The 92,895-nt window shown below is 70.1% G+C and carries 88 protein-coding genes, 1 tRNA gene and 1 pseudogene; 37 read left to right on the top strand and 53 right to left on the bottom strand.

Annotated features, from left to right (window positions below; all coding sequences use genetic code 11):
* Positions 1-224: 224 nt before the first annotated feature.
* Positions 225-425 (bottom strand): hypothetical protein, encoded by a 201-nt coding sequence (locus ACIBEI_RS41575; protein WP_398895995.1) that lies wholly within the window; start codon positions 423-425, stop codon positions 225-227.
* A gap of 297 nt (positions 426-722) precedes the next feature.
* On the opposite strand from ACIBEI_RS41575, the gene ACIBEI_RS41570 reads away from it, so the two are divergent.
* The 4 genes and pseudogenes from ACIBEI_RS41570 (at position 723) to ACIBEI_RS41555 (ending at position 6,217) form a co-directional block, all read left to right on the top strand.
* Positions 723-1,511 carry a sigma factor-like helix-turn-helix DNA-binding protein gene (locus ACIBEI_RS41570; protein WP_398895994.1) on the top strand — a complete coding sequence of 263 codons (789 nt, stop codon included), beginning with the start codon at positions 723-725 and terminating at the stop codon, positions 1,509-1,511.
* 236 nt (positions 1,512-1,747) lie between these two features.
* The gene (locus ACIBEI_RS41565; RefSeq protein ID WP_398896002.1) at positions 1,748-2,254 is read left to right on the top strand and encodes a SigE family RNA polymerase sigma factor; all 507 of its coding nucleotides are present in this window, start codon (positions 1,748-1,750) and stop codon (positions 2,252-2,254) included.
* An 802-nt stretch (positions 2,255-3,056) separates the two neighbouring features.
* A complete protein-coding gene (locus ACIBEI_RS41560) occupies positions 3,057-5,789 on the top strand; it encodes an AAA family ATPase (protein ID WP_398895992.1) in 2,733 nt (910 codons plus the stop codon).
* Between the two features lie 55 nt (positions 5,790-5,844).
* Positions 5,845-6,217 (top strand): annotated as a pseudogene (locus ACIBEI_RS41555) (6-pyruvoyl trahydropterin synthase family protein).
* A 10-nt stretch (positions 6,218-6,227) separates the two neighbouring features.
* Here ACIBEI_RS41555 and ACIBEI_RS41550 read toward each other — a convergent pair.
* Entirely contained in the window at positions 6,228-7,268 is a 1,041-nt protein-coding gene (locus tag ACIBEI_RS41550) for a hypothetical protein (protein WP_398895991.1), read from the bottom strand.
* Positions 7,269-7,491: 223 nt separating this feature from the next.
* Here ACIBEI_RS41550 and ACIBEI_RS41545 point away from each other — a divergent pair, with 223 nt between their 5' ends.
* Positions 7,492-8,274: a hypothetical protein gene (locus tag ACIBEI_RS41545; protein WP_398895990.1), complete on the top strand. Its 783-nt coding sequence runs from the start codon at positions 7,492-7,494 to the stop codon at positions 8,272-8,274.
* Positions 8,275-8,548: 274 nt separating this feature from the next.
* Here ACIBEI_RS41545 and ACIBEI_RS41540 read toward each other — a convergent pair whose 3' ends face one another.
* The 3 genes from ACIBEI_RS41540 to ACIBEI_RS41530 all read right to left on the bottom strand — a co-directional run bounded on the left by ACIBEI_RS41540 (position 8,549) and on the right by ACIBEI_RS41530 (position 9,809).
* Positions 8,549-9,037: a hypothetical protein gene (locus ACIBEI_RS41540; protein ID WP_398895988.1), complete on the bottom strand. Its 489-nt coding sequence runs from the start codon at positions 9,035-9,037 to the stop codon at positions 8,549-8,551.
* A gap of 350 nt (positions 9,038-9,387) precedes the next feature.
* Positions 9,388-9,678: a hypothetical protein gene (locus ACIBEI_RS41535; protein ID WP_398895987.1), complete on the bottom strand. Its 291-nt coding sequence runs from the start codon at positions 9,676-9,678 to the stop codon at positions 9,388-9,390.
* A 57-nt stretch (positions 9,679-9,735) separates the two neighbouring features.
* A tRNA-Gly gene (locus tag ACIBEI_RS41530) sits at positions 9,736-9,809 on the bottom strand.
* A 556-nt stretch (positions 9,810-10,365) separates the two neighbouring features.
* Here ACIBEI_RS41530 and dcd point away from each other — a divergent pair.
* From dcd to ACIBEI_RS41510, 4 genes are all read left to right on the top strand, one after another.
* Positions 10,366-10,941: a dCTP deaminase gene (dcd, locus tag ACIBEI_RS41525; RefSeq protein WP_189844028.1), complete on the top strand. Its 576-nt coding sequence runs from the start codon at positions 10,366-10,368 to the stop codon at positions 10,939-10,941.
* Positions 10,942-10,952: 11 nt separating this feature from the next.
* Entirely contained in the window at positions 10,953-11,450 is a 498-nt protein-coding gene (locus tag ACIBEI_RS41520; RefSeq protein ID WP_398895985.1) for a phosphoribosyltransferase, read from the top strand.
* Positions 11,451-11,650: 200 nt separating this feature from the next.
* Positions 11,651-12,610, top strand: coding sequence for a hypothetical protein (locus ACIBEI_RS41515; RefSeq protein ID WP_398896000.1), 960 nt, complete (start codon positions 11,651-11,653; stop codon positions 12,608-12,610).
* A gap of 17 nt (positions 12,611-12,627) precedes the next feature.
* The gene (locus ACIBEI_RS41510) at positions 12,628-13,380 is read left to right on the top strand and encodes a hypothetical protein (RefSeq protein WP_398895983.1); all 753 of its coding nucleotides are present in this window, start codon (positions 12,628-12,630) and stop codon (positions 13,378-13,380) included.
* Here the strand turns inward: ACIBEI_RS41510 and ACIBEI_RS41505 are convergent.
* A complete protein-coding gene (locus ACIBEI_RS41505) occupies positions 13,271-14,512 on the bottom strand; it encodes a sulfite oxidase (protein WP_398895982.1) in 1,242 nt (413 codons plus the stop codon). The two genes, ACIBEI_RS41510 and ACIBEI_RS41505, sit on opposite strands and share 110 nt — an antisense overlap.
* A 211-nt stretch (positions 14,513-14,723) precedes the next feature.
* Here ACIBEI_RS41505 and ACIBEI_RS41500 point away from each other — a divergent pair, with 211 nt between their 5' ends.
* Positions 14,724-16,121 carry an FAD-binding oxidoreductase gene (locus ACIBEI_RS41500; RefSeq protein WP_398895998.1) on the top strand — a complete coding sequence of 466 codons (1,398 nt, stop codon included), beginning with the start codon at positions 14,724-14,726 and terminating at the stop codon, positions 16,119-16,121.
* 43 nt (positions 16,122-16,164) lie between these two features.
* Here the strand turns inward: ACIBEI_RS41500 and ACIBEI_RS41495 are convergent, their stop codons facing one another.
* The 4 genes from ACIBEI_RS41495 to ACIBEI_RS41480 form a co-directional block, all read right to left on the bottom strand.
* Positions 16,165-17,175, bottom strand: a complete 1,011-nt coding sequence (locus ACIBEI_RS41495; RefSeq protein ID WP_398895980.1) for a Yip1 family protein — start codon at positions 17,173-17,175, stop codon at positions 16,165-16,167.
* A 59-nt stretch (positions 17,176-17,234) separates the two neighbouring features.
* Positions 17,235-18,689 carry an FG-GAP repeat protein gene (locus ACIBEI_RS41490; RefSeq protein WP_398895978.1) on the bottom strand — a complete coding sequence of 485 codons (1,455 nt, stop codon included), beginning with the start codon at positions 18,687-18,689 and terminating at the stop codon, positions 17,235-17,237.
* Positions 18,690-18,810: 121 nt separating this feature from the next.
* A complete protein-coding gene (locus tag ACIBEI_RS41485; RefSeq protein ID WP_398895977.1) occupies positions 18,811-19,206 on the bottom strand; it encodes a nuclear transport factor 2 family protein in 396 nt (131 codons plus the stop codon).
* A gap of 58 nt (positions 19,207-19,264) precedes the next feature.
* The gene (locus ACIBEI_RS41480) at positions 19,265-19,657 is read right to left on the bottom strand and encodes an ATP-binding protein (protein ID WP_398895975.1); all 393 of its coding nucleotides are present in this window, start codon (positions 19,655-19,657) and stop codon (positions 19,265-19,267) included.
* Between the two features lie 203 nt (positions 19,658-19,860).
* Here ACIBEI_RS41480 and ACIBEI_RS41475 point away from each other — a divergent pair, with 203 nt between their 5' ends.
* Together ACIBEI_RS41475 and ACIBEI_RS41470 are read left to right on the top strand one after the other, a co-directional pair.
* On the top strand, positions 19,861-20,706 hold the full coding sequence (locus ACIBEI_RS41475; protein ID WP_398895973.1) for a helix-turn-helix domain-containing protein: 846 nt from the start codon (positions 19,861-19,863) through the stop codon (positions 20,704-20,706).
* Between the two features lie 11 nt (positions 20,707-20,717).
* Positions 20,718-20,897, top strand: a complete 180-nt coding sequence (locus ACIBEI_RS41470; RefSeq protein ID WP_398895972.1) for a DUF397 domain-containing protein — start codon at positions 20,718-20,720, stop codon at positions 20,895-20,897.
* On the opposite strand, the gene ACIBEI_RS41465 is transcribed toward ACIBEI_RS41470, so the two are convergent.
* Entirely contained in the window at positions 20,875-21,630 is a 756-nt protein-coding gene (locus ACIBEI_RS41465) for a bleomycin resistance protein (RefSeq protein WP_398895970.1), read from the bottom strand. The genes ACIBEI_RS41470 and ACIBEI_RS41465 overlap by 23 nt on opposite strands.
* A gap of 278 nt (positions 21,631-21,908) precedes the next feature.
* Positions 21,909-22,820 carry a helix-turn-helix domain-containing protein gene (locus tag ACIBEI_RS41460; protein WP_398895969.1) on the bottom strand — a complete coding sequence of 304 codons (912 nt, stop codon included), beginning with the start codon at positions 22,818-22,820 and terminating at the stop codon, positions 21,909-21,911.
* 241 nt (positions 22,821-23,061) lie between these two features.
* On the opposite strand from ACIBEI_RS41460, the gene ACIBEI_RS41455 reads away from it, so the two are divergent.
* The 5 genes from ACIBEI_RS41455 (at position 23,062) to ACIBEI_RS41435 (ending at position 27,741) form a co-directional block, all read left to right on the top strand.
* Positions 23,062-24,042 carry an aldo/keto reductase gene (locus ACIBEI_RS41455; RefSeq protein WP_398895967.1) on the top strand — a complete coding sequence of 327 codons (981 nt, stop codon included), beginning with the start codon at positions 23,062-23,064 and terminating at the stop codon, positions 24,040-24,042.
* 26 nt (positions 24,043-24,068) lie between these two features.
* Positions 24,069-24,473 carry a nuclear transport factor 2 family protein gene (locus ACIBEI_RS41450; RefSeq protein ID WP_398895965.1) on the top strand — a complete coding sequence of 135 codons (405 nt, stop codon included), beginning with the start codon at positions 24,069-24,071 and terminating at the stop codon, positions 24,471-24,473.
* Positions 24,474-24,647: 174 nt separating this feature from the next.
* Positions 24,648-26,069 (top strand): aldehyde dehydrogenase family protein, encoded by a 1,422-nt coding sequence (locus ACIBEI_RS41445; RefSeq protein WP_398895963.1) that lies wholly within the window; start codon positions 24,648-24,650, stop codon positions 26,067-26,069.
* A gap of 158 nt (positions 26,070-26,227) precedes the next feature.
* Positions 26,228-26,920, top strand: a complete 693-nt coding sequence (locus ACIBEI_RS41440) for an alpha/beta fold hydrolase (protein WP_398895961.1) — start codon at positions 26,228-26,230, stop codon at positions 26,918-26,920.
* Between the two features lie 125 nt (positions 26,921-27,045).
* On the top strand, positions 27,046-27,741 hold the full coding sequence (locus tag ACIBEI_RS41435; protein ID WP_398895959.1) for a class I SAM-dependent methyltransferase: 696 nt from the start codon (positions 27,046-27,048) through the stop codon (positions 27,739-27,741).
* Positions 27,742-27,930: 189 nt separating this feature from the next.
* Here the strand turns inward: ACIBEI_RS41435 and ACIBEI_RS41430 are convergent, their stop codons facing one another.
* The 4 genes from ACIBEI_RS41430 to ACIBEI_RS41415 all read right to left on the bottom strand — a co-directional run bounded on the left by ACIBEI_RS41430 (position 27,931) and on the right by ACIBEI_RS41415 (position 34,183).
* Positions 27,931-29,391 carry a VCBS repeat-containing protein gene (locus ACIBEI_RS41430; protein ID WP_398895958.1) on the bottom strand — a complete coding sequence of 487 codons (1,461 nt, stop codon included), beginning with the start codon at positions 29,389-29,391 and terminating at the stop codon, positions 27,931-27,933.
* A gap of 232 nt (positions 29,392-29,623) precedes the next feature.
* Complete coding sequence (locus tag ACIBEI_RS41425) at positions 29,624-31,102, bottom strand: VCBS repeat-containing protein (protein WP_398895956.1); 1,479 nt, start codon at positions 31,100-31,102, stop codon at positions 29,624-29,626.
* Positions 31,103-31,370: 268 nt separating this feature from the next.
* Positions 31,371-32,852 carry an FG-GAP and VCBS repeat-containing protein gene (locus ACIBEI_RS41420; protein WP_398895955.1) on the bottom strand — a complete coding sequence of 494 codons (1,482 nt, stop codon included), beginning with the start codon at positions 32,850-32,852 and terminating at the stop codon, positions 31,371-31,373.
* On the bottom strand, positions 32,852-34,183 hold the full coding sequence (locus tag ACIBEI_RS41415; RefSeq protein WP_398895953.1) for an FG-GAP repeat domain-containing protein: 1,332 nt from the start codon (positions 34,181-34,183) through the stop codon (positions 32,852-32,854). Before ACIBEI_RS41415 ends, ACIBEI_RS41420 begins: the two co-directional genes overlap by 1 nt.
* 452 nt (positions 34,184-34,635) lie before the next feature.
* Here ACIBEI_RS41415 and ACIBEI_RS41410 point away from each other — a divergent pair, with 452 nt between their 5' ends.
* The 3 genes from ACIBEI_RS41410 to ACIBEI_RS41400 are packed head-to-tail and all read left to right on the top strand — an operon-like array spanning position 34,636 to position 37,915.
* A complete protein-coding gene (locus ACIBEI_RS41410) occupies positions 34,636-36,834 on the top strand; it encodes a glycoside hydrolase domain-containing protein (protein WP_398895952.1) in 2,199 nt (732 codons plus the stop codon).
* Between the two features lie 29 nt (positions 36,835-36,863).
* The gene (locus ACIBEI_RS41405; RefSeq protein ID WP_143640073.1) at positions 36,864-37,184 is read left to right on the top strand and encodes a hypothetical protein; all 321 of its coding nucleotides are present in this window, start codon (positions 36,864-36,866) and stop codon (positions 37,182-37,184) included.
* A 5-nt stretch (positions 37,185-37,189) separates the two neighbouring features.
* Positions 37,190-37,915 (top strand): twin-arginine translocation signal domain-containing protein, encoded by a 726-nt coding sequence (locus ACIBEI_RS41400; protein WP_398895950.1) that lies wholly within the window; start codon positions 37,190-37,192, stop codon positions 37,913-37,915.
* A gap of 65 nt (positions 37,916-37,980) precedes the next feature.
* Here the strand turns inward: ACIBEI_RS41400 and ACIBEI_RS41395 are convergent, their stop codons facing one another.
* The 8 genes from ACIBEI_RS41395 to ACIBEI_RS41360 all read right to left on the bottom strand — a co-directional run bounded on the left by ACIBEI_RS41395 (position 37,981) and on the right by ACIBEI_RS41360 (position 47,021).
* Positions 37,981-40,284, bottom strand: a complete 2,304-nt coding sequence (locus tag ACIBEI_RS41395; RefSeq protein WP_398895948.1) for an NADase-type glycan-binding domain-containing protein — start codon at positions 40,282-40,284, stop codon at positions 37,981-37,983.
* On the bottom strand, positions 40,281-40,838 hold the full coding sequence (locus tag ACIBEI_RS41390) for a phage tail protein (RefSeq protein ID WP_269654298.1): 558 nt from the start codon (positions 40,836-40,838) through the stop codon (positions 40,281-40,283). Before ACIBEI_RS41390 ends, ACIBEI_RS41395 begins: the two co-directional genes overlap by 4 nt.
* Positions 40,839-40,977: 139 nt before the next feature.
* A complete protein-coding gene (locus ACIBEI_RS41385) occupies positions 40,978-42,945 on the bottom strand; it encodes a putative baseplate assembly protein (RefSeq protein ID WP_398895947.1) in 1,968 nt (655 codons plus the stop codon).
* On the bottom strand, positions 42,945-43,376 hold the full coding sequence (locus ACIBEI_RS41380) for a GPW/gp25 family protein (RefSeq protein WP_143640485.1): 432 nt from the start codon (positions 43,374-43,376) through the stop codon (positions 42,945-42,947). Before ACIBEI_RS41380 ends, ACIBEI_RS41385 begins: the two co-directional genes overlap by 1 nt.
* Before the next feature lie 85 nt (positions 43,377-43,461).
* Positions 43,462-45,339, bottom strand: coding sequence for a VgrG-related protein (locus tag ACIBEI_RS41375; protein ID WP_398895946.1), 1,878 nt, complete (start codon positions 45,337-45,339; stop codon positions 43,462-43,464).
* Positions 45,339-46,061, bottom strand: a complete 723-nt coding sequence (locus ACIBEI_RS41370) for a LysM peptidoglycan-binding domain-containing protein (RefSeq protein ID WP_398895944.1) — start codon at positions 46,059-46,061, stop codon at positions 45,339-45,341. Before ACIBEI_RS41370 ends, ACIBEI_RS41375 begins: the two co-directional genes overlap by 1 nt.
* Before the next feature lie 15 nt (positions 46,062-46,076).
* A complete protein-coding gene (locus tag ACIBEI_RS41365; RefSeq protein ID WP_143640083.1) occupies positions 46,077-46,502 on the bottom strand; it encodes a phage tail protein in 426 nt (141 codons plus the stop codon).
* A 129-nt stretch (positions 46,503-46,631) separates the two neighbouring features.
* A complete protein-coding gene (locus tag ACIBEI_RS41360; RefSeq protein WP_398895942.1) occupies positions 46,632-47,021 on the bottom strand; it encodes a hypothetical protein in 390 nt (129 codons plus the stop codon).
* Between the two features lie 1,669 nt (positions 47,022-48,690).
* On the opposite strand from ACIBEI_RS41360, the gene ACIBEI_RS41355 reads away from it, so the two are divergent.
* Complete coding sequence (locus ACIBEI_RS41355) at positions 48,691-49,062, top strand: hypothetical protein (RefSeq protein ID WP_398895940.1); 372 nt, start codon at positions 48,691-48,693, stop codon at positions 49,060-49,062.
* Between the two features lie 1,547 nt (positions 49,063-50,609).
* Here ACIBEI_RS41355 and ACIBEI_RS41350 read toward each other — a convergent pair.
* The 4 genes from ACIBEI_RS41350 to ACIBEI_RS41335 form a co-directional block, all read right to left on the bottom strand.
* Entirely contained in the window at positions 50,610-50,768 is a 159-nt protein-coding gene (locus ACIBEI_RS41350) for a DUF6760 family protein (protein ID WP_186001281.1), read from the bottom strand.
* A complete protein-coding gene (locus ACIBEI_RS41345) occupies positions 50,765-51,265 on the bottom strand; it encodes a hypothetical protein (protein WP_398895938.1) in 501 nt (166 codons plus the stop codon). The genes ACIBEI_RS41350 and ACIBEI_RS41345 overlap by 4 nt, the downstream gene beginning before the upstream one ends.
* On the bottom strand, positions 51,265-51,708 hold the full coding sequence (locus ACIBEI_RS41340; protein WP_143640089.1) for a phage tail protein: 444 nt from the start codon (positions 51,706-51,708) through the stop codon (positions 51,265-51,267). The genes ACIBEI_RS41345 and ACIBEI_RS41340 overlap by 1 nt, the downstream gene beginning before the upstream one ends.
* 125 nt (positions 51,709-51,833) lie before the next feature.
* On the bottom strand, positions 51,834-53,411 hold the full coding sequence (locus ACIBEI_RS41335) for a phage tail sheath family protein (RefSeq protein WP_398895936.1): 1,578 nt from the start codon (positions 53,409-53,411) through the stop codon (positions 51,834-51,836).
* A gap of 236 nt (positions 53,412-53,647) precedes the next feature.
* Here ACIBEI_RS41335 and ACIBEI_RS41330 point away from each other — a divergent pair, with 236 nt between their 5' ends.
* The 3 genes from ACIBEI_RS41330 (at position 53,648) to ACIBEI_RS41320 (ending at position 58,749) form a co-directional block, all read left to right on the top strand.
* Positions 53,648-55,783, top strand: coding sequence for a DUF4157 domain-containing protein (locus tag ACIBEI_RS41330; protein ID WP_398895935.1), 2,136 nt, complete (start codon positions 53,648-53,650; stop codon positions 55,781-55,783).
* Positions 55,784-55,903: 120 nt separating this feature from the next.
* Positions 55,904-57,316, top strand: coding sequence for an RICIN domain-containing protein (locus ACIBEI_RS41325; protein WP_398895934.1), 1,413 nt, complete (start codon positions 55,904-55,906; stop codon positions 57,314-57,316).
* Between the two features lie 2 nt (positions 57,317-57,318).
* A complete protein-coding gene (locus ACIBEI_RS41320; protein WP_398895932.1) occupies positions 57,319-58,749 on the top strand; it encodes a hydrolase in 1,431 nt (476 codons plus the stop codon).
* 191 nt (positions 58,750-58,940) lie between these two features.
* Here the strand turns inward: ACIBEI_RS41320 and ACIBEI_RS41315 are convergent, their stop codons facing one another.
* The 3 genes from ACIBEI_RS41315 to ACIBEI_RS41305 all read right to left on the bottom strand — a co-directional run bounded on the left by ACIBEI_RS41315 (position 58,941) and on the right by ACIBEI_RS41305 (position 62,599).
* The gene (locus tag ACIBEI_RS41315) at positions 58,941-61,031 is read right to left on the bottom strand and encodes an ATP-binding protein (protein WP_398895930.1); all 2,091 of its coding nucleotides are present in this window, start codon (positions 61,029-61,031) and stop codon (positions 58,941-58,943) included.
* Positions 61,028-61,696, bottom strand: coding sequence for a DUF4255 domain-containing protein (locus tag ACIBEI_RS41310; RefSeq protein ID WP_398895928.1), 669 nt, complete (start codon positions 61,694-61,696; stop codon positions 61,028-61,030). Before ACIBEI_RS41310 ends, ACIBEI_RS41315 begins: the two co-directional genes overlap by 4 nt.
* A 234-nt stretch (positions 61,697-61,930) precedes the next feature.
* Positions 61,931-62,599 carry a LuxR C-terminal-related transcriptional regulator gene (locus ACIBEI_RS41305; protein ID WP_398895926.1) on the bottom strand — a complete coding sequence of 223 codons (669 nt, stop codon included), beginning with the start codon at positions 62,597-62,599 and terminating at the stop codon, positions 61,931-61,933.
* 263 nt (positions 62,600-62,862) lie between these two features.
* Here ACIBEI_RS41305 and ACIBEI_RS41300 point away from each other — a divergent pair, with 263 nt between their 5' ends.
* Positions 62,863-66,072: an AAA family ATPase gene (locus tag ACIBEI_RS41300; RefSeq protein ID WP_398895925.1), complete on the top strand. Its 3,210-nt coding sequence runs from the start codon at positions 62,863-62,865 to the stop codon at positions 66,070-66,072.
* A 128-nt stretch (positions 66,073-66,200) separates the two neighbouring features.
* Here ACIBEI_RS41300 and ACIBEI_RS41295 read toward each other — a convergent pair whose 3' ends face one another.
* From ACIBEI_RS41295 to ACIBEI_RS41285, 3 genes are all read right to left on the bottom strand, one after another.
* Complete coding sequence (locus ACIBEI_RS41295) at positions 66,201-67,223, bottom strand: ABC transporter (RefSeq protein WP_398895923.1); 1,023 nt, start codon at positions 67,221-67,223, stop codon at positions 66,201-66,203.
* Positions 67,220-68,119: an ABC transporter ATP-binding protein gene (locus tag ACIBEI_RS41290; RefSeq protein ID WP_398895922.1), complete on the bottom strand. Its 900-nt coding sequence runs from the start codon at positions 68,117-68,119 to the stop codon at positions 67,220-67,222. The genes ACIBEI_RS41295 and ACIBEI_RS41290 overlap by 4 nt, the downstream gene beginning before the upstream one ends.
* A gap of 89 nt (positions 68,120-68,208) precedes the next feature.
* Positions 68,209-68,622, bottom strand: a complete 414-nt coding sequence (locus ACIBEI_RS41285) for a GntR family transcriptional regulator (protein WP_398895920.1) — start codon at positions 68,620-68,622, stop codon at positions 68,209-68,211.
* Between the two features lie 143 nt (positions 68,623-68,765).
* On the opposite strand from ACIBEI_RS41285, the gene ACIBEI_RS41280 reads away from it, so the two are divergent.
* The gene (locus ACIBEI_RS41280) at positions 68,766-69,191 is read left to right on the top strand and encodes an SgcJ/EcaC family oxidoreductase (RefSeq protein WP_398895919.1); all 426 of its coding nucleotides are present in this window, start codon (positions 68,766-68,768) and stop codon (positions 69,189-69,191) included.
* A gap of 104 nt (positions 69,192-69,295) precedes the next feature.
* Here ACIBEI_RS41280 and ACIBEI_RS41275 read toward each other — a convergent pair whose 3' ends face one another.
* Positions 69,296-71,587, bottom strand: a complete 2,292-nt coding sequence (locus ACIBEI_RS41275; RefSeq protein WP_398895917.1) for a heterodisulfide reductase-related iron-sulfur binding cluster — start codon at positions 71,585-71,587, stop codon at positions 69,296-69,298.
* 369 nt (positions 71,588-71,956) lie between these two features.
* Here ACIBEI_RS41275 and dnaK point away from each other — a divergent pair, with 369 nt between their 5' ends.
* The 5 genes from dnaK to ACIBEI_RS41250 all read left to right on the top strand — a co-directional run bounded on the left by dnaK (position 71,957) and on the right by ACIBEI_RS41250 (position 76,907).
* On the top strand, positions 71,957-73,819 hold the full coding sequence (dnaK, locus tag ACIBEI_RS41270; RefSeq protein ID WP_398895915.1) for a molecular chaperone DnaK: 1,863 nt from the start codon (positions 71,957-71,959) through the stop codon (positions 73,817-73,819).
* Entirely contained in the window at positions 73,816-74,484 is a 669-nt protein-coding gene (gene grpE / locus ACIBEI_RS41265; RefSeq protein ID WP_055615523.1) for a nucleotide exchange factor GrpE, read from the top strand. Before dnaK ends, grpE begins: the two co-directional genes overlap by 4 nt.
* 87 nt (positions 74,485-74,571) lie before the next feature.
* Complete coding sequence (gene dnaJ, locus ACIBEI_RS41260; RefSeq protein WP_398895913.1) at positions 74,572-75,768, top strand: molecular chaperone DnaJ; 1,197 nt, start codon at positions 74,572-74,574, stop codon at positions 75,766-75,768.
* Positions 75,769-75,775: 7 nt separating this feature from the next.
* Positions 75,776-76,243 carry a heat shock protein transcriptional repressor HspR gene (locus ACIBEI_RS41255; protein WP_055615521.1) on the top strand — a complete coding sequence of 156 codons (468 nt, stop codon included), beginning with the start codon at positions 75,776-75,778 and terminating at the stop codon, positions 76,241-76,243.
* Positions 76,244-76,391: 148 nt separating this feature from the next.
* On the top strand, positions 76,392-76,907 hold the full coding sequence (locus tag ACIBEI_RS41250; protein WP_398895912.1) for a hypothetical protein: 516 nt from the start codon (positions 76,392-76,394) through the stop codon (positions 76,905-76,907).
* Positions 76,908-76,939: 32 nt separating this feature from the next.
* Here the strand turns inward: ACIBEI_RS41250 and ACIBEI_RS41245 are convergent, their stop codons facing one another.
* The 3 genes from ACIBEI_RS41245 to ACIBEI_RS41235 are packed head-to-tail and all read right to left on the bottom strand — an operon-like array spanning position 76,940 to position 78,763.
* Complete coding sequence (locus ACIBEI_RS41245; protein ID WP_398895910.1) at positions 76,940-77,680, bottom strand: class I SAM-dependent methyltransferase; 741 nt, start codon at positions 77,678-77,680, stop codon at positions 76,940-76,942.
* Positions 77,680-77,871 (bottom strand): DUF397 domain-containing protein, encoded by a 192-nt coding sequence (locus tag ACIBEI_RS41240; RefSeq protein ID WP_398895908.1) that lies wholly within the window; start codon positions 77,869-77,871, stop codon positions 77,680-77,682. Before ACIBEI_RS41240 ends, ACIBEI_RS41245 begins: the two co-directional genes overlap by 1 nt.
* 10 nt (positions 77,872-77,881) lie before the next feature.
* A complete protein-coding gene (locus ACIBEI_RS41235) occupies positions 77,882-78,763 on the bottom strand; it encodes a helix-turn-helix domain-containing protein (protein ID WP_398895905.1) in 882 nt (293 codons plus the stop codon).
* Positions 78,764-79,017: 254 nt separating this feature from the next.
* On the opposite strand from ACIBEI_RS41235, the gene ACIBEI_RS41230 reads away from it, so the two are divergent.
* Positions 79,018-79,449, top strand: coding sequence for an ATP-binding protein (locus ACIBEI_RS41230; RefSeq protein WP_398895904.1), 432 nt, complete (start codon positions 79,018-79,020; stop codon positions 79,447-79,449).
* Between the two features lie 130 nt (positions 79,450-79,579).
* Positions 79,580-80,245 carry a Uma2 family endonuclease gene (locus tag ACIBEI_RS41225; protein ID WP_398895903.1) on the top strand — a complete coding sequence of 222 codons (666 nt, stop codon included), beginning with the start codon at positions 79,580-79,582 and terminating at the stop codon, positions 80,243-80,245.
* Between the two features lie 5 nt (positions 80,246-80,250).
* Here ACIBEI_RS41225 and ACIBEI_RS41220 read toward each other — a convergent pair whose 3' ends face one another.
* The 8 genes from ACIBEI_RS41220 to ACIBEI_RS41185 form a co-directional block, all read right to left on the bottom strand.
* Complete coding sequence (locus ACIBEI_RS41220; protein ID WP_398895901.1) at positions 80,251-80,508, bottom strand: hypothetical protein; 258 nt, start codon at positions 80,506-80,508, stop codon at positions 80,251-80,253.
* Positions 80,509-80,656: 148 nt separating this feature from the next.
* On the bottom strand, positions 80,657-81,514 hold the full coding sequence (locus ACIBEI_RS41215) for a peptidoglycan-binding protein (RefSeq protein ID WP_398895899.1): 858 nt from the start codon (positions 81,512-81,514) through the stop codon (positions 80,657-80,659).
* A gap of 10 nt (positions 81,515-81,524) precedes the next feature.
* The gene (locus ACIBEI_RS41210) at positions 81,525-82,166 is read right to left on the bottom strand and encodes a hypothetical protein (protein ID WP_398895897.1); all 642 of its coding nucleotides are present in this window, start codon (positions 82,164-82,166) and stop codon (positions 81,525-81,527) included.
* Between the two features lie 105 nt (positions 82,167-82,271).
* On the bottom strand, positions 82,272-82,433 hold the full coding sequence (locus ACIBEI_RS41205; RefSeq protein WP_398895896.1) for a hypothetical protein: 162 nt from the start codon (positions 82,431-82,433) through the stop codon (positions 82,272-82,274).
* Complete coding sequence (locus tag ACIBEI_RS41200) at positions 82,430-84,811, bottom strand: hypothetical protein (RefSeq protein ID WP_398895894.1); 2,382 nt, start codon at positions 84,809-84,811, stop codon at positions 82,430-82,432. Before ACIBEI_RS41200 ends, ACIBEI_RS41205 begins: the two co-directional genes overlap by 4 nt.
* Positions 84,812-84,814: 3 nt before the next feature.
* A complete protein-coding gene (locus ACIBEI_RS41195) occupies positions 84,815-85,645 on the bottom strand; it encodes a hypothetical protein (protein WP_398895893.1) in 831 nt (276 codons plus the stop codon).
* Between the two features lie 9 nt (positions 85,646-85,654).
* A complete protein-coding gene (locus tag ACIBEI_RS41190; RefSeq protein ID WP_398895892.1) occupies positions 85,655-86,548 on the bottom strand; it encodes a hypothetical protein in 894 nt (297 codons plus the stop codon).
* A 108-nt stretch (positions 86,549-86,656) separates the two neighbouring features.
* Positions 86,657-87,307: a hypothetical protein gene (locus tag ACIBEI_RS41185; RefSeq protein ID WP_398895891.1), complete on the bottom strand. Its 651-nt coding sequence runs from the start codon at positions 87,305-87,307 to the stop codon at positions 86,657-86,659.
* Between the two features lie 40 nt (positions 87,308-87,347).
* Here ACIBEI_RS41185 and ACIBEI_RS41180 point away from each other — a divergent pair, with 40 nt between their 5' ends.
* Together ACIBEI_RS41180 and ACIBEI_RS41175 are read left to right on the top strand one after the other, a co-directional pair.
* Complete coding sequence (locus ACIBEI_RS41180) at positions 87,348-87,770, top strand: hypothetical protein (RefSeq protein WP_398895890.1); 423 nt, start codon at positions 87,348-87,350, stop codon at positions 87,768-87,770.
* Positions 87,771-87,855: 85 nt separating this feature from the next.
* Entirely contained in the window at positions 87,856-88,245 is a 390-nt protein-coding gene (locus ACIBEI_RS41175; RefSeq protein WP_398895889.1) for a DUF3592 domain-containing protein, read from the top strand.
* A gap of 23 nt (positions 88,246-88,268) precedes the next feature.
* Here the strand turns inward: ACIBEI_RS41175 and ACIBEI_RS41170 are convergent, their stop codons facing one another.
* The 7 genes from ACIBEI_RS41170 to ACIBEI_RS41140 all read right to left on the bottom strand — a co-directional run bounded on the left by ACIBEI_RS41170 (position 88,269) and on the right by ACIBEI_RS41140 (position 91,564).
* The gene (locus ACIBEI_RS41170) at positions 88,269-88,508 is read right to left on the bottom strand and encodes a hypothetical protein (protein ID WP_398895888.1); all 240 of its coding nucleotides are present in this window, start codon (positions 88,506-88,508) and stop codon (positions 88,269-88,271) included.
* A gap of 161 nt (positions 88,509-88,669) precedes the next feature.
* Entirely contained in the window at positions 88,670-88,960 is a 291-nt protein-coding gene (locus ACIBEI_RS41165) for a hypothetical protein (RefSeq protein WP_266762190.1), read from the bottom strand.
* Positions 88,961-89,178: 218 nt separating this feature from the next.
* Positions 89,179-89,775: a phage tail protein gene (locus ACIBEI_RS41160; protein WP_398895887.1), complete on the bottom strand. Its 597-nt coding sequence runs from the start codon at positions 89,773-89,775 to the stop codon at positions 89,179-89,181.
* 85 nt (positions 89,776-89,860) lie between these two features.
* A complete protein-coding gene (locus tag ACIBEI_RS41155) occupies positions 89,861-90,262 on the bottom strand; it encodes a hypothetical protein (RefSeq protein ID WP_398895886.1) in 402 nt (133 codons plus the stop codon).
* Between the two features lie 329 nt (positions 90,263-90,591).
* A complete protein-coding gene (locus tag ACIBEI_RS41150) occupies positions 90,592-90,831 on the bottom strand; it encodes a helix-turn-helix domain-containing protein (protein ID WP_398895885.1) in 240 nt (79 codons plus the stop codon).
* Positions 90,828-91,340, bottom strand: coding sequence for a hypothetical protein (locus ACIBEI_RS41145; protein WP_398895884.1), 513 nt, complete (start codon positions 91,338-91,340; stop codon positions 90,828-90,830). The genes ACIBEI_RS41150 and ACIBEI_RS41145 overlap by 4 nt, the downstream gene beginning before the upstream one ends.
* Positions 91,337-91,564: a hypothetical protein gene (locus tag ACIBEI_RS41140; protein WP_398895882.1), complete on the bottom strand. Its 228-nt coding sequence runs from the start codon at positions 91,562-91,564 to the stop codon at positions 91,337-91,339. The genes ACIBEI_RS41145 and ACIBEI_RS41140 overlap by 4 nt, the downstream gene beginning before the upstream one ends.
* A gap of 242 nt (positions 91,565-91,806) precedes the next feature.
* Here ACIBEI_RS41140 and ACIBEI_RS41135 point away from each other — a divergent pair, with 242 nt between their 5' ends.
* Together ACIBEI_RS41135 and ACIBEI_RS41130 are read left to right on the top strand one after the other, a co-directional pair.
* Entirely contained in the window at positions 91,807-92,256 is a 450-nt protein-coding gene (locus tag ACIBEI_RS41135) for a helix-turn-helix domain-containing protein (RefSeq protein WP_398895881.1), read from the top strand.
* A 59-nt stretch (positions 92,257-92,315) separates the two neighbouring features.
* Complete coding sequence (locus tag ACIBEI_RS41130) at positions 92,316-92,687, top strand: hypothetical protein (RefSeq protein ID WP_398895880.1); 372 nt, start codon at positions 92,316-92,318, stop codon at positions 92,685-92,687.
* Positions 92,688-92,895: the final 208 nt, after the last annotated feature.

Raw genomic sequence — 92,895 nt, 5'->3', positions numbered from 1 at the left:
ACGCTACGAGCGCAAAGCCGAGCACTTCCTGGCCTTCACGAGCATCGCCTGCACCCTCATTTGCTACCGCAGACTCGCCAAATGAGATGACGTCTTATGGGCACGGGACGCATCCAGGCCCGATCGTGGTCGCTGCCAGGCCCGAACCATCGCGCAGCGTCCTTCTTCGCTGGGCGGCTGGATTAGGGGATTGCAGTCGTGATCGTAGGCAGGTGCCCGCCCGGTCAGTTGATGATGGTGTGGAAGAAGAGCACAGCCATGGCACCGGAGCCGCACCCTGCCATGGCGCAGGTGGCGAGGTCGTTGCCGGCGAAGAACGTGAGGATCCCTGCACCGACACCACTCAGTACTCCTAGGAGCAGGATGAAGGCGGCCCGCAGCGTCAGCAGTGGGGTGCCGGAAGGGTCGCGGTCGACTGGATTCACGGTGTGGTTCTCCATGCGTGGCTGCTGAGGTCTCGACGGGACGGTTCGGTGCCGGGGGGTGCTCGTCGACGCCCTGTTGTTCGAGCTATAGGGAATCCGGTGGGGCGTGTGTGACGCCGTTTTTCGAGGTGGCCAAGATTTTTTTGAAATTCGCGTCACGGCCGGGCAACCGCCTGCCCTACAAGTGGAGTAGCTGGCTGCGGTGTCGCCGAGGGACCACGTAGCGACATCGCGCAGGGAGGTCGGATGAGAGGCGAGGCGCCCGGCAGTGTGTCGCGTCGCCTGCCTCATCGGGTCATGGATCCGGCGTCGTCCGCCTCCACGGCACTGGCCGGTCTCATCCCCGGTAGCTCCCTCAACATCGAGGGCCTGACGGAGAGTTGTCCCGATCAGACCTCACATCTCCTGGCCGATCGTGAACTGTTAGCTGAACTCAAGAGCGACGGCTTCGTCGGCGTGCGGTACGAGATCTTCTGCAACGAACTGGCGGCGTACGGACGTCCGGTGATGCGCAGGTGGCTCATCACCGGCGAGATCTACCGGCGTTGCGCCGAGCGCGGCCGTCCAGTCAAAGGCTGGGAAGAACTGCGCGAACTGCTGCGGGAAGACACGGACGCGCGGGAGCAGTTGGCGCACGACGCCGTCGCGGCCGGCTTGCAGCACTTCCACCGGCACGCGCTGAGCGGCGGCCGATGGGATCCGGAAGGCGGCGCATCGCTGAGAAGCTACTTCGTCGGAGCGATCATCCTGGTCTTCAAGGACACGCATGCCCGCTGGGCCCGCGAGTACCAACACCGTCAGAGAGAGGTACTGGGAGGGACCGGCGCCGACATCGACACCTGGCTTCCGCTGGTGGAGGTCGGTGCCGACATGGAGGGAGATGTCGTCGGCGAAGACATCGTGACCGACTTCCTGAGCACCCTGGAGGAGACGAACAGGCGCATTGTCGAACTGCGGATCGAGGGCCACGGACCCGCCGAGATCGCGTCGAGGCTCGGCATGCCCGCGGACCGTGTGAGAGCACGCCTGTACCGCTTGCGCCGCGCCTTGCGTGGGAGCCAGTTGTGGGAGGAGGCCCAGCCATGACCGCAGTGCGACGTCGTCTGGACCCTGGGCTGCTGGAGCGTGCCGAGGAGAGCGCGCGGCAGAGCCCGGACGCCGAGGACTCACAGCTCACCCGCACAGGCATCCGGCAGATCCGGGCCGCTGACGGCGACTGGAGTGTGCTTCCGGCAGACAGCCCCGGGCACCGGACGGGGCGTTTTCTGGATGCCTTGGACCGATCCTCCGTCGGCAGTCGTGAAGCCCGTACGCAGCAGAACCTGGATGTCTCGCCGGAGCGCGCGGCTGACGCGCTCGTCAACCTGTATCGAGCCCACTACCGTTCTTTGCTGGGACTGGCAGCGCTACTCCTTGATGACACCGCCTCTTGCGAGGACGTCGTCCAAGAGGCGTTCATCCGAGTGCACTCGGCTGCCGAGCGGACGCGGGACCCGGAAAAGATGCTTCCGTATCTGCGGCAGGCGGTCGTGAATCTTTCCCGCTCGGCCCTGCGTCGGCGCATCCTCGGCCTGAAGCTGCTGTCCAAGCCGATGCCCAATATGGCGAGTGCCGAGGAGGGCGCTTACGACCAGTTGGAGCGCGATTCGCTCATCAAGGCAATGAAGTCCTTGCAACGCAGGCAGCGAGAGGTCCTCGTGCTGCGCTACTTCGCCGACATGACGGACCCCCAGATCGCCGAGACACTGGGGATCAGCCTCGGAGCGGTCAAGGCTTACGGATCGCGAGGGATCGCCAGCCTACGTGTGGCTATGGAAAGCCCGGCTTAGGCCCGTTGCCAGCCTTCGCGTGGCACCCTTCCGCAGTGATCCAGCCGAACTGCTAGTCCCTCCTCGGTGACGTCGTTCTACGCCGTGACGATCACTCCTGTCAGGAAAGGCCCCTTGGGATCAGCGGCGCCCGAACAACTCAGGGCGGAGGTGGCTTGGAGCGGCCCCCGCAACGTGCGCCTGCTCGGGGTGGACACCCCGAGGCGGTAGAGGGGGCCGACTTCGGGGAGGGGGGTCCGCCAGAAGGTGGCGGTCATCCGGGTACGTGAAGGCCATGAAGTAAGCCTGGGCCAGCATGTGTTCGTTGACCGCCATCTCCACCTCCTGGCTTTCTTCCGGAGTCATCCGAAGATGAGAGGGCCTGGGAACAGCGGGGTGGCTGAAGACCAGCAGGGTGCGTCGGCCCACAGGTAGGACGATCTCATCAACTCTGGTCCACCCTCGATTTCGAGTGCTCTGGACCTGGATGAGGCTCTTGGTCTGCCGGTTCGTTCGCCGTCCTCGGCGCCGACGGCTGCGGGTCCGTCGGCGCGCCTGCGGGGTCACGGGGTCAGGTGTGTCCTCCCCGTCGTCGAACGTGACGACGGGCTCATCGCAGGTGAGCAGCGCTTCGTCGGTCAGTTGCATCACGGTGTGGGGCCTCTGGAGCAGATGATCGGAGTGCAACAGAGGCTTGTGCGCGGCGTCTGCGCCGAGGCCGACCCACTGCCTCACCTTCGCGGGCCGTTCCAGCCGGTTCACGTCGGGCGATCGTAGAGTGACGACCCATTGGATGATCTACCGTGGCAGCAAGTGACTTTGTGTGTACGGAAGTTCCGTAGCCGACGACTGGACGGGGACTGAGGTGCGGACCGGGTTTGTCGACCGTGTTGAGCACATGAACGAGCTTCGCTCGCTGCGGGCGGACGTGACCGAGGGGCGCGGTGGCCGGGCGGTCGTGGTCGACGGGGTCTCGGGCATGGGGAAATCGGCACTGCTGCGGGCGTTCGAAGCGGAGGCCGCGGCCTCTGGCGGGCCCGGTGTCTGCCGGGTGGTGTCCGCGCGGTGTCAGCCGTCGATCGGGTCGGGGCTGCAGTACGGAGTGATCGTAGAGCTCCTGCTGCAGTTGGCCGAAGCCCAGGAGGTCAGGCAACCCGGCCGTGTCCGCAGGTTCCTGAGCATCACCGGTCAGGGCGTCGTCCGCTCCGCGCCGGAGGTGCTGTCCTCGATGGTGCCGGGGCTGGGCGCGCTGTTCACCCTGGGCAAGGAGGTCGCCGAGGCGTCGCTCGCCTCGGGATCGATGCCCTTCGACAGCCTGCTGCCGTTTCAGCAGGGTGCAGCGGTACAGATCGTGGACGCGCTGCTGGACCTCGTGCGCCAGGGCCCGCCCACGGTCGTGCTCATCGACGACATTCAACATGCTGATCCCAGCAGCCTGTTGGTCCTCGACCGGCTGCTGCGGCGGCTGCCCAGCGAACGCCTCGGCCTGGTGCTCAGCCACACGACGGACGGGGCCTACGCGGACGGACCGGGATCCGCGGTCGAGGACCTCCTGCACGACTGGGCGAAGGACGGACTCCTGCGGCGGCGGCTGCTCGGTGGCCTCCCGCAGGACGCGGTCGCGGAGTTGGTGCGGGCCCGGCATCCGGACGCTCCGTCGACCCTGTCGGAGCAGCTGAGCCGCCTGACCGCCGGGCACGCCGTGTTCGTGACACTCTGTCTGGAAGAGTGGCACCCGGACGCAGGCCCCGGAGTCGAGCTGCCCCGCAGTCTCTCGCGCGTGGTGGAGGGCCGCCTCCGGATGCTGACCGAGCAGGACCGCGAGCTCCTGATGATCGGGGCGGCTCAGGGCGAGACCTTCCTGTCGCGGACGGTCGCCGAGGTGAAGGGAGCGCCGCACGACCAGGTGATGGAGCGGCTGCGCCTCGTCGCCGCACACCATCGGCTGATCCTGCCGACGGAACCTCCGGGCTGGGCGCGATGGGACGCGTCCGACTGCTACCGGTTCGAGCACGACGCCCTGCGAGGTGTGGTGTACGAGCAGCAGACCCTGCAGCAGATGAGGTCCCGGCACGCCCGAATCGCGGCGGCCCTCACCTCGGGACCCGCGGGGGAGATGCCGCTGGAGCGTCGGCTGGAGATCGCCCGCCACCTGCGCGCCGGTGGTGCCGAATGCCTGCTCGCCTCGGCAGAGGCCCACTACGCGCTGGCCCGGGACGCCGCGATGGAGGGCCTGTCCTTCGCCGAGGCAGAGCGGCACTGTGAAGAAGTGATCAAGGCGGTCCATGACCTGCCCGAGCACGAGGAGCAGCGGGACCGGTGGCTCGTCCAGGCCGTGGAGCTGCTGCTTTCGCTCACCGAGGTGCGCTGGCGCGGCCGGCACAGGCCGACCGGCGGGCCCGACATAGACGCCCTTGCCGCCGAGGCCGAGGCAGCGGCGAGACGCTGCGGCACCCCGGAACTGGCGATCCGTACGACGCTGCTGCGTGGCAAGACCCTGCTCGCGACCCAGGGTCTGGTGCCGTCGCTGGACAAGCTGCGTACGGCGGTCGAGCTGGCCGAGCAGCACGGCGACCCGGTCGCGCTCTTCGTCGCCCGGGTCGAGTACGGGCGGCAGATCTCCAAGCGACGGCTGGCCGACGGGCTGGCCCAGCTGCGGGAGGCGGAACGCATGTACGCCTCCGACCCTCGCCTCGGCGGCACCGGCGACCCGGTTCTCCAGCACGCGCGCAACCTGGGAGAGATGCAGCTCGGCATCACCCTGTTCGACAGCGGACACCTCAGTGAGGCGCTGGCCAGGCTGGACCGCTGCGTGCAGCGGCTGCGTGACGAACCGCTGAAGGCCGAGCTGCCGATAGCGCTCAACTACCTCGGGCAGGTGCACGCGGGCCTCGGTTCCTACGACGATGCCGAGGACGTCCTCCGGGAGGCTCTCGACTTCGAGGCCGGCCGTGGCGGCGACAGCGGCTGGCACGCCTACAACAACGCCCTCCTCGCGCACCTCCTCGCCCAGCGGCCGGCGGGGCACGGCCAGGCCCTGGAGCTGATCGCCGACGCCTGGGCCGAGACCGAACGAACCTGGTTGGCCAACCTCGTCCCCATCGTCCGCAACCTGTACGCCGAGATTCTGCTGCTCGCGGCCGACGGGCCGGGCGAACTCCTCGACCAGGCCGATCGATTGGCGATCGCCACCTGTGTGGAGACCCAGCGCAGCGGCATGATCCGCAGTGAGATCGCCGCCCATTCCCTGCGCGGCCGCATCCTGCTCCGCCAGGGCGACACGTCCGCTGCCCAGGACCAGGCCCGCCAGGCCGTTCGCATCCTGGACGAGGTCGGAGCCATGCCCGCCCTCCGCACCGAGGAGGTCCTTTACCACTCCGCCCTCGTCCAGGCCGCCGGAGGAGCGCCGGAGGAGGCACAGACGCTCCTCGAACGAGCTCGGCGCGAGGTCGCCCGCAAGACGGACCTCGTCACCGAGGAGTCTCAGCGCGACCGTTTCCTCACGGCGGTCACCCTCAACAAGGCCATCCGCGAGGGCGACGGGATCGACCGGTGAACAGGGCGGACGGCCGACCGGGCGCCGAGACGGCGGGTGGCAGACTGGGACCGTCATGCTGAGGATCACCAAGGAGTTCCACTTCTCGGCCAGCCATGTCCTCGACCGGCTCCCGAGCTGGCATCAGTGTGCCCGCATCCACGGCCACAACTACGTCATCGTGCTGGAGCTGTCCGCCCGCCGAGAGGATCTCACCGACGCGGGGTTCGTCCGTGACTACGGCGAGCTCGACGCCTTCAAGAAGTGGATGGACGAGACCCTCGACCACCGTCACCTCAATGAGGCGATGGGGGGGGGGTGTCTCACCGTCGGCGGAGAATCTCGCCGTATGGATCTTCGACCTCTGGACCGAGCGTCTTCCGGAACTGACGGCGGTCAGTGTCTCCGAGACACCCAAGACCTGGGCCGAGTACCGCCCGTCGCGCTGAGTACCGTGAACTAGGCGGGTTCGTGTTCCTTCCAGTCCAGCACCTGGACCGTCTCCAGAGGCCAGTCACAGTTTCTGTTCCTGTCGGGGCGTCTGCTCTCGGCGTCCTGTAGGTACTGCTCGTTCCAGCGCACCTGCTCCCGGTGGAGCGCGGGCCGGGACAGGCGTCCGACGGCGGGGTGACAGGCCGCGATCACTTGGGCGAGGACGAGAGCCGTCTCGGCGTCGCCGGCTGGATCGCCGGGCCGTTCGTGTGGAATGCCGTACCACTCCGCGACGGTTTCCAGCGCCCGCCCGCCGGAGCGGAAGGGGGCGACGTGCCGGTCCAGGACGAGAGGGTCGCAGACAGGTGACGGGCTTCCTGCCAGACGGTCGGACAGCGGCCTGAGACCGTGTCGCAGCAGTTCGGTCTCCAATGTGGTGAGGACGAACGGGGCGTGGAAGACCACCAACGGTTCCTTGCCCGCCAGATACCCGGCGACCAGGGCCGCCAGTTCCCCCAGCGCCGATGCGGAGGGCTTCCCGTGGGCCCGCGCGTCCTCCATCGAGATGCCGTGCCTCTTGTGGGGTGCCACGGACATCGGGCCGGGGCCAGGGTCGACGAGCCAGGACCGGGGTGTTCCGTCGGTGGTGCACACGGCGGCGCCGAGAATGCGGTCTATGCCGTAGCGGTTGCCGGTGGTCGCGATGTCCAGGGACATGAGGCGACGTCGGTGCCAACCTGGGTGGTCGCGGCGGGGCGGAGGCGCGGGCTCGCGGATGTGCTCGCGGTGGTACACGTCCCAGCCGCCGAAGGTGGTGCTCACGAGCACCCCGAGTCCCGCTGGGACGGCCGCGCCGCAGACCTCGCACTCCCCGTCCCGTTGGTTGGGGCGCAGTGCGGAGGCGTCCGCCGTGGTGCCGTCCGGGTCTGGCGCCGGGGCGTGACCCGGGTGGTAGACCACCCAGTTGCCCCACACGCTGCGAAGCAGCACCCCGGCCTCGGCCGCGACGTCCGTGCCGCACCGGGCGCAGCGCCCCGGGTACTGGTTCGCTCGTAAGGGGCTGTTCACTCTCTCACCTTGATTCACTGCTCACCTCAATGAGGACCCGGCGTCGCGGAAGGCGCACACGCGGGGGTGGGCACACTGGGGATCAGGCTGTCAGAGCCTCTGATGCGTGTGTAGCTCCTGTGGATGACGGAGCATGCGGCGGCAGGTCCGAGGAATCCGGACCCGGGGTCGGTAGGCGTGTCTTGGAGGTCTTCGGCGCGTTTCAGACAGTATGAGTTCGCCTTTGATCCTCGAAGACCTACGGCAGGCCGTCTCCCGGCGAAACTCGCTGTCCGCGGGACTGACCTCCTGCGACGGTGAGATCGCCGAGCTGATCGCCCAGGCAGTCGTGTCCGGCCTCGCAGTCGAGTCGGCACTGTGCGGCATGAAGCCGTTGATTCCCCGCCAGCGGTCGGAGAGGAGTGGCGGCCGGGCATGTCCGTCGCGGGTGCCGACAGAGTTCACGGCGCTGTCGCGGAGCCGGGCCTGGGAGCTGTTGTCCCTTGCCGGCATGGATGAAGAGCACACCGCGAGCGATTTGCTGGGCAGCCTTCGTGACGAAGGCCATGTCCATGTGAAACAGCCTGACGTCGACGAGTGGCTGCTCCGCTGGGAGCAGCTGCGGCGAGTGCGTAGGGTCGGCAATTCCGGCGTACCCGCCTATGTGGTGGTCGACAAGCGGCCCACACGTCCGTTGGCTGAGGTGGTCGGCCTGGCGTCCAGCCCTGAGGATCCGGTTCCGTACTTGGTGCGTGTTGTGCTCGACGAGGTCGAGACGTCGGGCAGGGAATGTCTGCACACGGGCACGATCGCCTCCGCGCTCGGTGTCAGTCCGTACGAACTTGGAGCCTCTTTGTGCCCGTTGCTCCGCAGCGTCGGAGTTCACCGGCCCGGTACTGGTCGAGTACGAGAAGTGCCCGGGGGACTTCTCGCCCCTGGCTTCACAGAAGCCTGTCTGAGAAAAGCCGTCACGGCCTTCGAGACGAAGGCGGAGGAAACCAGAATCACTGCCCCGGACGGGAGGTGACCTGTGGAGCACGGAGAACAGAAACAATGACTCGGGCGGGGGTCGGCGAGCCGCTGGAAGCAGGAGGAGGCCCGGCGTGACACTGCACGACGAGGTTCCACAGAGCGTACGACTGCCACTGCCCAGCCGGTGTTGGCCCAGGGTGACTCCGTCTGCTCGCCGTCGATCCGAATCTCCCGCGAGGACGCATCACAAAGCGCACCGATGCATACCGGATCTCGGGGCGTGTACTTGCGCCCCACCCCGAGAACGAGAGACGACGAGCGGGCTGGTTCTACTGGCGTTTGGCGTCGACGAAAGCCGTGTCCACGACGGCACGCAGAGGTGGGTCCTCGGGCTCGGGGCGTTTCGTCGTCCGGTCGAGTACAGCCGAGATCTCGTCGTACATGCGGATGGACTCGGCTTCCCTGCTCCGGGTCCACGGCGCATCTCCGCTCCCGGTTCCACCATGGGCGTCGTGGTCCAGTTCCCGAAGGTAGTTGGTGAGGCTCACACCAGACAGTTCGATCCGCTGCAAGCCGTTCGGGAGTGTCGTCACCTTGGCTTTGATCGGCCTTTCGCGCTGGTCGTACGGGAATTGATCCGAGGTCTTCTCCCACAGCTCCCTGGAGGTCTCGATGTGGAAGACCTTCAATCCGGCGGCCTTCTGCAGCCGCTCCGAATGACGCGAGGGCGAATCAGTGGCGCAGCCGGTCAGGGAGAGGAAGAGGCCGACCGCCAGGAGGGCCGACGTGGTCCAGTAGCGACGTTCAGTCATGATCACGCGTCGCAGTGTGCTGCTTGCTGTGCACGGCCGCCGGGCTGCCGACAATTACCATCCGATTGGGTGGCGGCAGGACACCACACGTAGCTGGGCCAGAAGCCGTCCCGTATCACCGAGTTGATGTCGTCAGTGTCGGGCGGCGACTCGACCGCGCGGCGGCTCCGGATCGGCGGTCTGGTCATCGAGGTGCTGGGGCTGGCGGCGGCGTCCTTCGCCGTCCTTCCGGGCGTCCCGCGGGGCCCGGGCCGAGTAGTGCCCTGCTGGTTCGAGTCCTGTTGGCGCATCTGCCGACAGGACGCCGGGTCGGTCGGTCACCGCCTCTGTGTGCCGAGAGCGACCAGCGCTTCCCATCATGTGTCCGCGGCCCGGCCGGTGGCGTCGGCGCACAGGCGGCAGCGCTCGTGCTGCTCGCACAGGTCGTCGCTGCGACAGCAGGCGATCAGACATGTCTGCACCTGCGCGGTGAGGGGTTCCCGGTCGTGGCTGCTGCCGTGAGTGAGTACGCGGAGGGTCGGGGCCGTGACGTCGCCGCAGTTCTGGTCCTGGCCGATCGAGGCGCGCAGCGCGTTGGCGTCCTTCTCGACGAGCATCCTCGTCGCGCACACAGTCACGACCTCTTCGCACTCGGAGAGTACGTCCACGGCACGGACGAGGATGTTGAACAAACAAACCCCAGGCTGATGACCTGGGGTTTCATATGGAGCGGGTGACGAGAATCGAACTCGCACTCTCAGCTTGGGAAGCTGATGTTCTACCACTAAACTACACCCGCGTAAGGCGCCGGTTCGGACGGTTTGGACCGGTGTCGGAAACGCGGAATCACCATACCTCATGCCAGGCCCCCGGCGCTGAAGCCGTGGGGCCCGGTGCTGTTTCGGGGGGTGGACGGGGCTGCGGGGCGCGGGAGTTGGGGCGTACGGTGGAGGGGTTGAAGAGGGGCTGCGCGGGATCGGAGTGCCGCCTGGAGGGTCGTCCGCTTCGTCCCGTAATGTGGCGCTTCCTCGTCAGGCAGACTTGGCTCTTGGGGAAGGGACTCTGGGGACTTGATGGAACGCAGCACCGTCGTCCGTTGTGCCGAAGGGCACGTGTTCAGCACCGCCTCGCTTCCGATGCAGCAGGCCGATCGGCTCGGCCCCGGCCGGCTGATCCGTTGCCCACGCTGTGCCCGGCTCCGCAATGTCGTACCTGTGGAGTATCAGAAGCACTGAGTACACGAGGCGCGCGGTACGCAGTGCCGGGTACCGCGCGTTCGCCTTGTTCGTCATCGCCCGGGTCCGCCACGATCACCGGATTGTGGCGGGCCCGGGCGCTCTGCGTATCCTCGGGGCGTGCTTCTCTCTGACAAGGACATCCGGGCCGAGATCGACGCCGGGCGCGTACGGATCGATCCCTACGACGAATCCATGGTGCAGCCGTCGAGCGTCGACGTGCGGCTCGACCGCTACTTCCGGGTGTTCGAGAACCACCGCTACCCCCATATCGATCCGTCCATCGAGCAGGCGGATCTCACTCGGCTCGTCGAGCCCGAGGGGGACGAGCCGTTCATCCTGCATCCTGGGGAGTTCGTCCTCGCCTCGACGTACGAGGTCATCACGCTTCCTGACGACCTGGCGTCCCGGCTCGAAGGCAAGAGCTCGCTCGGGCGGCTCGGGCTCGTCACGCACTCCACCGCCGGGTTCATCGACCCCGGTTTCTCCGGGCACGTGACCCTTGAGCTGTCCAACCTCGCGACCCTCCCCATCAAGCTCTGGCCGGGCATGAAGATCGGGCAGCTGTGCATGTTCCAGCTCAGCTCGTCGGCCGAGTTTCCGTACGGGAGCGACCGGTACGGGTCCCGCTACCAGGGGCAGCGCGGGCCGACCGCCTCACGCTCCTTCCTCAACTTCCATCGGACCCAGGTGTGAGCGGCGGCAGCGTGACTGAAGTGCGCGAGAACCTCACCTACGAGCGGTTCGGCGTTGCCGTACGCGAGCTCGCCCAGACCATCGCCGACGACGGGTACGAGCCCGACATCGTGCTCAGCATCGCCCGCGGCGGAGTCTTCGTCGCCGGCGGGCTCGCCTACGCCCTCGACTGCAAGAACATCCACCTTGTGAACGTGGAGTTCTATACGGGGGTGGGGACCACGTTGGACATGCCGGTCATGCTCGCGCCCGTCCCCAACGCCATCGACTTCTCCGACAAGAAGGTGCTGATCACGGACGACGTCGCCGACACCGGCAAGACGTTGAAGCTCGTGTACGACTTCTGCGTCGACGCCGTCGCGGAGGTGCGGTCCGCCGTCATCTACGAGAAGTCGCAGTCCCTCGTGAAGTGCGAGTACGTCTGGAAGCGGACGGATGAGTGGATCAACTTTCCGTGGAGTGTTGAGCCGCCCGTGGTGAAGAGGGTCGGCCAGGTTCTCGACGCCTGACGTTCCACGTTCGAGCTCCGCTGGAGTGCCCGCTTTTTGGCTGCGGCGCCGTTGTGGCTGGTCGCGCAGTTCCCCGCGCCCCTTATGGGGCGCGTTTTTCTTGCCCTTAAAAAAACGCTTGCGTTTCGCTAGTGGTCCCCGTAGCGTACGTGTACGAAACCGTTTCGTATCGATCGTGAGTGCAGGGAGGGCGGGTGACGATGATGAGCAGTCCGGTGGTTCTTGCCCTCGCGCTCTCCCTGGTCTCCGCGTTCTGTTACGCGGCGGCCGCCGTGGTTCAGGAGCGGACCGCGGCCGGTACGGCCGACCTGCGGGGCACGCTCGCCCGTGGCTCGTGGTGGTGGGCCGTCGGGCTCAACGCCTCCGGCGCGCTGCTGCATGTGGTCGCGCTGCGGTACGGGCCGCTGACCCTCGTGCAGCCGCTCGGTGCGCTGACCCTTGTGGTGGCGGTGCCGTTGGGGGCGCTGGTTGCCCGGCGGCGGACCTCCGGTACGCAGTGGCGCGGTATGGCCCTGACCCTTGTCGGGCTGACCGCGCTGCTCGTCGCCACCGCGGCGGGCAACGCGCCGGACGACACCCTGGTAACCGGCGAGGTGATCGGGGTCGCGCTCGTCGCCTTCGTCGTCGTCGCTGTGCTCGTACGCTCCGGTCTCGGCGGTCTCGCCTTTGCCGCGGCCTCCGGTATCGCCTCCGGGGTCGGCTCCACGCTGGCGCAGAAGCTCGCTGTCGGGCCGACGCTGTCCTGGAGTGTGGCGGTGGTCGCGGTGCTCACCGTCGCGTTCGCCTCGGGCGGGCTGCTGCTCTCCCAGAAGGCGTACCGCAGTGGCCTCGGTGGTCCGCTGGCCCTGCTGACCCTCGTCAATCCGGTCGCCGCGTCCGTCATCGGCATCAGCCTGCTCGGCGAGGGCTTCTACGGCGCGACGGGCACCCTGATCGCCCTCGCGGGTGCCGTGGTGGCCGCCCGGGGCGTGATCCTCCTCAGCCGTCCTCAGTCCCACCAGGACCGTCCCGGCCGGCGTGCCCCCGCTCCCGCCCTCGGTCGGTCCCGCCCGCCGCGCCCCACCCGGCTCCTCCGCGCGGGCCTCCCGTCCGTCGCGCGGGTACGCCCCGTCACCGTCGAACTCACCGTCGAACTCACCGGCACGAGCCGGACCGTCTGAGAAGGAGAACACTGGACATGACCATGACCACCATCACGGCCACCACCGCGGCCAGGGCCAGGGCCACGACGACCATGGCCAAGTCTCTCCCGCCGCGGTCCCGCACGACCGTGCGCGCCGCGGGACTCGTGGACGTACCGGCCGTGGCGCGCCTCATCGCCCCGACCGACACCGGAGCCGTCCCGCACGTCCTGCGGCACCCGGACGCCGCCCCCGTCGACTGGGACCGGGCCCGCCGTGCCATGCGGCTGATGCTGGCCCATCACGCCCTGGAGGACGGTCAGGTGTGGGTGGCCGAGCGCGAGGACGGCACGCTTCTCGCGGCCGCCGTCTGGCTGCCTCCCAGCCCCGGTGCCGAGCCGCCCGACCGGCGCTTCAGCGGCCTGCTCTCCCGTGAGCTCGGCCCAGGCCCGCAGGAGCATCCGTTCCCGTCGGCCGGCCTCAAGAAGGCGGCGCCCGACGAGTCGCACTGGAAGGTGGTCGTCGTCGGCGCGCTGGACGACACGAGCGCCTGGGACCACACCGTGGCCGCCGACCTGCTGGCACCGGGGCTGGGTGCCGTCGACGAGGAGGGCGGCACCGCCGTCGCGGTCACGCCCTCCGCCCGGCACGGGGACCAGTTGCGGCCCCTCGGGTTCCGTCGGCCGCGCGCGGTCTGCCTCACGCCGGGCGGGAGTGTGTGGATGACGACCCGTCAGCCCGCGCGCACAGTACGGGAATCCGTTGCACCAGGTTGTTTCCGAAGCCTCCCCGGTTCCAGGGCTGCGTGACCGGCTGGGTGTTGCCCTCGGCGTCGGTGGCCCGGGCCGTCAGCACGTGGGTGCCGGGGGTCGCCGTCCAGGGCGCCCGCCAGTGGCGCCAGGCCCAGGCGTGGCCCGGGTGGCCGTCCGGCGGGTCGAGTTCCGCCTCCCGCCAGGAGTCGCCGTCGTCCGTGCTGACCTCGACCTTCGTCACCGGAGCGTGGCCCGACCAGGCGCGGCCCTCCAGCCGCAGTGGACCGGGGCGTACGACCCTCGTGCGGGACATGAAGTCCGGGAAGCCGGGCGGGACCATCAGCGCACGAGGCGCGATACGGGTGACCGGGGCGCCGGGCTCGTCGGGGTCCTGGCGGTAGCGGTACGCCACCGACTGCTGGAAGCCCGTGAACGGGGTGTCGGTGAGCGTGATGTCCCGCAGCCACTTCACATGCGCCATGCCGTACCAGCCGGGGACCACCAGACGCAGCGGGTGGCCGTGCTGCGGTGGGAGCGGGGCGCCGTTCATCTCGTACGCCACCAGGACCTCCGGGTCGGCGGCCGTGGCGTCCGCCAGCGGGAGGCTGCGGCGGTAGTCCTGCTCGACGCCGCGTTCCACGCCGTGGTCGGCGCCCGTGAAGACCGCCTCGACGGCGTCCGGCTCGACTCCGGCCTCGGCGAGCAGCGTCCGCAGGGGTACGCCGGTCCAGTCCGCCGTGCCGACCGCCTCAACGAGCCAGGGCTGGCTCACGGGGCGTGGGGTGAGGCGGGCCCGGCCGTTGCCCGCGCACTCCATGGTCACTCGGTGGGTGACGGGCGGGAGCGAGTACAGGGCGGACAGGTCCAGGACCAGGGGCTTCCGGACCCTGCCGCCCACCGTGAGCGTCCAGGTGTCGGCCTCGGCGGGCGGGACGTGGGGGATGTCGTAGTGGACCAGTACGTAGTGCAGGCCGGGCGGGGTCACGTCGTGGCGCAGGGCTTCCAGGGGGAGGCCGTGGTTGCGGGCCGCGAGGGCCAGTTCCTCGTGGCTGATGTCCTCGTCGGGGCCGGCGACGCGGCCCGGTGTGCTGACGTCGGCCAGTGAGCCCCCGGCCCCACGCGTAAGTCCACGTCCGTCCGTGCCGCCGGCCCCACGCCGGTGTCCATGTCCGTCCCTGCCGCCGTCCATGGCTCCATGGTGCTCCCCTCGCCCGGCCGGGGCACCCCGCTCGCGATTGCCAGGCCCGCCGAGCGGCGAGACCCTTGACATATCGGCCCTGGGGCGGATGAAACGTGCGATCGCGGACGGACCGTACCTACCGGGCCTCGCAAGGAGAGCGATCGTCATGGGCGGCAGCACGGGCAGCACGGGCAGCACCACCGGCAACAGCGGCGGCGGTATGGACGGTACGACCCTTGAGGCGATGCGGACCGGACTGCGCGGGCCGGTCATCGCGCCTGAGGACGGCGCGTACGACGAGGCCCGGTCGATCTACAACGCGATGATCGACCGGCGGCCGGCCGCCTTCGTGCGGTGCGCGGACGCCGGGGACGTGATGAGCGCGGTCGACTTCGTCCGCGACCACGAACTCGAACTCGCCGTGCGCGGCGGCGGACACAGCGGCCCGGGACTGTGCCTGGTGGACGGCGGAGTCACCCTCGACCTGTCGCCGATGCGCTGGGTACGCGTCGACCCGGTCGCGAGGACCGCGCAGGTCGGCGGCGGCAGCCTGCTCGGCGACCTCGACCACGCGGCGCACGCCTTCGGCCTCGCCACCCCCGCCGGGATCATGTCGACGACGGGCGTCGGCGGACTGACCCTCGGCGGCGGACACGGTCACCTCACCCGCAAGTACGGGCTCACGGTGGACAACCTGATCTCCGCGGACGTCGTCCTCGCCGACGGCAGCTTCGTCACGGCGAGCGAGAATTCGTACTCGGACCTCTTCTGGGCGCTGCGCGGCGGAGGCGGGAACTTCGGGATCGTCACGTCCTTCACCTACCGGCTGCACCCGGTGCACACCGTGGGCGTCGGCATCACGTTGTGGCCGGTGGACCACACGCGTGAAGTGCTGCGCTGGTACCGGGAGTTCCTGCCGCAGGCACCCGAGGACCTGAACGGCTTCTACACGGTGCTCGCCGTGCCGCCCGGGCCGCCGTTCCCCGAGGAGCTGCACGGGCACAAGATGTGCGGTGTCGTGTGGTGCTGGACCGGTGATCTGGCCCTGCTGGACGAGACGCTCGCGGTGGTGAACGACGTGGGCCGGCCGACCTTCCACTTCACGACCCCGATGCCGTACCCGGCGCTGCAGAGCATGTTCGACGAGCTGATCCCCAAGGGCCTGCAGTGGTACTGGCGCGGCGACTTCTTCGACCGGATCACCGACGAGGCCGCCGACATCCATCTCAAGTACGGCGAGAACCTCCCCACCGACCTGTCGCTGATGCACCTCTACCCGGTCGACGGAGCCGCCGCCCGGGTCGGCTCCTACGACACGGCGTGGGCCTACCGCGACGCCCACTGGTCGGGCGTCTTCGCCGGCGTCGACCCGGACCCGGACAACGCCGAACTCATCAGGCAGTGGTGCACGGACTACCAGGAGGAGCTGCACCCGTACTCGATGGGCGGTTCGTACGTGAACTTCATCGGGCCGGGCGAGGGCCAGGAGCGGGTCAGGGCCACCTACCGCGACCACTACGACCGGCTCGCGGAGGTGAAGCGGACCTACGACCCGCACAACCTCTTCCACGCCAACCAGAACATCGAGCCGGCGCACTGGCCCCAGGGCGACGCCTAGGGCGACACCTGAAACGACGCCCGGGGAGCCGCCCGGAGGGTGCCTAGAACGTACCGAGCTTGATGATCGACAGCAGGGCGATCAGCTGGATCGCCGACGCTCCCAGGGCCTTGGGCCACGGCAGGTCGTGCGACTTCTTGACCATCAGCGTGAAGAGCACGCCGGCGCCGACCCAGGTCGCCCAGCCCAGCAGCTGCACGAACGGCGCGTCGCCGCCCGCGAACATCGCGACGACCAGTCGCGGCGCGTCCGTCAGCGACATGATCAGCATGGAGAGGCCGACCGTGGGCTGCCAGGCGCCGTCGCCGCCGAGCTGGCGGGCGAGGGTGTGCGTGACCACGCCCAGGATGAACGCGCTGAGGACGATCGCGATCGACGTCGTCAGGACGATCGGCACCGCGTTCGACAGGGTGGCGTTTATGACGTCCGCGCGGGCGCCGTCGAAGCCGAAGACCGCCAGCAGGCCGTAGAGGAACGACACGATGAGGGCCGGGGCCCACATCGTGTAGTCGCGCATCTGCAGGAAGGTCTGGTTCGGGCGCATGATGACGCCCGTCAGCAGTTCCTTCCAGTGCAGCCGCGGGCCCACCGGGGGCGCGGTCGTCTGGCCCGCGCGGTATGTGCCGCCCGGGTTGTACGGGTCCTCGCCGACGGAGAACGCCGTGGTGTGCCCCGGCTGGTTCGCCGCGTACGGGTCCGGGCCCTGACCGTGGTGGTCGTGGTCGCCGAAGTACTCCGGCTCACCGTGCCCGTTCGCCTGGGGCCACTGCTGCGGCCCGTTGCCACCGCCACCGCCGCCATTGCCGTACCGCTGCTGATGCTGCTGCGGGTACGGCTGCGGCGCGGGGGGATAGCCGTACGACGGGCCGCCCTGGGGGGCCTGCTGTCCGTAAGGCTGCTGCCGCGCCTGTTGTTGCAGGTGCGCCTGCTGCGTGCGGTTGTCCCGGCCGCGTCCGATCCTGAATCCAGCCACGTAATCGAACGTACCTGGTCCCGCACAGTGACGTGCCGGGCCCGGGGCAACGGGCCCGGCTTTGCTGCCGAGCTGTGACATCCCCTAAGGGACTTCCCAGGGGGCTGTCATGGGTTCTTCGGGGATGTTTTCGGGGACTTTTAGTGGCTGCTCAGGGTTTGGCCGTACGCGAGTCCGCCGGCCACGGCCGGGAGGCCGAGCCTGGCGGGCGTGACCGTGTAGGAGCTGTCGGCGCTCGCGCGGGGGAGTACCCACACACCGCCCGACTTCGCGTTCTCGCCGGGGGAGCCGACCGCGATGTCCGCCCTGCCGTCGTGATCGTAGTCACCGGTCGCGACGGCGGCACCGAAGGCGTCGCCCGCCTCCGCGACGCCCGGGACGCGCGCGGTGTCCTGGTTGTACGCGACGGAGTGGCCTTCGCCATCGGTGTCGACCAGGCCGGTCGTGCCGCCGAACAGGAGGGTCGCGGCGCCCGCGCCCGCCCGCGTGCCGATCGCCTCGCCGGGGGCGCCCGCGACCAGGTCGTCGCGGCCGTCGCGGTTCACGTCCGCGACGGCCAGGGAGGCGCCGAAGCGGTCGCCGGTCTCGGCGACGCCCGGCACGCCGGCCGTGTCCTGGCCGAGGGTCTGCGCGCGGTGGCCGAAGGAGCCGTCCGGGCCGCTGCCGTAGTGGACGTGGATGCCGCCGCCCTTCGCGTACTCCTCCGGGCCGCACGGGTCGTCGATGTTCTCGTCGGCGATCTCGCGGCACTCGCCGAGGGCCAGGTCGTCGTTGCCGTCGCCGTCGAAGTCCCCGGCGGCGAGGGCCGAGACACCGGCGTTGTCGGTGTTCCAGGTGTTGGCCATGCCCTGCTCCGCCGCGTCCCAGGCCCACAGCCGTACGTGCGACTGGGTGAACGGGGCGTCGACCGTCCAGTACGCCAGGGCCAGGTCCGCCGTGCCGTCTGCGGTGAAGTCGCCGGGGGCGAGGACGGGCGCGCGGCCGCCCATGGGGGCGTTGAGGACGGTGGTGAGGATGCCGTCGGCCGTGCGCAGCACGACCTTGTCCCGGCCGCCGATCACGATGTCCCTGCTGCCGTCCCCGGTCAGGTCGGCCGCCGCGACGGACCCGCCGTACGCCGCCGACGCCGCCGGGCCGGTGAGGGCCGTGGAACCGTGGCTCGGGCCGCCCCTCGCCCCGCCCACGACGGTGACCATGCCCGCGTCCACGCCACGGTCGGTGACGTCCTCGCCGGGGGCGCCGGCGAGCAGCTCCGCGATGCCGTCGCCGTTGAGGTCCTCCAGGACCACGGAGGCGCCGAACCGGTCGTCCGTCTCCGGAGAGCCGGGCACCTCGGCGGTGGACTGGCTGACCCGGATGCTGCCGTAGGCCCCCAGCCCCTTCGGGCCGCCCCACACGACGTTGACGTAACCGGCCTTCGCCTTGCCGCCGACGGCTCCGTCGGGGACGCCGACGGCGAGGTCCGCGTAGCCGTCGCCGTTGAAGTCGCTTGTGGTGGGGGAGGGTTGGGCCGCGACCGCGGCGGGCGCGAGTGTCAGGCCCGCGGTGACCGCCGCGGCGACGGTGGCGGCGATTGCGTACGTCCGTATGCGCACGGGGGCTCCAGGGTGGTGACCGGGTGAACCGGGGACTGTGGTTCACCTGTGTGACACCTGGAGGCCGCCGGGGGTTGTGGCCGCGGGCACGTTCCTTGCCGCGTGCGCGTTCCTTGGGGCGTTACGCCCAGAACTCGCTCTCCTTCTCCATGTCCTCCTGGCATTCGTCGATGTCGGTGAACTTGTCCCCCACGATCCGGAAGACGAGGCAGCCGTTCTGCTCGATCCGCTTGCCGTTGCGCTCGGCCGTGTAGCGGTGCACGGAAACCGCGTGGCCCCGGCCGTCGACGAGCACATGGCTCAGGTCGACGTTGAAGGTCCCGCCCGTCTCCTCGAAGAGCCGGCCGTACAGCTCGATGATCGAGTCCTGTCCCTTGTGGTCGCCGGACAGCATGTGACTACCGGGTACGTGGTGCGTACAGTCCGATGCCATCAGGCCGCGCAGGGTGTCCATGTCACCCCGCGTGAAAGCGTCGTAGCCCTTGCGGACGAGCATTGCGTTCGGGTGTTCAGCCATCGTGATCGCCGCCTTTCCTTTGCCTGGCGTCTTATGGCCGACGTCTTGATTATCCGCGCTATTCGGCCTTCGTGCCGAGTTCACACCACACGTACTTGCCCGCCGTGCCGTTGACCTGGAACCAGCCCCAGTCGTCGGCGTACGCGCGCACGATCCGCAGGCCGCGGCCCGTCTCGTCGTCCTCGGGCTTCGTCGTCGGCGGCGCGGGGTCCGTGTCCCACGCGCCCAGCCGGAACGAGGTTCCCGACCGTCTGAGCTTCAGGGCGGCGGGGCCCTCGGTGTGCCGGATGGCGTTCCCGAGGAGCTCGGAGGCGAGTAGCTCCGCCGGTTCGAGGAGGGTGGGGAGGTGGTGGCGGGTGAGGATGTCGCGTAGGGCGCGGCGGCAGATGCCTACGGCTCGGGGGTCGTGGGGGATGTAGAGGGTGTACTCCCAGGGGGTGGGCATGGGCATGCGGTCTCCTGGTGGGGGGTGGGTGGGGGGTCATCGGGGCGGTGGCTCTGTCTGGCCCGGCATGGCGTGGCGTGGCATGACGGGGTGATGCACTTCCGTTCCGGTGAGTGGCTGCTTCGTCACCGAAGGTAGGGGAACAGCTTGACCCGGGTCAAGCTGTTCCCGCATTATCGTGACCTCAACTCATGGGGAAAGAGGGGCACATGGTTGCCAGGACCGTCATCACGGTGAGGCAGGAGCGCCTGGGTACGGAGCTGCGCAAGCTCCGGGAACGGTCAGGGCTGGGCCTTCGAGAAGCCGCCCGGGCGACGGGGATCAACGAGAGCAAGCTCTCCAGCGTGGAGGCGGCGCGCGTCGGTGTGAGCGCGGAACGCATCCGGTTCCTGGCCAGCCATTACGGAGTTGGGGACAGTCCACTCGTCGAGGCGCTGGTGATCATGGCGAACGAGCGGGTGCGCGGATGGTGGGAGGAGTATCGAGGCCTGCTCCCGCGAAGCTTTGTCGACCTCGCAGAACTGGAAGGCCACGCAACCTACTTGAGGTCGTTCGAGATGGTTCACATCCCCGGCCTGTTGCAAACCGAGGAGCATGTTCAGGCTCTCTACAACGAATCGGCCTGGGGGATGGCGGAGGAGCAGCGCGCGACTCGGGCGCGGTTCAGGCTGCAGCGCCAGGAAGTCCTCCGTCGGGACGACTTCGTTTACGAGGTGGTGATCCACGAGGCCGCTCTGCGCATCAGGAGAGCTGGTCGGGAAGTCGTCCAACAGCAGCTACGCCACATCCTGGAGCAGTCCGAACGGCCTCAAGTCTCCTTGCGTGTAGTGCCCTTCGATGTAGACCGATTCAATGTCCTCTACGCCACGCTGCTTCTGGGCGGCCCTGTTCCAGAGCTGGACACCGTTCTGTTGGATGCCGCGCACGGAGGTGCCTTCCTCGATGCGGAGGCGCAGCTCGACCGGTATCGGCGGGTCTTCGTAGAGGTGCAGAAGTCGGCGTTGGGAGTCGTAGAGTCGAGGGAATTCATCCATCGACTGACCAAGGACCAGTGAGGGAACCCGACATGGCACAGGTCCTCGCCTGGCAGAAGTCCTCGTTCTCCGGAGACCAGGAGGGCCCCAACTGCCTGGAACTCGCCGGAAGCCAAGACACCCTTCTCCTCCGTGAAAGCGACGAGCCCGACACCGTCATAGCCGCCACCGGCGCCGGGCTCGCCGCACTTATACGGCACCTTCGCCCGTAAGGTCCGTAGGGGGCAGCGCTCCCTCCAACTCCCTCGCCACCGCAAGGGTGTTGGTGAGGTGGGCGCGCTCGTCGTCCCCCAGTGGGACCCCGCCGGCCTCGGTCAGGAGGGCGCGGGCCCGTGGTGCGTCCTCCAGTCGGAGGGCGAGTTCCGCGCGGTAGACGAGGGCCTCGACCAACTCGACGCAGTGGGCGGACTCCCGCTCGCGGGTCAGGGTCGCGTCCAGGATGCGGGCGGCCTGGGGGGCGTCGCCCTTGGAGTCGCCGAGGACGACGGCGTTCTCCAGGATCTTGGTGAGTTTGCCCGTGGGGTACGAGGACTCGTTCGGTGCGTCCTCGTCCTCCGTCGCCGGGAAGAAGCGGATCCAGTTGCCGCCCGGGTCGACGACGCTGAAGCCGGACCGCTTGCCGGTGTTCTTGCGTTGGCGGGGGCTGGTCATTCGGGGGATGCCGGACACGAGGACCTTGCCGTAGGCGGCCCGCATGGCCTCGGCGAAGGCCTGGTGGATGGCCCCGGTGTCGGGGACGATCACCACGCAGGAGCCGTACGACTGCTCCGGATCGAAGCCCTCGATGCCGCCGAAGTGCAGTTGGAGGTCCTCGCGTTGGACGGCGACGTAGGGATTGGGGCGGGTCTGCCGGTAGGTCGTGGTGAAGCCCAGCTTGCCGTAGAACTCGGCGATCTCGTCGATCGACCGGCAGGGCAGCAGGGGGATGGTTACCTCGTTGGCCATGCGGCTCCCTCGGACAGTCGCAGTAGTCAAACTTGATGACTCCCCGAGGGTAACCGCGGTGCGGCCGGTATGGACGGTCGGTCCACGGCCAATCCGTGGTCAGTCCGCGATTGATCCGCCGGTTCGGCCCAGAAGGTCGGCGAGAGCGGTCTGGCCCAGGCTCGCGAGCGTGAGGACCTGGGGGCCGGTACCCGTGGGGCCCGACGAGGTGCCGGGCAGGACGTACACACGCCCGCACCCGCCCGCGGTGAACGGCCGGCCGCAGGCTGAAGACCGAGTCAGCCCTCGGGGTTCCGGCCGCCTGTTCCCGCTGCCGGGTTGTTGTTCCGTTGGCTGTCGGCGTTCCAGCTGGCCAGGAGGCGGATCGCGTCGGCTTCGGGGGTGCCGGGTCCGGGGGTGTAGACACTGAGGATCTGGCTGGAGGCGGCGTCGATGCGGAGGGTCTCGTAGGGCAGTGTGACCTCTCCGATGAGTGGGTGCCGGAAGGTCTTCGCGCCGGCCCGGGCGGTTCGTACGTCGTTGGTCGCCCAGCGCGTCCGGAATTCCGTGCTGCGGGTCGCGAGTTCTCCGATCAGTTCGGTCAGGTCGGGGTCGTCGGGGTGGCGGCCGGCCTCGATGCGCAGTATCGCCACGGTGTCGGCCGTGATCCGGTCCCACTCGGGGAACAGGTCCCGGGCCCCGGGCTCGTCGAGGAACAGGAAACGAGCGCTGTTCGTCCGCCCCGGCAGATCAAACATCGGTGCGAGGAGTGCGCGCCCCAGTGCGTTGACCGCGAGGATGTCGAACCGGCCGTTGAAGACCACTGCGGGTAGGTGGTCCATGGAGTTCAGCAGCACCCGGATTCCGGGAGTGACCAGGTCTTTCGCCGCGCCGCGGCTCCGCTTGCGGGCCGCGGGGGTCAGGGTGGCGAGCAGCCGGTCGAGGTGAGCGCGTTCGTCGTCGTCCAGACGCAGAACGCCGGCGACGGCGTCGACGACTCCGGCGGAGGGCCCGGTCGCCTGGCCGCGTTCGAGCCGCACGTAGTACTCGGGGCTGACCCCGGCGAGCAACGCGACCTCCTCCCTGCGCAGGCCCTTCACCCGACGGCGGGTGCCCTGCGGAGGAAGGCCGGCGTCGGCTGGGGTGACCCGGGCGCGGCGGGTGGTGAGGAACTCGCGGACCGCCGCCCGCGCGGCCTCCTTCTCGTCCATGAGATCAAGGATAGGCCCGGCCCACGTTCCGGAAGGGGTCCCTGTGAGTACCCCTTTTCGCAGTGCCTGTCGGGGTGTGGTGAACCGATGTTGGCTGGATGTCGGCGAGATCGAGATCGACGCCCGGACCGCCCGGACCGCCCGGACCGCCCGGACCGCTCGGATGCCACGGACGCCGACCCTCGCCGCCTCCCTCTGATCTACCTCCCATAGACACTCTCGACGAGAAACGAGTTCTCCGATGCAGCACGCCATGCTCGGGAGCCTGCGGGTTTCCCGGATCGGCCTGGGTGCCATGTCCATGGCCGGCACCCTCCTCTCCGGCGGCGGCCTGGACGACGCCGAATCCATCCGCGCCATCCATCGCGCGCTCGACCTCGGCGTCACCCACATCGACACCGCTGAAAGTTACGGCCCGTACCACAGCGAGGAGATCGTCGGTCAGGCGCTGCAGGGCCGGCGCGACAAGGTCGTCCTCGCCACGAAGTTCGGCATCCTGTCCCATACCGGGGACGGGACCGAGCTGTTCGACAGCAGTCCGGCCAACATCCGCACCGCCGTCGAGGGCTCCCTGAAGCGCCTGCGCACCGACCGGATCGACCTCTACTACCAGCACAGGGTCGACAAGAACACGCCCATCGAGGAGACCATCGGCACCGTGGCCGAGCTGGTCGCCGAGGGCAAGGTCCTGAACATCGGCCTGTCCGAGGCCTCTCCGGACACGATCCGCCGCGCCCACGCCGTGCACCCGGTCTCCGCGCTGCAGACCGAATACTCCCTGTGGACCCGCGATGTCGAGACCGAACTGCTGCCCCTGCTGAGGGAGTTGGGCATCGGCCTCGTCCCCTACGCGCCCCTCGGGCACGGGTTCCTGACCGGCCAGATCCGCACGCCGGAGGAGATCCCCGACGGCGACTGGCGCAAGACCAATCCGCGCTTCATGGGCGAGGCCTTCCACCAGAACCTGCGGCTCGTGGAGGAGGTACGGAACATCGCGGCCGAGGCCAGTGCCACCCCGGCACAGATCGCGCTGGCCTGGCTGGTGGCCCAGGGCGGGGACATCGCCCCGATCCCCGGCAGCCGGCGAGTCGCTCGCGTCGAGGAGAACACCGCTGCCGACGGCATCGTCCTGACCGTCGGCCAGTTGAAGAGGCTCGACACCCTCACGCCGGCCACCGGCGCCCGGCACGACGACTTCAACGAGTCCACGATCGACCGCTGAACCAGCTGAACCCGAGGAGAAACGCCATGTCCGAAGCCACATCACAGTCCGAGCAGAGCCGTGCGGTCGTAGAGGCCATGTTCGAAGCGGGGAAGAAGGGCGACGTCGAGCGCGTCGTCTCCTATCTCTCGGACGACGTCCAGATCATCGAGCCGCTGTTTCTGCCCTTCGGGAAGACCTACGAGGGCAAGGACGGATTCTTCGCCCTCGCCCAGATCCTGCCGAAGTACCTCGACCTGTCCGCGATCACGGTGCACTACACCATCGCCGACGGCGACCGCGTCGCGGCCTGCGTCGGTATCCCGGACGTCGCGACCGGAGAGCTGACCCGCTTCATCGAACAGTTCACCGTCAGGGACGGCAAGATCGTCGAGAACCGGCTGTTCTACCACGACGCCGCAAGCCTGGTCGCCAGGTCCAAGGCCGAGTAGCGCGCACTCCGACGCTCAGATCGCCCTCCATGATCATGTCCGGCACCCACACCCCGGCGGCGGACCGGACGACGCCGAATCCATCCGCGCCGTCCATCGCGCGCTCGACGTCCGCGCCACCCACATCGACACCACCGAGCCCCACGGCCCGTTCCACAGCGAGGAGATAGGCGCATGAGCGAGCAACGAGCCGTCCAGCACTGGATCGACGGCGCCGAGACCGTCGGCGACGGGCGCGAGCGCATCGAGGTCGTGAACCCGGCCACCGCCACCGTGATCGCCGATGTTCCGGCGGGTACGGCGGCCGACGTCGACCGGGCCGTCGCGGCCGCGCGGCGCGCGTTCCCTGAGTGGTCGGCGGTGCCGGTCGGCGAGCGGGCCGCCGCGATCGCCCGGATCGCCGACGGCATCAAGGGCGCCATCGACGACTTCGCCACCACCGTCACCTCCGAGATGGGTTCGCCGATCTCGTACGCCAAGGTCGTACAGGCCGGGCTGCCCCAGCAGGTGGCGAGCAGCTTCGCGGCGGTGGCCGACGGCTTCGCCTGGGAGGAGGAACTGGGCAACGCGCTGCTCGTGCGCGAGCCGATCGGTGTGGTCGGCGCGATCACGCCGTGGAACGCCCCCTTGTATCAGACCGTCGCGAAGGTCGCGCCGGCGTTGCTCGCCGGTTGCACGGTGGTGCTCAAGCCCAGCGTGCTCACCCCGCTCACCGCCGCCCTGTTCGCCGAGGTGACCGCGGCCGCGGGGATCCCGGCGGGCGTCTTCAACGTCGTGTACGGTGCCGGGTCGGTGATCGGCGAAGCGATCTCCGGCCACCAGGACATCGACATGGTGTCGTTCACCGGTTCCACCGGCGCCGGCAAGCGGGTGTCGATCGGTGCGGCGGGCACCGTGAAGCGGGTGGCGCTGGAGCTGGGTGGCAAGTCGGCCAACGTCATCCTCGACGACGCCGACCTGCAGAACGCCGTCGACCTCGGCCTCGAGTACGCCTGGATGAACAGCGGCCAGACCTGCGCCGCGTGGACGCGGATGCTGGTGCCCGCGAGTCGGCACGACGAGATCGTCGAGCTCGCGGTGGCGGCCGCCGGTTCCTACGGCGTGGGCGACCCGACCGACCCGGCCACCCGGATCGGCCCGATGTCCTCGGCCGCCCAGCAGGGCCGGGTGTCCGGCTACATCGAGCGCGGCATCGCCGACGGAGCCACGGTCGCGTTCGGCGGCGCCGGCCCGGTCGAGGGCCTCGAAAGGGGCGCCTACGTCCGCCCGACGATCTTCGCCGACGTCGCGCCGGACGCCGTCATCGCACAGGAGGAGATCTTCGGCCCGGTGCTCTCGGTGATCCCCTACGCCGACGAGGAGGAGGCCGTGGCCATCGCCAACAACTCCATCTACGGCCTGGGCGGCAGCGTGTTCGGCGAGCCGGACCATGCGCTGGCCGTGGCGAAGCGCATGCGCACCGGCCAGGTCATCGTCAACGGCGGGGAGTTCAACCTGACCGCGCCGTTCGGTGGGTACAAGCAGAGCGGCAACGGCCGGGAGCTGGGCCGGTTCGGGCTGAAGGAGTTCCTCGAGGTCAAGGCCATCCACCGCTAGGAAGGTGCCGGGTGGACCGGCTCACGTGCGAGCCGTGCCGCCGCCCAACCCGCGCCGCCGATGGAACTCCCACCCCACCCCTCTGTCCGGAACAACATCCGTGTCCGGAACAACGACATCTCTGTCCGGAACAACATCCGAACTCCAGGAGGCTCACTATGGGTCTGCCCGTGACCAACGTCGTACTCGTGCACGGCGGGTTTGCCGACGGATCCGGCTGGCAGGGCGTCTACGACCTGCTGACCGCCGACGGCTTCCGGGTCAGTGTCGTGCAGCACGCCACGTTCTCGCTCGCCGACGACGTCGAGGCCACCCGCCGGGTCCTCGACGCCCAGCACGGCCCCTCCGTGCTTGTCGGGCACTCCTACGGAGGAGTCGTCGTCACCGAGGCCGGCACCCACGACGGCGTGGCGGCGTTGGTGTACATCGCCGCGTTCGCCCCGGACCGGGGCGAGTCGGTGAGCACGCTCATCGCCGACCCGCCGCCCGACGCACCGGTGCCGCCGATCCTGCCGCCCGTCGACGGCTTTCTGCTGTTGGACCGAGAGCGCTTCGCCACGTCGTTCGCCGGTGACCTGCCCGCAGGCCAGGCGGCGTTCATGGCGGACTCCCAGCTCCCGTGGGGCGTCGACGCGCTCGCCGGCACCGTATCCGCGCCCGCGTGGCGGACCAGGCCGAGCTGGTACCTGGTCGCTGCCGACGACCGCATGATCCCCCCGCCCGCCCAGCGGGCGATGGCCGAACGGGCCGCCGCGACCACGGTCGAGTCCACCGGCAGCCACGCCGTGTACGTCTCGCAACCGGCCGCCGTCGCCGACCTGATCAGGAAGGCCGCCCAGTCGGTCGGCTGAGCGAACCACCAATTCATCGCCTCCAGCGTCTCCTCACCCAGTGGTCGAACGCTCGGCGCGCCCTGCAACGACCGATGACCCGACACATCGAGTCCGCCCGTTTCGTCGGTTGGAAAGAAGGCGTCGTGGACAACACTCTTATTCCGTTCATCCGTGAGTTCGCCAAGGCGCCGACCGTTGTCGCATCGGTAATACCGAGCGGCAAAGCTCTCGCCCGGCAGATGGCAGCACCGATTCCGTCAATGGGGCAACCGGTCGTCGTGGAACTCGGCTCCGGCACCGGTGCGTTCAGCCGGGCGATTCAAGAGCGGCTCGACGGGCGTGGGCGGCATATCGCCCTCGACATCAATGACCGTTTCACCGCCCTGTTGACCGAACGCTTCGCAGGCCTCGACGCGGTCACGGCGGATGCCCGTGACGTCTCCGCCGTCCTCGCCGAGCGCGGCCTCCGTCAGGCCGATGCCATCGTCAGCGGCCTGCCGTGGGCGTCGTTTCGGCACGAACGACAGCGTGAACTGCTCGACGCCGTCGTGGACGCCCTGTCGCCACAGGGTGCCTTCACGACCTTCGCCTATGTCCATGCCCGCCGGTTCGTCCCGGCTCGCCGGCTCCGCCGGTCATTGGCGGATCGGTTCGAGGAAGTCGTCCTCGGGCGGACCGTGTGGGCGAATCTGCCTCCGGCCCTGGTGTATCACTGCCGTCGTCCTCTGCCACGACAGCGAGACCACCGGACGGCCGGAGCACCGGGCCACGCCGTGCCGGCAGGTCGATTGGGGGCGTCAGCCGGTGATCCACAGCGAAGCAACCGCCGTTACCTGTAGGACCAGGACGGCCCGCATGATCGCGGCCGCTCGGTGGGTGCGCGGTTGACAGTCCTCTGCAGGACCGACAGGACCGACAGGCGACGGGACCGACAGGTTCGGGCTTCGGGTGCCAGGGCCACCGCGCCGGCCCTCGCCGCCAGTACGGCGACGAGGGCCGGCGCGGTGCGGACACCCATGTGACGTCCGTCAGTTGGTGAGGCCCGCGCCGAACGCGCCGTACGTGTAAGGCAGGTTGAACGCGCCGGGGCCGAAGCCGCGGTCGCCGTTCGGGGAGATGCCCGTGCCGTCGGAGAGCATCGCGGTGACCGCGCCGACGCCCTCGCCCTCGAAGGACGCGGAGACCGTGTAGTCGGCCTTGCCGTCGGCCGTGACGTCGGTGAGGAGGACGTCGGAGCCGAAGTAGTCCATGGCTTCCGCGCTGCCCGGGACGCCCGAGGACGCCTGGGAGAGGGTGCGGCCGCCGGTCTCGGAGACGCCGTCCGCCGAGCCCTGGAGGAGGACCGTGGAGCCGGTGTCCTCGATCGTCTCGATGTCCTCGAAGATGACGCCGATGGCCAGTTCGCCGTAGCCGTCGCCGTTCACGTCGCCGATGGAGAGCGCGCTGCCGAAGCCGTCGCGCGCCTCGTCGGCGCCGGGGACGCCCGGGGAGTCCTGGGTGAGTTCGGCCATGGGCGCGTCGCCGTTGACCGGGCCGCCCGCCGAACCGCGGACGACCGTCACCGTGCCGCCGAGGCTGCCGGAGTGGTCGTCCTCCGCGGTGAAGACGTTGCCGAGGGCGATCTCGCCGTAGCCGTCCCCGTCGATGTCGCCGATCGCGATGGTCGTGCCGCCGCCCAGGCCGCGCGGCACAGACGTCTCCAGACCGGCGGACGTGCCGAGGTAGGCGACACCCTTGGACCAGCTGTTGGGCCCGTCCCCGGTCAGCTCGGTCCGGTACGTCAGCACGAGGTCGGCCTTCCCGTCGCCGTTCGTGTCACCGGCCTTGATCGCGTCGACGCCGTACGGGGTGGTCTCGGGCAGCGCGATCCGCTGGGCGGCACCGGTCGTGCCCGAGCGGGTGAAGCCGCCCTTGACGACGTACGCGTGCGAGGCGGTCGTGCCCGCGGCCAGGTCGGCCTTGCCGTCGCCGTCGAAGTCGCCCGCCGTCAGGACGCGGCCGAACTCGTCGTGCGTGCCGGCCGCCGGGTCCTTCACCGTCGTACCGCCCGCGACACCGCTCGCGCCGCCCCACAGGACGGCGACCGTGCCGCCGTCGACGTCGCTCTCGACGTCCTCGCCGGACGCGCCGACCGCGAGGTCCGCGTAGCCGTCACCGTCGAAGTCCGCGACCGCGAGCGCCGAACCGAAGGTGTCCTCGGCCTCCGGGGCGCCGGGCACACCGGCCGAACCCTGGTCGACCACCGTGTGGTTGGCGGGGTCGAGCCCGGTCGCGCTGCCGTAGACGACGGCCACGTACCCGGCCATGACCTGGTCGCCGACCTTGGCGTACGGCGCGGCGAAGGCCACGTCACCGAAGCCGTCGCCGTTGAAGTCACCCTTCAGGCCGGCGGGGGCGGCCGAGGCCGTCGCGGGGAGCGCCATCAGGAGCCCGGTCGTGAGGGCGGTGGTGAGCGTCGTGGCGAGGAGGAGTGTGCGGCGCTTGCGCAAGGAGGTCTCCGGTAGTGGGGGACGGCGGGCCCCGCACCTGTTCGGATGCTGTTGGCGAATTCGCGCGAGCGAGTCAAGTGAGTTCTGAGTCCCAGCGACACGCCGTGCATGCGGCGTGTCGCTGGGACTCTCGCGACAATTACTTCGCCCGGCGGATTCGCCAACAGCATCCTGTTCGGTGCGGGGCCCGCCGGATGGTGAAAGAGGGACGGGACGTGCTCGGTCCGCGAACTCAGTCGGCGAAGTTCACGCCGAACGACGGGGTGCCGGTCGTCGACACACCCGCGCTGCTCGGCGAGACGGACCGCGAGCCGGTCGTGGTGATCTTCGTGCCGTTCGAGGGCATGTACAGCACCGCGCCGTTGCCCGCGTTCTCGTACGAGCCGACCAGCAGGTCGGCCCGGCCGTCGCCGTTTACGTCGTCGAGCTTCGCGTCCGCGCCGAACGCGTCGTTCTTCTCGTCGCTGCCGGGCACGCCCGCCGTGCTCTGCGCGAAGTACTGAGTGCCGGAAGCGGTGTTGAGGCCGTTCGCCGAGCCGTACAGGACGGTGACCGCGCCCGTGTCCGTGATGGAGTTCAGGTCCTCACCGGCGGAGGTGACGACGATGTCCTGGAAGCCGTCGCCGTTGATGTCGCCGAGGTCCAGCTCGTAGCCGAAGTAGTCGTTCTTCTCCGAGGAGCCGGGGACGTTGCCGGTGTTCTGGGTGATGCCCGTGGTCGCGCCCGGTCCTTCGGCGGTGCCGTAGGTGATGTTCACCTTGCCGCCGAAGGCCGAGTCCGGGACCGTCGTGCCGTCGCTCAACGTGTTGTGCCAGTACGCGCCGGAGACGATGTCGCCGAAACCGTCGCCGTTGACGTCGCCGATCGCGGTGATCGCGCCCGGCTTCACGATCTGCGCCGAGGAGATCGAGAGGCCGCTCGCGGCGCCGGGCACGAAGTAGTTCCTGGCCCAGCCGTAGTCGGTCCCGGTCTCGAAGCCGTCGATGACCAGGTCGGTCTTCTTGTCGCCGTTGACGTCGCCCGCGGTGAGGTTGATCGGGCCACTGGCGTCGCCGCCCGACTGGATCGGGGGCTTGAGCGTGTACCGGCCGCCCACGGCGGTGCCGGACGCGCTGATGCCGCCCTTGTAGACATAGACCGTGCTGGAGGAGTTGCCGACGGCCAGGTCGGCCGTGCCGTCGCCGTCGAAGTCGCCGGCGGCGAGGTTCTTGCCCCAGTAGTCGTGCGCGGAGACGGCCGGGTCGGCGACGGTGACGCCCTTGCCGGTCAGACCGTTCGCGGAGCCCCACAGCACGGCGAGAGTGCCGCCGTTGGTGTCGCTGCCGACCTTCTCCCGCGGGGCGGACACGGCGAGGTCGTCGTACCCGTCGCCGTTGAAGTCGGCGTACGCGGTCTCCGCGCTGAAGGCGTCACCGGCCTCCGCGGTGCCGGGGACCCCGGCGCTGTCCTGGCTGAGCGTGGACCGCTTGGCGGAGGACACTCCGGTGGCGGTGCCGTAGAGGGTGACGAGCTGGCCGGCGGTCGCGCGGCCGTTCACGTAGGCGCCCGCGGCCGAGAAGGCCACGTCGCCGACGCCGTCGCCGTTGAAGTCGGCGTGCGGCACGGTCGTCGAGTCGGCGGCCGTGGCCGTCACCGCCGAGAAGGTGAGCAGACCCCCCGTCAGCGCGGCAACGGAGGCCGTCGCGAGGGTGAGTCGCAGATTCTTGTGCATGCGGGATTCTCCTGCTGCATGCGGGGACGCCTGGCGGGCGCCCGCAGTCAATGGGGTGCGTACCGCTCGCATTTGCCCGGAGTTTCCCTGGGCTTTACGGGCGGTTGGCGATCACAAGACCTACGGGGAGGGGGCAGGGTTGTACGAGGGGCGGAAGTTTTCTCGAGCGACTTGTGAGGGAGAGGGCGCCCCTAGGTTTTTAGGGGCGCGGGGAACTGCGCGACCAGCCACAACGGGTCCGCAGCCTCACGACAACCGAACCCCCGGTTCACTTCAACCGCAGTGGCACCCCAAGCTCCCCGGGCGTAAGGAGCTGCACCTTCCCCGAGTCGAACCCCTCATCGGTCCCCCGCAACACCAGAAACGCCCCGGCCCGCTTCTCCCACAACGGCCCGAACGCCACCGCATCGTCATGCCCGTCACCGTCCACGTCCAGCAACGGCGGCTGATGGCCGAACTCGTTCCACTTGTACGGGTTGGGCGTCCCCGGCAACCCGTCGGTCAGGGGGTCGACGGCCTGCTCCCCGTCCGCGGACGGCACCCCCGACGCCCCGCCCGGCAACAGCGTCACCTTCCCGTCGTGCCCCCGATAGCCCGGCGTGTTCACGACGACATCCGGCTTCCCGTCGCCGTCGACGTCCCCGACGGCAGGCGACGACCCGAAGTCGATCCGCCGCTTCTCCCCGCCCTCGCCCTCGATGACGGACTCCGAACGCCCGCTCCCCAAACCGGACTTGGCCCCGTACAGGATGGTCAGCGCACCACCCTCCGCGGGCATGTCGGCGGGCGCCACGGCGAGCTGCGTCGGCAGCAGCAGGTCGTCGACGCCGTCGCCGTCCGCGTCACCGGCGGCGGGCGTACGCGGCCCCTCGAAGGTGCCCACCGCCTTGCTGATGCGCGGTTCGAGCGCGGGGACGCGTACGAGCCCGTCCGCGCCGCCCTCGTAGTAGCCGACCATGTACAGGTTCTCGGGCGCGCTCTCGTCCTCCTCCGCGTCGAAGTCGTACGTGAACACCACCTCCGCCTTCCCGTCGGCGTCGAAGTCGCCGGTGGTGGCCGATTCGGGGGTCGCGTACCCCTGCTGGTCGAGGTCGAGGACGGCCTGCCGCTTCGGGGTGCCGGTGCGGTCGAAGGGGCCGTACAGGAGGAGCCCGTCGGAGCCCGGCCCGGTCGCGCTGGGGTCGCCCGTGCCGCCGTGGCCGCCGTCGAGCAGGTCCACGGAACCGTCACCGTCGAAGTCGGCGGCGGTGAGCGGCTGGAAGCCGTCGGGCAGGGCCAGTTCGGTGGCCTTGCCCAGACCGCGGGGGCCGCCGAAGAGGGCGAGGGTCCCGAGCGGGGTGCCGGCCTTCCCGCGGGCCACGACCAGGTCGGTGAAGCCGTCGCCGTCGAGGTCGGTGCGCAGCCGGCCCGAGACGAAGCCCGCGCCCTTCTCTTCCGCCTTCCGGGCCGCCGAAGTCCATTGGGCCGAGGCCTTGTTGAGGCCGTCGGAGGAGCCGTAGACCACCGTGAGCGTCTCGGTGTACCGCCTCTTGTCCTTGGACTGCGAGTACACGACGGTCGCGAAGTCGTCGTAGCCGTCGCCGTTGAAGTCCCCGGGGTCCGGGTTGTCGGACGGCTTTCCGGCGGCGGGCCTCTTCGGTCCGCTGTCGGGGCGGCCGGGGGAGCCGTCACCGCCGCACGCCACGGAGAGGCTCGCGACCAGGGCGACGACGGCCACCGCCGCCGGCCCGGTCCTGGAAGAGCGCGGCATCAGCTCTCCATGCCCAGGAACTCCGAGGTGGAGAAGGTGAGTTCGGGCTCCCGTGCGAGCAGGCCCTTCTTCGAGCCCGGGTACACGGCGATCGTGTCCTTCGTGTCGCCGCGGTACGTGCGCACGGCCAGATCGGCGCACCCGTCCCCGTCGAAGTCGGCGACCTTCAGCACGCGGGTGGTCCCCCGGGCGGGCGGCGGCACGGTCACCATCCCGGCCTTGGACAGACCCGTCGTACGGCCCTTGAGGATCCGCAACTCCGAACCGCTGGAGACGAGTTCGCTCAGCCCGTCCCCGTCGAAGTCCCCGGAGTCGAGGACGGTTCCGGCGATGTCGAGTGTGCCGCGCAGGGTGCCCGGAACGTCGTAGCGCAGCGCGGTGCCGGTCATCGAGCCGATCGCCGCGTCGAGCCCCTTGCCCTTCCCGAACCGGCCGAACGCGACGTCGACACCGCTCGGGAGGGCGACCGCGGTCCCGGCGGGCCCGGTCGGCCCGCCCGGCACGAGGGAGGAGGTGGACGCGGAGGCGGCGGAACCCTCGGCGGTACGGACGAGCAGGTCGTCGTAGCCGTCACCGTCGACGTCCACGGCCGGTGGTGTGGGCACGTTCCCGGGTGAGGCGAGCGGCGCACCGGCCGCCTTCGGGGCGCCCTTGCGGGTGAAGGGCCCGCGCAGATAGCTGAGCCGTCCGTCGGAGGCGTGCACGACGAGATCCTCGGCCTTGTCGTTGTTGAAGTCCCCGCACACCGGCTGGTCCGGCCAGTCGTTGCCGAAACGTGCCTGCGGGGGAATCGCCAGCTTCACGGCCTTGCCGGCCAGGCCCCGGGCCGAGCCGAAGAGGATCTGCAGCGGGACCGGCGGCTGACCCTGCCCGTCGAACGGCGGGTCGGTCGAGACGACGAGATCCGTGTACCCGTCCCGGTCGAGATCGCAGCTCGCCTCGGCGTCGAAGACGGCGGGCAACTGCCCCTTGGTGGCGGCCGCGTTGCGGGCCGCGCTCAGCAACTGCCGGGCGCCGGGGGCGAGTCCGCGCGCCGATCCGTAGACGACGCCGATCCCGGCGTCGTCGCCGTGGCTGTCGCGCTTCACGAGATCGTTGAGGACGAGGTCCGGGTGCCCGTCCCCGTTGAAGTCGTCGGCCGCCTTGCTGCCCTTGCCGAGCGGCACGGGGAGCTGAGCGGGGGCCTTGGCGACGGTGAGGGGCTCACGCTTCCCCGCCGAGTGCCCGTCGCCGCTGTCGGCGGTCGGGCCGCATCCGACGGCGAGGCCGCCGCCGAGGACGCATCCGGTCAGGGCCGCCACAATCCGCGTACCAACTCTTCGCCCACGCATCGTGAACCTCATCCGACCCGGAAACAACAACGCCGGTCATCATGCACTTGTTCGAGCCGAGGGTAAATGGTGGTAACACGTTGAAGTGTTCGTGCTGAATTCGTGACCTTCGGGCATCCGGAATGACGCCTTCCGGATGGTCGTGCGGATCCGCCCTGAATTGAGTGCGCTGCGGCCCGAAGGGGCAAATTGTGCACATGCCTGAATTGGTGGCATTGCCGAGTCTTCTTCGGCGATCTTCGGAGATCCGTGAAGCGTGAAACATCGGGGCGCGGGCCGGTCGTGTGTCGCCCGTCACGGTTGTAGGGATTCCGGTAAAAGTCTGGCAACGAACCGGAGTCGGGCGCGCCGATGTAATGGCTTGCGGAAATGGGCGGCGCCAAAGAACATTTCCTGTCGGTGCCGTCGGCACCCTATTTTTTTGTCAACTCGCCTTCCGTAGGAGACAGCTCATGGCCGACGAGATGGTCCGTCTCGCCCAGCGGTTCGTGAACACGACGTACAACAACGGCGCGACACTCGGTATATCCAAACTGGACGAGAACGGGGTCACCGGCTGGCCCGTGATGTACGCCCTGACCAGAGCGCTCCAGTACGAGATGGGCATCACCGCGCTGTCGGACTCCTTCGGCCCGACCACGCTGGCCACGATCGGCTCGAAGTACGGCAAGCTGGACGAGACGACGGTCCCCTCGGCGAATTTCGCCCGCATCATCCAGTCCGCCCTTTACTGCAAGGGCTATGACGGCGGCGAGATCGACGGCAAGTACAACGACCGGGTCAAGGCAGCCGTCGAGAAGCTCAACCAGAACATGGGTGTGAGCGCCACGTATCCCGGCAGCTCCCTGTGGCCGAAAGTCGTCAAGGGCCTGTTCAACATGGACGCCTACGTCACCATCGGCGGCGGCTCGGACACCATCCGGTCCATCCAGCAGTGGCTGAACGGCCGTTACATCCTCCGCAAGGACTTCTACGTCATCCCCTGCGACGGATACCACTCCCGTGACGTCGCCAAGTCGATGCTGTTCGCGATCCAGTACGAGCTGGGCATGGCCGACGGCACCGCGAACGGCGTTTTCGGACCCGGCACCCAGTCGGGCCTGAAGTCCCACACGGTCTCCAACGGCACCACCGGCGTATGGGCGCAGTTGTTCACCGCCGCCATGATCCTGAACAAGCGCAATGTGCCCTTCGGGAACTTCACCTCGACCGTGCAGTCCGGAGTGGAGAGCTTCCAGTCGTTCGTGAAGCTCCCGGTCACCGGCAACGGCGACTTCCCGACGTGGGCCTCGCTGCTCGTCTCCTACGGCGACCAGTCCCGCCCCGGCACGGCGTGCGACGGCGTCACGATGATCACGCCGCCGCGTGCGCAGGCCCTGAAGGCCGCCGGCTACCAGTACATCGGTCGGTATCTCTTCAACCCGTCGACCACGAGCCTGCCGGAGAAGCAGATCCAGCCCGGCGAGCTGGCCACGATCAAGGAGGCCGGCCTGCGCTGCTTCCCGATCTTCCAGACGTGGAGCCGGTCGGCGGACTACTTCAGTTACAACCAGGGGACCAGCGACGCGTTCAAGGCGATCGACTGGGCGCAGTACCACGGCTTCAAGCCGGGCACGATCATCTACTTCGCCGTCGACTACGACGCGATGGACGGCGAGGTCACGGAGTACATCGTTCCGCACTTCCGCGGCGTGATGCGGACCATCGGCGAGAACTCCGGCTACGGCGTGGGTGTCTACGGACCGCGCAATGTGTGCCAGCGCATCGCGGACGCGGGCTACTCGGCGACGAGCTTCGTGTCGGACATGTCGAGCGGCTTCTCCGGGAACCTCGGCTACCCGATGCCGACGAACTGGGCGTTCGACCAGATCGCCACCATCACCGTCGGCTCGGGCACCGGCTCGATCGAGATCGACAAGAACATCGCCTCGGGCCGCGACACCGGTCAGGGCGACTTCGACCCGGGCGGCTACACCGACGGAGTGGACGTCGACCTCGACAAGGACGCCTACCAGGCCCCGATGCTGACGGACGTCAAGAGCTACCTGGAGTCGATCGGCGTCCCGGAGACCGGCGGCGACGGCTGGACCGACTCGGACTGGGCCACGCTCGGCGGCATCTCCACCACCAAGGCGTACGAACTCGTGCTGAGCGCGGACTGGCTGTTCACGTCGCTGGCCCGGCAGCTCAAGCTCCGCAAGGCGCTGATCCAGGCTCCCGTCCTGTGGGAGCTGCGCAAGATGAACCCCCTGGACGTCGCCGCCGACGAGGCGGTCAAGGCCGGTCTGGACGACGACTGCAGCACCGGCTGGGGCCAGATCTTCGCCTGGGTGACCATCGACGCCCGCAACTACTGCATGCAGCAGGGCATCATCAACGGCAGCCCGCTGACCGACGACAACATCCCGGGGGTCTGGAAGGACCTCAACGAGGACCCGACCTACAACATCCGGTCGGTCGCCTATCTGACGGTCTACAACGCGCACCAGCTGAACAAGCCCCGCCCGAACCTGACCACCAGCCTCGCCGACACCCAGGCCCTGCTCGCCCGGTACAACGGAACCGGCGACGCCGCCGCCCAGTACGGCCGCGAACTCATCGGTCTCTACAGCGTTCTCGAGAGCTACAACCAGCTGTCCCGCAGCAAGTGACCCCGATCATGGGCGTGAATACTGGGCACATGCGGAAGTCCTTGCCGGCCGTGCTGGGCGTGAACCTGTTGCTGGGAGTCCCCGGTGTCGTGCCGGTGTGGCTGCTGTCGTACTTCGCGGTCAACTGGCCGCTCAAGGCGCTCGGCTGGACCGTCGGCGAGCCCACGGAGAACGACGGCATGCTGCCCTGGCTGCTGGTCGGCGGGCCGGTGCTGCTGCTGTTCGGCCTGGTCTGGTGGCTCGCCAACCGCCCGCTGCGGCGCAGGTCGGCCCTGGAACCCCGCGTGTACTGGCCGGTCAGTGTCCTGATGACCCTGGTGCCGTCGTTCGCGCTCATGATCGTTCTATGAGAGGGATGAAACACGTGCAGAACGACATGCAGAACGACATGACGAGGCGTGCCGTGGTGAAGAGCGCCACGGTGATCGGTGCCGCGGCCGCCCTGGGCTCCGTCGTACCGGGCACGGCTGTCGCCGCGCCGAAGGAGACTGCGAAGAGCGGGCCCTTGAGCGCGCCGAAGAAGCCCCCGACGTCCGCGAACGGATGGACCCTGGAGAAGGAGGCGAACCATGTCTCGACGGTGTGGACCCGCCCCGTCGCCGGTACGGGTCTTGAGGTCGACGTCCGCATCGGAGACGTGGAGCTGATCCTCGTCCACGTGATCCGCCGCTTCCACTACGAGGTCGAGCAGGTCAGCCGGATCGACCTGGCGGGCTGGCAGGGGATCGGCAAGCTCCGCGAGGCCCTTCCGGAGTCGAACCTCGCCTCCGGCACCGCGGTCCGGATCCGGCCGGGCGCCAGTGCGAAGGGCGGGCTCTTCCCCCTCCAGGAGCTGACGCTGCGGGACATCCTCGCCGACTGCGAGGGCGTGGTGCGCTGGGGCGGTGACGACGACGAGGTGGACGAGTCGCTGTTCTACATCGACGCCGGACCGGACGACGTACGCGTGACGAAGGTCGCCGACAAGCTGCGCGGCTGGGACGCGACGCCCGGTGAGGGCGCCGGCATCACCGTGAACGTCCAGTCCCCGTCCCGGCGCGACCGCGCGGACCGGCTGGCCCGCGCCCAGCGCGAGGACTGACCCGGCCTCATCGTCCTTGCCGCACTGGGCCGCCGGGCATGCTCGGCGGCCCAGTGCTGTGTCGGTCAGGAGCTGTTGCTGTTCGACCGGGTGAAGAACTCGATCTCCGCGATGGACACCTGCTTCTTGGCGTCGGTGGCGTAGGCCGACTTCACGGTGAAGCGCACCGAGGAGACCGCCCCGACCCGGAACTTGCGGCGCTGGCCGCCCGCGCTCTGGTCCAGGTTGATGATCCGGGTGGTCTTCTTGCCGTCGGCCGCGGTGATCAAGGCCTCGATGCGGTGCGGGAGGGCCGACTGCGAGAGCTTGTCCGGCTGGGTCGACACACCGGAGGTGATGACCAGGTCCAGCAGCCGGGTCGGCTGGGCGAACCGGGCCTCCAGCCACTGCCCGTCGCCGGACCCCGAGACACCCGGCCCCCACCAGGTGTTGCTGAGCTTGTCGAAGGCGCGTTGCGCGGGGTGACCGGGGTAGGAGCGCGACGCCTTCACACTGTCCGGGCCCACCGCGGCGCGCTTGGCGAAGTGGTCGCGGGTCGCGTTCACCCCGTCACCGATGTTGAGCACGAGCGTGATGATCAGGGCGAGTACGAGGCCGCCGACGACCCAGTTCATGACGGCCCCGAAGCCGCGGCGCAGCCGGGGGCGGTCGCCGGCCCACGGGGTCTGCGCGACGCCGAAGCCGGGTATCCGGCGCCACCAGGGCTGCCGGCCCGGGGCCGCCGGCCCGCCGCCGGACATCGGCATGGCGCAGCGGCCGCAGTAGTGCCGGTCGGGGAGGTTGGGGGTCGCGCACCAGGGGCACGGGATGCCACCCTGCGGGCCGAACTCGGGGCCCGGGGCGCGGACTTGGGGCCGGTTCGCGACCGGACGGCCGGGCAGTACGGGTGCGACGGCGGGGGACGCGGGCGCGCGGGGCTCGGGGTCGCTCACCGGGATGAGGAGGGACCTGGCCCGTTCGGCGGTGGAGTCGGAGGAGTCGGCGGAGTCCGTGGACCCGGAGAAGCCCGTGGAGCGGTTGGAGTGAGTGGAGTGGGCGGAGTGGGTGGAGTCCGTGGACGGGTGGTGGCCCCGGCTCGCGGTGGTCGGCACCGACTCGGTGTCGGCGGTGCCGGCGGTGTCGTCGGGGTGGATGTCCGGGTGGGTGTCCTCGCTGGCTTCGGGGCGGGAGTTGTCCCGCGCGCCGGGGGAGAGGTCGAGCGAACTGTAGGAGGCCGGAGCGGCGGGCGAGTTCGTGTCCCACTCCTGGAGCCCCGCCGACCCCGCACCGGCGGACGCCGCGGAGGGGAAGCTCGGCTCGGTGGCGGGGTGGTCGTGCCGCGGCGCGGAGTCCGGCGCGGTGCCGGAGCCCACGGGTCCGGCGGGCGACTGCCGTGTCCCGGCCCGCCCGGAGCCGTCCCCGCTGTCCGCGCTGTCCGAGTGCCGGTGTCCTGCCGCCGACCTGGAGTTGTCAGTGCTTCCCGAGTGCCGGTGTCCGGCCGCTGATCGGGAGTTGTCGGCGCTTCCCGGCTGCCGGTGTCCGGCCGCTGATCCGGAGCTGTCAGCGCTGTCCGAGTGCCGGTGTCCGGCCGCTGATCGGGAGCCGTCCGTGCCGTCCGACTGCCGGTGCCCGGCAGCCGGCTCGGAACCGTCCGCGCTGCCCGACCGCTGCTGCCCGGCCGCCGACTCGGAGTCGGGCGTCGTGTCCGTGCGCCGCGCCCCGGACCAGCCAGCGGCGGCCTCGCCGTCACCGGACCAACCGGCGCTCGCCTCACCGCCGACCACCCGGCCGGCCGGGTGGTCGGCGTCCCCGTCGCCCGGCCGGGGACCCGCGTTCCGCGCCAGGCGGACACCGGTACCCGGCCCGTCGGCTCCGGTACCCGGCCCGATGGCTCCGGCACCCGGCCCGGTGGCTCCGGTACCCGGCCACCCGGTCTCGTCCTCGCCCCGGCGGCCACCGGCCGCCCCGGGCGTTGCCGCGACGGCCGGGTCGTGGCCCGTACGGGCCGTACCCGTTCCGGCCCCGGGGGTTGCGAACGCGTCCCATCCCGGCTGATCACCGGAGCTGTCGGAGCCGCCGGAGCCCCCGGACCTGCTGGAGCCGCCGGACCTGCCGGTGCTGCCGGACCTGCCGGTGCTGCCAGACCTGCCGGAGTCGCCGGACCTGCCGGAGCCCCCGGCCGCACCCCCCGCCGCGGAGTCCCGCGCCGATGGTGCGGCCTCCGCGCGCACGGGGTCCCTGCGAGCCGCGTCGGCCCGGTCCGGGGCGCCGGACCAGCCGAGTACCGCACCGCAGGAGTCGCAGAAGGACTGGCCGGGCTCCGCCCGGGTGCCGCATTCGGCGCAGCTGCGGGCGGGCTCCCGTCCTGTGCCGGAGTTCTGGCTGGTCATCTCTCGGGAGTCCTTTCGGCGGCGGTCACCTGGACCGTGTACGGCATGTGGGCGGGTCGGGCGGCCGCCACGAGGCTGTCGAGCCGGTGCTCGTCGGCGCGGGTCGGGTCGGGCAGGCGGAGCGTGACGTGCAGGCGCGGGCTGCGGTCGCCGGGAACGGGACCGAGGGGCCGGGCGTTCCAGGCGGCGCCGCCGCTCTCGGTGATCTCCGGGGTCACGCCGAAGACCAGGCGTATCGCCTCGGACAGACCGCGGCTGGTGCCCCGTACCCGGTGCAGATACGCGGCGGCGGCGACGGCCGCGCGCAGCCGGTCGTCGGGCTCGGTGCCGTCGGTCTCCGCACCGACCCAGCCCGCCAGCCACCGGGTGAAGTCCACCGGGGCCAGGGCCGGGGTGAAGTAGGAGTCCAGGCAGTCGAGGACGGCCAGGATCGGTGCGAGCACGTCGTCGAGCCCGCCGACGAACCGCTGTGCCAGATCGTCGTCGGCGAACACGGCGGGCAGCGTCATGCCGATCGGCGCGGACGAACCCAGCCCGTCGATGGAGCCCCTCATGCGTGGCCGCCCGAGAGCACCGCCGGGTGGGCGGTTCGTTTGCTGCGGGTGCGTGGGGGCTGGTCGCGCAGTTCCCCGCGCCCCTTGAGGGTCGCGGTGCCGCCCCCGACTTTCCCGCGCGTCAAACGGGGCGCGGCCCTCACGGCCTGTCTCCGATCACGCGTACCCGGTGGTCGAAGGAGAAGACCAGGGACGGGGGTTGGAGGTCGATGCGGTTGGTCGCGTCGCCGCGTTTGCCGGTCAGGGGGTCGGCCGGGTGGAGCTGGACCTCGTCGACCAGTTCGACGCCGGGTACGCGCTGGAGCACGGCGAAGACCTCGCCGGACTGCACGGGACGGCCGAAGGGCCAGCCCCGCCCGTCGGCGCCGCCGGTCAGCGGGTCGAGGTGGCGGTAGAGGGCGTCGTGCGCCTGACGGCGGACCCGGTCCGTGTCGGTGCCGCGGAACGCGTGCAGCGTGGCGACCACCGTCACGCCCTGGTAGAAGGGCGGGCCGACCGCCAACCGCGTACCGATGAGGCGGCGTTCGTCCAGGTAGTGGGTGATGCGGCGCAACAGCGCGTCGCCGGGCACCAGTTGCTCGAAGCGCAGCCGGCCGCCGGGGTCGGGCACGGCCTGCGGAACCACCAACACCCGTACCGCGTACGCCCCGTGCTCGCCCTCGTCGCCCTCCAGGCAGGTGATCCGGGCGGTCTCGGGGGCGGCCCGGCGGGCGAGCTCCTCGTAGTCGCGCAGGGTCACCGCCCGCTCCTGGGCGCGCAGCGTGATGGGCGCCCTGGTCTTCGCCTCCTCCACCGTCTCGCCGTCGACGCCGCCGCGCGCGGCCTCCCGGTTGACGACCTCGGCCACGTACGGGACGGACGTGCGCAGCACCTGGACGGCACCGCGGGCGACGTTCCCGGTCCGGCCGCCGCCGGTGCGGTAGCGCAGGGCGCGGATGACGGCGCCCTTGGGTGCCACCGCCCCGTACTGGCGCAGGGTGCCGTCCGGCTCCCGTACCGCCGGGCCGAAGGCGATCTCACCGGTGGCGGCGTCCAGGGTGATGTGCCGGTCGTGCGGGGTGGACGCGGCGAAGGACGGGACGACGTCCCAGTCGGACCAGCCGGTCCCGTCGTCGTGCTCGACGGTCTGCAGCAGCATCGGAGGGGTGTCGCCCACCACGGGGGCGTGGGCCAGGCGCAGCCGCTGCCCGGGCAGACCGGTGGACTCGCCGAGCGCCTCGTCGTACACCGTCTCGGCGTGTACGGCCGTGGTGGTGCCGCCGAGAGTGAACGCCTCCGCGGAGCGGACGGTCGGGGAGGTGGTGTAGAAGGGCTGGTCGGGCAGCGGTTCGGTGACCCGGCAGCGCAGCCAGCCGGCCTCCTGTCCGCCGGTGCGGGACAGGGTGTGCCCGCCGGGGATGTGCAGCACGACCTCGCCGGGCCGGTTCAGGCCGCCGGTTCCGTCCCGGTCGACCTCGCACTCGGTCCAGCCGTCCTCGGTCCACGCCTCCCAGACCAGCGGCGGCTGCCGCGGGTCCACGCCGACGCCGTCGACCCGGCTGTCCAGCTCCATCCCGACCGCGCAGTGCGGCACGGCGGCACTGAGCCCGAGCAGCATGCAGTCCCCGGGCCGCGGGGCCTCGGAGAAGCACATGACGTCCTTGCCCTCGGCGAGGTCGGCGGTCCGGTCGGCGACGGGCTCACCGCTCTGCTGGACCACGAGGTGCCTCAACTCGCAGGGCACGACGGTCAGTTCGTGCTCGGTGGCGAAGACCGCGGCCTCCTCGCTCTCGGTGCGCGTGGTGGCGACCTCGGTGCCCACCGGCAGCAGGATCGGCTCCTCCTGCGGCGCGGAGAGCCAGAACGTGACGTCCGTACGGGCCGCGGAGGGCGGGAACAGCGTGATGCCCACCAGATCCAGGAACGCCAGGTGGTTCTTCTCCGGCACCCGGTTGAGCCGGTAGACGATCTGGTCGGCCATGTGGGCGACCGTCTCCACCAGGGTGACGCCCGGGTCGGAGACGTTGTGGTCGGTCCACTCCGGGGCGCGCTGCTGGATGTAGCGCTTGGCGTCGTCGACGAACTGCTGGAAGCGGCGGTCGTCGAGGTTCGGGGAGGGCAGGGCCATCAGCGGTCGCTTTCGGGAGCCGGGTCCGGCTCGTCGTGGGAGGGGATGACGTAGAACGGGAAGACCAGGCTGCGCGGGTTGTTGGTGCCGCGGATCGAGTAGCGGACGTCGATGAAGAGCACGCCCTGTTCGGTCTCGCGGCCGGCGGTCACCTCGACGTCGCTCACCTCGATGCGCGGCTCCCAGCGGTCGAGGCTCGTGTACACCTCGTGCTGGATGCGGCCCGCGGTGGCCTCGTTGACCGGCGCGAACACCAGGTCGTGGATGGCGCAGCCGAACTCCGGGCGCATCGGCCGCTCGCCCGGCGCGGTGGCCAGTACGAGCCGGATGGCCTCCTCGATCTCGCGCTCCCCGCTGACCAGGGCGATGCCCCCGGTGGGGCCGATGCGCAGCGGGAAGGCCCAGCCGGATCCGACGAACTGCTCGGCCATCAGTGGGCCACCCGCCTTCTCCTGGTCGTCTCGGTCCTGCTTCGTGTGTTTCCGCGTTGTGCGGATAGGGCGTACGTCTCGGCCGTCATGGGATCGGATACGGCTTCTTGTTGACCGTCACGATGCCCATGAGGTCGACGTTGACGGCTCGGACGCCCACCTGGCCGACGGAGCTGACCTGGACGGTTCCGGCGGCCTTGAGGCTGAGGGCACCCACCGCGTCCACCGCCACCGCCCCGCCGAGCGACTTGACGTTGACGTTCCTGCCCGTGATGTTGAGCAGCCCGCCGCTCTTGATGGTCAGCCTGCGCCGCGCGCTGAGAGTCAGGTCCGTGCCGGCCTCCACCGACACCGATCTGCTGCCCGTGATGCTGACCGTGCCCTTGCTGTCCACGGTGATCTCGGTCTTGGTGCGGTCGAGGTTGATGGTCAGACGGCCGTCACCGCTGGCGACGCGTACGCCCTGCGCACGGGCACCGGTTGTCTGGCTGAGCAGGTCGACGCGGTTGCCCTTCCGGTCGGACAGGGTGTGCCGGATCGCCTTGTTCCGCAGTCCGTCGTGCAGGGGGACGTCCGTGACGGGGGTCGGCTTGTCCCTGCCGTTGTAGAGGCCGCCGATGACGAAGGGGTGGTCGAGCGCGCCCCGGTCGAAGGCGACGAGGACCTCGTCGTCCACGTCCAGCGGGAAGATTCCGCCGCCGCCCTTGCCGCCCCACTGCGTCACCCGCGTCCAGTCGCTCTCGTACTGGTCGTCCAGCCACGGGAACTGGAGCTTGACCCGCCCCTGCTTGTCCGGGTCCTGGACGTTGGTGACGATGGCGTTGGCCACGCCGGGCATCCGGGGTTCGACGGACGGACCGCCCCCGGAGGCGAGCCCGTACAGCGAGCGCCACTGGCGTCCGCTGAAGGTCACCCAGCTCTCGTAGTGCTGCCCGTCGCCGAAGACGTGCCGTACGGACGTGGCGGTGTACTTGCCCTGGAAGGGGTCCCCGACGTCGGACAGCGTGACGGGAACGCCGGGTCGCAGCTTGGGGTTGCCGCGCACGGCGACCTCCAGTTCGGCGAACGAGGAGGTCACGTCGTCGGAGAGGGACTCCGCGGCGAACTTGACCTCGGCTTGCTTGTCGTAGGGCGTGCCGGTCTCGACGAGCGTGGAGGTCTTGAACTTCTTGGCGGCCTCGCCCGGAGCGGTGCCGATACTGACACCGGGGTTCTTGGTCGCGAGCGACATCGAGGTGAGCTTCTTCTTCGTGGTGATGTCCCAGCCGCGCGCCTGGACCTTGCCGACCTGGTCGGCGGCGGTGACGGCGGCCCGCAGCCGCAGGATGTCCCGGCGGGCCTGGAGGACGAAGGGGCTCTTGTCCCCGTCCGTACCGACCGCGGGCGCCCCGGAGGCCGGCTTGGGCTTGGTGAACTCGAACTTGCCCTTCGCGTTCACCGACATGACCACGCCGTTCTCGTCGGCGAGCCGGGAGAGGAAGTCCCAGTCGGTGACGTTGGCCTGGCTGATGAACTCGTACACGGTCTTCGTCGAACCGATCGCACCGAGCTGGAGACCGTCCTCCTTGGCCAGCTTGCGGGCGATGTCGGAGGCGCTCTGGTTCTTGTACGCGGCCACCCGGCGCCGGCGCACCAGGCGATGCCCGGCGTCGTAGCCGCGGACGACGGTGAAGGTGCCGGTGCCGTCGTAGTCCGCCTCCAGACCGGTGACCTCGCCGGTCAGCAGCGGATCGGCGGCACCCTTGCCGTCGGCGATCGGGGTGAGCACGACCTTGCTCCCGAACCTGATGCCCAGCTTGGCGAGGATCTCCCGGTCCGGGTCCCGGAAGGTGAGCCGGAACGCGGCGGGCACCCCGGCGCCCTGGTCGACCCAGCCGTCGACGAGCATCGGGGCGTAGTCGGGCGGGAGCGGTTTGCCGTCGATGGTCACCTGGATGAGCGTGGAGTACGCGGGCTGCACCATCAGGAACGCACCTCCTCGGCCGAGGGCATCAGGAGTTCCGTGCCCGACGGCAGATCGGCCGGGTTGTCGATGCCGTTGACCTCGGCGATGGCGCGCCACGCGGACGCGTCGCCGTACTCGCGCCAGGCCAGCGACTGCAGCGAGTCGCCCGCGACCACGCGGTGCACGCGCTGCGCGGTGAGCGCGCCCGAGGTCGGGTTCTGCCCCTTGGCCTTGCTGGGGATCTCGTGCAGCGTCACCTGGCAGGTGGCCCGGATCGGCACACCGGTCGTGCCGAACAGCGAGTAGTTCGCCTCCACGGAACTCACGTACGCCGTGAAGCGGGCCGTGGAGAACGAGCCCCACTGGAACACCACCCAGGGCGGCGAGGGCTGCTTGGCGGCGATGCTCTTCGCCGTCGTCTCGCAGCAGGCCATCAGGGACTCCACCTTCTTCAGCACCGAGTTGCTGTTCGGATCGAGGGACGAGTCCAGGAAGATCTCGACCGTCATCTCCCGGGGCTCGGGACCCATGAACTCCGGGACGTTGCCGTCGCGTACGGCCGCGGTCGGCGTCGTCTTCCACTGGGCGCGGCGGCTCAGCGTCAGCTGCGCCGGGTTGAAGTCCAGCTTGAACGTCTTGATCAGAGCGCCCGGGGTGGTGCTGGTGCCGACCGGCGGCTCGTGGATGGCCAGCGTGGCCCGCACCAGGCTCTTGCCCGCGCCCTTGCTTCCCTTTGCCATGTGTGGTGCCGCCCCTCAGTCCGTGAACCCGTGGTGGGTGATCTCCAGGACCTCCGTGGCGACGGCCGGGCTGGCCGGGTCCAGGGAGGGGCCCTGCCAGCTGACCGGCAGTACGTCGATCAGCCCCCAGCGGGCCACCTCCGAACCGTCCGCCCGCAACGCGGCGATCTGCGCGGTCGGCCGCTTCACCCCGGTCGTCACGGAGGAGATCCAGGCCGCGACCTTGGTGGTGTCCGGGGTCAGCGGGCGGGTCAGCCGGATGTTGGAGAACGTGACGCGCGACGGAAGCTGCCACACGAACCCGTTGTTGCCGCCCTCCTGGTGTTGCTCGATCTCCACCGCGGACGAGAGCCCTTCGCACCCGTTGAAGTAACCGAGGCTCTCGCCGTCGATGGTCAGGGTGAAGAAGATGGTGGAGCCCGGGTCGAGATCGCGGGACATCGGGGGCGGCCTTTCTGCGGACGTCGGTTCGTGCGGGGTGGTGCGGGGGCGTGCGGTGCGGGTCGTTCTCGTGCGGGTCGTTCTCCTGCGGGTCGTGCTCGTGGGTGTCGGGCGCCGGGTGGGGGGCGGTCAGCGGCGTGGGTCGCGGAGCTTGCCGATCCGCTCCCGGTCCAGCCGGAGTTCGGTGCGGACCAGCCGGGTGATCCGGCCGATCAGCCTGTGCGTCAGCTCGTCGAGCTGGAAGTCGGTCAGGGAACGGGGATCGAACTGGCCCTTGGCCACCGGGGTGTACTCGGGCGGCAGTTCGTCGGGGTCGGGCTTCTTGTCCGTCTTGTGCGGGTCGCTTGTGGAGCCTGACCCGGACGAGCCGCGCGACGAGGTGCCGTTCGCCGTGACCGCCGAGACGGCCGTGGTTGTCCTGGCGGGCGTCGGCTGGGGCGGTCCACCGCCGGCCCGTTGTACGGGGATGGGTGCGGGGGTCGTTGGTGCTGCAATGGTGTTTCCGGGTGCGCTGGGCATGGCTGCGGGGTGCCGATGGACAACTGGCTGGGCCGTCCTGGGGGTGACGACGGGCGGGGTGGTACCGGAACCCGACTTGGCGGCCGAGAGGAGTGGCACGGCACGGCCGACGGGAGTGCTGGGGGCGACGGCCCGCCGCTGTACGGCCGGGCCAGTGCCTGGAGTTGAGGACCGGCGCAGTGGGACGGCTACGGGGGTTGCCCCGTGCAGGCTGGCGGGGGGTGCTGCGGGTGTTGGGGCGGGGGTTAGGGCGCGGGCGGGGGTCAGGCTGCGTATGGGAGTGCCTGTGGCGGGTGCGGGTGCGGGTGTAGGCGTGGTTGTGGGGCTGGTGCTTTTGGCCGTGGGCCGCGCGTTGGAGGGGGTTGCTGTGGCGCGTTGTACGGCAGGGGTCCGCAGAGGTACGGCCGGGGGGCGGTGGGGCGGTGCCGCCTGTGCGGGAGCCGGAGTTCCGTGGATCCGGGTGGCCGGTGGTCCGGGCGTACGGTCCGGTGCCGTTCCCTGGAGCGCCGTTGCCGCACGCTGGACGGTCGGTGACCCGGCAACGCCCGAACTGCCGGGAGAGGTACGCCCGGAGAGGGGTTCCGCGTTCGGGGGCGGGGCGGAGAGGGGTGCGCCGAGCAGGGGGCGCTGCCGGGGGGTTGGCGTGGTGGCGCGCTGGACCGGGGCGACGGTTGGTGAGGTGAGGGGCTGATCCGACGGGCTCGCGGGTGCGGGGGTCGCCGAGGTGACGGGGAGCCGGGTCGCCGGTCCCGGGAGTGCGGTCGTCGGGCCGGTGGTGGACACGTTCCCCGAGGTCGGCGCACCGAGGCCCAGGCGCCGGGCCGGGGCGGAGGTACTGCGCTGCACCGGCTTGGTGGTGGGGGTGGTGGGTCCACCCCTACTCGGGCCGGGAGCAGGCGAGTTGGCGGAGGGGGCCTTCCCGGCCCGGGAGCCCTGGGCTACCGGGTTGCCGGGGCTGGGCATCCGGCTGTCGGCATGGGATGTCGTGGCGGTGATGGCGGCCGCCCGGTCGGCAGGGTTCACGGCTGCCGGGCCGACCGGGTGAGTTGCCGGGCCGTCGTGGCTGCGGTCGGCCGACGGGCGGACGGGGCCGGGTGCCGTACCGGCGGAGCCGGTGGTGGCGGTGCCGTCTGAACTGGTCGTTGCCCGTTGGATGTTGGCTGCCGCGGCGCCCGAACGGGTTGCTGTTCCCTCGGAGTTGGCCGCAGCTTCCCTGGGCCTTTTGGCCGTTGCGGCGGAGGCAGTTGGCGTGCTGCTTGAACTGGTGGTCGCCCGATGGGTGTTGGCAGCAGTGCTGCCGGAACGGGCGGGCGTGCCTGGGGAGTTGGCCGCTGCATTCCTGGGGCCCGTGGCCGTCTCGGCGGGGGCGGTTGGTGTTCCGCTTGAACTGGTAGGCGCACGTTGGATGTTGTAAGCCGCGACAGCAGAACGGGCCGTCGCCTCACCAGAGTTGGGCACTGCATGCCTGGGACGGGTTGGCGATCCGGCGGATGAGGCGGGCGTGCCGCTGGAGTTGGTGGTAGCCCGTTGTGTGTTGGCAGCCGTGCCGTTGGAACGGGTCGCTGTGCTGCCGGAGTTGGAAGCCGTGCTACCAGACCGGTCTGCCGTGTCACCGGGGCTGGGTGCTGCGTGCCCGGGGCCGGTTGCCGTTCCGGCGGCGGGAGTTGGCGTGCCGCTGGGTGTGGCGGGAGCCCGCTGGACGCCGGTCGCCGCGTCGCCGTGTTGCGCCGCGCCGCTCGGTCCGGGCGCCGTGCGGCTGGGGCCTTCCCCGGCACCGCTGGAGCCGGTGGTGGTCCCGGCGGGGCGGGTCGGCATGCTGCCGGGGTCGGCAGCCGTCCTCTGGACGCGGACCGCCGTGCTGTCGGTACCGGCGGCCGTCGTGGCAGGCCCGATGGCCGTCGCGGCGGCGGGCTCGGACGTCGTACTGCCGGGGCCGGACATCGCTCGTTGGACGTTGGCCACAGCAGGGCCGGGCCTGGTGGCGGGTGCGGGGCCAGGACTGGCGGTCGCCCTGCTGGGACCGGTGGTTGATCCGGCCTGATCGGGGGCCGCGCCACGGGGAGCGGCAGCCGCTCGCTGGACGTCGGCCCCCGCCCGGCCGGGCCCGGTGGCGGGCGCGGCGTCAGGGACGGCGGGCGCCGCGCTGCTCGCCGTACTGGCGGAGGAGGCCGCCGCCTCGGTGCCGGTGTGGTGTGTCGTACCGGGGGAACCGGCCGCCGCCCTGTCGCCAGGGTTGGCCGCCGGTCCACCTGGGCGAGTGGCCCGGGCGCGGGGGTCGGCCGTCGGACGGACAGGTCCGGGCGCCGGATTGCCGGGGCCCGTCGTGGCCGGAGTCGCAGCTGTGCGGCTGGAACTGCCCGTCGCCCGTTGGACGTTGACGGCCGCGCCACCGGCGCGAGACGCCGGACTGCCGACACCGCTCGCCGTACCGGCGGATCCGGTGGTGGCCGGTGAGACGGCCGTGCCGCCTGAACCGGCCGCCGCCCGCTGGACGTTGACGGCCGCGCCGCCGGAGGGGGCCGCCGGGCTCCCGGGACCGCTCGCCGTGCCACCTGAACCGGCTGCCGCCCGTTGGATGTTGACGGTCCCGCTGCTGGAGGGGGCCGCGGGGCTGCCGGGACCGCTCGCCGTACCGGCGGATTCGGTGGTGGCCGGAGTCGCAGCTGTGCCGCGGGAACTGGCCGTCGCCCGTTGGACATTGACGGCCGCGCCGCCGGAGGGAGCCGCCGGGGCGCCGGAACCGCTCGCCGTACCGCCACCGGACGCCGGGCTGCCGGAACCGGTCGGAGTCGGGTTGCCGGAGGCGCCCGGTGTGCTGACCGGGCCGGTCTCTGAGGGCCGCTCGCCATCAGCCGCCGACTCAACAGAGGGCGCACCCGTGGCCTCCCGTCGGGCAACGGGCAGCGCCCGTCGCTGCACCGCAGGCGTGGCGGGCGCCCTGGTCAGCGGGTTCGGCCGGTGGACCCGGGGCGGTACGGGTGTCACGCGGGGGCCCGCCGGGCGGGATGCCGTGACGGGACGCGGCGCGCGCTGTACCGGTGCCGGTGCCGGTGTCGGTCCCGCGTCGTCACGTACGTCGCCCGGAGCCTCGGGCTCCTCGGACCGCACCGGCGGCAGCGTGTGCGAGGGCGGTTCGAGGCCGGAGGCGGGCCTCGCCGACGTGGTGAGCGCGTTCCTGACGAGCCCGCCCGGCGCTCCGTCGAGGACGGCGTGGGACAGGGTCCCGGTGAAGGAGGGGTTCTGCCAGGTGCTCAGCCGCCCGCCGAACCCGGAGTCCGCGACACCGGTCCGCCCGACAGCGGCCCGCTGGATCGCCGGCAACCCCACCCAGCCGGCCACCTGGACCGACCCGGCCCCCGTATCCGTATCCGTACGCGAGGAATTGCCCTCCCCAGAAGCCGAGTTCGCCTCGGGGGCCGGGCTCGCCCCGGCAACCGAATCCGCCCCGGCCCCGCGCCCCGCGGCTGCAACCGCCGAAGCCGAAGCCGAGGCCGAAGCCGAAGCGGCCGAAGCCGAAGTCGAAGCGGCCGAAGCCCCCGACGTCACCGAACCGCCGCCGCCCCTGAGCCGGTCGAAGAACCCCACCCCTCAGCCCTCCGCCCCGCCCCGCGTCACCAGGGACGCGATCTGTTCCGTAAAGCGCCGGCGGTCCTGGTGTTCGAGATCCAGGATCTCCTCCAGGCTCCAGTGGAAGTGGTAGGCGACGTACGCGATCTCCTCGTGCAGCCGGTCGGTCGCGTACGTCACGATTCCCCCAGGCGGCTCCCGCCGAGTTCGACCTCGAAGGGTTCCGAGCAGTGGGGGCACTCCACGGCGGCGCGGGTGTGGCCCTCGGCGTTGACCTGACGGTAGAAGTCCTGGAGGAATGCCAGGTCGGAGGCGAACATGTTCTCCACCACCCCGTCGTGCACCGAAGGCAGCGTGCCGAGGCTGGTGATGACCCGGCCCAGCAGGACGACCGACAGATACGCCGGGTTCTCCTGGACGCGGACGTCCCGCAGCGGGATCAGCTCGTCCCGGGCCGTGGCGAGACGCATCACGCCGTCCCGGTGGACCGTGCCCGACGCGTCGACGTACCCCCGCGGCAGCTCGAAGGGGAACTCCGTCCGCAGCTGCTGCGGCACCGACACGGGAGCGGGCGCCGGGGCCGGGGTCTGCTCCGGCCCCGCCATCGGCTCCGGCCCCGGCGCCGGTGGTGCGTCCACGACCGGGCCCGCGCCCGCCCTGGCAGCCGTACGCCGCATTACTCGATGACCAGTTCTTCGAAGACGATGGTCACGGTCTCGGTGAGCGCGGAGGCCTCGCCGGCCTTCAGCGCGCTGGCGTCGATCTTGCTGCACCAGGCGTTGCGCATGTTGTACCGCTTCACCGGATTGTTCTGGTAATCCATCATGATGATGGAGGCGTTCTTGCGGGCCGTGCTCATCTGGCCGGCGATCGAGTCGTTGATCCACGTCGTGAACGCCGGGGACTGGGTCATTCCGCGCACCACGGTGCACTGCCCGTCCTTCTGCACACCCGGCATCAGACTGACCTCGGGCCTGCCCTGCGCCGAGTTCGACAGGTGTTTGATGACGTCCTGTTCGATGCTGAGGCCGTTGACCTCCGCGAGGTACTCGACCATCACGCCGTCGATCTGCAGACCGAAATTATGTGAGGTAAGGGCGTCACCCGGGCTGAGACTCATCTGTTCTCTGTCCTTCTGAGGGTTCTTGGCAATGGCGTACGGGGCGGCGTACGAGCAGACGTACCGGCCGGCGGCGTACGAGGAGGCTTGTGAGAGCTAGCGGGCGCAGGCGGGACGGACCGGGCCTACTCCTCCAACTCACCGCTGCCGCTGGAGAACTGGGCCAGCCGGAAGATCACGAACTCGGCGGGCTTGACGGGGGCGATGCCGATCTCGCAGATCACGCGGCCGACGTCCACCGACTCCGGCGGGTTGGTCTCCTCGTCGCACTTGACGTAGAACGCCTCCTCCGGCCGCTGGCCGAAGAGGGCACCGCCGCGCCACTCGTTGACGAGGAACGCCGAGACGTTGCGCCGGATCCTGGCCCACAGGTTGTGGTCGTTCGGCTCGAACACCACCCACTGGGTGCCGAGCAGGATCGACTCCTCCAGGTAGTTGAAGTACCGGCGGATGTTGAGATAGCGCCAGGCCGGGTCGGAGGACATGGTGCGCGCGCCCCAGACGCGGATGCCGCGGCCCGGGAAGGCGCGGATGCAGTTGACGCCGATGGGGTTGAGCAGGTCCTGCTCACCACGGGTGATCTGGAGCTCCAGGTCCACCGCTCCCCGTACGACCTCGTTGGCGGGCGCCTTGTGCACACCGCGCTCGAAGTCGTTGCGGGCCCAGATGCCGGAGACGTGGCCGCTCGGCGGGATCACCCGGGACTGGCCGGTCGCCGGGTCGAAGACCTTGACCCAGGGGTAGTACAGGGCCGCGTACTTGGAGTCGTAGCCCGCGGTCTCCTGGCGCCAGACGCGGATCTGACGGGCATTCAGGCCCGGCGGCGGGTCGATGACCGCGACCCGGTCGCCCATCAGCTCGCAGTGCGCGATGAGGCCGAGCTGGACGGCCTTCACGGCCTCCAGGTCGATCGCGCCGCGCTGGTAGGCGGCCATCAGGTCGGGGACGGCGACCATGGAGATCTCGTCCACGGCCTCCAGACCGCCGAAGCCGGTGCGGTCCGCGGAGTCGCCGAGGTAGTGGGCCGGGCCGGGGTGGGAGTCGCTCGCCTTGGCGGGGGTGACAGGGGCGGGGGCTGCGGGGGCCGCCAGGGCCACGGTCTGGTTCTCGGGGCGCGCGAGCTGCGCGGCGGGCGTCGACTCCTGCACGGTGATGAGCTTGGAGCGCTCCTTCACCTGCGTGACGACGTAGTTGCGGCCGCCCTTCTTGGCGGTCACGTCGAACGTCTCGACGGGCTTGTCGCCCTCCTTGACGATCAGCCTGAAGCGCTCGGCGGGGCCCTCACCCTCGGCGTCCGCGACCTCGACGCTGAGCGAACCGCCCGCGACGGCGGTCACGCTGAAGGTGCCGAGCTGCTTGGGCTCGCCCGCCGGGAGCGCGGCCGGGGCGGCGGAGCCGGAGACGGCCGCGGGGGCGCCGCTTCCCGCCGCGCCCTCGGCGGTGCCGCCGACGCGGACGACGTACGCCGCGCTGCCGCCGTTGTTGAAGAACCCGTACACCGAGTGCGCGAGGTAGTAACCGTCGGTGAAGTCACCAAAGGCCGCGACGTACTGGGACCAGTTGGTCACCAGGGTCGGCTCGTTCAGCGGCCCGGTCGGCGCGAGCCCGACGAAGGCCGCCACCGATGTGCCCACCCCCTCGATGGGACGCGAGCCGCTGGCCACCTCCTCGACGTATACGCCGGGCGACAGGTAGGACGGCATGCTCTGCTCTCCTCGGGGTACGAGACAGGACGCCTCTCACCCTCACGCGCGATGCGCGCCCGTTGAAACGTCCTATGGGACCTTTCACGGGGCACCCCTGCTGCCCTTGAGGGCAGTTGGCGGCGGAGCCTTGCCCGTGCCCACGACCGTTCTGCCCGTTGGTCTGCCCTCGCGGACCTCCCGGCTCCGGGCCCGGTCGGGTAGGGCTGGGCTGTCAACCGTGTGAGGGGAGCAGCGTGCGCGCACAGGAATTGCGGTCTCAGCAGGCCGGCACTCGGCGGCGGGACCGCACCGCCGCGACGCAGAGCACATCCGCACAGCGGATGCTGGCCCTCCAGCGCAGCGCGGGCAACGCGGCGGTGACGCGTGCCATCGCGGAAGAGCGGCACGAGCACGACGCCGGCTGCGGTCACACCCAGCAGTCCGCCTCCCTCCAGCGCTCCGCAGCGGAGGCCGGCCCGCGCACCCCTGACCGCTCCGACGTCGAGGCCGGTCTGCGCTCCCCCGCCAGTCCTCTGGACCAGGCGACACTGGCCCGCAAAGAAGAGCAGTTCCAGGCCGACTTCTCCGCCGTGCGGGTACACAAGGGTGCGGCCGCGGAGCAGGCGGCCGCCGCGGTCCAGGCCCGCGCGTTCACGGTGAACCAGGACATCGTGCTCGGCAAGGGGGGCCACGACACCAGGACGCTGGACCATGAACTCACCCACGCACTCCGCAACCAGCAGAGGGCCTCGGTCGGACATCCGACAGGCGGCGGGTTCAACATGACGCACCCGCACGACGGCGAGGAACGTGAAGCGGAATCGAACTCCACGCGGATGGACTCGGGTGGCCGCAGCACCGTTCTGGGCGAGGGAGCCGGCGTCCAGCGCGCCGCTGTCGACGACGCGGCATCCGTTCCTCATCTGCAGCGGTACGCGGACGGTCCCACCCCGGCCGCACCCCAGTACGACCAGGCCTCCGGTGACCAGCTTCCGGCCTTCGCCGTGAACGAGCCCTCGGTCACCGTGCGGATCGACGAACAGGGTGAGTTCGAGGGCAGTCTCACCGAGTACGGCGAGGCCAGCACCCCGGTCACCCTGTCCTGGTCCAACGATCAGACAGTGGCCATGAACTCGCAGGCCGGCGCCAAGGAGTTCTACGCCACTGCGGCCGTCCTCGCCGCCGCCAACGCATCACTTGCCCAATCGGGCAGTTACGTGCGTCTCGCCCCGGGCGGTCACTCACTGACCAGCGCGAACGGGAACCAGCTGACGGTGGTGCGCCCCCGGGCAGCGAAGGACCTGGACGAGGTGGTCCTCACCAAGTTCATGCGCCTGGTCCAGAACGAGTGTGTGGAGGTCGCCGAGAAGCTGACCACCGGGCGTTTCCTGGACCAGGGGGTCTTCCGCGGCCCCGACGGAAAGGGCGTCACCGCGCCCATCGGAACGCGCGGCACCTCCCTGCCACGCCTCGCACACGCGCTGACCTCCTCCAGGCCGCCGACGACTCCGCAGGAGGCGGCGCGGGCCGTCCAGGGCGCCGACCCGACGACAGCTCCCGGCGAGGCGTACGGCACCAGCCTGCGCGAACAACGACTCCAGGCCAACGAGCACGCCATCGGTATCAACGAACACGCCCGAGGCCAGGTCGGTGAAGCACTGACCACACAGACCATCGGCGCCCAGCCCCGCCCCGGAGCGGACCCCAAATTCGACTTCTCCCGCAACCAGGTACCCGAGGGCCGGATCTGGGAGTACCACTACGCCACGCTGGTGGCCCAGAGCAGTGACGGTGCCGACCAGATCACCATGGAGAACTTCAACCGCACCAGGCAGATGGAGAATCTGCTGCGCGACGCGGCCACGCAGACCGCCCAGGCCTACGCGCAGGCCAACCCGGGAAAGGTCATGCCGGATGAAGAAGCCAAGGAGGTGGCCCGCAAACTGCTGGAGCGCGAGGTCAAGTCCGCGATGGACGGCATGTGGTACTTCAAGATGTACGAGCCGGGAGGCGACCGCAGCTTCCACGCCAAGAACCGTGCCGCCACGATCAACCCGATGACGGTCGCCACCGTCAACGTCCCGCGCCTGCGCTTCGAGGAGCACTCGGACGCGCTGGTGTCCCTCAGCCAGGCACAGCTTCAGACGTCGGCCAAGAGCTGGGCGGCGTCATCGGCGCCGATCGTGGTCGAAGGACACGCCCGCGGTGGGCCGCTCGCGATCAGGAACCTGGCGGAGAAGCGGGCCGCGGCTGTCGTGGCCGAACTCGTGCGCCTGGGCATCGACCGCAACCGCATCACCGTGAAGGCCAACTCCCAGAGCGACCATCCGTTCGCGTCCGTCTACCCCGCCGACCGACCCGAGCACTACGTGCCCGGCAGCCGCCCCTGAACACCCCCGGCCGTGACCGAACTGGGCGGGCCCTCTGGGCAGTACGGGTGCGGGATCGGGCAACTCATCCTGCCCCGTGGCCTCCTGACTGGGCCCCAGTGGCCCTCCTAGCGTGGTGGCGTGAGCCTGTGGACTTCTCTGGAACCCGCGTCCGCGACCGTGGACCCGGGCGGCAGCACCCGCGTACGCCTGCGTCTGCGCAATACCGGTGACGTGGTCGACGAGTACCGCTTTGAGCCGGTCGGCGAGGTCGCGCCGTGGACGACCGTGGAGCCTCAGACGTTGCGGTTGTATCCGGGGACGACGGGCACGGTGGAGCTGACGTTCGCGCCGCCGCGTACGCCGGATGCGACGGCGGGGCCGAATGCGTACGCGGTGCGGATCACGCCGACCGAGCATCCGGAGGCGGTGACCGTCCCCGAGGGCAATCTGACGATCACGCCCTTCACGGAGGTGCGTGCGGAGTTGGTGCCGCCGACGGTGAAGGGGCGTTTTCGTGGGCGGCCGAAGTTGGCCGTCGACAACCTGGGCAACACCAAGCTCACCGCTTCGGTGAGCGGGAGTGACAACGGCGATCAGTTGTCGTACGACCTCCATCCGAGCAATGTGCAGATCGAGCCGGGCCGTGCGGCGTTCGTGAAGGCGACGTTGAAGCCTCGGCAGATCATCTGGTTCGGGTCGAAGGAGGAGCGGCCGTACAAGTTTGCCGTGCAGCGGTCGGGGGTTGCTCCGCTGGATGTCGAGGGGACGTATGTGCAGCGGGGGTTCCTGCCGCGCTGGCTGGCCACTTTCCTCGGTGTCTTCATGGCGCTCGCGATCACGTTCGTGATGCTGTGGATCGCCTACAAGCCCCAGGTTCGCAGCGAGGCCAAGGAACTTCAGGAGGCCGGTGTCAGCACGCTGGCGCCCTCGGCCTCGCCGACACCGGTCGCCCCCTCGGCACCGCCGTCGGCCTCGGCACCGGTCGCGTCCGCTCCGGCGGACAACGGCGGAGGTGGCGGCGGGGACGCGCCCGCGCCCGCGCCGACCAAGGAGAAGCCCAAGAGCCTGCTGCCCGCGAACAACGTCGTCCTGAAGAACCTGTCCACCAAGCTGTGTGCCGACATCCCCGGCGAGGGCGTGGGCAAGAGGGACGGCCGGGTCCAGCAGTTCTCCTGCGATCCGACCGCCGCCGACAACCAGCTCTGGAACCTGGAGGTGAAGGTCGAGAAGGGCGGCCCCGGTGGCACGGACCTCTTCCAGATCCGCAACGTCAAGGACCAGCTGTGCATGGACCTGCCGAACTACGGGGCGGCTCCCATTCACACGAAGGTCACGGAGTTCACCTGTGACGGCACGAACAGCGACAACCAGTTGTGGTGGCTTGCGAAGCAGGAGAGCGGCGCCTACTGGATCCGCAACTTCAAGAGCGACAACAAGTGCCTCGAAGTCGCGGGCAGCGACGACGTTCGCGACGAAGTAACCCTGATGATCTTCAACTGCACCGTCACCGATGACCAGGAGTGGCAGATCATCCAACCCGACGAGGACTGATCGTGAGCCTTTGGACCTCCCTGGAGCCGGCGTCCGCGACCGTGGATCCGGGCGGCAGCACCCGCGTACGCCTGCGTCTGCGCAATACCGGTGACGTGGTCGACGAGTACCGCTTTGAGCCGGTGGGTGACATCGCGCCGTGGACGATCGTGGAGCCGCAGACGTTGCGGTTGTATCCGGGGACGACGGGCACGGTGGAGCTGATGTTCGCGCCGCCGCGTTCGCCGGATGCGACGGCGGGGCCGAATGCGTATGCGGTGCGGATCACGCCGACCGAGCATCCGGAGGCGGTGACCGTTCCCGAGGGGAACTTGACGATCACGCCTTTTACGGAGGTGCGTGCGGAGTTGGTGCCGCCGACGGTGAAGGGGCGTTTTCGTGGGCGGCCGAAGTTGGCCGTCGACAACCTGGGCAACACAAGGCTCACCGCTTCGGTGAGCGGGAGTGACAACGGCGATCAGTTGTCGTACGACCTCCACCCGAGCAATGTGCAGATCGAGCCCGGTCGTGCGGCGTTCGTGAAGGCGACGCTGAAGCCTCGGCAGATCATCTGGTTCGGGTCGAAGGAGGAGCGGCCGTACAAGTTCGCCGTGCAGCGGTCGGGGGTCGCTCCGCTGGATGTCGAGGGGACGTATGTGCAGCGGGGGTTCCTGCCACGCTGGCTGGCCACCTTCCTCGGCGTCTTCATGGCACTCGCGATCACCTTCGTGATGCTGTGGATCGCCTACAAGCCCCAGGTCAGCAGTGAGGCCAAGGAGAGGCTCGACGAGGCCGGTGTCAGCACGCTGGCGCCCAGTCCCTCGGCGACACCGCCTCCGCCGCCCACTCCCACCGCTCCCGCCTCGACACCCCCGCCCGCGGCACAGTCGCCGGCCGCCGGGGGCGGAGGCGGTGGCGGGGCCGGAGACGGTTCCGAGGAGGAGAAGGCTCCGGAGAAGACCGCGGCCACCGCCGTCCAGGCGCTGGCCGCCGACGACCCGGGCGGGCGGCACATCTGCTACCGGGCCTTCGTGACGGGCAAGGGCTGGACGGACGCGGTGTGCGACGGCCAGACGGCCGGCACGGAGAACGGGGGCAAGCCGATCAAGGCCCTCAACGTCGCGGTGTCCGGCGCCAAGCGCACGGGCAGCGCCGCCTTCGTCCACTTCCCGGGGTCGACCGACGGCAAGGGCCACTACAACGGGAAGCCGTGGTCGTTCGCGCCCGACGGCATCGACAACTACTTCGGCAGCACCAAGGCGGACGCCCCGAACATGCTGGGCTTCACCATCAACGTCGACGACGGCCGTGGCTCCGTCTGCCAGACCACCCACGTCCGCAACGAGGGCTGGCACGGCATGGGTTGCGACAAGCCCGGCGAGGGCGAGGGCTTCATCTTCGGCGGCACCCTCAGCAACGACCTGTGGCTGGAAGCGGTGAAGTTCACGGTGTGAGCGCCGAGTAAGGGCGCGGGTGATACAGGCCCGCGCCCCTTCAGGGGCGCGGGCCTGTATCGATTTGCGGCTTCGCCGCGATGGGGGTCCCCCCGCTCGAGCGAAGCCGAGAGTGGGGGAGCGCCCAGCCCCCACCGCCCCGCAGCGCACCCCAGGGCCCGCCGCAGTTCATCCGGGCGGCGGGACGACGGCTACCAGTTGCCCTCTCCGGGCACCAGCCGCCCCGCCTTGCGGTACTCCCGCGCGGCACCCTCCCGCAGGTCGGCGGTGGTGACGGGCGCACCGCGCCCCGCGGCCGCGTAGGCGGCCGTGACGACCGCGCTGCGGATCGAGCCGCCCGCCATCTCGAAGTCGCGGGCGACAGCCGCCGGTTCGATGTCCTCGGTGCACGGGACATGGGCGAGGCTGTGCCGCCACAGGGCCCGGCGCTGCTCGGCGTCCGGGAACGGGAAGTCGACCACCAGGTCGAGCCGCCGGGTGAACGCCTCGTCGATGTTGGCCCGCAGGTTGGTGGTGAGCAGGGCGATGCCGTCGAAGGACTCCAGGCGCTGGAGCAGGTACGCGCTCTCCATGTTGGCGTGCTTGTCGTGGGAGTCCTTGACCTCCGAGCGCTTGCCGAACACGGCGTCCGCCTCGTCGAAGAGCAGCACGGCGTCCGTGCGGTCGGCCTCGGTGAAGATCCGTTCGAGGTTCTTCTCGGTCTCGCCCACGTACTTGTCGACGATCGAGGAGAGCTGGACGACGTAGAGGTCCAGGCCGAGTTCGGCGGCGACGACCTCGGCCGACAGCGTCTTGCCGGTGCCGGACTCGCCCGCGAAGAGCCCGAGGACACCGTGGCCCCGGCCGCCTCCGGCACTCAGCCGCCAGTCGCCGAGGACCTGGTCGCGGTGGCGGGCGCGCAGGGCGAGTTCGTGCAGCTGGGCGAGGGGCCTGTCCGGCAGGACGAGGTCGTCCCAGCCGACGTCGGGCCGGATCCGGCGGGCGTGCCGCTCAAGACCGGACGCGGACTGCTGGCGTGCGGCCAGCCGCAGATGGGCGGCGGTCACCGCGGTGCCGTCGAACATCGCGAGGTCCCGGGCCGCGCGGGCCGCCCGCTCGATACGGTCCCCGCCGAGCCGGTACGGGGCGACGGTGGCGGCCAGGTCGAAACCCGGACCGTCCGCCCCAACGCCGAGCGCGACCGACCAGGCGTCCACGGCACCCGCGTGCGGCCGGGGCGCGTCGAGGACCAGCGGGTCCCGTTCGCACCACTGGGGGTCGTACGGCCCGGCCCCGACGAGCACCACGGGCACGCCGGCCTCCGTCAGGGCCCGCAGCAGCGGGCCTGGCTTCTCCGGCAGCGGTGACACGACGAGCGCCCGGTCGCGCAGCCGGGCCTCGCGCAGCACCCGGGGGAGGACGTCGGAAAGGAGGTCGGGGAGCGGCTCCCCGGCTGCCGCGGGCGTGAAGTGCAGGGCCCCGACACCCGCCGCGCGCAGGGCGGCCGCGGCGCACACGAGCCCGTCGCCCTCGCGGTGCTCACGGAGATAGACGGTGCGGGGGCCGACGGCCAGCCGCGCGGCCAGCCTGGCGGTGAACTCGTCGTGCGAGGCCGAGGGCAGGGGCAGAGGAAGGGACGAGGGGGAGTCCAGCGGGTGGACGCTGCCGGCGAGCGCGGCGTCCGGGGTGTCGTCGCCGAGCAGATGGGCGACGAGCCGGTCCGGAACGCGCAACGAACGGCTGAGGAAGGGGCGTTCGGGCTCCTCGACGGTCAGCAGCCCGAGCGCGGTCAGTGGCGCCGAGGGGTGGAACCGGGCCCGCGCCTCGGCGAGGTGCCACGGCAGCCCACACAGGTCGAGCGCCAGCCCGGCGGTGGCCCGGCGCCTGCTGACGTCGTCGTTGAGGTACCCGTACAGCGGCTCGAAGGAGCGGTCCAGGTCGGGTGCGAGGGCGATGAGCAGGATCCTGGTGTCCAGCCCGGTCAGCCCGAGACGCACCGCGAGCCGCTCCAGCCGGGTGGCTGGGGCGGGCTCCGAGCCCTCCGAGCCCTCCGAGCCCTCCGGGACAGACGCGTCCTCGGAGCCGGCCGCGTCCTCGAACACATCGGCGTACGACACCGCCGTGGGCCCCAGCAGATGCCGTACGGCCTCGTCGGAGAGGTACAGCCCCCGCAGCGGATCGTCCGCCGTGGGATCGACGGCGCCGCGGCTCGCGACCAACTCGGCGACCCGGTCGCGCAGTCGGGCGAGACGGACGAGAAGCGCGTCGGACGTGGGGGAGGCGGGGGAGGCGTACGTGGTCACTGCCGCGGTTCTCCGGTGTCCTGCGTGGGTGTGTCCCGCACGGGTGCCGACCGCCGTGGCCGGTGGCTGCGCTCGGGTGAGTCGTCCAGCGTGCCGTCCATGCCGCGCACGCGGACCGCGCCCTCCGTGACCGGGGGACCGACGTCGTACTCGGGGAAGGCCGGAAAGGGCGCGGTGACCACGAGGTCGAGGGACGGCTTGAGTTCGCCGCCCAGGGCCGACCAGATCTCGGCGAGGGAACGCGACTCGGTGTGCAGCCCCGCCACCGTGAGCGGCACGGACAGGCCCAACGCGCCGAGTGCCCCCGGGAGTTCGTCGGCGGACAGGAGTTCGTGCGGCAGCATCGTGGCCAGTACCGCCGAGAGCAGCCGGTGTTCGTCCTGGGGCTGTTTGGTCCAGGCGGTGACCAGGTACGACAGCCGGAACCAGCGGGGCGGCTGACGGCGGCGCACGATCACGTCGCGTTCGTCGCGGACGGAGACCTGGCCGCGCTGGCGCCGGGAGACGTCCTCCCGGATGTCGTACAAGTAGGCGTTGACGGCGGGCGCGTTGCGCCGGGCCGCCCAGTCGCGGGTCGGGGCCTCGAAGGCGACCTCGATGCCGGAACCGGCGAGCGCGCCGCTCCCGAGCAGCCGCTTGAGGACCTCGTCCACCTCGTGGATCACCGTCGTGCTCCTGCCCTGCCGTGCCTGTGCCGTATCACTGCCGGAAGCCGGAAGCCGGAAGCCGGAAGCCGGAAGCCGGAAGCCGGAAGCCGGAAGTCCGACCGGGCCGTCAGGACACCGGTACCGCCGTCCTGTCCGATCGTCTCCCGCGGGCCACCGGCTCCGCAGGCACGCCGGGGACGACCGTCGGGCAGACCGGGCTGCCCAACTGTCCATGTTCGATTGCCCGTTCGGTCAGATGTAGCCTTCCCGCAGGGCATGGGCCACGGCGTGCGCCCGGTTGCGCAGATGCAGCCGGGTGGTGAGCCCATGCATCACGTTCTTGACGGTCCGTTCGGAGTAGGACAGCTTGCTGGCGATCTCCCCGGTGTCGAGCCCCTCGGCGACCAGCCTCAGTACGTCCACCTCACGCGGTGCGAGTCCCGAGGGGGGACCGCCGGGATGGCCGGTCGCGGTGCGCTGCAGCGACCTCACCTGGCTGATCAGCCGGCCGAGCAGATCGGCGGGCAGGTCGCCGTCGCCGCGGGACGCCGCGAGGACCGCCTGCACCAGCCGGTGCGCGGTGGCCTCGTGGCGCCACACGATGGCCCCGGCGCCGGACTCGATGGCGTCGAGGAGTTCGCTCTCGCGGATCGCGCTCACCACGAGGACGGCACGGGCGCCCTCGCTGCGCACGAGTCTGCGCAGCCGGGAGAGCGCGGCCTCGTCCAGCGTGTCGTTGACCAGCAGGGCGACGGTGTCCGGCCCGGTCTCGGTCTCCTCACGGAGGTCGATCACCGGGTGCTGCCGCAGCTGGCCGAGTACTCCCTCCCGGGAGATCGGGTCCCACGCGTGCACTGCCACCGGTATGCGGGACTCGGATCCGTCCGTGCCGGGAGCCGTGGGTCCGAATGAGCTGCGCAACCGAATCCCCCATGTTCACGGGCCCGTCACCTCTGTGGCGTCCGTGACAGGCGTGCACACACCACACTTCTGTGCCCCGTGGGGCCGGCGCAATCGTGGAGCACCACGAGACACACCACGAGATCGGCGGCACGTCATCGGTGACGGTGGGCCATGTCACGCGCGCCACGGCGCTCGCAGCCGTGGGTCATGTCACGCAACGGGGGTCGCGTTCCACCCCGTCCCACACAGCGGAACGCACCACGGCCACGAGGGAGGCAGGGATGTCCGTAGCGTTGCGTGAGCGCCGGGAGGAGCTGGAGCTGGTGGCGGCCGAGGCCGGGCGGGCCCGGGCCGGAGCCGGCCGTCTCGTGCTGCTGCGCGGAGCCACCGGCACCGGCCGAACCGCACTTCTGGAGGCCGCCGCCGAGCAGGCGGAGGCGGCCGGCATGCGCGTCCTGCGGGCCCGTTGCTCGCCGGACCACACCTCCGTACCGTTCGGCGCCGTCTTTCAACTCCTCGCACACGGACCCGGGTTCGACTCGGCCGCGGGGGAGGAGCCGGATCCGCCCGGCACCCCGCCCCACCGGGGCAGGCACGCACGGCTGTGGCGTCTGCTGCGCGGTTACGCGGACGACGCGCCGCTCCTGGTGGCCGTGGACGACGTGCACCTCGCCGACGAGTCCTCGCGCCGCTGGCTGGTCGAGGCCGCGCGGCGCATCGACCGATTACCCGTGCTGATGGTGGTGACCGAGCGCAGCCAGTACGACATCGATCCGCCGGCCGACGGGCTGGTGCACACACTCTCCCCCGCCCTCGTCCGCACCCGCACGCTGGCCCCGCTGAGCGCCGACTCCGCGGCGGAGCTGGTCCGTTCGGCCCTAGGGGGTGTTTTGAAAGTCCCGCACAGCACCCACGGCGCCCGGCACGCACCCTCGCCGCACCGGCCGAAGACCCAAGTAGCTCCGCTACGAGGGACTTCGTCCGGCACGCCGAGGGCACGCACCGAACACCGCGGGCACCGCACGGGACTTTCAAAACACCCCCTCGGCCGTCCCGCTCCGGCCGAGTGGGTGGACGACTGCGTACGGGCGGGCGCGGGCAACCCGCTGTTGCTGCGTGCCCTGCTGGACGACCTAGCGGGCACCGCCCCGGAGGACGCCCCGGCGGCCCTGCCCGACAACTGCGCGGCGTTGTACCCCGGTTCCTACGCGGCCGCCGTTTCCTGGTGGCTCGACAGCGCCGGGCCCACGACCACCGAGGTCGCCCGTGCGCTCGCCGCTCTGGACGACGACGGGGAAGACGGCGAGAAGGACGGGGACAGCGCGAGCGGCGGGGGTGACCACGGGGACGCCCACGCCGAGCTGCTCGCCAGGACGGCGGACGTCGACCCCGCCCGCGTACCGGGCTGGCTGACCGCGATGACCGGCCTCGGGCTGCTGCGCCCCAGTCCCGCCGGACGGCCTCGCTACGCCCATCCGCTGTTGCGGGACGCGGTGCTGAGCAGCTGGTCGGGCGCCCTGCGGCAGGCGGCGCACCACCGGGCGGCCGAGGCGATGCTGCGCCGCGGTGACCGCGCCGAGGCGGTGGCCGGGCAGTTGTTGCGGTCCGCCCCGGTCGGCGAGGCATGGGCCACGGGTGTCCTGCTGGACGCCGCCGGCCTGGCGGTCCGGGACGACCGCAGCGACGATGCCGTGGCGTTCCTGCGCCGCGCCCTCGACGAGCCGATGCCGGACGCCCGCCGGAGCGTGGTCCTTACCGAACTGGGCTCGCTGGAGTACGCCACCGTACGGTCGACGGCCGGGATACCGCGGCTGGCCGAGGCGATGCGGCTGTCGGGTCTGCCGCGCGACCGGGTGCGAGCGGCGGTCGCGCTGGGCACGGCGCTGGCCCGGCAGGGCGAGGCGCGCACCGCGGTCGACGTGCTGCGCGGCCTGGAGGACGAGCATCTGACGGGCCACCCGGACCTGGTCCGCACGGTGCAGACGGCCTCGGCGCTGCTGTCCGACCACGACCCGGGGACACGGCGGGAGGTGTACCGCTGGCTGCGCGAGACCGCCGAACGCTCGCCCCAACTCGTCGGCACGGCCGGGCAGGCGCTGCTCGTACGCTACGAGTCGACGGCCGGTCTGACCTCGGCGGCGTCGGCGATGCGCCGGATCCGCGCCCTGCTGGCGCAGCCGGCCGACCCGCTCGCGGAGGGGTTCCTGCTGGGCACGGCCGCCGCGGTCGCCCAGTGGGCGGACCAGCTCGACGAGGCCGAACAGCTCGTACGACGCGGCCTGGCCGGGCAGCGCACGTCCCTGCTGCACCCGATGCACCTGGCGCTGCTGAACGTACGGGTCGACATCGCCGCCGCCCGTGGCGCGTACGCCGAACTGCTCGCCGATCCAGAGGCGTTGGGCCCCGTCGTGGGCCGGCCCGATCCGGCCAACGCGCAGGCCCACGCGCTGATCGCGCTCGTCGAGACGGGCCGTACGGAGGAGGCCACCCGTCTCGCGGACGGCTTCGACCTCCAGAACCCGCACGACTCCTGGGAGTTGAACCGCTTCCTCTACGCGCGCGGTGTCCTGCGCGCGGCCACCGGCGATCCGGCGGGCGCTCTCGGCGACTTCCTGGAGTGCGGGCGCCACCAGTCGGCACGGGACGTGGCGAGCCCGGTCGTCACCCCCTGGCGGACCGCGTCGGCGGAGTGCCACCTGGCGCTCGGCCGGCCCCGCCAGGCCCTGGCCCTGGCCGAGGAGGAACTCCGCCTCGCCACCGTGTGGAACACGCCCCGTGTCCTGGGCCGGGCCCTGCGCGTCCTCGGCACGGCGACCGGCGGCCGCCGAGGCCTCGATCTGACGGACCGGGCGGTACGGGTCCTGCGGGAGGGGGCCGGCGGGGCGTCGGCCGGAACACCCGAGGCGACACCACCCGAGGCAACACCACCCGAGGCGACACCACCCGAGGTGACACCACCGGAGGCGACACCACCTGAGGTGCTCCTCGACGCGAAATCCGACGGCGGCGGGTCCGCGGCCCCGGTCGGGGAGCCGGTCGAAACGGAGTTGATCCCGGCGCTGATCGCACAGGGACGTCTGCTCACCGCCACCGGGGATCGGGCACGGGCCCGCGAGGCGCTCCGGGAGGCGGCCGAACGCGCCGAACGGCTGGGCGCGGTCCGGATGCGGGCGTCCGCGGAGGCTGCCCTGCACGAGAGCGGCGCCCGCCGTGCGGCGACGGCACGGACGGGGTCCGGTTCGCTCACCGCCAGCGAGCGCCGGATCGCGGAACTCGCCGCGCAGAGCCGTACGAACACAGAGATAGCGGAGCTGCTGCACCTGGCCCGGCGTACCGTCGAGACCCATCTGACCAGCGCCTACCGCAAGTTGGGCATCCGTCGCAGAGCGGAACTCGGCGCCGCGCTCACGGACGCCGGGTCCCGCTCCGGCCCGCCCGGCCCCGGCCCCGACCGGGACCGGATCCGGGACCGGCGAGGCACTCAGAAGTAGGGCGTGCGGGCCCTGTTCGGCCATGAGGCAGGCGCCGTGGACCGTCCGTCTGGTTCAGGGCGTTGCCCCCGGCGTCGGACGAAGGCGCCCGGTCGGACTGCGGCGCCCGGTCGGACAGCGGCGCCCGGTCAGACGAGGCGCTTGCGGCCCCAGAGGATGACGAACGCCGCGATGCAGGCGGTCAGGGCCAGCAGGATCGAGGAGCCGAGCCACTGCATGGAGGACATCTGGGAGAGCGGGAGGTACTCGACGTGCCAGCCGACGACCTGCGCCTTCTCCAGACAGGCGGTGGCGGCCTTCTCCGTCGCCTCGGCGCAGCTGCCCCAGCCGATGAGGTCGCCGGACGCGGTGAGGTAGGACTGGTCCACGACGTGGGCGCTGTCGGGCAGCTTCGGGAAGGCCTCGTCCCCGACACCGTTGCCGGTCGTGACGGTGACGGCGTCCCCGAGAGCCATCCGGAAGTGCGACCAGACGATCTGCACGGCTACGGCGAAGCCGAAGGTGACGGCCATGGACAGCAGGGTCCGGCGCAGCAGCATGCCGATCGCCACGCCACCGACGACGGTGAACAGGGTGAGCGCCACGGGCACGGGCCCGCTGCTGTCGAAGGCGGAAGCGTCGGCCCAACTCATCACGTACGACGACGACTTGACCGGTGACCACCACCAGGTGAACGCGACGGAGGCCGCCGTGGTGCACACCGCGACCACGAGTGTGGTCACCCCGAGCTTGGTGGCGAGCCAGCGGACCCGGCCGGCGGACTGCGCGTTGACCAGCTTGGCGGTGCCGCTCTCCAGGTCCCCGGCGAGCAGGGGCGCGCCCATGAAGACCCCGATCAGGAGGGGCGCGAACCCGAGCAGTTGGGCGGCCATGTTGAGCGGCCCCTGGTCGAACCCCTGCTCCCAGCCGGACTGCAGGTCCGGCCAGCCGTGGCCTTCGAGGTACGTCACCATCCGATGGCGCCCGTAGACGATCCCCGCGACGGTGACGGCGGCGGTGGCCAGGAGAGTCCAGCAGGCCGCGCGGTGCTGACGCCAGACGAGCCAGTTCATGCCGCTGAGGTGCGGGCCGCGGCCGGCTTTGGTGCGGGCGGGGCCGGAGGGTGCCGAGGCCGGGCCGCCAGTGCTTCCGGTACTGGTCATCGTGCTCATGCCGCCACCGCCCGCGGTGCGACGTAGGAGCTGGGACTGATCAGGGGCGGCGCCTCGGGGGAGCGCAGATAGGCGAGCAGGAGTTCCTCCAGGTCCGGGGTGCTCGCCTGCCAGGGGCCGCCGGTGACCGGCCCGTCGGGGCGGACCAGCGCGGTGAACTGCCGTCCGCTGATACGGGTTTCGACCACGGTGTGGTACGCCACCTCCGGGGGCGTCCGCCCGTCGGAGTGGACCCCGGTCAACACGGCGTGGGCGGTGCGGAGTTCGTCGACCTCACCGGCGAGCCGCAGCCCTCCTTCGGCGATGACCAGCAGGTAGTCGCAGGTGTTCTCCAGCTCGGCGATCATGTGGGTGGACATCAGCACGGTGGTGCCGCGCTCGGCGGCCTCGGCCAGCAGGGTGCTCATCAACTCGTGGCGCACCAGCGGGTCGAGGTCGGACATCGGCTCGTCGAGGAGCAGCAGATCGGGCCGCTTGCCGAAGGCGACGGCGAAGGCCACCCGGGTGCGCTGGCCACCGGAGAGGGTGCCGATCCTCGCCTCGAACGGAATGTTGCCCGCGCGGACGATGTTCTCGGCGGCCCGCTGGTCCCAGCCGGGGTTCAGTTCACGGCCAAGACGCAGGGTCTCGGCGACGGTGAAGCGCTTGAACAACGGCTTCTCCTGGGCGAGGAACGCCGTACGCCGGCCGGCCTCCGCGGACTCCGGGGCCGCGCCGAACACCCGCAGGGTGCCGGAGGTCGGCTCCAGCAGGTTGGCGGCGATGGACATCAGCGTGGTCTTGCCCGCGCCGTTGGGGCCCACCAGACCGCAGATCCGCCCGGCCGGCAGCCGGAAGGAGCAGTCCCGCAGGGCCCAGCCCCGGCGGTACTTCCTGCCGACCGAGTAGGCCTCCATCGCGGACTCGCCCGCGAGACCCAGGCGTCCCCCGTCTCCCCCGTCTCCCCCGTGCCCTTCGTCTGCCCTGTGTTCCGTCCCGTCGCCCATCATCCGTGTCCCCCGTTCCCGGCGGCCGCCCTGGTATCGGCGTACCGCTCCTCCATGACGGACGTGACCAGCGCGGTCACGTCCTCCTGCTCCAGACCCGCTTCGTGGGCCCGGTCCATCCATGCCTCCAGCTCGCCCCGCAGCGGTGAGTCCGCCCCCGCCTGGGGACGGGCCAGCGACTGGCGGACGAAGGTGCCCAGACCCGGCCGCAGTTCGACCAGGCCCTCCCGGTCCAGCTCGCGGTAGGCCTTGAGCGTGGTGTTCGGGTTCACCGCTGAGGTCGCCGCGACGTCCTTGGCCGTCGGCAGCTGGTCCCCGGGCACGAGTACGCCGAGGCGCAGGGCCTGCTTGGTCTGCTGAACGATCTGCTGATAGGCGGCCACCCCGCTCCGCCTGTCGATCCGGAACTCCAACCTCCATCACCACCCTTTAGCTAATGAACTAGTGGATTGATGATGGGGATGATGGAGCACGGATCGCGCATCTGTCAAAGACCCCAGCTCTCCGGCATGAACGCCCTTGACCTGAACCAAAGTTGAGGTTCTACGTTTCCCGTATGGACACCACGAACCCCGTTCACTCCGCCCAGGGCACCGACGAGCGACGGATCCGCGAACTCGTCGCGCGCAGCCAGGAAGCCCAGACCGACCCGGAGGTACTGCCGGTCCTGCACACCTCCGACCTGGTGCTCATCAACCTCGCGGGGCGGCGCGTCTTCGGACGGGAGGCTTTCGCGTCGGCCATGACCGCGGCGCTCGCCTCCCCGCTCAGGGACGTCAGGACCACGCTGGAGGTTGACGACATCCGCTTCGTACGGCCCGACGTGGCCATCGTGAGCCTGACCAAGACGGTCCACGACGAACGCCCGGACACGCAGGGCCCGTCCGACTTCCCCGCGCGCGGCGCGATGACGTACGTCCTGACCCGCGAGGAGGACGAGAACTGGCACATCGCCCTGGCGCAGACGACACCGATTGCCTGAGCGCCCTGGCGGGACCTTGTACGACGACAGCACCCCATGCCCCGGTCCGATCTGCCTGATCGATCCGGGACATGGGGTGCTTCGTTACGGGGATGACGCTCCGGTCACTTCACCGGCTGCGGCTCCGGTGCGTTCTCCGACTCGTCCTCGCCCGCCGGGGGCTCGTCGTCGAGCGGGGTCTTCACGGAGTCGAGCAGCAGCTGGGCCACGTCGACGACCGTGATGGACTCCTTCGCCTTGCCATCGTTCTTCTTGCCGTTGACCGAGTCGGTCAGCATGACGAGGCAGAACGGGCAGGCGGTGGAGACGATGTCGGGGTTGAGGCTGAGAGCTTCGTCGACGCGCTCGTTGTTGATGCGCTTGCCGATCCGCTCCTCCATCCACATCCGCGCGCCACCGGCGCCGCAGCAGAAGCCGCGCTCCTTGTGGCGGTGCATCTCCTGCTGGCGCAGGCCCGGGACGGCGGTCATGATCTCGCGCGGAGGCGTGTAGATCTTGTTGTGCCGGCCCAGGTAGCAGGGGTCGTGGTAGGTGATGAGGCCCTCGACCGGGGTCACCGGGATCAGCTTGCCCTCGTCGATCAGGTGCTGGAGCAGCTGGGTGTGGTGGATGACCTCGTAGTCGCCGCCGAGCTGCGGGTACTCGTTGCCAAGGGTGTTGAGGCAGTGCGGGCAGGTCGCGACGATCTTCTTCGCGGACTTCGGCTTCCTCGACTCCGCGGGGAAGTTGCCCTCGTCGTCCATCTCCTCGCCGAACGCCATGTTCAGCGCGGAGACGTTCTCCATGCCGAGCTCCTGGAAGAGGGGCTCGTTGCCCAGGCGGCGGGCGGAGTCACCGGTGCACTTCTCGTCGCCGCCCATGATCGCGAACTTGACGCCCGCGATGTGCAGCAGCTCGGCGAAGGCCTTGGTGGTCTTCTTGGCGCGGTCCTCAAGGGCGCCCGCACAGCCGACCCAGTACAGGTAGTCGACCTCGGACAGGTCCTCGATGTCCTTGCCGACGACCGGGATCTCGAAGTCGACCTCCTTGGTCCACTCCAGGCGCTGCTTCTTCGCCAGACCCCAGGGGTTGCCCTTCTTCTCCAGGTTCTTGAGCATCGTGCCCGCCTCGGACGGGAACGCGGACTCGATCATCACCTGGTAGCGGCGCATGTCGACGATGTGGTCGACGTGCTCGATGTCGACGGGGCACTGCTCGACACAGGCGCCGCAGGTGGTGCAGGACCACAGCACGTCGGGGTCGATGACGCCGTTCTCTTCGAGGGTCCCGATGAGGGGCCGCTCGGCCTCGGCGAGGGCGGCGGCGGGCACGTCCTTGAGCTGCTCCGCGGTCGCCTTCTCGTTGCCCTCCATGTCCTTGCCGCCACCGGCGAGCAGGTAGGGGGCCTTGGCGTGGGCGTGGTCCCGCAGCGACATGATCAGCAGCTTCGGGGAGAGCGGCTTCCCGGTGTTCCAGGCGGGGCACTGCGACTGACAGCGCCCGCACTCCGTACACGTCGAGAAGTCGAGGATGCCCTTCCAGGAGAACTGCTCGACCTGGGAGACACCGAAGACGTCGTCCTCGCCCGGGTCGGTGAAGTCGATCGGCTCGCCGCCCGACGTCATCGGCAGCAGGGCGCCCAGCGCGGTGCCGCCCTCGGCGTTCCGCTTGAACCAGATGTTCGGGAAGCCGAGGAAACGGTGCCAGGCGACACCCATGTTGGTGTTCAGCGCGACGGTGATCATCCAGATCAGCGAGGTGCCGATCTTGATCATCGCGACGAGGTAGACGAGGTTCTGGAGCACGCCGAGGGAGAGCCCCTTGAAGGCGAGGACCAGGGGGTACGAGGCGAAGTACGCGGCCTCGTAGTGCTCGACGTGGTGGATCGCGCCCTCAAGACCGCGCAGGGCGTAGATCGCGAGGCCGATGGTGAGGATGACGTACTCGACGAAGTACGCCTGCCAGGCCTTTGAGCCCGCGAAACGGGACTTGCGACCGGCCCGGGAGGGCAGGTTCAGCAGCCGGATCGCGATGAGCACGGCGATGCCGAGGATCGTCATCACGCCGATGAACTCGATGTACATCTCGAACGGCAGGAAGCCGCCGATGACCGGCAGCGTCCAGTCCGCCTCGAAGAGCTGGCCGTAGGCCTGCGCGAGGGTCGGCGGCAGCGTCAGGAAGCCGATCGCGACGAACCAGTGGGCGAAGCCGACGATGCCCCAGCGGTTCATCCGGGTGTGACCCAGGAATTCCTTCACCAGGGTGATCGTGCGAGCCTTGGGGTTGTCGGTGCGGCTGCCCGCCGGCACCGGCTGGCCCAGCTTCACGAACCGGTAGATCTGCGCGACGGCTCGGGCGATGAGCGCAACGCCGACCACGGTCAGGACCAGCGACACGATGATCGCGGCGAGTTGCATTTCGGGACTCCTCGGGCCTGCGAGGTTCTCTTCGGGGTGGGTCTCCCGGTTCCCCGAAGATTGATTACTAAGCGGTAACTTATGCAGTCCTCTGAGACTACCCACTCCTGTGTCCGCACTGTAGTCAGGGGTGCGGTGATCTGCGTCGCTGAGGCTTGCCTGAGTGAGTCGTGCCCCTTTAGGGGCGCGGGGAACTGCGCGATCAGCCCCCACGGGCCCGCAGTCAACGGCCGACCCGCAGGTCAGGGCCTAATTGCGCGTAAGAATGAGATAAGAGTTGAGCCTCCAAGACTCACCTCTGTTGACCGAGCGGTGAGCGTCGTGCACACTTGAGCCTGTTCCACTCAAGTCATTGCTGGAGGAATTGAAATGGCACGTGCGGTCGGCATCGACCTGGGCACGACTAACTCCGTCGTCAGCGTTCTGGAGGGCGGTGAGCCCACCGTCATCACCAACGCCGAGGGCGCCAGGACCACGCCGTCCGTCGTCGCCTTCGCCAAGAACGGTGAGGTGCTCGTCGGAGAGGTCGCCAAGCGCCAGGCGGTCACGAACGTGGACCGGACCATCCGCTCTGTGAAGCGTCACATGGGCACGGACTGGTCCATCGAGCTCGACGGGAAGAACTTCAACCCGCAGCAGATGAGCGCCTTCATCCTGCAGAAGCTGAAGCGCGACGCCGAGGCGTACCTGGGCGAGAAGGTCGCGGACGCGGTCATCACCGTCCCGGCGTACTTCAACGACTCCGAGCGTCAGGCGACGAAGGAGGCCGGCGAGATCGCGGGCCTGAACGTCCTGCGCATCGTGAACGAGCCCACCGCGGCGGCTCTCGCGTACGGCCTCGACAAGGACGACCAGACGATCCTCGTCTTCGACCTCGGTGGCGGCACCTTCGACGTGTCCCTCCTGGAGATCGGTGACGGCGTCGTCGAGGTGAAGGCCACGAACGGCGACAACCACCTCGGTGGTGACGACTGGGACCAGCGCGTCATGGACTACCTGGTCAAGCAGTTCTCCGCGGGCCACGGCGTGGACCTGGGCAAGGACAAGATGGCCCTCCAGCGCCTCCGCGAGGCCGCCGAGAAGGCCAAGATCGAGCTGTCCTCGTCCACCGAGACCACGATCAACCTGCCGTACATCACGGCGTCTGCCGAGGGTCCGCTGCACTTGGACGAGAAGCTCACCCGGGCTCAGTTCCAGCAGCTGACGGCCGACCTCCTTGAGCGCTGCAAGACGCCGTTCCACAACGTCATCAAGGACGCCGGCATCCAGCTCAGCGAGATCGACCACGTCGTTCTCGTCGGTGGCTCCACCCGTATGCCCGCCGTCGCCGAGCTCGTCAAGGAGCTGACCGGCGGCCAGGACGCCAACAAGGGTGTGAACCCGGACGAGGTCGTCGCCATCGGCGCCGCCCTCCAGGCCGGTGTCCTCAAGGGTGAGGTCAAGGACGTCCTGCTCCTCGACGTGACCCCGCTGTCCCTCGGTATCGAGACCAAGGGAGGGATCATGACCAAGCTCATCGAGCGCAACACCACGATCCCGACCAAGCGGTCCGAGATCTTCACGACGGCCGAGGACAACCAGCCGTCCGTGCAGATCCAGGTCTACCAGGGCGAGCGCGAGATCGCGGCGTACAACAAGAAGCTCGGGATGTTCGAGCTGACCGGTCTGCCGCCGGCCCCGCGCGGGGTCCCGCAGATCGAGGTCGCCTTCGACATCGACGCCAACGGCATCATGCACGTGACCGCGAAGGACCTGGGCACGGGCAAGGAGCAGAAGATGACCGTCACCGGCGGCTCCTCGCTGCCGAAGGACGAGGTCGACCGCATGCGCCAGGAGGCCGAGCAGTACGCGGACGAGGACCACCGTCGCCGCGAGGCCGCAGAGTCCCGCAACCAGGGCGAGCAGCTCGTCTACCAGACGGAGAAGTTCCTCAAGGACAACGAGGACAAGGTCCCCGGTGACGTCAAGACCGAGGTCGAGACGAGCATCGAGGAGCTGAAGACCGCGCTCAAGGGCGAGGACACCACCGAGATCCGTACGGCCACCGAGAAGGTCGCCGCCGTCTCCCAGAAGCTCGGCCAGGCGATGTACGCGGACGCCCAGGCCGCGCAGGGTGCCGCCGGTGCCGAGGCCCCGGGTGCCGACGAGGGCGCGGGCGCCAAGGCCGACGACGACGTCGTGGACGCCGAGATCGTCGACGAGGACCGTGACCGCAAGGACGGTGCCGCGTGACAGAGGAGACCCCGGGCTTCGACGAGCAGCCCGACGTCCCCTCCGGCGCCACCCCTGAAGACGCCGAGCCGAAGACTGCCCCCTCCGTGGAGGAGGGGGCGGCCCAGGCCGGGGACGCGGCAGCAGCAGCACAGATCGCGGGCCTCACCGCTCAGCTGGACCAGGTACGCACGGCGCTCGGCGAGCGCACAGCGGACGTCCAGCGGCTCCAGGCCGAGTACCAGAACTACCGCCGCCGGGTCGAGCGCGACCGGATCGCGGTCAAGGAGATCGCCATCGCGAACCTCCTGACCGAGCTCCTGCCCGTGCTCGACGACATCGGCCGCGCGCGGGACCACAGCGAACTGGTCGGCGGCTTCAAGTCGGTGGCCGAGTCGCTGGAGACCGTCGCGGCGAAGATGGGTCTGCAGCAGTTCGGCAAGGAGGGCGAGCCCTTCGACCCGACGATCCACGAGGCCCTGATGCACAGTTACGCACCGGACGTCACCGAGACGACGTGCGTGGCGATTCTGCAGCCGGGGTATCGCTTCGGCGAGCGCACCATCCGCCCCGCGCGGGTGGCCGTCGCCGAGCCGCAGCCCGGCGCGCAGACGGTCAAGGGCGACGAGACGGACGGGACGCAGGCGGCCGACGACAAGGAGAGCGGTGGCCCGGACGAGGGCTGACGTGAAACAGGGCGTACGCGCGCCCGTATGCGGCACGAACACCAAGCGCGTACGTGACAGTGGCGTGCGGAAGGAGGGGCGTCGAGGATGAGCACCAAGGACTTCATCGAGAAGGACTACTACAAGGTCCTCGGCGTCCCCAAGGACGCCACCGAGGCCGAGATCAAGAAGGCGTACCGGAAGCTCGCCCGCGAGTACCACCCGGACGCCAACAAGGGGAACGCGAAGGCCGAGGACCGCTTCAAGGAGATCTCCGAGGCGAACGACATCCTCGGGGACCCCAAGAAGCGCAAGGAGTACGACGAGGCGCGCGCCCTCTTCGGCAACGGCGGGTTCAGGCCCGGACCGGGCGCCGGGGGCGGCAACTTCAACTTCGACCTGGGCGACCTCTTCGGAGGCGGGCCGGGTCAGGGCGGAGCGGGCGGCCAGGGCGGCGCCGGCGGCTTCGGCGGCGGTATCGGTGACGTGTTCGGCGGCCTGTTCAACCGCGGCGGCACAGGCACTGGCACGCGTACGCAGCCGCGGCGCGGCCAGGACATCGACACCGAGGTCACGCTCAGCTTCACGGAGGCGGTGGACGGGGCGACCGTTCCCCTCCGCATGACCTCGCAGTCCCCCTGCAAGGCCTGTTCGGGCACCGGCGACAAGAACGGCACACCGCGCGTGTGCCCGACCTGCGTCGGCACCGGCCAGGTGGCGCGGGGCTCGGGCGGCGGCTTCTCGCTGACCGACCCGTGCCCCGACTGCAAGGGCCGCGGCCTGATCGCGGAGCACGCGTGCCTGGTCTGCAACGGCTCGGGGCGCGCCAAGTCGTCCCGCACCATGCAGGTCCGTATCCCGGCCGGGGTGTCGGACAACCAGCGCATCCGGCTCCGCGGCAAGGGCGCACCGGGCGAGCGGGGCGGACCGGCGGGCGATCTGTACGTCACCGTGCACGTCGACGCGCACCCGGTCTTCGGCCGCAAGGGCGACAACCTCACCGTCACCGTCCCCGTCACCTTCACGGAGGCGGCGCTCGGCGGCGAGGTCCGCGTGCCCACGCTCGGGGGACCTCCGGTCACCCTGAAGCTGCCCCCGGGCACACCCAACGGCCGTACGATGCGCGCCCGTGGCAAGGGCGCGGTCCGCAAGGACGGCACCCGCGGGGACCTGTTGGTCACCGTCGAGGTGAGTGTCCCCACGGACGTGACGGGGAAGGCTCGTGACGCGCTCGAGGCGTATCGCGAGGCCACCGCGGACGAGGACCCGCGGGCGGAGCTGTTCCAGGCCGCGAAGGGAGCATGAGGACACCATGGACGCAACCGGACGCCGTCGACAGAGTTCCTATTCCGCATATGAGCTGACGGAAGAAACACCGGTGTACGTCATCTCGGTGGCCGCCCAGCTCTCCGGCCTGCACCCGCAGACCCTCCGCCAGTACGACCGCCTCGGCCTGGTCTCCCCGGACCGCACGGCCGGGCGCGGCCGCCGCTACTCGGCCCGCGACATCGAACTGCTGCGCACCGTCCAGCAGTTGTCGCAGGACGAGGGCATCAACCTCGCCGGCATCAAGCGCATCATCGAACTGGAGAACCAGGTCGCCGCGCTCCAGTCCCGCGTCGCGGAGATGGAAGCGGCCCTGGACGGCGCGGCGGCCGCGATGCAGCAGCGCGAGGCCGCCGTCCACGCCTCGTACCGCCGCGACCTGGTCCCGTACCAGGAGGTCCAGCAGACGAGCGCACTGGTGGTGTGGCGCCCTAAGCGACAGCAGTCGGACTGACGCGTGCGTCCAGTTCGACACCTGTAGGCACACAGAAGGGGCCCGGAGATTCGACCGAATCTCCGGGCCCCTCCCATGTGTTGCGATCATGTACAGGACTACTGATCCACGGATCCGTTGGATTCGCGGGGGGAATGGAGCTTTTCCCATGGCCATGGTGGGGCTGTTCTGGATAGCCGAGGGCGATGTGTATGTGGGGGCGAAACCGTCCGGGCGCGCCCCGGGGGTGCGGCTGACGCCGGAAGGGGTCGTGTCGCTCGGTGACGGCAGCTCGGACCTGTGGCCGTGGGACGAGGTGCGTGGGCTGACCGTCGAGGATGTCCCGCTGAAATCCCTCAAGCGACAGATCAGCGTGATGGTGGACATGGTGCTGACCGTGACCAGCTTCGGCGAGACCGATGCGCCGCCGATGATGAGCGTCCTCGTCGAAACGGCCGACGGGACCACCGACTTGACCGTGTACGCGGCGGCTTCCAGCTACTCCCAGGAGGAGTACGACCTCTCGCTGTCCCTCCTCTCCCACCTGACGGCGGGCGAGGCCACCCTGCGCGCGACGCTGGCCGCCATGGCGCAGTGGGGCCGGACGCAGGAGGACGGGTCGCCGCGGGCGGCGGAGCGGGAGGGGTTGCTGCGGGAGTGGGTCGGGGTCGGCAGCCTCTCGTGAGTGGCCGTCCGGGCGTCAGCGGTGGCTGGGCATCAGGCCTGGCCGGCTCCCGGCCGTAGCGCCACGAAGACGAACTCCCGACCCGGCCGGTCGGGGGCGTCGCGGACTTCCTCCACGACGTACCCCTGCGCGGCCAGATCCGCCTCGATCTCGTCCCGCTCGCGGAAACGGAGGGTCGATTCCGAGGTCAGGACCTCCCCGTCCGCCGCGAACACAAAGGTGTGGCGGAACGTCACCAGCTGCCCGTCGACCTCGACCAGGTCGTCCCAGCCCTCGATCGCGCCGACGCCCGGGAGTTCCGTAACCCCGTACGAGGCCTCGCGGTTCCACTCCTCCCAGGCACGCCCGACCGGATCCCGCGTCTCGAAGACGAAACGCCCACCGGGCCGCAGGGCTTCGTAGGCGCCCAGCAGGGTCTTCCGCCACATCTCCGGATCGGCCAGCTCCTGGGCGGCGTTCGCCGTCATCGTCGCGAGATCGGCCTGGAGCGGCGGGAGGGTGGTGCCGTCCCCATGGACCCAGCGCACCCTTTCACTGCCGGGCTTGCCCCGCGCCACGTCGAGGGACGCCTGCGCCGGGTCGACACCGACGACCTCGATCCCGCGCTCGGCGAGCAGCAACGCGAACACGCCCGTCCCGCAGCCGATGTCGAGGACCTGACGCGCCCCGAACTCCTCCGCGATCCGCACGTATGCATCGAGGTCGCTTCGGTCGGGATCGAGCGGGTCGTAGATCGCGGCGAGCCGTGGATGTCCGAAGGCTTCGCCCGCCATCAGGAGTTGTGAGTACGGGTACGGATGTGGTGCAAAAGCCCGGCGAGGCCCTGCGGGGCGGTGGCGAGGATGACGCCGGGGGTGTCGCTCTCGCGGAGGCGGAGGGTTCCGTCGGGGGCGGTGGCTATGTTGAGGCAGTTCTGGTCGGGGGCTCCGCTGAACGAAGACTTCTGCCAGTGCAGTTCGGACATCAGGGGCCTCCTAGAGGGTGTAGAGCAAGTGCTGGATGAGGGACAGCGAGTCCTTCACCGAGTGTGCATCGGGGGCCAACGATACGTCGACAGGGCCGAGGGCGTTCTCGGCGAGCCGGTCGAACAACGAGCCGTACAGATCGAGTTGTGCCGGCTCGCGCAGGTAGTCGGTCGCCGTCGCGCGGTCGAGGACCACGGTGCCCAACCGTGGGGTATGGGGGATGACATGGACGAAGTTCCCGCTGAGGGCCGCGTACGCCTGTGCGCTGAACGGATAGACCTGGATCGTCACGTTCGGCAGTCGAGCCAGCTCGATGAGCCGTACCAACTGCTCGCGTACGACCTGGGCGCTGCCGAACCGCATGTGCAGAGCGGCCTCGTGGATCACGGCGTGGACGGAAGGCGGGTTCTTGCCGGTGAGGATGTGCTGCCGTTCCATACGGAACTTCAGGGCCTCGTTGATGTTCTCGAAGCCCAGCTTGGGGCTGTTGAAGATGGCCCGCGCGTAGTCGGCGGTCTGGAAGAGCCCCGGAATGAACAGCGACTCGTGTACCCGCAGTGATGCGGCCTGGGCCTCCAGTTCAGCGAGGTTGAGTGCACCAGACCCCAGATGCTTCTTGTGCGCGCTCCACCATCCTTTGCCGGTTGCCTCGGACAGGGACACCAGCGCGTCAATATAGGGCTTGTCTGTGTAACCGTATGTGCGGCACAACTCCAGGAGCCGCTCAGTCAGAATCGATGTCCGACCCAGCTCGATATGACTGAGCTGCGCTCGGCTCATGCCGATGCGCTGAGCGGCTTCAGCTGCGTTTAACCCCGCCTGTTCGCGCAGTTGTTTGAGTTCGAAGCCCAGACGGTACTGGCGTTCACTGATGGTGGTGCGTAGTCCCACGGTTACTCCTTGGAGGCTCCCTCGGAGTCTGCACTGTGCGGGGAGGGTGGTCCAACGGCTTTGGTGAACAGGTTGAGATGTCTATCCCCATCCAGCTACGGTGAGTGTGGATCCAGTAACTCACTGGAATCGCTCAACTCCCCCTGCCCACAAGCCGACAGTGCACCCGCCCCTCCATCCAGGAGCGCTCGGGCAAAGCCATCGCCGGGCGCGGGCCGTGTCATCCCCCACCCTCCCGACTGGAGTCGACGCCCATGGACCCAGCCCGCCGTGCCGCCCACCGTCCCGTTCAACTCGCCCACGAATACAGCCTGTTCGCGTCCGCGGACGCCACCGCGCCCCGCGTATGCCGGGACTTCGTGCGTGCCGTCCTGTTCACGCACGACCGCGAAACCCTCGTCATGCCCGCCGCCCTGTGCACCTCGGAGCTCGTCACGAACGTCCATCTGCACACCAAGGGCACCGCCATGCTCAGAGTCCGCCTGACCTCCGCCCGCCTCCATGTGAGCGTCTTCGACGAGAGTCCGGACCCTCCCGTCGTGGTGCACCCTGCCGCCAGCGTCGCCGCCTGCTGGGGTCGTGGCCTCGCGCTCGTAGCGGAGATGGCGGACGCGTGGGGTGTTGCCGGGGAGAGGACAGGGCGGTTCGCCAAGGAGGTGTGGTTCGAACTGGCTCCGGCCACGTGAGCCGTTTCCGCATCGCCTGTTCGAGTGAACCGAGACCGTTTCCGCAGGTGGGCCCATATGGCTGCCTACCGTGATGGCGTTGCTTGTGCCACAAGCACGCCCAGCCCACACTTGAGGAGGTGATGCCACGATGACCGCTCTTGCGCACGAGAGGCCCGAGACCATGACCGAGATCAGGACCGAGCCTCAGTACCAGCCGGAGAACGGGCCCGGCCTCGACGAGGCCCTGTGGCAGGCATGGAAGACCATTGACCTTCCCGAGGGCTATCGCGCTGAGATCATCGAGGGAGTCATCGAGGCGTCGCCCACCGCTCGCCGGTCGCACGGCCTGATCACCAACCGCGTGCGAAGGGCACTGGACAAGTTCCTGGACGGAGGCGAGTACGCCTGCCATCAGGACGTGAACGTGATCCACAGCCGCAAGGCGTGGATCCCGGACGCTTTCGTCGCCCCGGAGGACACGGAGCCGTGCGGCGACGAGGACGACATGGGAGTAAGGGCCGACTCCGTGCAGCTCATCGTCGAAGTCGTCTCCCCCGGCAAGCGCAACCAGGACCGTGACCGCGTCCGCAAACGTCGCGAGTACGCCCGTGCGGGCATCCCGGTGTACGTCGTCATCGATGACTACGACGGTCAGGGCGCCGTCACCCTCTTCACCGGACCCCGCCCCGACAGGGCCGACTGGGAGGACATCCACCGCGTCCCCTACGGCACCGAGGTCACCATCCCCGAAGGCCCCGCCAAGGGTTTCGTCGTCACGGAGGCGATCACGGGACCTGCGCGGGCCAAGCAGTAGAGCGCCTATCGGCCGCCCAGCGTCTGCCAGACCGTCAGCGCCAGTGCCAGGCATGACGTGGCCGCCGCCAGGGACGGCAGGGGCCAGCGGGTGCGTTCCAGGGCCTCGATTCGGGTCTCGTGTTCGTCGAGGGTCTTGTCGGTCTGGTCGACGCGCTGGAGGAGGAGCGCGAGGTCGCCCCGCGTGGTGGCGAACCCGACGTCGACCGAGCGACGCAGCCGCTCCAGCTCCAGGACGACGTCCTCCGTCTCAGTCGCTGTCATCGCGCACCTCCCTGCGATCGTCCGCATCGGTATCGGTATCGGTACCTGAATCGGCGTCGGTATCGGCGTCGGTATCGGTCATCGTGCTGCTCCTCGTGCTCCTCGTTCTCTTCGGTGCTGCCCGGTGCTCGGCGGTGTCCGTTGCCCGTCAGGTCCTCGGCACACGCAGTCTGTCCCAGCTGGTGCGGCCCGGGATGCCGTCCGCCGCCGCGCCCACGTAGCCGAGCTTGCGCTGCCAGGCCGCGTACGAGAGGACGTCGGCGCGGGTCCAGACGGGGCCGGGGCCGTTCGCGTACCGGCCGCAGTCCTCGGCGACCAGCCGTCTGCCGACGGCGGTGATCAGGTCGCCGCGTCGGCCCGGCACGAAGAACGCGGCGCCCGGGAAGGGCGCGTGGGCCACAGGTGTGGGGCGCGGAGTGGGCTTGTCGCCCAGCAGCGCGTCGATCCGCGCGCGCATCACCGTCATCGGGAACGACGGGTCGATCTTCCGCCGCGTCCACTCCTTGTGGGCGATCACGCTGGCCGCCGACCAGCCGTGGGCCCGGCACACGGCCGCCGACAGCCGCTCCACGGCGGCGAGTTGGGCCGCCGGATACGGGTCGCGGCCATTGCCGAGGTTCTCGATCTCGAAGCCGTAGAAGCGAGCGTTGCCGTCCACGGCGTCCGGCCCGGGGGCGGGGAGCGTGGACCTCTCGGCCCGTACGGCGTCCAGGACCGCGGCCGAACCCGAACCGGCGTGGTTGGTACGGCCGTACCCGAGCAGGTGCAGTGTGCCGTCCTTGGTGATCAGCCCGACGCACAGCGGGCCCGGCAGCGCCGCGGTGCCGTCGCGGCACAGGCGGAGGCTGTCGGTGCCCGCGGTGTGGTGCAGCATCACGCCGTGCACCGGACCCCACGGCCCCTTGTGATTGCGGTTGTGCGTACGCCAGTTGGAGTGCTCGGAAAGGGCGACGCCCTCGCCGCGCAGCGCGCGGGCGAGGGCGTCGGCCGTCAGCGGTGTGGCCATGACGACCTCCTCAGTTCACGGGGGTGACGGTCAGGAACCGGAAGGCGAACGTGGCCGTTCCCGCGGTGCACCGGTAGGCGGCGGTCGCCGTGTACGCGCTGTTCGGGGTGAGGCCACTGACCAGGTACTGGGTGCTCGCCGAGACCTGGCCCGTACCGGTGGAGATGGCCGAGCGGGCGTCGGCGGCGGCCAGTACGACCGTCGAGCCCGAACCGGCCCGGACGTTCGCCGACATGAAGCACGTACCGGTGGTGCTGTTGCTGCCGCGCGCGCCCACCGACACGAGCACGGAGCCGGAGGCCGGAGCCGTGAAGGCGGCCGCCGTCGGGTCGCCGGTGGAACCGGTGAGCGTCTCCACGAACGCTGTCGACGCGGTGGTGCCGACCGTCGAGTTCGCCTTGTGGACCGGGGCGGGCGCCAGTTGGGACCAGACGCTGCCGGTGTAGTACCAGTACTGCTTCGGCGTGCTGAGCCAGCACAGCATGCCCGCCACCGGGGCGGTCACCTTGGCGTCCCGCGCGGCGCCGTCGGCGAACCGCAGCACGGTCCGGCCGTCCACGGCCTCGGCGAGCGACTGGATGTGCACGGGAATGTTCGCGGCGTCGGCCGGCTGCGGGTACGGGAGACTGCCGAGCGGAGTGAGCAGGGCCATGACGGCTTCCTCCTGGAGCTCGTGGGAGTTGGGGAGTTGGGGAGTTGGGACATTGGGGAGTGCGGGAGCTTGGGCGTTATGGGGGTGGCAAGGCGCGGCGCGAGGTCAGGCGTCCAGGACCGGTGGCAGCGAGTCCGCCGGCATGCCGCCGTCGCCGTCACGTGTCGTCGGGCTGTCGATCGGGACCGGATGGGCCACGTTGCCGTCCTCCTCGACGGGGTCCAACAACGGTTCCTGCAGTGGCTCCTGCGTGGGAAGTTCGCTCATGACGCGGCCCCCGGTCCGTTGAGCAGCTCGCGATAGGAGACCCCGCTCGTGGTCAGGACGTCGAGCGTCGCGTTCCGCGCCTCGATCAGGGAGTACGTGCGCTGCGTGCCGTACCCCGGATCGACCGGCGGGTCCGGCGTGAGCCCGGCGTCGGCCGGGACACCGTTGTAGGAGGTGCCGCGCAGGGTCAGGGTCTGCTGCGGGGCGGCGCCGGACGCACAGGTGGTGCGGATGCCGACGACCCAGGCGAGCGTGTCGAGCGTGGCGCCGCTGGTGTCCACCACCCTTACGACATCGCCGAGTTGGATGCGGGGGTCGTGCAGCACCTCCACCTCGCCGAGCACCGGCACCGGATAGCGGCCGGCGTCGAGCATGGCGAACGACAGGTCCGAGGCGGCCTGCCGCTGCTGCACCCACTCGGTCGCGGGCGCCTGGTAGACCTGCTTGCCGTAGTGGAACTGGCTGTTGGCGTTGTACCAGGCGTACGAGCGCTGCCTGGGATCGCCGGTCCGCTTCTGCGGCACGATCTGCACGGACGGCTTGCCGTCCTTGGTGACCGTCCAGACACTCGCCGTACCGTGGTTGGTGAAGCGGACGATGTAGTTCGGGCCGTCGCGCCGGGAGCCGACCGTCACCCGGCCCTTGACCGAGGTGCCGCCCGTCGCCGCGCTGCCGAAGCGGACCCGGTGGCCCCCGACCGGAGCCACGTCGTCCTCGATCTGGAGCGGCCCGATGTCGAGTTCGTCCTCGGCGATGGCGTAGGCGACCTCCACCGAGGCGCCCGGCCGGATCTCCCGTACGACGGTGTCGGTGACCGTGTCGCTGAAGGTGTGGCTGATGCCCGTCCAGTCCTGGTAGGGCTGTTCGCAGTAGTTGCGGCAGGCGTCGATCTCCTCGGAGACGGTGAGCGCGGCGATGTCCCGCCGGGTGGTCACCGTGAGATCGGGCCGGGCCGGCACCGACTGGAACCGGCCGGGGCCGCGCCAGCGGAAGACGCCCAGCTCGTCGAACTCGGCGGTGGACAGGGTGGCGCGGGCGATCTCGGTGATGGCGTCCCACTGGGAGCCGGAGACCTTGGGCAGGTCGAACAGCGGCACCGTCGCGTCGTCGAGCACCGCGCCCCTGGCCCAACGGCCCTTCTGCTCCCACTCGTCGGCGGTGTACGAGGTCAGGTCGGGCCAGGAACGGTCGGTGACCTGGAGGCACTCGACGGCCACGTCCGTCTTCAGATTGACCTGGAACAGCTCGGAGGGCGGCTGGAGCGCCGACGCCTCGGTGAAGGTGTAGGGCGCGGTCGGCGGGACGACGTACTCCCCGTCGGGAGCGGTGAGCCGCGGGTACACGGTCGCCGGGGTGCTCGCGCCGGTGGTCCCCGCCCGGGTGTCCACCGTGAACCCGAGATGCCACACCCCCTTGAGGGAGGCGAGCTTGGGAATGGTCCAGCTCGCGACCGTGCCGCCGCCGTCGACCGTGCCCGAGGTGATCTTCACGACGCCGGTCGCGAAGTACACGTTCAGCGCGTAGTTCCCGAACGCTCCCGCGCTGCGGTCGAAGACCAGCTTGAGCTCCAGTTCGCTGCCCACCGAGAGCGCGGTGTTCACATGCAGCTCGGCCTGGAACACCTTCCCGGCCACGACGAACCGGGACCGCGGCATCCACGACACCTCGAGCCCGGCCGCCTTCGGCATCAGTGCCGTGTCGAAGGGCGCCCCGTCCCGGATCCAGGAGTACGACGCCGGGGCCGGCAGCGTCTCCGGCTGCCCGTACGAGGCGTTGAAGCCGCCGTGCAGCGAGGCGTAGAGCGCGGTGAACGGCTTGGCGGGGTCCTCGGCCACGGCCGGTGCCCGGGGCGGCGGGCAGCTGTGGATGCCGCCCTGGCGCAGGAGTTCGTCCACGCACCAGGTCGCGCTCGCCACCGGACGCCCGTAACGCAGACCGTGGTACGGCCGCGGGAGCTGCGCGGGTCCGCGCAGCCGCTCCGCGCCGTCCAGCGCCTGCACGGTGACGGTGTCGCTGCCCGAAGCGGCCGCACGGGACCGCACTGTGCCCCGGAAGGCAGGCACCGTACGGCCGTTCGCGCCCGCCCTGTGGACGACCGACTGGCCGGGGCGTACGGAGTCGCCGGTGCCACGGCCCGCCCAGGCCGAGTACAGCAGCGGGGCGGGCACACCGGTACCGCCGAGGAGCAGCTCCAGCTGGGCCGACGCGCTTCCGGAGAAGGCGCGCAGAGCCTCGGGCAGATCGGTGCTGTAGGCCCGCTCCACCTTCCAGGACTGGATCTGCGCGCCCAGCTCACGGCCGCCGAGCCGGGTGGCGTGGGCCGGGGTCCGGTCCGGGGCGGCGAGGGCCGCTCCGAGCAACTCGTCTGAGTCCTGCACCTGTTACACCTCCACCAGGTCGATGCTGATGTTCCGGTACGGCAGCCGGGCCGCCGGGACGTCGCTGTACGCGGTCACGGTCATCGGCGGGCAGCCGTCGCCGAGCGCGTACGCGACGGGGTCCGCGTCGATCGTCAGACAGGCGCCGGCCAGTCCGGCGAGCACGGCCTCACCGGGGCCGCCGACCGGAGTGACGAAGGCGGCCTCGGCGGGAGCGGTGCCGGTGACGACGCTCGCACCGGTCACGGCCGTGGTGCTGAGATACGTGCCGTCGGCGCGTTTCCAGTCCAGTTGGGCCGTGGCGAGCGCCGGGTTCCAGTCGGGCGGCACCTGCCAGGACACCCGCATACCGGGGGCCACCGGCCAGCCGGTCCACAGGCCGTGCTTCCAGCCGACCCGGGTGGCCTCCCCGAAGTCGCCGATGACGGTGTCGCCGGTGTACGGGAGCACGCCCAGGGAGCCGGTCACGGTGAACCAGTGGTCGGTGCCGCCGGGTTCGGAGCTCTGGGCTGCTGCCTGGTACGGGCCGAGCAGGTTGACGGAGGCCGGGTCGACGACCGCGAGCGGTCCGTACGAGGGCGTCGGACTGCCTTGCAGACCGGGGCCGTTGACCCGGCGGGCGAGCCGGGTCAGGTGCTGGGCGTCACCGGGTTCGAGCCAGTCCCAGGAGAACTTGAGCCGGCGGACCGTGCGCGGCGGCGCGATGGTGGTGATACGCCCTTCGAGGGACTTGAACTCGGTGACGTTCAACTCGGCGCTGCGGTCCCAGCTCTTGGCGGCCTGGTCGATCTCCCGCAGCAGACCGGGCTTGCCGATCCACAGGTTCCTGGCCATGTCCTTGCCTCACCTCCGGGCGAGCTTGCGCTGTCCCAGCTGGACGGCGCGTGCGATGGTCTGGGAGTCCACGTCGATCTGGACGGGCCGCTCGGCGAGCGCCTCGACGGCGGCCGCGAGCCGGCGCATGCCACCGCCGGAGCCGAGCATCCGTTCCAGCTTGGACAGCGGGATGACGGCCTCGTGCTCACCGCCCTCACCGACGAGCGCGAGCGTGCCGCCGGTACGGGCCCGTACGACGCCGCCCTTCGCGAGCTGCGGCACCGGGATGGGCGACAGGTTGAAGGCGAAGCCCCGGCCGCCGATGCCGGGCACCCAGTCCGGGACCTTGAACTTGACGCGGTTGAGGGCGCCGATGAGGACGTTGAGCCCGCGTACGAGCATCCGGGTGGGCGTCAGGAACCCGTTCACGACGCCCTTGAAGAGCGGCCCGAGGATCCTCGCGGCCGACTGGGAGGAACTCTTGATGTGACCCCAGGCGGCGGTGAGTCCCTTGCGGACCAGGGCGGCGACCTTGTCCATGTTGACGAACTGGGCGATGAGCGGGGCCACCAGGGTCATCACCAGCCCGAACGGGTTGGCCGCCATGGCGAGGTTGAGGCCCTTCTGCGCGGTGGACGCGCCCTTGAGCCCCTTCCCGAGGCTCCCCATGGACTTCCCGCCCTTGTCGGCGTTCTTGCCGGCCTTCCCGACGGACTTCTCCACGGCGTCGGCCTGCCGTTTGACGTCCCGCAGGGCGCTCTTGGCCTTGTCTGCGGAGGACTTGAGCTTGTCGAGGGAGGTCTTGAACTTGTCGGTGGCGCCTTTGGATTTTCCCAGGGTGGTCTCGGCGTTGGTCAGTCCGCCGCGCAGCCTTCCCACAGCGCTCGCACCGGAGTTGACGGATCCTTTGAGCTGGGACATGGCCGAGCTGGAAACCGACGTGCGGCTGCGAAACCGCTCCATTCCTGCCGTGGCATTCGTGAGGGCTTGTTTCAGATTCATGAGAGGAATCCCTCTGGAGGTGTGAGGTCAGGACAGCGCGGAAGCAAGCAGGCCGACACGTCGTTCGAGGAGCGTGACCTGGTTGGTCGTGCCGGACAGCGCAGAGGAGGAATCCATGTGCCGGACCTGCTGCCTGGCTGTGTTCGCCGCCCGGTCGATGCGGGAAACCTTTCGCTCCAGCGACTGGATGCGTGTGTTGGAGTTACGGATTTTGCTGTGTGCGCCGACCGCCAAGTCCTGGAGTTTCCCTATACCTTTCTCCATTTTGGCAAGACGGGATTCGACGGCCGCGATCTCTCGCGCACGTCTCTGCAGCTCTTCTGCTTGCACTTTCCACATGACGCCGAATTTGTTGCGCTCAAGTCCCTTCTTCTTGAACATCTCCTCGATGACCGGCTCCAGGCTCAGGAAAGGAGTGAGTTCAAATTTGACGATCGTCAGCGCCGCGACCAGACCCAGAATTTCCGGACTTTTGATCTCCTCCCATATCTTGCTCTTTGTCTCGCTTTGAACCCATTTCTGAGTGGCGATTTCCTCGCCGCTGCCCTTGAGTGCCGCCTTCTTGACGTCGGCGATTCTGGCCAGTCCGGCCAGTGTGTCAGGATCAACCTTTTTGTCCAGATCCGACCTGAGGTCGCGAATCTCCTCGTCCAGTTGCGCTGTTGTCTTGTCCGTCATTACTCCCTCTTATCAAGTGAGATCTTGATAGAATATGCCCGTGAATTTGGGGACTCTGGGTGCATGCATCGTGATAAGTGTCGGTTTCGGTGTCCTGCTGTGGGGGGTTCTTCTGACCCTGAGCTGCCTGCGGGAGTATCGAAGAAAGGTCACCATTGAGGTTGAGATACTCGATACGCTCAAACTCTCGACGGGCCTCTCCTATCGCTTTTCTCCGGTGAATGGCGATACACGGCTCGACCGGTCCGTGACGGAAACGGACTGGATCGCAAGCACGCCGCGGAAATTTGGGGACCGTAGATTTTCCATGGGGGAGGCCGTATCCATCGATTACGATCCTGGATATCCTGCATTCTTCTACCCTGCAGGCGAGTACCCCGTGATCCGGCTGTGGCCGATCACCCTTCTCGCCTCCATGGCCGGGGCCGCCACCGTGGGCTTCGGTGTCGTGGCTCTCATGTGATGTCGAGAGGCGGAGCATTACGAATCCGCCCGCCCTGGTGGGGGGCTGTTCTTCGGCGCCTGACCGGGCGGGATGGGAGTTGGGTATGTTCGAGGTTCTGCGTGACTATGCGCCCGGCGTAATGATTTTGGGTATTCCCTTGTTGCTGGGTTCCGCTCTCTTTGTTTGGCGCGACGGGAATCTCAGACGCAGAGGTGTTGTCGTCCAGGCCGATTGCATCAACCACAGGCGTAACTCGGAGGGGAATACCAGTATCCAGCTCCGTTTTGTCGTCGAGGGAGCGGTGTATACCTGCGAGACGCAGAGCTACCGGTTCCCACCCGCTGCCGTGGGCGAAAAGCTTGATGTGATGTACGACCCGAGGGATCCGCGAGGAGCCATGATGACGGCGGAAGTCGGCAGCGGCAGGGTGCCGTGGGTGATCGGCTCGGTTGCCGCGGTTTCTCTGCTGGCCACCGCTGTCGCGCACCTCTGACCGGTTGTCCGCAGGGCCGGCTGTCAGAGGAAGAAATTCATGAGTTCTGCCGCCGTCGGCGTCGCAGTCCGTTGCGCCGACCCGGCGTCCGGCTTGACGTCGGGCTCGTCGCCCGGCCGGGGTACGGCCTCGGGGAACTCCAGCGGCTCGCTGTCCTCGTCCCGGTTGACCGTCGCGAACATCCAGTTCGCCTCGGCGAGTTGGTCGACGACGGAGGCGAGCAGGTAGTCGGTGACCGACCAGTCCGCCGACTCGCCGTGCACTTCGCGGGCCGTCGCGCTGTTCCGCGGAAGGTGCTGGACCAGTACCGAGAGCCGGCGCGACGACAGCAGCCCCCGGTGCCAGTCCAGCAGGTCGACCCCGTAGTGGCGGAGCAGGTCCGCCTCCAGGGCCTCGGCGTGCTCTTCGACCAGCTCGCCGAGGCTCAGTCTTCCCCCAGGCCCAGCCCCGTCTCCTTGCCGTAGGCCTCCAGGATGGCGGCGATGTCCTGCATGGTGACGTCGTGCCGCTCGAAGCGGGCGAACTGCTTCTCGCCCAGCAGGAGTTGGAGCAGTCCGTCCACGTCGTTGTCGTCGAGGTCGCGGAGTGTGCGGGCCGTGGTGCGGGTCAGCTCGGTCGGCAGCTCGAAGCTGTCGTCGTCGAGTTCGAAGGTCCAGGCCCGGCCGAGCGCCTCCAGGCGCTGCGCGCGGGCCGCGTTGACGTTGAATCCGGCCATGGGTGAACTCCCTTGCGGATGGGGTTGTGCCGTGGTGTGTCGGGTGCGGGTGCGTTGTGGCTGAGCGCGCAGTTCCCCGCGCCCCTGAAAGCGGGGCTGCGCCCCGGCTTTTGTCTTGGGAGGGGGCGGGGCGGCGGGTGGGGGAGCCCGCCGCCCCGGGTGACGAGCCCGAACAGGGCTGTCACGGAAGGTGGATCAGAGGGTGGGCGGGCGGTCCGTCACAGAGCCGCGTACGCCTTGTCCTTCATGATCCACTTGGCCAGTTCGCGCTTGGCGGTCTCCGCCTCCAGCGCGGTGAAGGTGATCCCGAGCTTCACGGAACCGGTCCGCGTGAAGCCCATCTCCTCGGTCTCGGTGACCTGCCCGCGCGGCAGGATGAACCGGTACACGGCGTCCGTGCCGTCCGTGAACTCGATGCCGAGGGCCCGCTCGTCCTTCGCGGGCGTGCTCGGGATCAGGAACTCGTACGTGTCCGCCACCGCGGTTCCGCCCACCGAGGTCTGGGTGATGTCGGTGGCCGGGATGCCCATGAAGAAGGAGAGCGTGCTCTTGTTCATCTGGAGCAGCTGGAACTTCACGGTCAGGTCGCGGTCGGAGTAGATGAACCGGCCCGGGCTCGCCGACTGCCAGGTGTCGACCGGGTCGATCTTGTCCTTCTTGTTGAGCTTGATGCCGTCGACGGAGGTGTACCCCAGCTCGACCCAGCCGGTCGGCCAGGCGTCGTCTGACTTGGCCGGCGCGGTGTTCCCGGCGGGGGCCACCAGGACCCGGCCGGTACCGGCGACACGGATTTCCTTGCCGTTGTTCGTTGCCATGCGAACGCCTCTTTCGAGTAAGGGACTTGAGCGGTCGTACGGTGAGCGGTCATTCGGTGAGCGCTCGTACGGTGGGCGGCCGGGCTCAGCGGAGCCGCAGCAGCAGCCGGACCGTGGAGCGGTAGCGGTTCGCCGCCGACCGCGTGTAGTCGGGGAGCCAGCGCGGGCCGTCGGCCTCGGAGACATCGACGACCACCGCGGAGCCGTACACCGTGTCGGCCAGTTCCAGGACGCAGGCACGGGCGGACAGCGCCACGGTGTGTGCCGTGGGCTTGTCCGGGCCGTACGCCTCCAGGTCGAGCAGCGGCTGGTCGAGATGCTGGTCGTCGATCCAGGCGCCGCCCATGTGGGAGACGAGGACCACCTTCTGGGTGCCGTCGAACCCGGCCGGCGGGCGGCTGTCGACGGTGACACCGGTCAGCTCGGCCCGGTTCTTGAGGAAGTCGACGACCAGCTGCTCGGCGTCGGGAAAGGTCAGGATGGCCACATGGACGCTCCTTCGGGAGACGGGTTTCCGGGGATCTCCGGGCCTTCGGGCGACCTGGCCCGGGAGTTTCCGGGCAACACAAAGCGGCAGGTCCGCCGCCCGTCCTCCGGGCGCAGCTCTGCCGCTGCATCCACTGTGACACCAGTGGGGGAAACTTGCAACTGGCTTATGCCGGGCGGCTATTCGGTCCGTACGCATGAGGGGTCCCGCCGCGTGGTGCGGCGGGACCCCTCGCGCGTACGGCGGAATCAGCGGGACCAGCGGGTTCAGTGGGATCAGCAGGGCCAGTGGGTTCAGCAGGACCAGTGGGATCGGCAGGACCGGTGGGTTCAGTGGTCGTGGTGCCGGGCGAGGTGTGTCGTCCGCTCGGCGGCGAAGACGTCCTCCAGGCGGAAGAGGCGCCGCCGGCCCTGTGTGCCCGCGGGACGCAGATGGCCGCGCTGCACCCACTTGCGGATGGTCGCGGTCGTGACGCCCGCTTCGTCGGCGGCCAACTCGGTGGTGATCAAAGGGATGTTGAGGGCCTTGCCGCCGTTCGTGACCCCGTTGACGTTCGTGGCTCTGGTCATGAGTGCTCGGCCTCCAGTAACCGCCCGCACACGGGATTGACGCATCTGATCTCGGCCCGCTCGGGTAACGCCCGCAGCGAGACGCAGTCGCAGGCGGGACAGCGGCCGGGCAGTCGTACGAGCTGCTCCGGGTCGCCGAGCGCGCGGGCGCAGCGCGCGGCCATCCGCCGGGTCTCGTCCTCGACGTGCGGGGCGAGCAGGGGGCCGGCGGCGATGCGGTCGAGCAGTCCGGCGATACGGCGCAGCCGCACCGGTACGGAGGCCGGGGGCACCGGCCGCAGGCCGAGCCGTTCACGTACGGCCTCCTCCAGTTCGACGACCCCGTCGGTGATGTCCCGTACGGCGTCCGAGACGTAGAGGCGGACCGGCGCGGTCGTGCCGCCGACGGGTCCGCTGTCCCGGCGCTCGCGCAGGCCTCCGTGGAGGGCGGGGGACAACTCGTCGACGAGGTCCGGGAAGCGGCGGACGAGTGAGGCGATCCAGACGGCTCCACCGTGGTCTTCGCTCATCGGGTGACCTCGCTCGGCTGGTGGCCCGGGCGCTGATTGCAGGCGCGCAATACCGGTTCGGCGTCGGCGGGGACCCGCGGGAACACCGAGATCTCGGGCAGGTGGGCGTGGGCGGCTTCTCCGCGCCGGTCCGGATCCTCGCCCGGTGCGGCGGAGAGCGCGGGAGAGCGCCAGGTCAATGCTGTGGTCGTGGTGGCGGCGGCTCCGGGCGGCTGGTCGGGCACGTGCAACCCCTCTCGATCTATGGGAACATATGTTCGATGGTTGCGAACGAGCGGACAGAGTTGCATGTTGCGAGCGCGTACGCAAGTGATTACGTTCCGTGGAGGTCGATGTGACGGCAGGCCCTCAATCGCTCCTGAGCTGCGGTAAGTTGCCGAATCTCCACAGTTACGCGCGGGCGCGCACACATATTGGTGCGTGTGCGATCGGTACGCTGCCTCGGCGACGAGGGGAGAGCGGACTCATGGCTTCGAGCTCACGGGCCGGTGCCCGCGCCGACCACAACTTCCGGGCCGCGGGTCTCGACGACTTCGCCGGCTGGATCGAGGGACTGCTGCGCGCCCGGGGCTACGACATCGACAGCCCGCGCGGCGGGGGCCGTTCGAAGCTCGCCGACGACGCCGGGGTGCACCGGGCCGCCGTGAGCCGGCTGCTGCAGCGGCAGTCCATGCCCGACCTGGAGACGATGCGGCGTATCGCGGCCGTACTCGGCGTGCCGCTGCGGGAGATGCTCATCCGCTCGGGCCGGCTCACCGAGGACGATCTGCCGGTGTCGGACGGCGACCGCCCCGCGGGCGGTGAGGACCGCCCGTGGCTGAGCGCCGAGGAGGCCGCCCTGCGCATGGGTGTCCCGCCCGAACTCCGGGAGCTGTTCGCCAAGGTGGCCCAGCAGTTCCTGCCGGAGGGCTGCTGACGGCGAAGGGGCCGGGGTACTCGGGCCATCGGCCTGAGTGGGCCTTGAGGGAGCGCGGCATGGGAATTCCAGGAGGCGGCCCGGACGACGAGGCGGAACGCGTCTCCCGCCTGGTGGGCGAACTGCTCATCGGCCTCGGCGAGAAGGTCCGGGCGGCGGGACCGGACTCCGTCCGTGTCCTCACCGAGGAAGAACTCCAACGACATCAGCTGAACTGGTTCCGCGCGGGGTGGGAGGAACACGCGCGGGCGACGGGGCACGGGGAGGGCAGGGCCCGGCCGGGCTCCGACCGCTCCGGGCAGCCCCGCGCTTCCGGGCATCCCGACACCGAGGACTTCCCTGTACCGCCCTCGGTCCGGCTCCTCCGTTTCCCGCAACGCCCGCCGGACGACGGGGGCGGGGCGGGCCCCGGGGCCGGGACCGATCACTGACCGCCTGGGTGACGCAGGCTCCCAGACGATCCCGGCGGTCCCGGCGGTCCCGGCGGTCTCCGCGGTTGAGCGAGCCCTGCTTTCTTTCGCCCCCGCCGCCCCTACCCGTCCCATCCCTGGGGGCTGCCGCCCCCAGACCCCCGCATCGGCCTGAACGGCTTCGTCCTCAAACGCCGGACGGGCTGGGTGGGTTGACCGTGGGTGGGTG

It is taken from the genome of Streptomyces sp. NPDC050988, from assembly GCF_044456225.1.
Taxonomy (GTDB): Bacteria; Actinomycetota; Actinomycetes; order Streptomycetales; family Streptomycetaceae; genus Streptomyces.
Note: the sequence above shows the minus strand (reverse complement) of the source record. Positions and strands in the feature narration are given on the sequence as shown.

What these genes read in the sequence shown, in the direction of transcription:
- ACIBEI_RS41295 (WP_398895923.1), bottom strand. Translation starts at nt 67,223, where the DNA reads ATGAGCACGATGACCAGTACCGGAAGCACTGGCGGCCCGGCCTCGGCA.
- ACIBEI_RS41335 (WP_398895936.1), bottom strand. Translation starts at nt 53,411, where the DNA reads ATGCCGTCCTACCTGTCGCCCGGCGTATACGTCGAGGAGGTGGCCAGC.
- ACIBEI_RS41160 (WP_398895887.1), bottom strand. Translation starts at nt 89,775, where the DNA reads ATGGCAACGAACAACGGCAAGGAAATCCGTGTCGCCGGTACCGGCCGG.
- ACIBEI_RS41280 (WP_398895919.1), top strand. Translation starts at nt 68,766, where the DNA reads ATGGACACCACGAACCCCGTTCACTCCGCCCAGGGCACCGACGAGCGA.
- ACIBEI_RS41360 (WP_398895942.1), bottom strand. Translation starts at nt 47,021, where the DNA reads ATGCCCAGCGCACCCGGAAACACCATTGCAGCACCAACGACCCCCGCA.
- ACIBEI_RS41245 (WP_398895910.1), bottom strand. Translation starts at nt 77,680, where the DNA reads ATGGCGGGCGAAGCCTTCGGACATCCACGGCTCGCCGCGATCTACGAC.
- ACIBEI_RS41480 (WP_398895975.1), bottom strand. Translation starts at nt 19,657, where the DNA reads ATGCCCATGCCCACCCCCTGGGAGTACACCCTCTACATCCCCCACGAC.
- ACIBEI_RS41185 (WP_398895891.1), bottom strand. Translation starts at nt 87,307, where the DNA reads ATGACGGACAAGACAACAGCGCAACTGGACGAGGAGATTCGCGACCTC.
- ACIBEI_RS41220 (WP_398895901.1), bottom strand. Translation starts at nt 80,508, where the DNA reads ATGACAGCGACTGAGACGGAGGACGTCGTCCTGGAGCTGGAGCGGCTG.
- ACIBEI_RS41150 (WP_398895885.1), bottom strand. Translation starts at nt 90,831, where the DNA reads ATGACCAGAGCCACGAACGTCAACGGGGTCACGAACGGCGGCAAGGCC.
- ACIBEI_RS41190 (WP_398895892.1), bottom strand. Translation starts at nt 86,548, where the DNA reads ATGTCCCAGCTCAAAGGATCCGTCAACTCCGGTGCGAGCGCTGTGGGA.
- ACIBEI_RS41275 (WP_398895917.1), bottom strand. Translation starts at nt 71,587, where the DNA reads ATGCAACTCGCCGCGATCATCGTGTCGCTGGTCCTGACCGTGGTCGGC.
- ACIBEI_RS41375 (WP_398895946.1), bottom strand. Translation starts at nt 45,339, where the DNA reads ATGGTGCAGCCCGCGTACTCCACGCTCATCCAGGTGACCATCGACGGC.
- ACIBEI_RS41470 (WP_398895972.1), top strand. Translation starts at nt 20,718, where the DNA reads ATGGCACAGGTCCTCGCCTGGCAGAAGTCCTCGTTCTCCGGAGACCAG.
- ACIBEI_RS41505 (WP_398895982.1), bottom strand. Translation starts at nt 14,512, where the DNA reads ATGGACGGCGGCAGGGACGGACATGGACACCGGCGTGGGGCCGGCGGC.
- ACIBEI_RS41240 (WP_398895908.1), bottom strand. Translation starts at nt 77,871, where the DNA reads ATGTCCGAACTGCACTGGCAGAAGTCTTCGTTCAGCGGAGCCCCCGAC.
- ACIBEI_RS41570 (WP_398895994.1), top strand. Translation starts at nt 723, where the DNA reads ATGGATCCGGCGTCGTCCGCCTCCACGGCACTGGCCGGTCTCATCCCC.
- ACIBEI_RS41345 (WP_398895938.1), bottom strand. Translation starts at nt 51,265, where the DNA reads ATGCGGCGTACGGCTGCCAGGGCGGGCGCGGGCCCGGTCGTGGACGCA.
- ACIBEI_RS41300 (WP_398895925.1), top strand. Translation starts at nt 62,863, where the DNA reads ATGTCCGTAGCGTTGCGTGAGCGCCGGGAGGAGCTGGAGCTGGTGGCG.
- ACIBEI_RS41455 (WP_398895967.1), top strand. Translation starts at nt 23,062, where the DNA reads ATGCAGCACGCCATGCTCGGGAGCCTGCGGGTTTCCCGGATCGGCCTG.
- ACIBEI_RS41365 (WP_143640083.1), bottom strand. Translation starts at nt 46,502, where the DNA reads ATGTCCCGCGATCTCGACCCGGGCTCCACCATCTTCTTCACCCTGACC.
- ACIBEI_RS41135 (WP_398895881.1), top strand. Translation starts at nt 91,807, where the DNA reads ATGGCTTCGAGCTCACGGGCCGGTGCCCGCGCCGACCACAACTTCCGG.
- ACIBEI_RS41145 (WP_398895884.1), bottom strand. Translation starts at nt 91,340, where the DNA reads ATGAGCGAAGACCACGGTGGAGCCGTCTGGATCGCCTCACTCGTCCGC.
- ACIBEI_RS41485 (WP_398895977.1), bottom strand. Translation starts at nt 19,206, where the DNA reads ATGGCTGAACACCCGAACGCAATGCTCGTCCGCAAGGGCTACGACGCT.
- ACIBEI_RS41250 (WP_398895912.1), top strand. Translation starts at nt 76,392, where the DNA reads ATGGCCATGGTGGGGCTGTTCTGGATAGCCGAGGGCGATGTGTATGTG.
- ACIBEI_RS41215 (WP_398895899.1), bottom strand. Translation starts at nt 81,514, where the DNA reads ATGGCCACACCGCTGACGGCCGACGCCCTCGCCCGCGCGCTGCGCGGC.
- ACIBEI_RS41415 (WP_398895953.1), bottom strand. Translation starts at nt 34,183, where the DNA reads ATGCGTGGGCGAAGAGTTGGTACGCGGATTGTGGCGGCCCTGACCGGA.
- ACIBEI_RS41500 (WP_398895998.1), top strand. Translation starts at nt 14,724, where the DNA reads ATGGACGGTACGACCCTTGAGGCGATGCGGACCGGACTGCGCGGGCCG.
- ACIBEI_RS41175 (WP_398895889.1), top strand. Translation starts at nt 87,856, where the DNA reads ATGTTCGAGGTTCTGCGTGACTATGCGCCCGGCGTAATGATTTTGGGT.
- ACIBEI_RS41400 (WP_398895950.1), top strand. Translation starts at nt 37,190, where the DNA reads ATGAAACACGTGCAGAACGACATGCAGAACGACATGACGAGGCGTGCC.
- ACIBEI_RS41420 (WP_398895955.1), bottom strand. Translation starts at nt 32,852, where the DNA reads ATGCCGCGCTCTTCCAGGACCGGGCCGGCGGCGGTGGCCGTCGTCGCC.
- ACIBEI_RS41395 (WP_398895948.1), bottom strand. Translation starts at nt 40,284, where the DNA reads ATGACCAGCCAGAACTCCGGCACAGGACGGGAGCCCGCCCGCAGCTGC.
- ACIBEI_RS41210 (WP_398895897.1), bottom strand. Translation starts at nt 82,166, where the DNA reads ATGGCCCTGCTCACTCCGCTCGGCAGTCTCCCGTACCCGCAGCCGGCC.
- ACIBEI_RS41340 (WP_143640089.1), bottom strand. Translation starts at nt 51,708, where the DNA reads ATGAGTCTCAGCCCGGGTGACGCCCTTACCTCACATAATTTCGGTCTG.
- ACIBEI_RS41475 (WP_398895973.1), top strand. Translation starts at nt 19,861, where the DNA reads ATGGTTGCCAGGACCGTCATCACGGTGAGGCAGGAGCGCCTGGGTACG.
- ACIBEI_RS41410 (WP_398895952.1), top strand. Translation starts at nt 34,636, where the DNA reads ATGGCCGACGAGATGGTCCGTCTCGCCCAGCGGTTCGTGAACACGACG.
- ACIBEI_RS41230 (WP_398895904.1), top strand. Translation starts at nt 79,018, where the DNA reads ATGGACCCAGCCCGCCGTGCCGCCCACCGTCCCGTTCAACTCGCCCAC.
- ACIBEI_RS41510 (WP_398895983.1), top strand. Translation starts at nt 12,628, where the DNA reads ATGACCATGACCACCATCACGGCCACCACCGCGGCCAGGGCCAGGGCC.
- ACIBEI_RS41385 (WP_398895947.1), bottom strand. Translation starts at nt 42,945, where the DNA reads ATGGCCCTGCCCTCCCCGAACCTCGACGACCGCCGCTTCCAGCAGTTC.
- dnaJ (WP_398895913.1), top strand. Translation starts at nt 74,572, where the DNA reads ATGAGCACCAAGGACTTCATCGAGAAGGACTACTACAAGGTCCTCGGC.
- ACIBEI_RS41130 (WP_398895880.1), top strand. Translation starts at nt 92,316, where the DNA reads ATGGGAATTCCAGGAGGCGGCCCGGACGACGAGGCGGAACGCGTCTCC.
- ACIBEI_RS41380 (WP_143640485.1), bottom strand. Translation starts at nt 43,376, where the DNA reads ATGGCCGAGCAGTTCGTCGGATCCGGCTGGGCCTTCCCGCTGCGCATC.
- ACIBEI_RS41450 (WP_398895965.1), top strand. Translation starts at nt 24,069, where the DNA reads ATGTCCGAAGCCACATCACAGTCCGAGCAGAGCCGTGCGGTCGTAGAG.
- ACIBEI_RS41205 (WP_398895896.1), bottom strand. Translation starts at nt 82,433, where the DNA reads ATGAGCGAACTTCCCACGCAGGAGCCACTGCAGGAACCGTTGTTGGAC.
- ACIBEI_RS41515 (WP_398896000.1), top strand. Translation starts at nt 11,651, where the DNA reads ATGATGAGCAGTCCGGTGGTTCTTGCCCTCGCGCTCTCCCTGGTCTCC.
- ACIBEI_RS41405 (WP_143640073.1), top strand. Translation starts at nt 36,864, where the DNA reads ATGCGGAAGTCCTTGCCGGCCGTGCTGGGCGTGAACCTGTTGCTGGGA.
- ACIBEI_RS41440 (WP_398895961.1), top strand. Translation starts at nt 26,228, where the DNA reads ATGGGTCTGCCCGTGACCAACGTCGTACTCGTGCACGGCGGGTTTGCC.
- ACIBEI_RS41290 (WP_398895922.1), bottom strand. Translation starts at nt 68,119, where the DNA reads ATGGAGGCCTACTCGGTCGGCAGGAAGTACCGCCGGGGCTGGGCCCTG.
- ACIBEI_RS41460 (WP_398895969.1), bottom strand. Translation starts at nt 22,820, where the DNA reads ATGGACGAGAAGGAGGCCGCGCGGGCGGCGGTCCGCGAGTTCCTCACC.
- ACIBEI_RS41495 (WP_398895980.1), bottom strand. Translation starts at nt 17,175, where the DNA reads ATGTCACAGCTCGGCAGCAAAGCCGGGCCCGTTGCCCCGGGCCCGGCA.
- ACIBEI_RS41225 (WP_398895903.1), top strand. Translation starts at nt 79,580, where the DNA reads ATGACCGCTCTTGCGCACGAGAGGCCCGAGACCATGACCGAGATCAGG.
- ACIBEI_RS41255 (WP_055615521.1), top strand. Translation starts at nt 75,776, where the DNA reads ATGGACGCAACCGGACGCCGTCGACAGAGTTCCTATTCCGCATATGAG.
- ACIBEI_RS41165 (WP_266762190.1), bottom strand. Translation starts at nt 88,960, where the DNA reads ATGGCCGGATTCAACGTCAACGCGGCCCGCGCGCAGCGCCTGGAGGCG.
- ACIBEI_RS41445 (WP_398895963.1), top strand. Translation starts at nt 24,648, where the DNA reads ATGAGCGAGCAACGAGCCGTCCAGCACTGGATCGACGGCGCCGAGACC.
- ACIBEI_RS41390 (WP_269654298.1), bottom strand. Translation starts at nt 40,838, where the DNA reads ATGAGGGGCTCCATCGACGGGCTGGGTTCGTCCGCGCCGATCGGCATG.
- ACIBEI_RS41370 (WP_398895944.1), bottom strand. Translation starts at nt 46,061, where the DNA reads ATGGCAAAGGGAAGCAAGGGCGCGGGCAAGAGCCTGGTGCGGGCCACG.
- dnaK (WP_398895915.1), top strand. Translation starts at nt 71,957, where the DNA reads ATGGCACGTGCGGTCGGCATCGACCTGGGCACGACTAACTCCGTCGTC.
- ACIBEI_RS41425 (WP_398895956.1), bottom strand. Translation starts at nt 31,102, where the DNA reads ATGCACAAGAATCTGCGACTCACCCTCGCGACGGCCTCCGTTGCCGCG.
- ACIBEI_RS41195 (WP_398895893.1), bottom strand. Translation starts at nt 85,645, where the DNA reads ATGGCCAGGAACCTGTGGATCGGCAAGCCCGGTCTGCTGCGGGAGATC.
- ACIBEI_RS41465 (WP_398895970.1), bottom strand. Translation starts at nt 21,630, where the DNA reads ATGGCCAACGAGGTAACCATCCCCCTGCTGCCCTGCCGGTCGATCGAC.